The following is a 115,343-nucleotide window of genomic DNA, read 5'->3' as shown; positions in this document are numbered from 1 at the left end:
TCTTCAATCATAAATTTGAAAAACTTTCCGGAAATAAGGCCAAGTATGGACAGGCCATTTTTTCGAAATTCCCCATTGTCAATTCGGGTTCCATTGAATTTCCCAATACAGCAAACAATGCCATTTTTGCCGATGTGGTTAACGGAAAAGATACCATAAGGGTATACAATATCCATTTGGAGTCGTTGCGCATCAATACGAATGCCGAAAGCCTGCAAAAAGAAGATTCCGAACGATTGTTGAACCGCGTGAGTACTTCGTTTAAGATGCAGCAATCTCAAGCCGAATTGTTTTTGAAGCACAAAGCACAGTGCCCCCATAAAATGGTGATTTGTGGCGATTTTAACAACACGGCCTTCTCGTATGTGTATCGACAGATTAAAGGCGATTTAAACGATGCGTTTAAGGAAGCTGGAAATGGTTTCGGACGTACCTACGACTTTAAGTTTTTTCCGGTTCGGATTGATTTTATTTTAACCGATGAAGCTTTCGCCGTAAATGGTTTTAAAACCTACGATCAGCATTTCTCAGATCATTACCCCATTCGAACAACTTTGAGTTTGAAATAAATTAATGTGAATAACCGATAAGAAATTTTCGTCAGTTTGAGTGAATTTCATGATTGAAATGAGTGAAATTTGTATCGAAAACAAGAAAGTTTATAGTGAAAATGCACTTCTCGATAGTTCTGCTGAGATTACGAAGTACAAAATTCTCATAGAATTTTACTCGAAGTAATCCAAACATTCAGTTTGTCCTTCCCTTGAAAGGGAAGGTGTCCTAAAGGACGGAAGGGTTACATAAACGAGCAATCCACAACATCTGCGATTATATGAATAACCAAGCCCAACCCAATGAGCCGTGTTTTCTTCGGAAACAATAAAGCCACATATACAATCATAGCGTAATAGGTGTGAAGCGGATGAAAGTTGATGCTGCATCGATTGGGGTCGAAAATAGGGGTTGCCAAAAGATGGTCTAAATCAATTAGAATTCCCGCAACCATGATTAAAAAAGCTATTTTCCATTGGGGTTTGTACCAAAGGAGAGCTACAGCCAAAGGCAATAAAAAATGACAGCCGTAATGGGCAAGGCTTTGAAGCATTATTTCAGATTTAGATTCTGGGATTCTAAGTAATTCAAAGCATTTGGACCTTCGTTAAATAATAAATCCAAAATACTTAAATTTGGAATAAACCCGTGTTTGTCGCCAAAAACTTGGGTGTAGTGCTCGAAATTTTGGGGTATTTCTTTTTTGGCATTCACCAAATTTCTAGCATCGGTTTTGCCGATAATTTCCTTTTCAAAAGTGTCGGTTTTTTCAATGTCTACATCCAATTGCAAGCAATCGCAAATGGTTTCAAAACATTTTAAGTTGAAGTCTAAAATAAACTCGGCCTTTTCGGTAAACAAAGGTTGAAGTTCGTCTTCGTAAAATTCAAAAAAGGGTGAGGTACGGTAGGCGGAAAGAAGCGATTTCCAATGTTGGCTTTGCCAGTTTTCTTCGTTAAAAATTTTAACGTCTTTGTATTTCTGACGGTTTTTTTGGGAATGCACCACAGGAATATTTAGCGCCAATTTCCCGTTGGCACCGTAAATATAGGCGCGGTTGCGGTAGGTCTGCTTTACGAAATTATCTTCCATTTCAAAAGTCACCTCACGAGCCTTTGCCATAGCGACAAAATGAGCTATGTTTGGGAAATATGTGGGGTGAAGAAGAATATTCATAAATTTATCTATAGCGTTTCAACAATAGAAAACCTTTGCGCCTTAGGCCTTTGCGAGAATATGTCTTAAAGCTCTCGCAGAGGTGCGAAAGACGCAAAGTTTATTTTTTCATATGTACGGAAAGCTGATTAACCATTTCCCTTTTTATGTTTTCTCCACTTGCTAAATCCAATCCATCCCGCTAATAAAATTAAAAACGGAATGAGATAAGAAGTGGCTTTGCCTTCGCCGCTAACGGTAGTAAAGAAACGCTCCCAACGCGGACTAGCACCATCCCAACTCATCCAAATGAATACTGGTTTTCCAACTACGTGGTCGAACGGTACAAAGCCCCAAGCCCTAGCATCGATAGAGTTGTGGCGGTTATCGCCCATCATCCAATAGTAGTTTTGTTTAAAAGTATATTGGTCGGTTATTTCGCCATTTATCAAAATTTGGTTGCCTTTTACTTCTAGCGTGTTGCCTTCGTATTCGGTAATCGCCCGTTTGTAAAGCGGTAAATTGTTGAGGTTGATATTTATGGTTTTACCTTTCTCTGGAATGTACAGTGGGCCAAACTGGTCTACATTCCAATTATAATCGGGGTGATGCGGAAAAATATTTGGGTCGCGAACACCTTTTTCTTTGATGTTGGGTGTGATGCTTACCACATTCGGATGGTTTTTAAATTTCGCTAGAGCTTCATCTGAAATGGCCGAAAAATAGTAAGTGTTTTGGTTATTTATGATGCCGAAACCATCGGTAATATCATAACGCTCCTTTACAAACTTAGGATTGAACTGGTTGGCTTTAGGTTGCACGTAGTAACTAAACTGTAAATGTGCCCGGTCTGGTAATTCATTTTGCTTTCCGTTGATGTAAACATAACCATCGCGGATTTCCAAAGTGTCGCCAGCTACTCCCACACAACGCTTCACCAAATTGGTTTTTTTGTCGATAGGTTTGTAGTAATTACGGTCGGGATGAAAATCGTTCATATCCAACAGCGTATCGGCGGGTTGGTTGAAAACCACAATGTCGTTACGCTCAATATCTTCAAATCCTGGTAGCCTCAAATAGGGCAGTTGTAATTTGTTTTTCCAAGAATTGCTGCCTTTGTGGTCGTCGAATAAATAAGATTTTGTTCCTAATTTCGGAATGGTATCATGTACCATAGGTGCAGCAACGGTGGTCATGGGTACTCGGGCACCGTAATGGAATTTGCTCACAAAAAGGAAATCACCCACCAACAATGATTTTTCCAAAGAAGACGACGGAATGGTAAACGGCTGAATAAAGTACGTATGCACAATCGTGGCGGCCACAATGGCAAAAAGAATGGAACTGGTCCACTCTCCAGAACCCGATTTGGGTTGTAGGCTACGGTCTTTTACGTGGGTAACATCGGCAGCATAATTCAAATAATAATTGTAAAAGCCTAATGTAATAACCGCTAAAAAGGTGTCTAAATAGGTGTTTTTTCCAAAACTTCTGGCAGTCTCCACCCAAATAACCGGAAACATAATCAGGTTAACAATGGGCAAAAACAATAGAAAAATCCACCACCAAGGGCGGTTAATAATCTTCATTAAAACCACCGCATTGTAAACGGGAACAAAAGCTTCCCAGGCTTGTCGGCCGGCTTTAATATATAATTTCCAAGTGCCTAAACCATGAATCACTTGAATGATTAAAATGAAAATAAACCACTGAGACCACGTCATAATTTTATTATTGATAATTGTTCAATGACAATTGATTAATTTTTTGAATTCAAATTTGCAGTTTTTCTGGATGAAATGAAAATTCTTGTTAATTGATTTGCTTCATTTAACAAAGATTTACAGTTTTCTCTTGATATTATTTGTTCATCAACGAGAAACTCAATCCAAAAGTAACTTTCATCTACTTCTTCTATTACAATGCTTATTTTGGAGATAAAGCTTCTTTTTGATTGAGCAAGACAAGTAGCTCTATAGTTTGCCGCAACAGAGGTGCTGCATCTTATCAATTGACCTTTAATATGATTGCCAAGGAAAGTGTTTGGTAGTGATATGGCTAGCTTAACACAATCGTGGGCGAACTTTTTTGTTCTCGATTTTAGGTCATTTGTCATTATTAATTTATCATTAATAATTATAGTCCAAGCACATCGTTCATGGTGAAAACACCCGTTTTGTCGGCCAGCCACTCGGCTGCGATAACCGCGCCTAAGGCAAAACCTTGTCTGGTATGCGCTACATGCTCGATGGTGATGCTATCTACTTCGCTATCGTATTTTACAGTGTGCGTGCCCGGTACTTCGGCTATACGTTTGGCTGTTATGGGGATGATGGCCTCTCCGTTTTCATCGAGTTTCCATTCGTTAAAATTAGCATTGTTTGAAATGATGTCTTCTGCCAAAGAAATAGCCGTTCCGCTAGGAGCATCCAGTTTTTGAGTGTGATGAATTTCCTCCATTGAAACGTTGTACTGTTTCAAAGCGCTCATCATTTTAGCCAACGTTTTGTTCAGCTCAAAAAAGATGTTTACACCCAAACTGTAGTTTGAGGCATAGATAAAAGCACCTTTGTTTTCTTTACAAAGAGCCACGGCATCGTTGTATTTATCCAACCAGCCGGTAGTACCAGAAACCACTGGAACACCGTTGTTCAAGCAGTTTGAAATATTATTGAAAGCCACTGTCGGGATACTAAAATCAATGGCTACATCGGCTTGGGTAATATCGTAATCATGGTCATCTTTATCAACGGTTAAAACCACTTCGTGCCCACGATTAAGGGCAATTTGTTCAATGGTTTTTCCCATTTTTCCGTATCCTAGTAATGCTATTTTCATATTCTATATTCTGTTTTAAACTCCTTTCGAGTTAAAATTTAAAGTTTAAAGTGAGCCCCAAATTACTGGTGGCATCTATTTCGTTAAATCGGTAATGCGGTGCCAAAGATAAGTTTTCATCGACATTATATTGCATTAAATGCGCATCAACATTGGCGTCGATAATGTTTAGAGCATAAAGCCCGAAAGTAACTAGCAAAGAAACTTCCTTGTTTCTTCGGTAAAATTTTTGTGCATCTTCAAGCCTATCGGTGCTGATTCTGGGCGTGGTGAGCTTATTGCCTTGTCCGTCAAAATAAAATTCGTCGGTTTCAAAACCCGCCAATCGGCTTTTGTAGGCATCGCGGTAGCGGTTATATTCTTTGTTGTTGTTAATGTAAAAATACACGCCCGTACCAATGGCGCCGTAAACAATGGGGATTTTCCAGTATTTTTTGTTGTAAGCTTGTCCTAATCCAGGCAAAATGGCCGATAAAAATGCGGCTTTTGCAGGGGCTAGGGGATTGATGACTACGCCTGGTTTCGAAATAGAATCGACAGCAACGAGGGGCTCGGGCAAAGCTTCCTGTTCAGGAGGCGTATCTTGTGCCAGTAGTGAAAGGCTCCATAAAAAAGCAAATGTTCCTGCCCACAGGAATTTATTTGGAATCACCTTGAACGAGTTTTTTTATACGATTAAAATCTTCTTCTGAATGGAACGGAATGGTTATTTTGCCTTTACCGTTCTTAGAGACTTTAACGTCAATTTTGTGCCCGAAGTATTCAGAAAATGCCGCGATACCTTTTTTAACAAATTTTGGCATTTCTTCCTTTTCTGCTTTTTTGGCAGGGATTTCAATTTCTTCTGAATTGTTGTAAGTTCGAATTAAATTTTCGGTTTCGCGCACCGAAAGTTTGTTCGAAAGTATTTTTTCGTAAATATCTAATTGAACACTTTGGTCTTCAACAGCGATTAAGGCGCGGCCGTGACCCATGGAGATAAAACCATCACGCATTCCAGTTTGGATGATGGGGTCCAATTTCAACAAACGCAGATAATTGGTGATGGTAGAGCGTTTTTTGCCCACGCGTTCACTCATTTGCTCTTGCGTTAGGTTGATTTCGTCAATTAATCTTTGATATGACAAGGCGATTTCAATCGGGTCTAAATCTTGGCGTTGGATGTTTTCCACCAAAGCCATTTCCAAAGATTCTTGGTCGTTCGCAATTCTAACATAAGCCGGAATGGTTTCCAGACCCAATAATTTTGAAGCTCTAAATCGACGTTCACCAGAAACCAATTGGTATTTGTTCAGTCCCACTTTTCTAACGGTGATGGGCTGGATAATACCGAGTTCCTTTACCGATGAAGCCAATTCGCGAAGCGATTCCTCGCTAAAATTGGTTCGTGGCTGGAAGGGGTTTACTTCAATAAAATCTAAATCTAGCTCAACTATATTGCCAATAACTTTGTCGGCGTTAGTGTCTTGCGCCGATTGTATTTCGTTATTCGGGTCTTTTAATAGCGCCGACAAACCTCTACCCAAAGCCTGTTTCTTAGTTGCCTTAGCCATAATTTAGGAGTTTTTATTGATGATTTCTTTTGCCAAACTTAAATAATTATCGGCTCCTTTACTGCTTGCGTCGTAATTGATAATACTTTCGCCATAGCTAGGCGCCTCACTTAAGCGTACATTTCGTTGAATGATGGTTTGGAACACCATATCGTTAAAATGTTTCTGAACCTCTTCAACCACTTGGTTAGATAGGCGTAAGCGCGAATCGTACATGGTTAATAGTAAGCCTTCAATATCCAATTCAGAGTTGTGTATTTTTTGAACGCTTTTTATCGTATTTAATAATTTGCCCAAACCTTCCAAAGCAAAATATTCGCATTGAATGGGAATGATGACCGAGTTGGAAGCCGTAAGGGCATTTAGTGTTAACAAGCCCAATGACGGCGCACAATCAATTAAAATGTAATCGTAGTCGTCCTTTATGGGTTGCAGTGCCTTTTTAAGCATGTATTCCCGTTGTTCTTTATCAACGAGTTCAATTTCAATAGCAACCAAATCGATGTGGGCCGGAATAATATCCAAATTGGGCGTTTCCGTTTTGATAATGGCTTCCTTGGCAATGTTGGAATGCTCTAAAAGTTGATAGGTTCCAATTTCAACCGACTCAACATCTATGCCTATGCCTGAGGTTGCATTTGCCTGTGGGTCGGCATCAATAAGTAATACTTTTTTTTCGAGAACACCGAGTGAAGCTGCTAAATTCACCGAAGTAGTAGTTTTGCCTACGCCACCTTTTTGATTAGCAATTGCAATGATTTTACCCATTCATTATTTAGGTTTGATGAAGAGCAAAAATACGATTATTTATTAGGAATAAAAATGGAAAATGTTAATAGAAAGAAGTTTGGTTTTTTATCGAGGTTTTTTGAAAAATACGATGTTTTACGTATTCCTTTGTTTTAGGGTGTAATATAGATTTGCTTTTTATTAATATTTAAAATAAACCGCCATGAAATTGAAAATTACCCTGATTATTCTTGTTTTAGCCATAAATTTAAATGCACAAAAATGGACCTCTACTTTGCCCGATAATCCAGAAGAAATATTTAAAAGTGCTATTGTTTACGGCTATCTAAATGAAACGATTTTTGCATCAGGAAATGATGGCGTACAGTATTATAATAATTTCATATTTTCAACAGATAAAGGTAACACCTGGAGTTCTCCTTCGCCTATTTTCACTAACACATCTAACAAAGAACAAGTCGTTCAGTTTTTGGGAGTAAAAGGCAGAATGTACGCTGCTGTAAATTCAAACTTAGGTTATAAATACTATTATTCAACCGACAACGGTAGTACATGGGTTTTGGATAGCGATGGTTTGCCAGGTAAATATACGGCTTCAACCGATCCGGAGTATAAAGATGCCTTTGTGTTAGCAAAATTGAGTGAAGACTATATTGTAGCGTACAATACGAGCGCTTCTAATTTTGCCTATTATAAAAAAGTTGGTGATGGGGTTTGGAAAACCTTGAAAACTTACCCGAATGACTACTATAATATCCACACCGCTTTTACCTCCATCGGAAATACGTGGTATGCACTAAATCAGGGTTATGTAAGCAACCAAAATGAAAAAATAACGAAGTCAACCGATTTTGGAGAAACGTGGCAACCCATTTCAAAAGCAGGTCTGCCGAATAATTTTGAAGGCGGTTTTTTAGTGTCGAATAATCGAGATAAATTGTTTTATGGCGCGGGGAGCACCGATGCCAATACAACCGATGTTTATGTTTCTGAAGATGAAGGCGCTACTTGGGTGAAAACCAATGCGGGCGAATTGGGAAATGTTGAAGGCGAAACAAATTTAATATCAAATATTTATGCGACAAATAATGATGTTATTGTTACTTATTATTTTCCCGGTTTTGAGGACTCGCCAAGGTATTTGTATTCTAATACAGAGAATGTGCTTTTTAAACATGGTGATGTCTCAGGTATAGTGGGGGGCGGCCCTTTTATGGGAAAAAGCTTTTTTGATATTGGTGGGCAGTTTTACGCTATGTTCAGGTATATTTTGTACACGACAAACACCGGCACGTTAAAGGTAACAAAAAGGGATTTTACGCAACAAATAATGGTACATCCAAACCCAGCAACCGATATCATTAATATAAATTCGGAAGCAATTTCTTTCGATTGGAAACTTTACAACCTTACGGGAGGGGTAGTTTTGTTCGGTAACCATAACAATGGAAGTTTGAATGGTTCCAAGATTAATATCGGAAATATTGGCAAAGGTGTATATCTGTTCGTAACCAGTGAAGGGTATAGTGAAAAAATAGTGGTAAAATAAGGAACGATTCTAATTGAATATTCTTAATCCATTAAAATTTCCAAAACTTGCACGGCGGCATCACTTATTTTTGTGCCTGGACCAAATACAGCAACTACTCCGGCATCAAATAAAAATTGGTAGTCGCGCTTTGGAATCACCCCGCCAACAATAACTAAAATATCCTCTCGGCCGTAAGTTTTTAATTCTTCAATCACCTGCGGAACGAGAGTTTTGTGTCCAGCTGCTTGCGACGAAATCCCCAAAATATGCACATCGTTTTCAACGGCTTGTTTGGCAACTTCCTTTGGGGTTTGAAACAGTGGAGCAATATCAACATCAAAGCCCACATCGGCATACCCAGTGGCGACTACTTTTGCCCCGCGGTCGTGGCCGTCCTGTCCCATTTTGGCAATCATAATTCGGGGGCGCCGGCCTTCTTGTTCGGCAAACGCGTCGGCCATTTGCTGTGCCTTTTTAAAACTGTCGTCGTCTTTTATCTCTTTGCTGTACACGCCTGAAAATGATTTTATTTGAGCTTGGTGCCTACCAAACACGGTTTCCAAAGCCAAACTGATTTCGCCAAGGGTAGCCCGTTCCTTAGCCGCTTCCACTGCTAAAGCTAGTAAATTATTATTCCCTTGCAAAAGGGAATCTTTTGATTTTAGCCAAGCGTCTGCAGCTTCGGTCAATTTCAATAAAGCGTCTTCCGCTTTTTTTGAATTTCGTGAAGATTTAATGTGGTTTAACTGTTCAATTTGTTGGTTTCGTACCGTTTGGTTGTCCACTTCCAAAATAGATATGGGTGCTTCGTGGTCGGGTTCGTATTGGTTCACGCCAACAATAATATCCTTCCCAGAATCGATTCTGGCCTGTTTTCGGGCAGCAGCTTCTTCAATGCGGAGTTTAGGAATTCCGGCTTCAATGGCTTTGGTCATACCGCCTAAATCTTCGACTTCTTCAATGAGTTTCCACGCTTTTTTGGCAATATCGTGTGTTAGTTTTTCAACGTAAAAGCTTCCCGCCCAAGGGTCGGCCGTTTTTGTGATTTGGGTTTCTTTCTGTAAAAATAGCTGTGTGTTTCGCGCAATTCGAGCCGAGAAATCGGTTGGTAGCGCAATGGCTTCATCCAGCGCATTGGTATGCAAACTTTGAGTGCCTCCAAAAACAGCAGCAGCGGCTTCAATGGTAGTTCGTGCCACGTTATTGAACGGGTCTTGTTCGGTTAAGCTCCAGCCCGATGTTTGGCAATGGGTACGTAACGACAGCGATTTTTCGTTTTTAGGATTGAATGGTTTTACCAATTTAGCCCAAAGCATGCGTGCGGCACGCATTTTGGCAATTTCCATAAAATGGTTCATGCCAATGCCCCAAAAGAAGGAGAGGCGCGGCGCAAAATCATCAATGTTTAATCCAGCTTTCAGTCCGGTTTTGATGTATTCCAAACCATCGGCCAAAGTGTATGCCAATTCGATATCGCAGGTGGCACCGGCTTCTTGCATGTGGTAGCCTGAAATACTTATACTGTTGAATTTCGGCATATGTTTGCTGGTGTATTCAAAAATATCTGAAATGATTTTCATGGATGGCGAAGGCGGATAAATGTAAGTGTTCCGCACCATGAATTCCTTTAAAATATCGTTTTGTATGGTGCCGGCCAAATCTTCGGGCTTAACACCTTGTTCTTCAGCAGCGACGATATAAAAAGCCATGATGGGTAAAACGGCACCGTTCATGGTCATGGAAACGCTCATTTTATCCAACGGAATTTGGTCAAAAAGTATTTTCATGTCCTCTACCGTATCGATAGCAACACCAGCTTTTCCTACATCACCTACTACTCGCTCGTGGTCGCTGTCGTATCCGCGGTGGGTGGCAAGGTCGAAGGCTACGGAAAGGCCCTTTTGTCCGCCCTTCAAATTTCGTCGGTAAAAAGCGTTACTTTCTTCAGCCGTTGAAAACCCGGCGTATTGCCTTATCGTCCAAGGTCTGCCCACGTACATGGTGCTGTATGGCCCGCGGAGATTTGGTGTGATGCCTGCAGCAAAGTTTAAATGAGCTAAACCTTCAATATCTTTTTTTGAATACACCGATTTCACCCCGATTCCTTCGGCTGTTTGAAAGGTTGAAGTTTCCGGTTTTTGTTTTCCGGATTCAGATTTTAATTCAATATGTTGAAGGTTCTTTCTCAAATTTTAGTTGTGGTTATGTCCAGTATGTGGATCTACAGGTGTGGGGGTTGGAGTTTTGTTGAAATCGACTTTTTCTTCTGCAGCAGATTGGTTGAAGTTGACGTTTGAAAAATCGAAATCGAACATTTTGGCATAAAATAAATCGAGTGCAATGTAAAGCGCCAAATACTTGTCGTTCATGGCCGAGCTGTACTTTGAAGTGAGTGGTGTGCCAAAGAGTTTTGGAGACATGGTATTGGTAGATAGAAGCGCATTCATCGTGGTTTTTAAGGCTTCATTTTTTATATGGCTAGCAATACAGGCCATGGTTTTTCCATTGTAGTTTAAATGGCTTTTGGTGTTGTTGGCGTCCCAAAGGTCGTTTTCTTTTTTTAAAGCTTGGAATACTTTATAGGTATGCTTTGAAACAATTTTGTCAAACTTTAATTTTGAGTATACAGACGACCTAATGGTTTGTGAATAGGCTTGAACCAACGATGCGTTGGGGTTGCTCTGCTTCTGGTAATTTAAAATATCATTTTCGAAGGCATAAACCGCTTCGTTCAATAATTTGGAATTAACACCCTCGCAGGCGATAAGAGCCGGTTTATCGGCATATTTAAAATCTGTAAAAGCTTGGTCATTTTTACAGCTGCTTAATGTGATGATAGATAAAAGGGTGATTAATGTAATTTTCAAGTTCATTTTCATTGTTCTTTTTTTAATCGATTTTGTTCCACAGGTTCGGCTAAACGTTTTTCTATAATGGGTTCAATTAATGTTTTTCGTGGGTTTGTTTTAAAGAATGGATAAAGTACTAATTCGCTTTTCATCCGGTCATCAGGGTTTTGGTATTGGTTGCTGCCCACTAAAACAGTTTGCTTTGTGCTGAACTGTTCTTGTTCTTTGGAGGCGTTTTCTTTTATTTTCTTTTGAATGATGCCGTTTTTCAATTGTTTTAAAAAACCGCCTTGGCTTTCAATGTCCTTAAAAAGGGTCAGTGCTTTTTCGGCCAATTGGTTGGTGAGGGTTTCAATGTAATAAGCTCCGTCGGCGGGATTATCCACCACATTAAAATAGCTTTCATGTTTTAAAATGAGCAATTGATTTCTGGCAATACGTTCGCCAAAAGCATTGCTTTTTTTGTAGATGGAATTATAAGGCAAATTGCAAATGGTATTGGCACCACCTAAAACGGCACTCATGCATTCTGTGGTGGTGCGCAACATATTGGTGTTGTAATCGTACAGCGTTTTGTTGCGTTTGGTTGGGGTGGCAAAAATGTGGCAATTGGGGTTGACGTTATATTCATCGGCCAGTGTTGCCCAAAGTTTTCGTAGGGCACGGAATTTGGCGATTTCGAAAAAATAATTGGTGCCTATGGAAACATTGAAATTTACTTCAATCTGTTTCCAAAAATCATTTTCAGGAAAATTCTTTTGATGGAGTTGGTTCAAATATTCATTGGCGTGCGCCAAACCGTAGGCCAGCTGCTGCACCATATTGGCTCCGGCATTTTGGTAAAGCGACAAATCTACTGAAAAGGATTTTGTGTTTTTAACAATACTTTCGAATTGCTTAAAATCGTGATTCAATGACTTGTACCAGTTTCCGGTTTTGGCTAAATGCCCAATAACATCGGTTTCAATAACAGTGTTTTTTGAAAACTGTAATGTTTTTTCAACAAATTCTTCTGATAGAAAAAGAGGCTTGAAATGAACGGATACTGCAGTTACATCAATGTTATTTAATAATGCTTCAACTGAAATATCTTCCGAAGGCATAATAAAAAGAATGCTGTCGGCGCCACGATTAATAGCATCAATGGCCGTGGCGTTCGATTTTTCAACTTGCGCCACATAGATGGATTGACAAATCTTCCATTGTGATGCTTTGGTGTTCGATATTTCGGGAAGTGCATCAAAATCATCGGCATGGTAAAATGGCTTAACATCAATACCCTCGTTCGATTTCCAAATGAGCGTATTGTAATCGGCCCCTTGTAAATCGAACTGTATTTTCTGTTTCCATTGTTTGGCAGAAACCTCGTTAAATTCGCTAAATAGCGATTTAGTCATCGTTTTCGGTTTTTAAACTATCTTCGTATTCAATGATATAAATTTCTTCATTCTCACGTTTCATGTAATATTCCTCGCGAGCAAATTTTTCCATGCCTTCTTCAGTGCTCAATTTTTTTAAATCGGCTTTGTCTTTTTCAATTTCCTTTCTGTAGTATTCCTTTTCGTCTTCCAAGTCTTCAATTTCGGTGTTCAGTTCATGGTGAATCAACCAAGAATTGGCATCGAAAAAAAACATCCAAACCACAAATACTACCGAAATAAGCAGGAATATATTTTTAAAAGGTTTTAGGTGTTTGTTATTTTTTAGTTTCATGTTTACAGTTTTTGGGTGATAATGGTTCTCACAATATCAATGGCAACCGTGTTGTATTTGTTGTTGGGGATGATGATGTCTGCAAACTCCTTCATGGGCTCGATAAATTGGTTGTGCATAGGTTTTAGTGTGGTTTGGTAGCGGTTTAAAACTTCTTCTAAATCGCGGCCACGTTCCGAAATATCGCGTTTCAGTCTGCGGATTAATCGTTCATCGGTATCGGCGTGCACAAATACTTTTATGTCGAACATATCCCGTAACTCCGGATTCGAAAGCACCAAAATGCCCTCAACAATCATCACTTTTCGCGGATGCGTTAAAATGGTGTCGCCCGTCCGGTTGTGTTTTACAAAGGAATACACGGGTTGCTGGATGGGTTTTCCGTTTTTCAGTTCCTGTAAATGCGCCGTCAAAAGCTCAAAATCGATAGAACGTGGGTGGTCGAAATTAATTTTAACACGCTCGTCAAAACTTAAATGCGAGGTATCTTTGTAATAGGAATCTTGGGAAAGTATGCCCACTTCGCCTTCCGGCAATTCATTTAATATCTGATTGACTACGGTAGTTTTTCCGCAGCCCGTTCCGCCAGCAATTCCGATTATAAGCATGCTTTTTTACTTTTCACAAAGTTAGTTAAATGAAAAATCTTTGAGGGATGAACCCTTTTATTTTTTCACTTTGGCCACTTCGACTTTGGTAATCATCTTGTCGTTTTTATTGCCCCAACTGTTGGTAATGTAGTTCATCACATCGGCCACCTCGTCATCACTCAATCCCATGGGGGCCATAAACCCGTTGTATTTTTGTCCGTTTACCACAATTTCGCCTTTTTGACCGTATTTGATGCCTTTTATGCTTTCCGTCCTGTTGTTCATCAAGTAATCGGATTTTGCCAGCGGTGGATACGTTTTTCTGATGCCCTCACCGGTTGGTAGGTGGCACGAAACACAAAAGTCTTTATAAATTTCTGCGCCGCGTTCTATGCTTTCCTCTAACGGCGAAGTTTGGGTGTATTGATTTGTGTTGAACGGTAAAAATAGGTTTACGAGGATGATTGATAAGCAAACAATAAAGATTTTCATTGGGTTATGTTTTTTTGAACAATTTTGGGTTAAATGGTGAATTGCCCGTCGTGGGACTTAATTTTTTGGAACGATTTTAAAAATACCTTTGCCTTCAACGGCAATATAAATGAAGCCATCGGGCGCTTGAATAACGTTTCGTAATCGGCCAATGCCTTCAAACAGTTTTTCGCGTTGGGTGACTTTATTGTTTTCAACCACCAAACGTTCCAAATATTCAAACTTTAAGGCGCCCACCAAAACGTTGCCTTTCCAATCGGGGTATTTATCTGAAGAAACGATAGCCATACCGCTCGGTGCGATAGAAGGAACCCAATAAAACAAAGGTTGTTCCATGCCTTCTTTTTCGGTGATTTCGGTAAACTTGGTGCCGCTGTAATTAACGCCATAAGAAATGACCGGCCAACCGTAATTTTTACCCTTTTCAATTATGTTGATTTCGTCACCACCTTTTGGGCCGTGTTCGTTTACCCAAATGTTTCCGGTAAACGGGTTTTTAACCATGCCTTGTGGGTTACGGTGACCATAACTGAAAATGGCTGTTTTGGCTCCAGCTTCATTAACAAATGGATTATCTTCGGGAATGTTGCCATCGTCGTGTAAGCGGTAAATTTTTCCGCCGTCGCGTGTAATGTCTTGTGGGTTTTCATCCCGACTTCCACGATCACCGACTGAAAAATAGAGGTAGCCTTCATCATCAAACTCAATGCGTGAGCCCCAATGTTGTCCTTTTTTGGTGTTCGGTTCGGCTTTATAAAGCAGTTGTTTTTCAATCAATTTATCGTCACTTAATTTGGCTCTTATTAAAGCTGTGTTTCCGCCATCACCTTCACCTTCTTGAGAACTGTAGGTAATGTAAATCCAGCCGTTTTCCTTGTAATTGGGGTGCGCTTTTATGTCGAGCAATCCGCCTTGGCCACGAACGTAAACTTCGGGGGCGTTTTCAATATTGGTTTTAACGCCGTCTTTAAAATGGATGATTTCGCCTGTTTTTTCGGTAATGAGCATACTTCCGTCGGGGAGAAACGTCATGCCCCATGGAATGTATAAATCTGGGACAATCAATTCTGTAGTGTAATTTAAATTTTGGGGCTCCTGTGCTTTTACTTCAGATTCCTGTTGCTGGGCACATGCCGAAAGCGCAATAAATGTAAGTGCTATGAGCGAATGTATGTATTTCATGTTTGCAATTTTTAAATCAATTGACCTTAAAATAAGTAATTTAAATTAATTCCGGTGTAAAAATTAATAGTATTGCCCGGATAATAGTAACGGGGAGCGTTGCCTCCAAAACTCGATGCATTGATTAGAATTTGCGAGGCATAGGCTGTATCAAAGATATTGTTTAGGCCAAAGAACAGGTTTAATTTTAGCTTTTTATTAAGATTTGTTTTAAACCCTGTTTTTAACCGGGAGAGGTTGTAGCTGTCGGAATAGAGACTATTGCTGTCGGTAATGGGAATTTCTCCAACATGCTGAAAATGGATATTGCCGTAAAAACCATTCTTGGAATTCAAGCTTAGCCCCAAATTGAATATGTGCGATGGTACGCCCGTTAAGTCGTTTCCAGAATAATTGTTGTCATTGTCGATGAATTCCTTAAACTTAAATCGATTCCAAGTGAGATTCGAAAAGACTTGCAGTGAACCATTTTCGGTGTGTTTTACAATATAATTGAGGTTGGTTTCTACACCATTATGTCTTGTTTTTCCAGCGTTTATGCCGATGAATTGGTCTTCTGCAGTTCGTCTTGAAACCAATAGGTTTTTAATGTGCATGCTGAATGCCGATACGCTATAGTTGAGTTTTTTGTTTGTAGTAGTGCCTCGGATTCCAATTTCGAAATTCCAACCTGTTTCGGGTTTAATGTTTGGATTGATTTGTCCGTTTGGCAGTAAAGTCTCGTTTAATGTGATTGGCGAAAACCCGTGACTAATATTACCGAACAGATTAATCTTTTTTGAGGTTTGGTAGTTAATTCCGAATTTAGGTGAAAGAATGGTTTTAAATTTGAATGCACCCGATTGGTCGGGATTGTTTTCTGATATTGGGAAATAGTCTGTTAAGTTGTATTCGGTTTGATTAAGGTTTGCTCCGGCTGACAAAGTGGTTTTTTTAGAGACTTCAATTTGTGTTTCAAAAAAGAGATTGTAATAAAGCCTGTTTTCTTCAAAATGCGACAGATTGTTGCCTTCCACGCTACCAGTACCATCTGGAAAATCTCGGTAACGGTTTTCGAAGGTTTTGTAATTATAACGGTCTTTAAACCATTCGCCGCCAATGGTGTATTCAATATGTATATTAAAAATTTTAGTGCGACTTTCCAACCGTGTTCTCAGTCCGTAGGCCAAAGTTTCATCTTTTAAAATGTTAAAAGGTCTTGGTTCGTAAGCATCCCTAAATGAAAGAAATACACTGGATTTTAATTTGCTTTTCTGCTTGAAAAGGTGTTCCCATGACAGGCCAAAAACTCCTCTTTTGGAGTCCTCGTGTCCTTTGGCAGCTCGCCAATTTGGGTCAGCCATTTTTGGGTTGTTCAAAAAGTTGGTTTCGCTAATCGAACTGGGAATAAACGCTTTTAAATCTACATAACTTCCCAGAAAACTCAAGTTGTTATTGGGGTTTATAGCGTGATTGGAATTTATGGTGAACGTTTGCCTGTTGTAATGGTTGTTTTCCCTAAAGCCATCGCTTTCAGTTTGACTGTGTACCAGATTAAAGCTGTTGTTCTTGGGTCTCAAACCAATTTTGTTAGTGTTTTTAAATAGGTTGAATGACCCTACGGTTAATTCGGAGTTAGCTTCTGAGTGGTTTTGTGAAAGTTTTTCGGGATTAATAATGATGGTGCCTCCCAAACCAGCGCCATAAATTGAGGAAGTAGGGCCCTTTACGATTTGCATGTTAGAAATTGAAGCTAGCTCAAAATCCTCAATATTGGTTTCGCCGCTGCCATTGGTAAGAGGGATATCCTTAAAGTAAGCCCTTATTTTTGCAGTTCCGAATAGATTCCTGGAGCCAATGCCGCGGATGGTAATTCTGTTGGTGTTAAGCGCTCCACTTTGCATAAAAACACCAGGAATCAAATTAAAAGCTTGATTGAAATTGACGTTTTGGGTTTGGTCTATGGTTTCTTTTGAAATAATGTTAATGGTATTAGTAGCTTCAGTTTGATTTGTGTTGGCTATGATGGTAACCTCATTAAGTTGAGAGGGGTTAGGGGATAGAAGGATAACGATGTGTTCAACCTCATTTATAGACGCTGTTTTTGTTGAAAACCCTTCTTTCTTAAAAACATAAATTCCTTTTGATTTTATAGGGAAATAACCCTTATTATCCGAAAATAGGGTGTCGGTAGTTGTTGTATTCAGAATAAGAACATCTGGTATTGGGGTTTTGGTTTCGTCATTCTTCATGACGCCTCTGGATTGGGTTTGCCCGAAAGCGACCCAAGAAGTGAAAACAAAAATTAAAAATGTTATATGGTGCTTGATGTTGTGCATATTTTGGTTCTTGCTAAACTAAAATCAGTAATAAATATTTTATTAAAAATGATTTGCAAAATAAATAAAAGCAGTATATTTGCAGCCCGCTACGGAAAAATTATTTGATATGTAGCTTCTCGAATTACTCGAGATAACTACGGAGTTCATTTATTCGGGGTGTAGCGTAGCCCGGTTATCGCGCCGCGTTTGGGACGCGGAGGTCGCAGGTTCGAATCCTGCCACCCCGACAAAAATTAATACCAACAGAAACTAAAACCTTGTAAATCTTATAATTTGCAAGGTTTTATGGTTTTTAGACTATCATAAGAATTGAATTAATATAGTTTTATTCGGTTAACAATTCGGTTAACAGTTTGCAAAGTAAAAAAGTGTTAACCGAATAGATGTTTAAAACACTGTAATTGAAATAGTTGATTTGACTTTCGTCTTGAATAAATGTTTAACAAAAAGACGACAACTATGCAATCACAAACCATCTTTACCCTGTCATTTTGGGTTAATGCTACACGCATAAAAAACAATCAAGTTTCAGTTTTTGCAAGAGTTACTGTAAATGGTAAACGTGCAAATATTAGTCTGCAACGAAAAGTAATACTTTCCGAATGGAATTCTAACAAAGGAAGAGCAAGAGAGAATAAACAAGAATCACTGCTACTCAACAGATATTTAGACCAGGTTAAAAATAGAATCTACAAAGCTCACGATGAACTTGTAAAACTTTATAGATTAATGTAGTGTTAAAACATGAAAAATAATTAAGCGAGCCTTATTAGTAATAGAGAGTGTATTTGAGCTTATTATGATGAATAAACGGTTGTTAAGATAGAAAAATGTAAAATGATATTGTAATTAAAACCAGCAATGATCCATATATCTTGACATTGGCCCACTGTTTTTCATTAGAAGTGGTTTCTTTTGAAGGAAAATGTTGGTGCAAGCCAACTGAATAATGTGAAACTAAAAACATGATAATAAAGTTTAAAACAAATTCAATCCCCCATAAATGGACAAAATGAATATCTATATTTAAAACAAAGGTCGTAAGAATATAGAATATAAAGCCAAAAAACAATCCAGCTTTGGCACCATTGGTGTTTATCTGTTTAAAGAATATGCCCGCAATGATTATAGAAGAAATAGGTATAAAAAATATACCGTTAAGTTGCTGCAATAATTGGTATAGACCATCTGGAGCGTAAGCCACTAAAGGGGCTACAGATATAGCAATAATGGCCAATACCACCGACGATATTTTACCATATTTTACAAGTTTTGAGTCTGAAGCATTTTTATCGATTAATTTTTTGTAAATGTCTAGACAAAATATAGTGCTGGCAGAGTTTAATACGCTGTTAAAAGTGCTTAGAACTGCACCAAGTATTACTGCGGCAAAAAAACCGTATAGGTATGAAGGGAGTACCTTTTTAACAAGCATGGGGTAAATTAAGTCTGGTGTGTTGTAGTAATCGTCTTGAAAGTAATAATAGGCAATTAACCCAGGAAGCACAATTATTGCTGGGATAAAAAGTTTTAAAACACCTGTGTAAATAAGACCTTTTTGAGCTTCAATTAAGTTTTTGGCACCGAAAGCGCGTTGAATAATGGCTTGGTTCATTCCCCAGAAATATAATTGATTAATCATTAAACCAGTAAATAATACTGAAAAAGGAAGTACTGAATCTGGTTTGCCTATAATATCAAACTTATCTGGAGCAAAGTTATAGACAGAGCTCAAACCGTCCAAAATATTTCCCTGACCTATCTGGTACAATGCTATTGCGGGAATCAATAAGCCTCCTAACATAAGCCCAACGCCGTTTAAAGAATCTGAATAAGCCACGGCTTTCAGCCCGCCAAAAATTGCATAGAGAGAGCCAATGATTCCAATTGCCAATACAGTATATATTAAGGATTCGTTTTTTGTAAGGTTGAACATTTTAGAAAAATCAAAAACACTTTCAATGTTTATGGCTCCAGAGTAAAGCACTATGGGTAATAGTGTTATGACGAAGGATGACATTAATAAAAATGCCACAATGGACCTAATCGAACTATCAAATCGTCTTTCTAAAAACTCAGGAATAGTTGTCAATCCCATTTTTATAAACTTAGGGATAAAATATATTGCGGCTATAACTAGGGCTATCGCCGAGGTAACCTCCCAAGCAATGATAATGATGCCATTTTTATATGAGCTTCCGTTCATTCCTATTAAGTGCTCGGTAGAGATATTGGTCAATATCATAGAACCAGCAATGATGGGGGCGGTTAAGCTTTTTCCTGCTAAAAAGTATCCTTGGGAAGTCGTAAATTTGTCTTTTCTTAGTTTGTAGGAGGTATAAAAAATAACAAATAAAGTAAAGCCAAAAAAGCCTAAGTACGTATATAGCATGTTAAAAAAGGTTGTTTAAAGGAGTTGTTCTTAAAACTTTAGCGTCTCTGGTAGGTATTTGTTTACCAAGTCTTCATAATAAGGTTTCAGCGCTTTAACATCTGGTTTAACAGGGGCTTTTGTATACAGATCGTATGGGTTGAATTTTTTTACCCACTTGAACATTTCTATGTCTTTGTCATCCATTAAATGGTTATAAGCTTCTTCACGGTGCTGTGCGTAAAACGAATGGTACCTAATAATGTATAAGGCGGGTTCTGGTAAATGATCTTTCATTATTTGGTAAAGGTACTCGTCGTGTCCCCAGCTCATTTTAACATTGTCTAGCCCACAATTTGGTTTGTAAATGCCGTATTTGGTATTGAATTCAGGGTTGGTACTGTCTGGATTGTGAGTAAAAAACTCAGGATGTACTATTTTATCTGAAAACTTACATCCAACAGGGAACGTGTCTCCAACTACGGCCCATTGTGGTTCGCCAAATAAGCACAGTACTTTACCAACATCATGTAAAAAACCAGTAAGTACAAACCAATCTGGGTGACCATCGGCACGTATTGCTTCAGAGGTTTGTAATAGGTGTTGTAGTTGGTCTAAATCAATGTCTGGGTCGCTATCGTCTACTAGTGTGTTTAAAAAATCTATAGCTTCCCAAAGCGACATCTCCTTTTTGTTAAACTTTAAGAATTCCTTTTCCTTTTTACAAACGAAATCATAGGTTTGGTTGATGTGATTTAATCTGTAAAATTCTCGAACAGTTTCAGCGCGATCGGAGTCAACGTAATTCCTAAACGCTTCTTTTTCTTTTTTAGGAGCGTCAGGGGCGGGGTATCTTTCCTTAAGATTTTCTTCCCAATCATCAATATCTTTTAATGGGTTTTTGTAGTTTTCTTGAATGTCCATTTTTTTTGCTTTAGTGGTAAAGCCAAAGTTAATATGCAAATAGCATTTAAACATGTAAAATCTACTCAATTATCTGTAAAATAGGTGATGTAAAAATGGAATTAAGAAAGTGGGGTTTGAAAAAAACGTAGAAGATAATTGCCTTTGCTTACTGTGTTTAATTTAATTATTACGGAGTGAAAATTACATGAGTTTGAATTGATTTTCTAGGTCGCTAGAATATTAAAAATGTAGTTTTATCAAAATTTTATTAACTAAACTTTCAAAATAATGAAACAAACAAAATTACTATTGTTGATTTTGCTCTTTGGTTTTTCTTTGACCTCATGGGCGCAATCAAATCAAATTTCGGGAGTGGTTCTAGATAACCAAGGTATGCCACTTCCTGGAGCTAATGTGCTTGAAAAAGGCACAAGCAACGGAACAGTAACTGATTTTGATGGTAACTTCACTCTAAAAGTGTCAAATCTTAATGGCGTGATTACCGTATCCTACGTTGGTTTTGCAGCTAAAGAGGTGAATTTAGATGGGGCTAGCACCTATAGTATTACTTTGAGTGAAGATACTGCGCAGTTAGATGAGGTAGTTGTTATTGGTTACGGTTCTGTTAAGAAAAGTGATGCCACTGGAGCTGTAGTTTCTTTGGATTCTGAAGCTATTACCGAAGCTAGAAAAACAGATGTAGCAGAAGCTGTGCAAGGTCAAATGGCGGGTGTGGATGTTAGGCGTGTAAACTCAAAACCAGGGTCGCCACTGTCGATAAAAATTCGTGGAAATACTGTAATAGGGAATCTTAATGTTGGTAATGATGGTGTGAGTGATGATTTGGGCTTAGATTTATCAAGACCATTATATGTGGTTGATGGTATTTTTGTAGGAGACCTAAGTTTTCTCAATCCAGCAGATATCGAAAAAATAGACGTTTTAAAAGATGCTTCGGCAACGGCTATTTATGGTTCGCGGGGTGCCAATGGGGTGGTAATTGTTACTACAAAATCTGGTATTGAAGGTAAAACCCAAGTAACATACGATGCTACTTTTGGTGTAAATAATGTGGTAAACGAGCCAGATATGTTTAATGGCGATGAGTACGTTGCTTTTGTAAGCGATGTTTTAAGAGGAGAGCAATGGGTTGGAGAATGGACCGATGGTACTGCTACGGTTGAAGACTTTAACAATCTAACTATTAATACAGATAACGAATTTATTGGTGATAATGAGCGTGCTAATGTAGCGAACAGAAATTACACCAATTGGAGAAAACTACTTCGTCATGATATGCAATTGCAAACCTCACACACGCTAGGTGTTTCTGGTGGGGCAGATGGATTAGTTTACAATGCTACTTTGGGTTACACTAGTGATAAAGGGATAATGGGAATTGAAGATTTCGAACGTTCCAATGTATCGGTATCTTTAACAAAAAAGTTTAAAAGCAATGTTACTCTTGGAGTAAAAGGATATTTTACAACTACCGATAGAGAAGCGGGTTCTTTAGAATTGTTTAGGAGTTCTATGAGGTTAGCACCAACGGTAGAACCTTATAATGAAGACGGAACTATAAAACTCTTGCCAGATGAACAGGATGTACGTTTTATAAACCCACTTTATGAGGTTAATGGCTCATGGGTTGCTAACCAAAGGAATACCAGTTTTATCGCCAATGCTTTTTTAGAGTATGAGCCCGTAAAATGGTTAAAACTTAAAACCAATTTTGCACCATCTTTTTCCTCAGGTCGTGGTGGTGAGTACAGAGGGTTATTAACTAAAGCAGCTAGAAATGACCAATCCAGAACCCGTGCGGTTTATAATGCGGGTTTCAATAGAAGTTACAACTGGGATAACACTGCCGATTTTAATTTTAATTTTAATGAAAACCATAGTTTAAATGCCACCTTGATAGCTGCCATAAATTATGAAGATTCTGAGGGCTCTGGAATCCAAACCAGAAATTTAAGTTCAGATTTATTTGGTTATTATAATACACAGGCAGGCTCTGATGTAAGAAGTTACGGTACTAATTTTAGAAAAGAAACTGTTTCTTCTTTTGCGGCAAGAGTTAACTATAGTCTGTTCGATAAATATCTGTTAACCTTTACAGGAAGATATGATGGAGCATCCAAATTGGCCGAAGGTCATAAATGGGCATTTTTCCCATCAGCGGCATTAGCATGGAAAGTTTCAGAAGAAAACTTTATGAAAGATATTGACTGGATTTCTAATTTAAAGTTTAGAGTAAGTTATGGTGAGTCTGGTAACTACAACTCTGTTGGGGCATACGCCTCTCAGGCCACGCTTCGCCAATTAGATTATCAATTTGGAGATACCTATGCATTAGGCAATATGATAGGTAACTTAATTAATGATGAGTTGACCTGGGAGCGCTCAAAAGAATTTAACGTAGGTGTTAATGCCGGTTTTTTCAAGGGAAGAGTTAGGGCAGAAGCAGAGTATTATAACAAGGAAACTGTGGATGCTATTTTAGGCAGAAGCCTTATGGGACTTACTTCATTTTCCGCCTCTGTAGGTAATTTCGGATCGGTTAGAAACAGTGGTGTAGAATTATCGTTAACAACAGTGAATATAGATACGGGTGATTTTAAATGGCAAACAAGTTTAAACTATGCTCGTAATGAGAATGAACTCTTAGCGTTGACTGGGGATATTGATAAGCAACCTTATGGGAGACATGGTGTTTTACAAGTAGGACAGCCTTTAGATGCTATGTATTCTTTTGAAAAACTGGGCATTTGGCAAATGGATGAGGCTGCAGAGGCTGCTGTTTATAATGCTGTACCTGGTATGTATAAGTTTAAAGATCAAAACAACGACAACTTAATTAATGAGCAAGATAGAGTTGTAATAGGAAATCATGCCCCAGATTGGATTGGAGGTATGACAAACAACTTTACCTATAAAAACTGGGATTTAAACGTAATGATTTATACAAGACAAGGTGTGTTTGGACATTCTGAGTTTTACCAAAACTTTGCAACGCACAATCCAGACAATGCTAGATTTAACAAGATTGATTTAGATTATTGGACACCAAACAATCAAGGTGCTAAATATCCATTGCCAGGAGCTGCACTTTCTAATGGGCAAGCTAACGAGTGGTTTTTTGAAGATATGTCTTTTGTAAAAGTAGGTAACATCGGTTTAGGATATTCGTTCCCATCTGCATTAGCCAACAAATTACATTTAAGCTCTTTAAAATTATCTTTGAACATAAAGAACCCGTTTATATTTACCGATTACGAAGGGCCGGATCCAGAAACAGGTCTGCAAAATTCCTACGGAATGGCTTACTCTGTTAAAACAGCAATTTTTGGTATAAATGTTAGATTCTAAAAAAAATAAAATGAAAATTCAAAATAAATTAAAATATATAGTTATGGCTATGGGCTTGTCAATAAGTCTAGTAGCGTGCGATAGTTATCTTGAAGAAGAAAATAGATCAGCAGTAACAGCAGAAAATTATTACACTTCAGATAATGCAATAGAATTGGTTAATTCGGTGTATACCGCATTAAGGGAGACCTATAAGTTTTACAGCGAAGCTTTTTTAGGTACAGATTTGTTTACTCAAAATGGTCCGCTTTTTAGCATAAACAATTTAAATGAGTACAGTAACATGGCATCTAGTGATGGTGCAGGTCCATGGTATAGCAACTATTCGGTAATAAGTGCCGCAAATATTGCTATAAACAGATACGAAAATCAAATTTCATGGGAGTCTGCACTAATTGGGCAAAGAGATTTAGGAATAGCGCAAGCCAAAGCACTAAGAGCCTTAGCGTATTTTAATCTGGTACAACAATACGGCGGAGTTGTAGTTTATTTAGATGAGGTTTCAGAAATTAGGTACGATTACGCTCGTTCTTCTGAAGAAGAGACGTTTAATCAAATTATACAAGATTTAGAAGAAGTTATACCGGTGTTAGAAGAATCTCCAGCTCAATTTGGGCGTTTTTCCAAGCGTGCAGCACAACACCTATTGGCTGAGGTATATTTAACAAAAGGGTATAAAGATTTTGGGTCAACCCAAGATTTTGAAACGGCAGCGCAACTTGCAGAAACAGCAATAGGAGGTTATGATATAAGAAGCCAAACCTATGCGCAGGTATTTGATTTTGATAATCAAATTAATCCTGAAATATTGTTTTCAATTCAATATGGAGCTGAAGGAGTAAACAACAGAAGTAATAACAAAAACGGCATTTTCATGAATGTAACGCATAATTATGCAGGAATTTCCCGTACCACAACACCATATGGAGAACCTACATTTGGATCCATGCCAACAGATTTTTTCTATAGTTTGTTTGAAGCTAATGATTCAAGAGATGAAGTGACGTTGCATAGAGTGCTGTACGCAAGTACAAACTCTACTGCTTCTGAAAATGGTGTAGAAAATATTACCGTAGGTGATACGGTTGTATATTATCCAAAAAACACTTTGTCGGAAGCAGAGTTAGAAGATCGCTTAAACCGTTACTGGGTATTCCAACCATCAGATTATGGCTTTGATGCGGCCCAAGATGTCCCTGGGGCGTTATACCAATATTCGAATAACGTAAATACAGTAAACTTTCCAATTTTTGCAAAGTTTGATGAACGTGCTCAAGATGGTAACGGGTACAGAGATGTTTTTGTATTTCGTGTAGCCGAAACTCATTTAATTGCTGCAGAAGCCTATTTAGGGGCGAGTAACGTTACTGCTGCCTTGCCTCACATCAATAGAGTAAGAGAGCGCGCTACAGGAGTTGCTAATTATTACACAAGTTTAACTATTGATGATATTTTAAACGAGCGTGCCTTAGAATTGGCTGGAGAATCAAATAGGTGGAATGTTTTAAAACGTACAGGTAAACTGCAGGAGCGTGTTGCCATGTACAACCCACATTTTATAGATCATGGTTCGTTTGATCCAGAAAAGCACACTGTTAGGCCAATTCCTTCTCAGGAAATAGAACTTTCAGATGGAAGTTTAGAGCAAAACCCTAAGTACTAGTTTAATGTAATTCAAAAGTGTCTTTTTGAGTTAGTTTAGTTGTTTAGTTGAAAGGCAGGTGGTTTAGCCTCCTGCCTTTATTTTTAATTACCTATTTATGAAGAAGATCTTCTATTTTTCTTTTCCTATAATAATGTTATCACTTTTTTGCTGTAATAAGCAACAAAAACAGTCTGATGGATTAGAGGAAGTAGATAATGCCAGTTACATTAATCCTTTTATCAATACGGCAAATGACCACGGACAAACAGATGTTGCTGCTGCGGTACCTTTTGGAATGGTAAAACCAGCTCCAGACACTAATCCCATAGCGCACTCGGGGTATGACTATGCTGCCAATGAAATAATAGGATTTTCAAACACCAGATTTTCGGGAGTGGGCTGTAGAGGCGTAGGCGGAAATTTAAGAGTTTTGCCTTATGTAATTTCGGGTAACGATTCAATTCCAAATTCGGTAACTTTTTCAAAAGAAAATGAAGTAGCTCAAGCAGGATATTACTCAGTTACTCTTCACAATGGCATAAAAACCCAACTTTCAGCAACTAGACAAGTAGCCTTTCATCAATACACATTTCCAAAATCAGAAAAATCTGGTTTTACAATAGATTTAGCAAGTTCTTATGTGGGGCATATATCTGATGAATACAAAATTAATAATGGCATTATTAGCGGTAAAATTACCAGTGTTAATGTTTGCCGAAAAGGTGCTTATACATTTTATTTTGCAATCCATTTTAATCAAGAAACTTCGCAAATAACTAAAAGTGGTTCTAAATTAATTCTTGAATTTTCAACCAAAGAAAAACAAGATATCTTATTGCGCTGCGCCTTATCTGTAGTTGATGAGAACAGCGCCATTAATAATTTGAAAAATACAAACGCTTTACAATTCAATAAAGTGAAAACACAAGCATTTGATGCTTGGAATAGTCTTTTAAATACCGTTAAGGTTGAAACCAAAAATGATTCTTTAAAGCAATTATTTTATACACACTTGTACCATGCCACACAATCACCATTTATAATAAATGATGACAATGGCGGGTATAGAGGCAGTGATGGAGAGCTATATAAATCAAATACACCGTATTATCACGGATGGTCTATCTGGGACACATTTAGAACGAAGTTACCTTTATTTTCGTTGCTGTATCCAGAAAAGTATCAAGACATGTTGTTGTCTTTAAAACACTTGTATAAGCAAGGTAAACCAGATTGGGCAACAGAAAAAGAGCCTTTCCTTACAATAAGAACAGAGCACAGTATGGTCATGTTACTTGATGCTTACAGAAAAGGCATCCTACCGTTTGATTTAAATGAAGTTTATGACGAATTAAAGGAAGAAGCAAAACAGCTGCCTTTTAAATCGCCTGATAATGTTTTAGAGTCTAGCTTCGATTTATGGGCACTTTCACAAATTGCTCACATACTTGAGAAGAACGAAGACGCACAGGAATATAAAAATCAAGCTTTTGAATACAAAACCCTCTGGAAAGATAAATTTTTAGTGATGGATGACAAATCGGATATTATGCACGGCGATGGACTGTACGAAGGTACTCTGTGGCAGTACAGGTGGTTTGTGCCGTTTGATATTCAAGGTATTCAAACCATGATTGGGGGAAAACAAGAATTTGAAAACCAGTTAGATTATTTTTTTGATAACGAGCTGTTTAATATAGGTAATCAACCCGATATTCAAGTGCCATACTTGTATAATTACACAAGCTCACCTTGGAAAACCCAAGCTTTAACCCATAAATTATTAAACGAGAAAACCAATAACTGGTACGGCACCCATGAAAAATTTAAAGCACCAATTGTAAAAAAGATTTTTACAGCAACACCAGATGGTTTTATTAAAGAAATGGATGATGATGCCGGTACTATGTCATCTTGGTTCCTTTGGTCATCAATGGGATTATATCCTGTATTTCCAGGAAGCACAGAGCTGGCGCTAACAACTCCACAGTTTGATAAGGTAACCATAAAAACTAAAGGCCAGCCATTGGAAATCACTACTTCAAAAAACGGAGGGAACAATATATACATTCAAAAATTTACTTGGAACGGCAAAGCGGTTAAATCTAGTATAATAGATTTTAATACCATTTCAAAAGGTGGGGTTTTGCATTTCGAGTTAGGTGATAAGCCCAATAAACAATGGGGAAAACAAAATTAGATTATGAAATATAGATTAAGCTGTCATACTTCGGTTCTTAGCATTTTTGTAATGGTGTTTCTTTTTGGAGCTTGTAAAGATGTTGCCGAAACAAAAACAAAATCAGTAGATACCGAAGTAATAAAAACATACCAAAAGAAAACAAATAATAAGGAGTATTTGGTTACAGATTTCGGTGTTGTTGGAAACAGCTCAACACTAAACACTAAAGCATTACAACAGTTAATAGATAATGTTAATAAGGAAAATGGTGGCACCTTGGTATTTCCCAAAGGGCAATATCTTTCTGGAGGTTTGGTAATGAAGTCTAATGTAAGCCTGTATTTAAAAGAGGGAGCTGTTTTACTGGGGAGTACCAATCCTTACCATTATGAAGATGTCCCAATGCCAGAACGCCCAGAATCACCAAAGCGCGATGATTACTCTAACATGGCTTTTTTGGTGGCTTACAAAGCCAATAATTTTAAAATTTATGGTGAAGGTAAAATTGATGGTCAAGGTAGAAAATTGGCCTTGGCGGTAGATAGTTTGCATCATTCAGGAGAGCGCATAGACCCAAAATATAACTACAGGCGCATGCGCCCCAACGAAACGGCAAGACCTAAATTATTAAGGTTCTCAATGTGTGAAAATGTACAGATTTTAGACCTACATCTTCAAAATGGAGCATGCTGGGGGTTGTCATTCGAGTTGTGTGAAAAGTTAAAACTCGATAATTTAAACATTCTTAACAGAGCTTTTTGGAATAATGATGGTATGGACATTACCGATTGTAAGAATGTCCAAATCACAAATTGTAATGTGAATTCGGCTGATGATGGCATCTGTTTAAAATCGTATTTCCCAGATTTTTATAATGACAGCATTTACATAGCCAATTGTAATATTAAAAGTAGTGCTAGTGCCGTAAAATTTGGTACAGCTTCTTATGGTGGTTTTAAGAATGTAACTATAAAAAACATTGATGTTGTTGATACCTTCCGTTCAGCTATCGCCATAGAAAGTGTTGATGGAGGAGTAATTGAAAATATTAATGTGTCCAACATAACAGCAAAAAACACAGGCAATGCCATTTTTATTCGATTAGGGCATAGAGGAGGAGATGCCCCTGGGGAGGTGAAAAATATTCATATTAAAGATATAGATGTTGAAGTGCCTTTTGGAAGACCCGACATAGATTACGATTTACGAGGCCCAGAAGTAGATTTCTTTCATAACCCATTTCCATCATCAATTGTTGGTATTCCTGAACATAATATTGAAAATGTACTTGTAGAAAACGTGGATATTACCTTTCCCGGTAGGGCAACAAAAGGCATGGCTTATGTTCCTTTAAACAGGTTAGGACAAGTGCCCGAAAAAATAACAGACTATCCAGAATTTTCAATGTTTGGCGAGTTGCCTGCTTGGGCATTTTATGTAAAGCATGCTAACAATATCACTTTTAAAAATGTAAATTTAAAACTAGAAAATCCAGACTTTAGGCCAGCTTTTGTGTTTCATAAAGTAAAAGATGTGTCGCTTAACGCTGTAAAGGTACCAGAAACTAGACACAAACAATTTGTTTTCAAGGAACATAAGAATTTTATTTTAAGTGAAGAAATTAAAGAAAACAGTTTTACAATTAAATAAGCATATGAAAAATTATATAATCGCCATAGTCTCAGTTTTATTGGTTGTTTTTTCTTGTAAAAGTGACAAGAAAGAAATAGCTATTGATAAAAACGAACCAACAGATTATGCTAGTTTGGTATATCCGCAGTTAGATACAGAAAACTCACGTTGGTTTTTCTTTTCATCGGCATGTCGTCCGTTTGGGATGGTAAACCTTAGTCCAGATAATGAAATTGACGGTGCTTGGGGCAGTGGTTACCGTTATAAAACCGATACCATTAAAGGCTTTAGCCATATACATGGTTGGCAAATATCGGGCGTATCAGTGATGCCGGTTACGCTTTCTGCCGAGAATACTAAGACCGTTTTCAAAGATTTTTATTCAAAATTCAGTCATGATGATGAAACAGTAACATCTGGGTATCATAGCTTGTCACTACAACGCTATAATATCAAAACAGAACTTACTAGTACCACTAGAGTTGGTTTTCATAAATATACCTTTCCAGAAAACACCAAAAATGCGGTTCTTTTTAATTTGAATACCATACTTGGGCCATCAGATAATGCCAATGGAGAGCTGCGTCAAATTAATGATAAAGAATTTGCTGGTTCAGTAGTGGCAACACCAACTCACAGACGGCCAAAAGCGCTAAAGGTGTTTTTTAAAATTGAGCTCAATGCTTCTGTGAATAGTTTGCAAAAAGATGAAGAAACAGGGAATTATTTAATGCATTTTAATAATTTAACAGCACCTTTGCTAATGAAAGTAGCCATTTCATATACTTCAGAAGAGAATGCTCAGTTAAATTTAAAAACAGAACTACTTCATTGGGATTTTGAAACCGTTGTTCAAGATTCTAAAGACCATTGGAATTCGTTGTTAAGTAGAATAAAGGTTGAAGGTAATACCGAAAAGCAACAAAGACGTTTTTATACAGATTTATGGCATGCGCTTCAAGGCAGACGCATTATTAATGATGTTAATGGTGCATATCCTGATAATACTGGAGATGAATTTAAAATTGGGCAATTGCCATTGGATGCTTCAGGAAAACCAAAATTTAATCATTACAATTCTGATGCGCTTTGGGGAGCCCAATGGACACTAAATACACTTTGGGGACTAGTTTACCCAGATATTTATGAAGAGTTTGCTATGTCTTTTCTTCAATATTATAAAGATGGAGGTTTAGTTCCCAGAGGGCCATCGGGCGGAAATTACACCTACGTGATGACAGGTGCACCAGCCACACCTTTTTTTGTTAGCGCGATTCAAAAAGGTATTTTGAAAGATGATTTAGAATATATGTATAATGCCCTTAAGAAGAATCATTTAAAAGGAGGCATTATGGAAAAAGCGGGTTATGAGCATAAAACCAATATTGGTGGCGGATTGGATTTCTATATAGAAAAAGGCTTTGTACCACATCCTAATCCTAAAGGAAAGTTTGGTGGGCATCAAGATGGTGCTGGTTTAACTTTAGAATACGCCTATCAAGACTGGACATTAGCTCAATTAGCTTTAAAATTAAATAAGTCTGAAGATTATGACTATTTCATGAAGCGCTCTAAAAATTATGCATCGCTTTTAAATGAAGGAGGATGGATGCAAGCCAAAAATGTGGATGGAAAATGGCAAGCCAATTATAGCCCGTACACTTATGAAGAAGGGTTTATAGAATCCAATGGCGCGCAATCTACTTGGTTTGTACCTCATGATTACGATGGACTTGCTGAACTTATGGGAGGTAAAGACAAAGCTGTTGAAAAATTAAATACACAATTTGAACAAGCTGAACAATTAAACTTTACTTCGGGCACATCGCATGCTTCAGAATTGCACCCAGAGTATCGTAAAATCCCAATAAATTATGGTAACCAACCCTCTATTCAAACCGCCTTTATTTTTAATAAATTGGGACGACCGGATTTAACGCAGTATTGGTCTAGGCAAGTGGCTTCTAAGGTTTTTGGTGGTTTAGCACCATCCACAGGATACAATGGGGATGAAGACCAAGGCCTTATGGGAAGTTTAGCCGTTTTATTGAAGATAGGTCTGTTTCAAGTCAATGGAGGCACCGAGGAAAATCCAGAGTATCAAATAGGAAGTCCTATTTTTGATAAGGTAACCATCCAATTACATCCAGAATATTACTCAGGGAAGACTTTGAAGATTCAATCAACAAACAACAGCGGAACCAATGTTTTCATAAAAGAGGCCTCTTTTAATAACGAGGATTTGCCTAAATTTAATGTGTCTCATAAATCCTTAACCAACGGTGGGGTGCTAAAACTTGACATGGCAGGGACAAAGTAGTCTGTCATGCAGATTAAAAAAGGTTTAAGTAAATATCATTTTTATGACCACACGACGAAAATTTATAAAGCAAACGATTATGGGTTCAACGGGAGTTGCCACCCTAAGTTGTTCGGCATTTACGATGGCTTCAAGTACACCACCCTACACATCTAACAGGCCTCCATTAGCCGATAGAACCTTTATAAGTCAAACCGTAGAAAACACCATTAAAAAGGTAAAAAGGGGTATTAAAAACCCAGAGTTGTCATGGCTTTTTGAAAACTGTTTTCCAAATACCTTAGATACTACAGTAGATTACGAACTTATAAATAATAAGCCGGACACCTTTGTTATTACTGGCGATATTGACGCTATGTGGTTGCGCGATTCTACAGCCCAAGTATGGCCTTATTTGCCTTTGGTAAATCAAGATGAAGCATTAAAAAATCTATTTAAAGGTTTAATAAACAGGCAAACCAAATGCATTTTGTTAGACCCTTATGCCAACGCATTTTATAAAGACCTGACCAGAGAAACCAAATGGAAGGACGACCGTCCAACCCCAATACCGGGAGTGCATGAGCGTAAATGGGAAATAGATTCGTTATGCTATGCCATTCGTTTGGCGTATGGTTATTATAAAGAAACTGGCGACACATTGGTTTTTGATGACGATTGGGATAAAGCCATGCGACTCGCAGTAAAAACCCTTAGAACTGAACAACGTAAAAATGGTGAAACACCCTATTATTTTGAGCGTGTTAGAAGAAATAAAAATGTTACAGCTCCCTTTAGAGGAAAAGGCAGGCCAATAAAACCTGTGGGTCTCATTTGTTCTGCGTTTAGACCTTCAGATGATGGTACCATGTATCCGTTTTTGATTCCATCTAATTTATTTGCGGTGGAGTCTTTATCGCAATTAAGTGAGATTTATAATGGTGTTTTAAGAGATAAGGCGTTTTCAGAAGCTTGCCAATCCTTTTCAGATGAAGTGTTAAGCGCTGTAAACAAATATGCCATTTCCGAACACCTGAATTATGGTAAGGTCTATGCGTATGAGGTAGATGGTTTTGGTAACAAAGCATTTATAGACGACCCAAACATTCCGTCTTTAATCGCCATGAAGTATTTAATGAGCGAACAGTATTACGATGCTGAGGTTTACCAAAATACAAGAGCTTATCTGTTAAGTCACGACAATCCTTATTATTTTAAAGGAAAAGCAGGCGAAGGACAAGGCGGTCCGCATGCAGGTTTAGACACCATTTGGCCTATGGGGATTATTTTACGGGCCATGACCAGCGATAGTGATTCTGAAATTGTGTGGTGTGTAAAACAGTTAATGAATACCCACGATGGTAAAGGGTTTATGCACGAAACCTTCCATAAAGATGATGCATCCAAATTTTCGCGCTCTTGGTTTGCTTGGGCAAACACCCTTTTTGGCGAGTTAATTTTAAAATTATACAACGAAAAGCCAGAACTTCTTAAATCCATTTAAATATGAAGCACCTCGTACTTCTTGCTGTGCTTCTGTGTTTTGGATGTTCAAAAGAGCACCCCATAAAACTTAATGATGTTCAGGTTATAGGGAGCCACAATTCCTATAAAATTGCAATTGAACAACCATTATTAAATTACCTTGCTTTAAAAGATTCCAGTAAAGCGAAGTCATTGGAATACGAGCATATTTCCTTAGAAGCGCAGTTAAATCTTGGCTTACGGAATTTAGAACTCGATGTGTTTTACGACCCCGAAGGCGGTCATTTTTCAAATCCAAAAGGCTTAGACATTGTAAAACAATCGGGAGAAACGCCAATACCTTATGACGAAACAGAACAATTAAAACAGCCAGGGTTTAAACTATTTCATATTCAAGATATCGATTTTCGAAGTCATCATTTGCTGTTCAAAGAGGCGCTAAAAGCGATGAAAAAATGGTCGGATAACAATCCTGAACACCTGCCCATCATAATTTTAATGAATACGAAAGACAAGGTAATACCAGACTTAACCAAACCAATTCCCTTTTCAGCGAAAGCGTATCAAGAATTAGATGCTGAAATATTTTCAGTATTTACAAAAGAGGATTTAATACGACCCGATGATGTAAGAGGAAACCATGGTACTTTAGAAGAAGCCGTTTTAAAACAAGGTTGGCCAAAATTAGAAGAATGCAAAGGGAAATTTCTGTTTGTTTTAGATGAAAAAGCTCATAAAAACAGCCTGTATATGAATGGTGACAATACGCTGAAAAACCGCGTGTTTTTTGTGAATAGTAAAGAAGGAAACCCAGAATCGGCCTTTAGAATAGTGAACAACCCTATTACCGATTTTGAATATATCAAGCAATTGGTAGCACAAGGTTATATGGTACGCACTCGCGCCGATGCTGGAACAAATGAAGCCAGAACGAACGATTATACCAAATTTAAAAAAGCAAAAGCATCGGGAGCTCAAGTTATTTCAACCGATTATTATCAACCTTCAAGGTTATTCAAATCTACATTTGAAGTTAAATTTGAGGACGGTACCTACGAACGGATTAAAAACATCAAAAATGAATAAACGCTTTATAAAATTCATATTCTTAACTATTTGTTTTACAACTTGGGGGCAAAATGGTATTCAATTTCCAATAGTTCAGAATGGAGAAGTAGCTTCTATCATCATTGATAAAAAAGATGCCAAAGTCGTGAGTATTGCTTCAGATATTTTGGCGAGCGATATCCAAAAAGTTTCGGGGAAAACGGCTGTGAAACATCAAAAGCAAGCCCCATGTCAAATTGTAGCAGGAACACTGAGGAACAGTAAAGTTATCAATCAACTCATTAAAAAACACGCTATTGATGTCTCTCAAATTGAAGGAAAATGGGAAGCCTACACGATTCAGGTCATTGAAAATCCTTCAAAAGGCATAAAAAAAGCATTAGTCATTATTGGTTCAGACCGAAGAGGAACGGCCTACGGACTTTTAGAAATTTCCAGAATGATAGGAGTTTCCCCGTGGGAATGGTGGGCAGATGTAACTCCAGAAAAGCAAGAAAGTATTGTGCTTAATATTGAAAACAAAACCTACGGAACGCCATCAGTAAAATACCGAGGTATATTTTTAAATGACGAAGATTGGGGCTTGCAACGGTGGTCGGCACTAAATTACGAGCCAGAAACGGGAGATATAGGCCCAAAAACCTATGCCAAAGTGTTTGAATTATTGTTGCGCCTGCGAGCCAATACCATTTGGCCCGCCATGCACAAATGCACCAAGGCATTTTACCACTATCCACAAAATAAAATAGTAGCCGATAATTATGCTATTGTTATTGGCACATCGCATGCAGAACCGATGTTGTGCAACATTAATGCAGAATGGAATCATGATACTATGGGCGATTATCGATATGATACCAATTCAGAATCAATAAAATCCTTATTTAAAAAACGAGCTAAAGAAACCGCAAATTTTGAGGGGATTTACACGGTTGGTATGCGTGGGGAACATGATTCGCCTATGATTGTTGGGGAAGATGATACCGATTCGCAAGTAAAACTTTTAGAACAGGTTATAACCGACCAACGCGAGATTCTAAAAGCAAATTCTAAAAATGGTGTTACAAAACCACAGGCTTTTGTGCCGTATAAAGAGGTATTACATTATTACCAAAGCGGATTGGATTTACCTGAAGATGTAAGTTTGGTTTGGACCGATGATAACTACGGGTATATTCGGCAATTAAGTAATGCTGAAGAGCAAAAAAGAAGCGGAGGAGCGGGCGTGTATTATCACACCTCTTATTGGGGAAGACCACATGATTATTTATGGTTGAATTCTACAAACCCAGTTTTAATGTGGGAAGAAATGACCAAAGCCTATGAGTTTGGGTCGCAAAATATTTGGATTTTAAATTGTGGCGACATCAAACCCCATGAATATAATATCGAGCTGTTTTTGGATATGGCTTGGGATATAGATAGTTTTAAAAATGATGATGCCGTCAGAGCACATCATATAAATTGGAGTACTAGAGAATTTGGAAAAAGTAATGCAAATGCCATTACAAATTTGATGTATCAATACAATCAATTGGCGTTTCAAAGACGACCAGAATTTATGGCGTGGAGTAGTGTGGAGCCTGTTACCAAATCGGGCAACACCGAGTTGACACAATACCATTATGGCGATGAGGTTAGCAAGCGTATCAAAGCGCATAAAGATTTAATTGCTCGTGTGAAGTCTATTCAAAAAAATATTCCCAGCCATAGGGCAGATGCCTTTTATCAACTCGTTTATTATCCAATTTCGGGCGCTTCAAACCTAAATTTAAAATGGTTGTACAGTTATAAAAATGCCTTTGTAGCATCACAAGGGCGAGAGAGTGCCAAGGATTTTGCAACGAAATCTTTAGAGGCCTACAAAACCATTCAAAAGGAAACCGATTATTTTAATAACACGCTTCAAAATGGAAAATGGAAGCATATCATGAGCATGTCGCCTAGGCATTTGCCCGTGTTTTCAGAACCAACGGCATCCATCCCATTAACCGAAAAATCAAATACCTTAGGAATAGCCATCGAGAGCTATCAAATGGAAGTAAATGATGAGATTATAAATTCTTATGCCGATGTTTTTCCGGTGTTTAACGCTTACACAGAGAATACATATTACATGGATGTGTTCTTAAAAGGACAAGGCGAATTGGAGTGGGAATTACAACCTAAGGCCGATTGGATTATACTTTCTAAAACCTCGGGGAAATTAGATAAAAACCAATTAGAAGAGCGTATTTGGGTTACCATAGACTGGGATAAAGTACCGCAGGGGGAAAATAAAAAGGAAGCGCCGTTAGGACACGATTATCAATTAATACCGCCAAGTTACAAAGTGAATTCAGCTATAAATGTAGTAACCAAAAACAAAACTACAACGCTTGGTGTTTCGGTTTTCAATCCAAAGTTTAAAGATTTAGAAAATTATAAAGGTTTTGTTGAAGACAAAGGTTTTATCTCAATAAACGCTGAAAATTTCACTAGAAAAATAGACGGAAAGGAAGCTAAATGGGCCACCTTTTCTGGACTAGGTTATACAGGAAATGTAAGTGTGGCACTTCCGCGAAGCGCAACTTCTGAAACCACCGTTGAAGCCATAAAACAAAATAGTCCTATTTTAGAATATGATTTTTATACTTTTAATTTTGGAGAGGTAGATGTGTTTTTACAGGCTGTGCCAACCCACGCTTTTAATAATGATACGGGTGTGCGTTGTGCAGTAGCTATAGATGATGCAGAACCTGTAATAGTTGATTTTCAAACCTTTGGACGAAGTGAAACTTGGAAGCAAAATGTGTTAAAAAATGCATCGGTACAATCCGTTAAGCAAATTGTAAACACAGCTGGAAAGCATAAATTAAAGATTTGGATGGTAGACCCCGGAGTAATGTTAGACCAGATTTTGATTGATTTAGGCGGTTGGAAAACATCGTATGCCTTTCCTTCAGAAACCAAAATGAAATAATTAATGTTGCATAAATTCATCCTTTTATTCGTAGTCTTGCTATGTTTTTCTTGTAAAAAAGAAAGGGATGATACAAGCTATAAAGTAGCCTTTATGGCCGATGTGCATTTGCAAGATATCTATGGTAGTTTTTCAGATAGTGATTATAAAGGAGTTTTAAACCCTGAAACTAATACTTTTACACTAGCCAGAACCATGCAGTCTCAGTTACAATCTACGCGGTTGTTCAATGAGAACTACTTTGCCTTTTTGTCGGCTTTAGACGATATAGTATCCAAAAATATTAAATACGTGGTATTGCCCGGAGATTTTAGTGATGATGGGCAAATGCTGAATATTAAGGGCTTAAAACGGATTTTAAAAAAGTATTCGGAAGCACATAGTATCAAGTTCATTTTAACTACGGGAAATCACGACCCAGTGCGCCCATTTTACCAAGAAGCGGGCAAGCATGATTTTATAGGCGAAGGCGGAAAACAGCAACCTATATTTAGTTCCGAAGAGATATACAAAGCAAAAGATTCCAGCGCTTTAGCACCTGTTTTCACAAAAGATATTGCAAAATTAGGCTACGAAGACATTCTAAATGAGTTAAAAGATTTTGGTTTTTATCCAAAACAAAGCGATGTGTACTGGGAAACTCCGTTTACTAATTATAGTTACGAAAATTATCAATTTCGTGATGCTCTAAAACAAGCCGATTTATCAAACAGAAATTATGAGATACCACCTTTTGGAAGCCAAATTCCTGATGTGAGTTATTTGGTAGAACCTGAAGAAGGAATTTGGTTTTTAGCCATTGATGCTAATGTGTATGTGCCCAAAGATACCAATAACTTTAGCAGTGCTAGTATTGGCTATAACAATGTGTTATCACACAAAACCCACCTAATAGCATGGATAAAGACTGTAACTAAACGCGCCGAAATACTGAATAAAAAATTGGTTGTTTTTAGTCATTTTCCAATGGTAGAATTTAATGATGGTGCATCAGAAAATATACGATTATTGCTAGGAGAAGATAAAATGCAACTCCATCGTGTACCAGACGAAGCCGTAGCCAAAGCTTTTATTGAAACAGGGGTAAAAGTACATTTTGGAGGACACATGCATATAAATGATACAGGTATCGCTACTTTCGAATCAGGTAGTTTGGTAAATGTGCAAATACCATCATTGGCGGCCTATATTCCCGCTTATAAAATTGCAACGGTCTCCGCAGATAAGGTTGAGATTGAGACTGTCGTTATAGACAGTGTACCTAGATTTAAGGAACTCTTTCCATTATACAAACAGGAGTATGCCTTTTTGAAAAGTAAAGGGGGAAATGCGTTATGGGATTCAACAATTTTAAATTCTAGAAACTACAAAGATTTTACACAAGGCCATTTAAAGGGGCTTATAAATAGTAGATTTTTGCAAATCGATTGGGACATTCCGTTTACCAAATTTTTGCTGAGTTTAACTAAGAAAAGTGTTGCGGAATTTGTTTCAATTGACGAAAACTCTTTGGAAGGGTTTGAGGACTGGACAGGTTTTGACATGTTATTCGATTTGTATCGCTTGCGTTCTGCAGATGCGTTGGCATTTCAAGATATTGGGGCAAAAAATATTGAAAACTATAAAAGCATCATTGAGGCTTACTTAATTCATTTTAAAGAGATTAGTAAGCCGTCAGAAATAGAAAATGACTTCTTGCAATTTTGTGTGATTTTTAAAAAGTTTTTATATGGAGCACCAAGTACTAATTTTAGTATTAATTTAAGTAATAGTAAAATTGTAATCAAAAAAATAAAATAGCTATTGTTCTGCTAGACAAGCTACAAAAGTCGAGCATATTTTAAGGCTTATGCTACGCTTTTAAATAGATGTAATTCTAGTTCTGTTTTCAAGGTGTTAAAGGAAGTAGCAACAACATAGTTGTCTCTAACAAAGGTTTGCTGATTAGAATTTTTGATGATAAGTAAATTTAATCCTTTTCAATTTATTTGACTTTTAATTCAATAAACTAAATGTTAAAATAAGTTCAATATGAAAAACTCGTTGCTATCATGCTAATTTATCCTTTTTAAAGACATATCACTTAAGTAGACTAGTCTTAATATTATGTGTAGAGCCTTTATGGCAACTCTTTTTAACTAAAGCCTAAAACGTTAAATATTTTATATTGTGTCAATAATAACATAACTATACTTAGTTTTATATATGTTTTAAAAAACGTTAATACTCAAAGAATGAAAGCATCATTTTACAAAATTCTTTTCGATGAGGAAACTCCTTTTAGATGTACATATTTAGATAAGCCTAATTTTGATATGCCGTGGCATTTTCACCCTGAGCTAGAATTAACATTAATATTAGAAAGTGAAGGGGTAAGATATATCGGGGATAATACATCTAGATTTAAAGCTGGCGATTTAGTTTTGGTAGGTTCCAATTTACCACATATGTGGGTAAATAATAGTATAGAGACTGCTGCTAAAAACAAAAATTTAAATAGAAGCATACGCATTACCCTCCAATTTCCTCCAGATATGATAGACAATATGTTTAAAAATGCTCAAGAATTACAACCGTTAATTAAGCTCTTTGCACTAGCACAAAGAGGTATCTCATTTTCCCAAAAAACAAGTGCGGAAATTAAACCTTTGTTTTTGGAAATTAACGACAAAACAGGACTTAGAAGATGGATATCTGTATTTAACTTATTATTTAAATTAACAGAAGCCGAAGGTTATAAGCTATTAGCAAGCCCAGGGTATTTACCACAATTAACAAGAAAAGACCACGGATTGGTAAATAGGGTGTTTAACCACATTGAAACACATTTTAAAGATAAAATCACGCTACAGGAAATGGCAGATTTAGCATGTTTAACCAAACCATCTTTTTGTCGTTTATTTAAACAAAAAACTGGAAAAACATTTTTTGATTTCTTAAATGAATATCGCATTAATTATGCAAAGCGGCTTTTATTAGAGTCTAAAAAAGAATCTATAAACACCATAGCACTACGCTCAGGGTTTCCCACCATTCAACACTTCAACAAAAAGTTTAAAGCTATAAATAATGGGCTCACTCCAAGTCAATTTTTAAAAGTCAATGCTTAGTTAAAATAGAATCCCCAACAACCGACTAAAATCAATGTTAATATTGACTCATTATTAGTGATTTTAATATCATGATTATATTCTTATTGTGCTTAATTTTACAAAGAATAAAATTTATTATTCAGCCAATTAAAAACCACTAAACTATTTGTTCCTTTCATATAATGCTAATGAATTGGCGCTCTAGCTAATTCAAATGTATTGTTAAACTCAGATATTTTTGTTTGGTTTTTAAAACTAATCTTTATAAGTATAAATTTTAAATGAAAATTATGAGAAATCTTTTCATCTTAGTTGTTCTAGTTTTAAGCTTTTCATTAAGTGCTCAAAACTCCAAAATTGAAATAACTGATGTAAAACCAACACCATTCTTTCCTAAAGTAGAAAAAGGAGAAGCTCTTAAACAGTTAGTAAAACTTAGTATTGACAATAAAACAAACAAAACTCCAATAAAACTAAAAATTGAGGTAGAAGGCTTAGAGGCTTATTACCAAGATTTAGGCACTCTGGAAAAAGGCAGTTCGATACATGATATTATGATTGCTGATATAAATAAGGCAACTAAAGTTAACTTAGAACTGTTAAATAGCAGAGGTAAAATCATAGCGCAAAAAACACTTGCTTGGGAGCCACAAAAAAAGTGGAAGGTTTATTATGCTGCTGTTTCACATCATGATTTAGGCTTTATCACCTACTACCAAAACCTAAGAAAAGCGGTTCGGGAAAGCGAAATAGATACAGCCCTTGTTTATTGCCGCAATACTGATGGTTGGGATAAAAACAGCCAATTCCGATGGAATGTAGAAACTAGTGAAGCACTCATTCGCTGGATGGCTAAGCAAACACCAGAAAAGATTAATGAGTTTGAACGCAGAATACAGGAAGGGCGTATTGAGATTATTGCAAACCATAACACCATCTCTACGCAAATGGTGGGGTACGAAATGATGGCACGTAGTTTTTACACTCCTAACCGCTATGTGCAAGATATGCTGGATATTGACCCCGCTAAAGTGGCTTTGATAAATGATGTCACAGGCGTTAGCCGTACATGGCCTTTATATCTTAAAGAAGCGGATATTCCTTATTTTATGCATGGTAGTAACCACCCTAACAACTTGCAGGATATGATGGATCAACCTGTTTTTAGATGGTTGAGTACCGATGGGGATAATGAGAAAGCTCCATTATGTAAAGCCGATTCATACTATTCTCCCAATAAAATTGCCAAATGGGATTTAGATGGTGTTTCGTATTTAATTAACCGCCATGTCGATTTAGACTGGAAGTTCGATTGCATTCTGGCTTACGATAGTCACGACTTTGCCATCCCATCTATGCAGAATGCCAATAACATTAAAGAGTGGAATTCAAAATACGAATATCCTAAATTTAGATGTTCTGTATTAAGCTCCTATTTCGATGATATTGCTCAGCAGTTGAAACCAGGCATGATTCAGGAAACAGCTAAAGATGCACCTGACAGCTGGAACGATCAGGAAATTATTGATGCCAACCTGTTGGCAAGAGCTCGTAAAGCTAGTTCTGAAATTCCTACCACCGAAAAACTGGCCAGTATAGCTATGACATTGGGAGGTGAATATCCTGAAAAGGAATTGTTCCAGGCCTATAACCGCATGATAATGTATCACGAGCATACCAACGGTGCTATTGACGGGGGAAATCATAAATATTACGAAACCGAAAATGTAATGCACGAAAAATTGGTAGACGAGGCCATTGATATAAACAAGCAGGCATTAAGTGTTTCTCTTCAAAAAATTGGTTCGCAAATTCAATCGAAAAAAAGTGCGTTGGTAGTTTACAATCCTCTAAACTGGAAGCGTAATGAGTTGGTGTATTTTAAAGCTAACGAGGTGCCGTTAGAGCAATTTCAGATTATCGATGCTGATACAAAAAAGCCAATACAGGTACAAAAATTGATGGATGGCAGATTTGCTTTTTATGCCGAAAATATTCCTTCGATGGGGTATAAGTCTTACACTATTAAGAAAACTAAAAAAGCGGGGTACAGTAGTTCATCAATTAGTGAGGCAAATTCTATAGAAAATGACTTTTATCAAATTTCGATTGACAGAACAAAAAACATTATTTCTGATGTGGTTGATAAACAGTTAGGTAAAAACATTATCGATAAAAACTCTCCATATGCACTTGGAGAATATATACATTACGACCACTTTAGTGGCGAATGGAAGAATACGAAATTTACCGGCATGAAGTACTTCAAAGGAGACGTATTGGATGAGATTCATATTAGTCAAGATGCTTATTTAACAGGTAAGGTTGAGTTGGTGGTTTACGTTCACCATAAAACAAAGAAAATTGACTTTGCTCTAGAGGTAGATAAATTATCGAATGGAGAAGCGCTTACTGGAGGCTGGAACCGTTATATGAAAGAAGCTGCTTTTTGTGCAGTACCTGTTTCGGTGCCCGACTATCAGCACCATCATGAATTGTCGGGAGCAGTTACTCAGCCCGGTAACAAAGAATTGCAATTTGAAGCTTCAGAGTCTGCATTCTATGCTATTCAACATTTTGCCGACGCTTCTAACGATGACTTTGGTGTAACCCTTTCTACCATTGAAACCAACTGTATCAACTATGGCTATCCTCGTCCAGTATATTGGAACAATGACGGGCGTCGTCCTAAAGAAGAGATTGTTAAACCAAAAAACAGTAACATGTTTTTGTACTTGATGAACAACTTCTTCCAGACCAACGTAAAGGTAGATCAGCCAGGCGTTAAAAATTATACCTTTTCTATTCGTAGTCATTCTGGCGACTGGAAAGGAGGAAAGGCATACCAGTTTGCTTGGGAAACTTCAAACCCAATTATTTCGCAGTACATTGAAAAAAATAAAGAAGGCAAACTTCCGTCTAAACAATCATTCTTATCTACCGATAAAGATAATGTTGTTATCAGTACCCTTAAAAAGGCAGAAGCCAACGGCGATGGTTTGGTTGTTCGTCTTTTTGAACTGGCGGGCAAAGATTCGAAAGTTAAAATGAAACTCAATTTAAATCAAGACATTAGTAAAGCAGTTGTTTTAAATTTGTTGGAAAATGATGAAGAAGAAATAGCAGTTTCTAATAACGAAGTAGAATTTAATATCAACGGGCATGGTATAAAAACCATTCGCTTGTTAAGCGAACCTGCTGAAAAACCTGTTGTTGGTAATGTAACTGCATTGGCTGTTTCAAACGAAGAAGTAAAACTTAGTTGGGAGAGTGATAATTCTGGTTTTTACAATATATATCGTAGCAAAACCCCAGATTTTAAATTGAATGCGCTTAATTATTTAGGGTATTCAGAAAGAACTTCGTATTTGGATAAAACGGTATTGGACTATGCTGGAGGAAGACATAAAAGAGTAGAGCCTAATACTACCTATTACTACAAAGTTGAGCCTGTTGATAAATTTAATAACCGTGGTGTTGCTTCACAGGTAATTAAATGTACTACACTAAAAACAGAGGAGGCCGATGCCAAACCAAATAAAGTACAAGGCGTTTACACCGTACATGTTTCGCCATTAGCTCCCGAAGATTTTATTAACCTTTGGTTTTATTCCAATTTTGAAAAAGACGTAGATAAATATCTTATTCACAGAGGTGAATCTGCCGATTTTGTTCCCAACAAAAGCAATTTGATTAACACTCTTGTTCCTTCAGAAGGCACATTCAGCTTTCATTATACCTACAGTAATTCTGAATTAAACAGACAGATGTTCGAGGATAAAACGGCTAAAGTAAATACAGCCTATTACTACAAAGTGGCTGCAGTTGATAATGGTGGCAATGTAGGAGAGTATTCTGATGCTGCATATGTTTATATGGAAAAAGTACCTGTAGAAATTAAGCATGAATACATTGCAACGAAAGAATTTAAAACTTTCAGGCCAAAAGCTAAAGTGACCATTCAATGCAGTGAACCGGGATACGATATGTATTATTCTACTGAAACCAGAACAAATACAACCAAAGCTAAAAAGTATTCTGCGCCATTCGAAATTACAGAAGCCAGTGTAATTAATGTAGAGGTTTATAAGGCAAACACCAAAGAATTGGCTTATAGATACCGTCGTTTCGTAAACGTTAACCAAAATATTAGTCAGTCCGATTATAATGGTCATTTTAATTCACTAAAAGCAACCGATGGTAGTTATTACAGTGGTTGGGTTTCAAAACAATTTGGTAATACCAAAGAAGAACCAAAAGATGTTTGGTTGGGCGTTAACTTGGGAGAATTAAAAACAGTTAGTGGATTGACTTTTATTTCTGATAATGGCGATATTTTCCCAATTCATGAACAATTCCGTGTATTTGTGCGTAATGGTGAGAATGTAAAAGAGGTGAAATTTACCAATACACCAGACGAGAAAACGCGAAATAAATTTCATGTAACATTTGATGAGCCGTTATTGGCTGATGGTGTGATGCTTTACTTTGATAAAGACAAACTACCGGTTAAAGGAGGAGTAGCAGATCAGGCGGGACTGGTAAGGGTAAATGAATTATTGATATTAGATCAGAAAGGAGAGTCAATTCTTCGATCTGATATATTAGGAATGTAATTTGTAACAAAGAAATAATAATTAATATGAAGCACTTAAAAATTTTAATAGTTGTGTTGCTTAGCGTTTTATACCAGAACGCATGGGCTCAAAAACAATTAACCCCTGCAGACCCTGAATACTATGCTATGGACAGGGAAGATATGACTTTTGACGATGAGCAAGTGCTGCTAGTCAATTACCGTGGTTTTGTATCACCACGACAGTACAGTGTTACTCAGTTTACCAACGTATGGTTTTTGCCAATAGAATCTACCCGCTACAATTTCAATCTGAATTTCTATGACAAAGGCACAGATAGAATAATTAATGATGATGTGCCGATTCAATGGAAATCATGGATTGATGATGGGGCTGCACCTGATCCTCTTGGGTGTAATTTTCGTCCTAATTCGCCATCAATCATGGTAACGCAAGATGAAAAATGGCAACCCAACCAATATGTGCGAACAGGTACTTTTCATAAAGAGTATAACCAAAAATGGGTGAGTTTTTCTGCAAAAAGCTGGACCAGTGTGTCTTTTGAAGACGATGAGGTTTTTATTAAACTTAAATTAACCAATCGTAATTCCAAAGATTTAAACATGACCATCATACCTAATCAGGTAGCAGAACATATGGTATGTCACTTTAAACAGGGGGATACAAAATCAAAGCAAATCGATGCCTATACCATAGGTAGCGATATGGCTCATGCCCGTGTTTCTTCTTCCATAAAGGAAACAAGCGAAAAAGGGTTTGAAATTAGTATTGCTCCTGGGGAAACAGCCACCTATTATTTTGCGGTTAAGTTTTATGAACCACAAAATGGCGCCCCTGAAGTGTTTCAAGCTGACATTAAAGAGCGTATGGAACAAGCAGATAAAAAGACCCGAGATATGTTAGCTTGGGCTTACAAACAAATGCCAGTTTTAACGAGTTCTAACAAACAACTACAAGAGTACTACTATCGTTGTTTGTTATCTGTAATGATGAGTCGTTACGAAAACCCAAATTATATAACCGACGTATTTTGGGCTGTAGGTACTTGGCCATATACCATTAGTTGGGATAATTCGTATGCTTCAGATGTTTTAGCTATGTTGGACCCCGAAAGTTTAAAAGGCGCCATCATCACCGATTTTGAGCAAGTACAACTCAAAAAAACCTATGTAGGTTGGAATGGAGCACATTGGGAAATACTCTACATTCAGGAGCCTTTTGCACTTCAAATTATGATTGAAGCCTATTTAAGGCATACTAATGATTTTACCATTTTTGATCAAAAAGCTGCAGGTAAAACCGTTTGGCAATGGATGCAGGCTTGGGTAGATGAATTACAGACCAACTATACCAATGACTTAGGGTTGATTGATGTTGGTTATAATACCGAAAAAATTATTGAAATCCGTACCGATGGTTATAACCATGCTGTGCCCATTACCAATACCTTAACCATAGACCTACTTTACACTATGGCTGACTGGGCGAAGAAAAGAAATGATAGTAAATTAGAAAAGAGATTCTTTAAAGACGCTGAAAAACTAAAATCTTTAGTTGATGAGTATATGTGGAATGAAGAACTGGGGTGGTTTGATAATTATTATCCAGACGGCACCAAAGGCACCATTTGGACCTACCACCTATTCGATTTATTAGGCACCGATTATTTACCCACCCACCAAGCCTATAAACTAGTAAGCCATCTTCAAGAAGGCGAATTTTTAGGAAAATATGGTGTTTACTCCATTGCCCGTCGCGATAGCGTACATTGGGATTTAATCGACTCCGATTGGGGTGGTGGTGGCCAGTATGCAGGTATGCCGGGGCGTATTTCACGAAATCTATATCAAAAAGGATTTGCAGGTAAAGGTTGGGATGTTTTAAAACGAAATATGCGCTATATAGATCATTTTCCTTACTTACCACAAAACCCACGTATTGATGCTCCTGAGGCAGACCGCTCATCAATGCCATTACAAATTGCTGCCGGAGCTGGAATGGAGGCTATTATTTTTGGGACTTTTGGAGTAAACATTCAGGAAAACAGTTTATCCATAAAACCCTATAACCACGAGGATATTGGTGAAGCTTTACTACAAAACATACACTGGGACAATAACACCTATAGCGTTCAACTAGACAGAAAAACATTTTCTGTTTATAAAAATGGTCAACTGGAAACTACAAAGTTTTATGGCGAAACTTATTCAGGAAAAAAATAACTAATACAAACTTAACAACCCTTATGGAAAGAATATTAAAAACGGGACAATGGAAAGATTTACCTATGCGCCCGGGATTTGGGTCTTTTATGCACCCAACAGAAGACAAACTAATGCTTATAAAACAATTGGGTGTTGATGAGATTATCCTCAATATGTATAGGAACAACCTCATTGATACCAACTTTGATAAATTGCCTCTTCCAGGAGATCACCAATGGGAATATAAAGACCTCTTAATGCTTCGCAAAACCGTTGAAAATGCAGGTATTCGATTTTTGGCTCTGGAAAACATGCCATTTTCCTTCTACGACAAAATAATGATGGGACAACCTGGTAGGGAAGAACAGCTAAAGCATGTACAAGAAACTATAGCAAATATGGGTGCTGCGGGCATTCCCGTTCTAGGTTATGGATGGACCCCAACAGGCGTTTGGCGTTCCTCTACCACCTACCCTATTCGTGGTGGAGCACAATCTATGAGCATAGACCTTGATGATTTTAAAAGGGCGCCACTGTCTCACGGACGCATATTTTCAGAAGAAGAAATGTGGGACTACTACCAGTACTTTCTTGAAGGGGTATTACCTGTGGCCGAAGAAGCAGGTGTAACTCTGGCACTTCATCCTAACGATCCCCCCGTACCAAGTTTGGCAGGCGTACCTCAACTTTTTAGAAGTTTTGAGGCCTATAAAAAAGCCATGTCGATGGTAGAAAGTGAAAATCACGGATTACAATATTGTCTTGGTAATTTTTCTGCCATGGGCGCAAACCTAGACGAGGTTACCGAGTATTTTGCTAAACAGGACAAGCTCATCTATGTGCACTTTCAAACAGTATCTAACTCATTGGTAAATGACACCAAATTAAATGAAGTGTTTGTGGATATGCCTGGATATTATGACCCTGTTAAGATGCTAAAAAAACTTAAAGAAGTTGGTTATAAAGGAATGATTATGCCAGGGCACGTGCCAAAAATTATTGGCGATGTTTCATGGGAAGAACGCGGTAGAGCGTTTACTATTGGTTACATTAAAGGAATCATTGCTAGTTTGAATCAATAGAACCAGTATTTCTTAGTTTATGGAATAAAGAAAGCCATTGGTCACTGCTGTTGGCAAACGCGTAAAGGTTATTCGTCTAAAAAAACATGGGTATTTTAAAAAAAAAGTTGTTCTTGATTAAATAGGTTTAAAATAGAAGTTTTTAAATGAATAAAGTTATTGTTTATAAATTAGCATTTATAGCATCCTTAGGAGGCTTTTTATTTGGTTTTGATACCGCAGTTATTTCTGGTACTATAAGTTTAGTGACCAAGCAGTTTCAATTGGATGCAGTTCTACAAGGGTGGTACGTTAGTAGCGCCCTTGTAGGTACTATTACTGGTACTCTATTAGCAGGCATTTTAAGTGATAAATACGGTAGAAAAGAAATGCTAATAGCATCAGCAATTTTATTTGGTATATCGGCTTTTGGCTGTATGATATCACAAAGTTTTCAAATTCTTATCGCTTACCGATTAGTAGGTGGTATCGGCGTAGGTTTAGCATCCATCCTATCCCCATTATACATTTCAGAGATTGCACCAGCGAAAATCAGGGGAAGTTTGGTTTCCTTATACCAATTCGCCATTACTCTGGGAATTTTGGTAGCCTATTTTACCAATGCATGGTTTTTAGATATCAGTGAATCCAATGGACTTGCAGATGTTTCTGAAGGGGTAAGAAAAGTGTTTGTTTCAGAAGTCTGGCGCATCATGTTAGGTAGCGAAACCATTCCAGCTTTTTTATTTTTAGTGCTTTTGTTTTTTATACCCAAAAGTCCGCGTTGGTTCTTAAGTAAGGGTAAAATAGATAAAGCCGAAAACACGCTAGTTAAAATAGTTGGGCAAAACGAAACAGAAAACGAACTGCAGTTGTTCAACAACACCAATAAAACTAAAGTAAAAATAAGCTCTATATTTAAAGGAGGCTTTAAAACAGCTTTGGTAGTTGGGGTAATTTTAGCGGTATCCACGCAACTCTGCGGTATAAATGCAGTTATCTATTACGGACCTAGACTGTTAGAAGAAGCTGGGTTGCAACTGGGAGATGCTTTGGGTGGTCAAGTAATTATTGGTATAGTAAACGTACTCTTTACACTAATTGCTATATGGAAAATAGACCAGTTTGGCCGTAAAAGACTGTTGCTCTTTGGTATTTCCGGGATTTTAATATCACTTATCGCCATAGGCGTTTTGTTTTATTTAGACGTAAATAGTCCGTACCTACTTATTGGTTTTATACTTGCATTTGTAGCGTGTTTTGCGTTTTCATTCGGCCCAGTGGTTTGGGTATTATTATCGGAGATTTATCCAACCAACATCAGGGGTTTTGCCATGTCTATCGCAACCTTTGCCCTTTGGATTGGCGCAACAGCAATAGGTCAGTTAGTACCGTGGTTGCTTGAAAATTTAAAACCCTATGGTACATTTTGGCTTTTCGCCCTATGTACCATCCCATCGGTGTGGATAGTTACTAAAATTTTACCCGAAACCAAGGGAAAATCCCTAGAAGCAATAGAAGAATTTTGGCTTAATAAAAAATAAAAATGTCCAGATTAAAAGATAAAGTAGCTATTATAACAGGTGCCGCAGATGGTATAGGACTCGCTATAAGTGAGGCTTTCGTTAAAGAAGGTGCCCGTGTTTTAATGGCAGATATAAACGAGGAAAAATGTCAAAAAGAGGCAGAACGGTTAGCTAATGGTAACAACACTGTAATACACATGCATTGCGACATAGGCAACACCAAAGCAGTGGAATCCCTGGCTGAAACCTGTATCAATACCTTTGGGAAAATAGACATATTGGTAAACAATGCGGCGGTAGCAATACCCGGTGAAGTTACTAAAATGACGGATAACGATTGGGACACCCTAATGAACATCAATCTAAAAGGAGCATTTCGAAGTATTCGGGCTTGTTTGCCTCACATGATTTCGGCCAAATGCGGTAGTGTTATTAACATATCATCTACCCAAGCCCATAGAAGTTGGGATAATTGGACGGCTTATGCCGCAGCAAAAGGAGGTTTACTATCTATGACTAACCAATTGGCAGGTCAATTTGGAAACAAAAACATTCGGTTTAACAGCATTTCCCCCGGTACAATTTTAACACCCTTATTGACTAAAAGAGTTGAAACCGAGGGCGAAGAATTTTTAAAAGCCTCTATAAATCAAGCATCTATGCTACGTTGTGGCAAACCCGAAGAGGTAGCAATGACGGCAGTATTCTTAGCTTCTAATGAGGCGGCTTTCATCAATGGAGATGATATTAAAATAGACGGAGGATTATCGACCTTGCCTAGATACTTTGAATAAATAATAACCACCAAACCTTTAAATTATGTGTAGATTTATAATAGCAATTACATTTTTACTTTTTGTTACTTCTTGTACAAAACATAAGAATGAAACTAAAATAGAAAAAGCCCCAAAGCTACAACTGGCTGAAACTATTTTAGCCGACAAACGTTTGGATTCTGTTCTGGCAAAGGCCAAACAAACCTTAAAACCAAAAGACGGGCGATTTCAGGCAGGTAGCAATTATGCTGAAACATGGGTGAGAGATTTTGCCACATTCATTGAAGTTGCCTTAGAAGTCAACCCCCAAGAGGTTATCAAAGAGCGGTTGTTGTTATTTTTTGATTTTCAAGGCGAAGACGGAAATATCATTGATGGCTATACCGAATTAAAAAACGATGGAGGTTATGAGTATAGATACTCTAAGACCGCACCCAATTATAAAGGCCACAAAAATACAGTAGAAACCGACCAAGAAGCGTCGTTAATATTGGCACTAGCAAGATACATAAAAGTCACAGGCGATAAAGATATTCTTAAACTAAACAAAAATGGGAAAACCATTTTAGAGCGTTGTGAAATGGCTCTGAACTTTCTTAAAGAAAATATGTACTCCGAAAAATTTGGACTTATAAAAGGTGCCACTACCATAGATTGGACCGATGTACAACCCGAAACCATTTGGGGTGTTTTTACAACAGAAGATACACATTGGTGTGTTGATGTGTATGATAATGCCATTTATGTACTAGCCATAAACGAATATTTAAAATGGATTAAGGAAGACCAAGAAAAATATAAATTTTGGACAAATGAAAAGGAGTTCATTACAAAAAATGTTAGAAAACACTTGTGGGATGAAAAACGTCAAAAATTCCTTCCTCATAAATACATAGATGACTCACCTTTTTCAGGATTTGATGAAGACGAAATCTATTATTTAGGGGGAACAATTTACGGTATTCAAGCTGGTTTTTTAAACGAGGAAGAAATAGAAACCTGCTACAAAAAAATGTTAGCTATAAAAGATTTGTCTGGCTCTATGACCGTGGCCATAATTAATTACCCACCATACCCTTACAAGAGTTTTGCTAATAAAGACACAAAGCCTTATATATACGTTAACGCTGCAGACTGGACTTGGTGGGGCGGAAGAACGATTGAAGCTATGATTGAGACAGGACATTTAGAGTTGGCCTATCAAGAAATTAGTCCATTTTTAGACCGCGTTATCAAAAACGAAGGTTTCTATGAGTGGTACTCGGTAATAGACCACCAGCCCCATGGCTCCAACACTTTTCTTGGCGCTGCAGGTGCTTTGGGTAAGGCTATTAATTTAATGAAAGCTGAAGCTTCAAAAATTAAAGAGAACAATAAATAGAAGAGTATTTGAAAAGTAAATGGCCCTGGCGTTGTTAAGGCTAGCCCAAGTTAAACAATTAATGTGGAGTAATGTTGAAACAGGGTTTGTCTATGAATTTTACCTCCCTGATAATCCATAGAAATTTATGCGTCATGGGTTCTCTTAGAAGAATACTGTTTTGTAGAAGTTGAATTGTGTTTTTAGGAAACGCATCCCAAACTATTAAGTTAAGAAATATTCAAGATTTTAATGCTGGATTGTCGTGAGAATTAATACCAATTTAAATCTCCCAATTAGAAGCTGTCAATATATTTATCTAGTTTCACTAAACAATTATATAAGTACTGTGCTTGATTATGGAAAACTTTTATATATTTGCTTAACCGGTTAAACTAGTACATTCACTTGAAAAGCATTTCCCTCAAAGATATTGCCGTAGCATTAAATCTGTCTAAGACAACAGTGTCTTATGTCATGAACGACAGAGGCGATGAAAAAAGGGTTAGCAAGGAAACACAAGATAGGATAAAACAGTATGCCGAAGCGCACAGCTACAAACCCAATCAATTAGCCAGAAGCCTAAGTTTAGGGAAAAGTAACATGATTGGCTTAATCGTGCCTAATATCTCAGATAGCTTTTTTGCTCAAATAGCAAGACGCATTGAAAAAAAAGCAGAAAAACTGGGTTATAACGTGGTGTTTAGTAGTACAGGCGAGTCCCCAGAAAGAGAATCAAAAATCATACAGTCTATGTTAGATAGGCAGGTAGATGGTCTTATAATCGTATCGAGTGAAAAAAACCACGACGATATTTTAAAATTAAAAAAAGGGAACTTTCCCTTTGTCATTGTGGGTAGAAAATACACCGATATAGAAACCAATGTTGTAGCCTTAGAAGATAAGGATGGTGTGACTTCAGCCGTAGAACTACTCATACATAACGGTAGAAAACACATAGGTTTTATAACCATTTCCATAGAGTTAGATTCTATAAAAGACCGCTTAAAAGGTTATAAACAAGCACTTAAAAATAAAGACATTACCTATAACACCAATGTTATTAAACACGTAACTTACAATGATGTAGAAGCCAGTCTTAAAGAAGCAATGCACGAATTGGTGCATCAGGAAAAAGTAGATGGAATTGTATTTGCTACACACTATTTAGCTGAAGAAGGGTTGCGCTTATTAAAACATGACAACATAAATGTCCCCGAAGAAGTAGCCATAGTAAGTTTTGGAAAAGATAGAGGTTTCGATTTATTTGACCCTCCCCTAACATCGGTTGATTTCCCCATAATAGAAATGGGAGATACCGCTGTAGACCTATTATTAGATGCTATTGAAAACAAAGTGGTAACAACAAAAAATATAATAATGAAAACCAAACTGGACATAAAGCAATCTTGTGGAAGCATTTAATTTTTATTTCAAAATTGCTTAACCGGTTAATCAACTAATACATCATGAAACTATTAAAATTTTTATGCGTTTTTACATTCTTGGTAAGTACGAGTTTAAATATTTCGGGGCAATCAAAATATTTAAATGGTTATGGCAAAGATATTTCTGGAGTTAATTTTGCATATCCCTCTCCGCATTCGTACAACGACCCGTGTTATTTAACAAGAGCCACCAAAGATGTAGGCCCTATGGAATGGGAAACAGTAGCCATTCCTCAATCATACAAAGGCAAAACAGTGTCCTTTATTTGGGTGTATGGGATGGATATTACACACAACCCTGAGGCATTTGATTTATCAATAAACGATAAAAAAGTTTTAACCTTTAAAAACCCTGTTACCACAGAGGAAAAGTCTAGAACCATTCATGGCGACAATGGTGTATCGCTCAACTTTATTCAATCTATGGTAGATTCTAACAGAGACGAAATGGGCTATGCAGTACTTACAATGCCAACATCAATGGTTACCCTTGGGGCTCCCGTAAAATTAAAAATTGGAAGTGTGCCCAACAATAGCAATGCATGGTATATGACGTTTAAAATATCTCCAAAAAATGACTTTAATGCGCATCAGTTAAAGGTTATTAAAAAGGAAGATGATAAGCTGTTTAATGTCATTCGTTTTAGTTTGGTGCATTTAGGAAAACCTATTAATGCTAAAGTATCGGTTGAAGGCAAAGCGAAAAAAGTAAAACTAAACACAGGACTTAACGAAATAGATGTTTTAGTACCAAAAGTTGAAAGCCCTAAAACTGTAGAGGCGCAAATACAATATGGTAAGTTAACCGAACAAATTTCTGTAGCATTACAACCAATAAAAGAATGGACGGTTTATTTGGTACAACATAGTCATACCGACATTGGTTATACACGACAACAATCTGAAATTTTAGCTGAACATCTAAGATATATTGATGATGCTTTGGACTATTGCGACCAAACTGACCACTATCCTAAGGAGGCTCAATTTCGGTGGACCTGTGAAGTGGCTTGGACGGTACGCGAATACATCAATAGCCGACCAAAAGCACAAGTAGAACGTCTTATACAACGCGTAAAAGAAGGTAGAATTGAGGTTACAGGGATGTTTTTAAACTACTCTGAAACTATTGATGAAACCGCCTTGGCGATTCAACTACAAGCCCTTAAAAAATTTAAAGCTAAAGGTATAGACGTAACAACAGCAATGCAAAACGATGTAAATGGTATTGGCTGGTGTATGCCAGATATGTACGAAGATACAGGAGTAAAATACTTGACCATGGGTGTTCATGCACATCGTGCCAGACTCCCTTTTAGTAAACCTACATCCTTTTGGTGGGAATCGCCTTCTGGTAAAAGACTCTTAGCCTACAGAAGTGAACATTATATGCACGGTAATGCATTAGCTTTGGTATCTGGAGAAATGGATGTATTTGGAAATAACTTATCCAAATACCTTGACGGACTTGAAAATAAAGACTATCCTTTTGACAGAGTAGCATTTCAATTTTCTGGATATACCACAGATAATTCCCCGCCTTCCACAAAAGCCTGTGATATCATTAAACAATGGAACGACACCTACGAGTGGCCAAAACTAAAATCTGCCTTAGCCAGCGAGTTTATGGTACACATCGAAAAAAACCATCCCGATGATATCGAAACAAAAAAAGTATCATGGCCAGATTGGTGGACCGATGGTTTTGGTTCTGCCATGAAAGAGACCAAAGTGCTTCGTAATAGCTACTCGCAAATGTTGGCTACTATGGGACTGTTATCTATGGTACAAACATCGGGAGGAGACATACCAGAACAAATACATGATGAAGTAAGAAACTGCTATGACAACCTTTTGCTTTACAGCGAACACACCTTCGGGGCCGCAGAAAGCATTAGAGACCCATACAATAAAAACACAATGGACCAATGGAGCCAAAAATCCTCTTATGTATGGTCTGCCAACCAACAGGCAAATTTATTAAGAGAAAAAGCCATAGGCTTAATTCAGCCCCATGTAAAAGTCCCTAGAGCACCATCAGTAACAGTTTTCAACACTTTAAATTGGTCTAGAAGCGGTATAGCCGAAGTCTTTATAGATTACGACATCTTACCTCTAGATAAGAAAACGAGCATTGTTGATAGCAACGGAAATGAAATCCCAACACAGATTATCAGACAACGTGCCGAGGGTACCTATTGGGCACTTTGGGTAAAAGATGTACCGCCTTTAGGTTATGCAACCTATACCATAAAGGTTTTAGATGAAAAAGCAACTTCAAAAGATTTAAAATTACCGGTTGCAGCTACCATTGAAAATTCTTTTTATACGATTCAAATTGACGAAGCTAAAAAAGGCATTACTAGTATTTATGATAAAGCCTTAAACAAAGAACTTCTGGATACGGAAAGTCAACACGCTTTAGGCTCTATGGTTTACGAAAGAATTGGCAACAGAAGAGACCTAGAGCGATTAACAGCCACCAGAAGAGACACTGTTTTTAAACCTCTAAATGAAAAACATTACGAGTTTTCGAGCTTCAAAATTGAAAAAATCACAGATGGTAACATCTGGAAATCTATTATTTGTAAAGCGCAACTTCCTGAGTGTGCCGATGAATCCCCGGGCATTACTTTAGAAATCCGACTGTACCATCATAAAAAAGAGATTGAGTTTTTATATAACATGAAAAAAATTGATATCATTGAACCGGAAGGTTTATATGTTGCATTTCCGTTTTCAAATAAAAATGCACAGTTGGTTTTTGAAGCCCAAGGTGGACTAGTTCGCCCGGGCATAGACCAATTAGCAGGTTCTGCTTCAGACTGGAATACCATTCAAAATTATGCCTCTGTAAAATCAGACGACTCACAAATCCTATTTTGTAGTGAAGATACCCCACTAGTGCAGTTTGGTGGTATAAATACAGGACGATATTACTATAAAAATCCCGTAAAAAACAAAGGCCATATTTACTCGTGGGTACTTAATAACTATTGGGTTACTAACTTTAAAGCCAGTCAGTTTGGAGAGCTAAACTGGAAATACCAAATAACCTCATCAGAAAACAAATCAAACACCTTTGCCACCAAATTTGGTTGGGGTAACCGCGTACCATTTGTAAGTAAAGCAAATAGCGGTAAAGAAAAATCGAAGAACAATCAAATATCAGAATCACTGATTGACCTCGGTTTGGTGGACAATTTACTATTAGTACATGCTCGACCAACAGAAACGAACGATGGTATTATTCTACATCTACGTGAAACAGAAGGCAACCATGCTATTTTAGATATTAACAAGTTTCTTGAAAACCCCGGCATCAGCGAGGTATATCTGGTAAACAGTTTAGGCGAAGAAATTGAGAAACTAACTGCTCCCTTCTTGGTAGAGCATTTTGAAACACGATTTATCCTTTTAAAAACAAAATGAAGCTAAAACGTAAAAATTAGAATAACAAATTAAACGCATTCTATAAAATTAAAATGAAAAATATAGCCATTGGAGTAGATGTTGGAGGAAGCCATATAAGTTGTATGGGTTTCGATTTAGAAAGCGAGCAATTACTGCCAGAAAGTTTTTCAGAAAGTCATGTGAATAGTCATGGTTCTCCTGATGAAGTAATAAAAGCATGGGGAAACGTCATAAAAAAAACCATCGATAAAATTGACGTAAATAACCTTGCAGGTATTGGTTTTGCAATGCCAGGACCTTTTAATTATGTAAACGGGGTTTCCTGCTTTAACGGGCAAAACGGCAAATACGAACATACTTACGGTATGAATGTTAGAGAACGGTTATCAGAATTTTTAAATCTATCCCAACCGGTTAAAATTAGGTTTATTAATGATGCCACTGCATTTGCGCTTGGCGAAGCCAAATTTGGAAAGGCCAAAACCAACAAATCCATCCTATCCATAACCTTAGGTACTGGGTTTGGTTCTGCTTTTATAAAAAGCGGAGTGCCTGTTGTAGATGGCAATGAGGTGCCACAAGATGGGTGCTTATGGCACTTACCATTTGAAAATGCTACGGCAGACGATTACTTCTCCACACGCGGATTAATCAACAGGTTTGAACAAAAAACAGGATATAAATGTAAGGGTGTAAAAGACATCGTAGCATTATGTGAAACAAATCCAGATGCCAAACAACTCTTTGCCGATTTTGGCAAAAACATAGGTGTTTTTCTAAACCCTTGGATACAAAAATCTAACATAGATGTAATAGTCCTAGGAGGTAATATTTCTAGAGCTTACCCTTTATTTGGGGAGGCTATGCAGACCTATTTTGATAGTGAAAATGTCTCTGTGGAAATCGTTGTATCCGATTTAAAGGAAAAATCGGCATTCATGGGAAGTGCTGTCTTAATCGATGATAAAACTTATGAAAACATACTACCCGTTTTACAAAAAATGTGATTACTAAATCTTAAACTCAAAGTTTGCACAAATAAACCTAATGATATATGAAATATTTAAATCTAATCGTGTTATGCTTTTTAATAGGCTGTAAACCAAATACAAAAAAAGAAAACCTTGTTTTAAAAAAACAGATTTTATCTAATGAGTACTTCGCTTTTACCAAACAAAAAGCTTTAGAAGTTGTTATGACGGGGTTCAATGCTGGCGATGGCTACGGAGAAGTTTGGATTAGAGATTACAACACCTTTATAGAACTCTCTGCCGAAGTATATCCAAAGGAAACTTTAAAGGAAAACCTTCGCGTGTTTTTTCGATTGCAAGGAAATGATGGAAATATTCTGGATGGTTTTATACCAAAAGAAAAAGCAGTACATACTGAGGATGGTTATACGTATTATGAAACCGATTTAGAGCCGACATATACGGGCCATAAAAATACAGTAGAGACAGACCATGAATCGTCGCTCGTACAGTCAGTTTATAAGTACGTCAAAAAAACAGGCGATACAGCATTTTTAAACGAAACCATTGGAGATAAAACTGTAATACAGCGTATGGAATGGGCTATGGAGTTTTTGTTAAACCATCGCTGGAGCGATAAACACGGACTAATTTGGGGTGCGACCACATCAGATTGGGGCGATGTACAACACTGCCACCCTTGGGGCGTTTACATTACCGAAGACACCAAATATGCTATAGATATTTACGATAATGCCATGATGCTAGTTGCACTAGATAATATGATGGCTATAGCCCCACAGTTAAAACAAAAGTGGCAACCTATAAGACAGGGTATCGCACAAAATACCATGAAACATTTATGGGATGATAAAAACCAAAAGTTTATACCTCATGTATATTTAGATGGTTCGCCTTTTCCAGAGAATTTTAACGAAAATAACATTTACTATCACGGAGGTACAGCCCTAGCCATAGAAGCCGGATTACTTTCAAAAGAGCAAATAAAAGTGTCTTTAGATAAAATGATTGCCAATGTAAACGCATCGGGAGCAGGGTCTATAGGCTTAACTTTATACCCAGCTTATCCTGAGGGCTCTTTCGAAAACAAAGGCATGTTCCCGTATAGTTACCAAAACGGTGGAGACTGGACGTGGTTTGGTGCCCGTATGATTCAGCAACTCATTGAAAATGGGTTTATAGAAGAAGCCTATCAACAATTACAACCCATGGTAAAACGCGTTAAAGATAATGATGGTTTTTACGAATGGTACACTATTGAAAACACTCCTGAAGGGTCTGGGACATTCCGTGGTTCTGCAGGTGTACTTTATAAAGCCATACAGCTATTAGAAAATTATGCAAATAATAAACCCATAGAATAAAAACATTTCCTAGAATTGTTGGGTGCATACGAAGAAACATATACCCCAATTGTAGATTTTGGGTATATGTTTTATAACTATTTAGATTTCGTTAATTCGTCATGTGAAATAAAATGATGATTGTAAGTATTGCCATTTACAAATACTTGATTTCTACCCCCAGATTGTTCTTTTGATAGAATAAGTTTGGAATTCTGATAATACATGTTGTTTAAATGAATGGTAACCTTATCAAATGTTGAAGGGAAAATAACATAGCTTGGTTCACTGGGGGTTACAGGATAAATTCCCATCATAGAAAATACTGCCCATGCGCTCATGGTACCTGTATCATCATTTCCTGGTAATCCATCTGGTGTGTTTTTAAAATAGGTTTTTAAAAGTTCCTGAACTAATGCATCCGTTTTGTACTCTTGCCCTTTAATATATTTGAACAGATATGGATACCCTATATCGGGCTCATTGGCCATATCAAAGTGTTTTTTTGTAAATACATTTTCCAGTTGGGTTGCAAACTTATGTTCGCCTCCCATGAGGTTAATTAAACCCTTTGTGTCATGCGATACCATAAAGGTATATTGCCATGCATTACCTTCTATAAAACCAACGTTTTCAACAAAATTAGCTCCATGTTCTGGATTGTAGGGTGTTAACCAGCTGCCATCTTCATTTTTTGGTCTTAATAATTTAAACTCGTCGCTATATAGCTTTCTGTAAGATAAGGCTCTTTCAGAAAATAACTTGTAATCTTCTTGTTTACCTAGGGCTTTAGATAATTGTGCAATGGCAAAATCTGAAATATTATATTCTTGAGTAGTAGAAACGGAGCCACTATGTGTAGTATTAGTTGTTAAATACCCTTTTTCAATATAATCTTTTAGTCCAGGCCTTAAAGCATTATTTTCAATTTGAGTAGCACTCTTTTTCATAGCTTCGTATGCTTTTTCAATATTAAAATCGGTAATGCCTTTTAGGTACGTATCAGCAATTATAATTCCTGCAGGGTCGCCAACCATGGTGGTGGTTTCGGTAGCATTAAGTTCCCATTTAGGTAACCATCCTGATTCATCGTAAATCTGCAACATGCTTTTTATCATGTTGGATTGCTGTTCGGGATATACCAAACTCATTAACTGGTGTAGATTCCTATAGGTATCCCAAAAAGAAAAGGTAGTATAGCGTGTGCCATCGGTTTTTAAAGTTTCCCGGGTTTTCATTTTGGGGTATTCGCCATTACTGTCATTTAAAGTATTGGGATGAATTAATGTATGATACAAAGCGGTATAAAAAATAGTTTTGTCATTCTCAGTACCGCCTTCAACTTCAATTTTGGATAAATGTTGGTTCCAATCATTTTTGGTGTCAGCTAAAACAGCATCGAACGTTTTATTTGCAGTTTCTTTTTCTAGATTTTCTCTGGCGTTTTCGATACTGACATAAGACACACCAACTTTCATTTCTACCACTGTAGGCGTTTTAAAATTGTAGCGCATATATGCCCCAATACTATCACCAACAACTTCTTTGGTATAATTTTCTTTTAAACGATTTTTTCCGTTATACCCCATCCATTTGCCTTCTACGCCATCATAACTTCTAGGGGTTTTCCATACACCAAAAGTATCTGCTGGTTTTGAAAAACGTGCCACAAAGTAAATGGGATATGCTTCTTCGGGTTTGTAATAACAAAAACTACCCACAGAGCGCATACCCTCAATTTCATAAGGAGAAACTACTTTTACCATGGCACCTTCTTCGTTAGTTAAGCCTAAACCTAAATTTAAAAGGATATTGGCATTTCCTGCGGGAAAGTGATATTTGCTCACACCAACTCGTGTGGTTGCAGTAGTTTCAACCTTAATATTGTATTTGTCTAGTGTATTGGTATAATACCCGACTGAGGCCGATTCTTTTGAATATGTAGATCCATAATTTAAGTGATTGGTTTCTAAATTTCCTATGGTTGGCATTGCTAAAATAACACCCAAATCAGGACACCCCACACCACTGAGATTGACATGGCTAAATCCTGTTAAAAAGGTGTTTTCGTGTACATAGGGTGTGGATAACCAACGGCTATCTTTTTCTAATGGTAAATTTTGCGGGCCAGCTACATTAAATGGAGATACGTTTGCCATTCCACGTACAGCAATAGGACCTGGGTTAGTTGTACCAAAGTTTGAAGTGCCAATAAATGGATTGACGAATTGCGTATAGTCTTTTGATGTGTTTTCAGTCTTTTGTTCTTCATCTTGTTTTGGATTATTTTTGCAGGCAGTTAAAGTTATAAATAGTACTAGTATAAGATTTTTAAGTAATTTAAATCGTAGCATATTCCTTTATTTTTTTAACTCTAAGGTAAAAAGTATTTACCGTCTATTAATTGATTTTTTAGTGATTTGGTTTGTACAGCGTAATTAAAACCGGGTCTTAAACAATACGAGCCATATTCTCCATTTTTATTCAAAGCTATAAACCCTACTTGCAACCATTCTAAATCTGGAGAGTTTTGATAGGTTTTATAGATGCGTTTTACAACTTCTTTACAGGCTTCTTCTGGCGATTTCCCATGTCGCATTAACTCCACTACCATAGCACTTCCCGCAGTTTTCATCATAGCTTCTCCCATGCCTGTAGCAGCGGCAGCGCCAACTTCGTTATCTAAAAATAGACCAGCTCCAATTATTGGAGAATCACCTACGCGTCCGTGCATTTTCCAAGCTGCGCCACTTGTTGTACAGGCTCCAGAAAGGTTGCCGTTTTCATCTAACGCCAACATGCTAATAGTGTCATGATTTTCTATATTAATTGTGGGTTTGTATTGAGAATTTTCTAACCATGCCTCAAAAGCTTTTTTAGATTTTTCTGTTAATAAATTTTCTTTTTTAAATCCTTGTTCTAAAGCAAATTGTAGGGCGCCTTCTCCAACCAACATGACATGGGGTGTTTTTTCCATTACCATTCTGGCCACAGAGATGGGATGTTTTATATGCTGAAGAAATGCTACAGAACCGCAATTATTATTATGATCCATAATACAAGCATCTAGGGTTACTTTTCCTTCTCTGTCAGGAAAACCTCCTAAGCCTACAGTTTGTACATTTGGATTTGCTTCGGCTGTTTTTACACCAACCTCAACAGCGTCTATAGCATTTTTGCCATTTACCAATAGTTTCCATGCAGCTTCGTTTGCTACCAAGCCGTGGTTCCATGTAGAGATAACAACAGGCTTTATTATTTCATGTTTAACCTTTTCCTTAGAACTAGAGTTTTGACACCCTATACAACTGAAAATTGTGCTAAAAATTAGTGTTTTCTTTAAAAAATGCATGTTTAATTTTTGTTTAGTAAAAATACTTATAAAGTGCGTGTCATTACAAGGAGCTATAATGCATTAATATGGAAAATTATCATAAACCTTGGCAGAATTTAGCTTTTCAACTACTTTGCTTAAGTTTGGAGTATTACTCATTTCAAATTTAAGTGTACCGCCTGCCAAAATCTCTTTGTGGGTAATGTAGTTCTTATTAAGGGTTTCTCCATTAAGCCATATCGATTTCACATAAATATTATCTTTTGAATTGTTTTCTGCTACAATCTTGAACTGTTTTTTATCTGGCAATGCAATGGTAGCAGAATCAAAAAGTGGCGACCCCAAGGCATAGGCATTTTGGGCCGGATTAACAGGGTAAAATCCTAATGCGTTGAAGATATACCATGACGACATTTGTCCGCAGTCTTCATTCCCACAATGTCCATTTGGTTCATTTTTGTATTGCGTTTCTAAAATTTGACGTATATATTTTTGCGCTTTGGATGGTTTATTTATGAAATTATACAAATAGGCCACATGATGACTGGGTTCGTTTCCATGTGCATATTGTCCAATCATGCCTGTGCTAAATAATGGTAATTTATCAGTAGGTTCGGGATAGTACGTAAACATGGAGTCTAGTTTTTGTTCAAAACGTTCGGCTCCTCCTGTTTTTTCGATAAGGGTTTCCACATCATGAGGCACAAACCAGTAATAATGCCAAGCATTGCTTTCGCAGAAGTAGGGGCTGTACTCCTTGGGAACAAATGGTGCGATAAAGTTGCCCCTTCCATCTTTAGGTTGCATCCAAGAATTGGTTACGTTATGTAGGTTTTGCCAATTTTTAGAGCGTTCTATAAAATAGTTGTAATCTTCAAGTTTACCTAATGACTGTGCAAACATGGCAATACACCAATCATCATAAGCATATTCCATAGTTTTTGAAACCGACCAATTTTCGTGATGTTCATCAACCGGTATATAGCCTTTCTTCCTGTAAACGTCTATTTGCCTATCGTTTGCCATAGCACTTTCTTTGCAGGCTTGGTATGCGAGTTCTGCATCTAAATCAAAACCTTTAAAATAAGCATCTACTATTACGGGTACGGCGTGGTAACCAATCATCATATTGGTTTCACTACCTTGCATAGACCATACTGGTAATTCTCCTGTTTCTTTATAATGTGCCAATAAAGATTTTATAAAATACGGCACCAATTTTGGTTGTAATATAGTGTGCAATGGATGTGCGCCTCTAAATGTGTCCCACAACGAAAACGTATCGTATCTATTAAACCCTTCTGCTTTGGAAATGGGGTTGATACCCGGTTTTAACTGTCCGTTTTCATCATTAGTGGTTTTGTAAGTTCCACCGTAATCACTAAACAGATTTGGGGTAAGCATATTTTGGTACATCATAGTATAGAATATGCTCTTTTTGTCGTCATCGGGCGTCTCTACAATTATTTTTTTTAGCTGATTTTCCCAAACCAACGTAGTTTTTTCCTGTTGATAGTCAAAATCAAAGCCAACGGTTTCCATTTTTATAGCATGGGCCGCGGCCTCACAACTTGTAGAGGATAGCCCTGTTTTAATGACGATTTGTTCATCGTCAAGGGTCTGATATTTCAATACCATTTTGGTATTACCCTTCATTGGGTAAATTTTTAGTGTATCGTTTTTATAGTAGTGGTGCGTATCAAAAGGTTTTGAAAACTGCATTTGAAAATACACTTTTTGGTTTCTTGCCCAACCTGTAGACATACGATAGCCTTGTATAGTAGTATCATTAACTTTTTCAATATAAGTTTCTGTTGGTTTATCCCAGTTCAAGGCATAGCCTAAATCTATATGTATTTGAGTGTCGCCATCTTTTGGAAAGGTATATCGGTGTATGCCAACCCGCTTTGTAGCTGTTAATTCTGCTGTTATACCATAATCTAACAAATCTACTGAGTAATACCCCGGAAATGCCTTTTCGTTTTTATGACTGAACGTGGAATAGGGTTTGAAATTATTGGCTTCTATACGCTTATTGAATCTACTATTGGTTGGCATGACTAGGATATCGTATAAATCGCCAGCTCCTGTGCCTGATAAATGGGTGTGAGAAAATCCCGTGATTATAGAATCTTGGTAATAGTAGCCCGCAATTCTATCCCAACCTGGAATGCCTATATCTGGACTTAATTGTACCATACCAAAAGGTTCGCTAGCTCCCGGGTATGTATTTCCGGGGCCATCGGTTCCAATAAACGGATTTACATAATCTACCAAAGGTTTGGTGTTTTCTTTTACATCTGTTTTAGGTTTACAAGAAAACGTGATAATCAATAGTAATATGTATACATAACGCTTATTCATGAGTAAGTGTTAATGCGACGCTTTAATAACTTCAAAATGGGATTCTTGAATATCAAAAAAAGCAACTCCAGATGCTCCTGATTGTTTTACTATGGCTATTGCTTTTGCAAATTCATCATCCGTCATTTCAGGTAAATACAAGCCTGTGTGTAATTGGGTTTGTTTGGCTTTTAAATCGGTAAGCCCTTGCTTTGTAGCAAATTCAACCCAATCTAAACCTTCATTGTAAAAATTGTTATAAATCATCGGTAAAACTGCATCAATATTCCATTTGTCCCAACGTTGACGCACCATATGGTCTGCCATTTCGGGATAAGGGAATACGGCGGCTGTTAATTCTTTACCGTGTTTATGAGCAATATCGTAAGCGCCATCTACAACCGCTTTAATTTCGTTAAGCCTGAATTGTTTCCATTCTATGTCTATGGCTGGTACTTCAGCTTTTGTAATGTCTTTTCCAAATAGCTTTTCAAATTTTTTAACCGAGGCTTCTGAATAATCAAAATCAAAATCGGGAAGTTCTTCGTTTTGTACTAAATCGTATTTAGGAAGTAAACCTACAGGTAAATACACATCAGGATATCTTATATAATCTAGGTGTACGCTGGAAATGCCTTCGACTTTTGCTAAACCTTCTACAAGACTCCAAATATGTTTTCGGGCTTCTGGATGACTTGGAGATAACCACTGGTAATACTCTACATAGGGACGGTCGTCAAAACACGATTTTCCACTTCGGCTTACCATATACCAATCGGGATGTTTTAGTGCTGTGGTATCGCCGGGTCTGTTCATGGTGAACATCCACGCGTGTACTTCCAGTCCTTCTTTGATTGCTAATGGGGCTACTTTAGCCAAATAATCGGCATCTGCTCTGGTATCAATAAGCACGGCATCGATACCGGAATTTGCATATTTTTTAAAATAATTAACATGAATACTATCAGATACGCTGGCGTCAGCAGTATACCAAGCCCAATACTTAAATGTTGGTGTGATTTCAGTCTCAGTAATTTTGATGTCCTTTTTTTCTTTTGAACAGGATACTGTTACTATGAAAATAATGATGAGTAATTGATGTATTGATTTCATATAGAACATTATTTTATGATTATTTTACCATGTTGATTAATGATGATTATTGTATCTGAAAAAGGGCTTTCCACCCAAATATTATAGCCTGTTTTGTGATTGTCGTAGTGAGGAGTTATCGTTTTATTCAGAATTTGCTTTGGCCGACTAACTTCTTCAATAGTGATAGTTTTGTGTTTTAAAGCATTATGCAACTCGGATAAATACCACTTGATGTGTTCATCCTTTGGAATGGTAAAACTTTTATTTTCCTTTGAAAAATAGACGTACCCCCAAGTTTCGGGTTGATGCATCGCTATAGCGCCTTGCGGCGACCATACCCAATTATATTCATGTAAAAGTTCTCCTTTTTCATCTGTCTTTCTTTGGTATGTTCCGTTATCTAGTTGAAAATCCCAATGCACTCTTGAAAAATTGACTCTCCAAAAGGTGTCTGATAAATTAAAGGTCTCAAAATAAGAAGTTTTAAAAGCACTGAGTGGTATCGCAATTTCAATATGCCATCCATTGTCTGTATCATTTGGATTATTTAATGTACCATCAATATAAACAGCGGATTTTAAACCCTTGGCATCCCAATCGTTGAGCGTTAATGCACCATCACGGTATGGTTTTGTTAAAAATAAATCCCAAACGGTATTGAGGGCGTTAAATTCAAATTCGTAATAATTATGGGTGTCATTATCAGTGTCAATAAAAATTTCAAAATCGTTATTATGATAAATTATTGTGTCTCTTTTTATTAATGTTCCCCATACATGAGGCTCTTCTAATTGAGCAAAAAAATAAATATGATGATTGTCCCAAAGCATTTTTACTTGTGTTTTGTACTTGGGAGTTTTAACACCTTTTATATCAATAAACATATCGGAATACGGAGCGTTTTTCCACGAAGTTTCGTTTCCCAATCCGTCAATTTTTAGTGGTTCATCAACAAAATTTGCTATGTATATTTTGGGAGTAGTAACTATATTATCTTGCGCACAACTATAAAGTGGTAGCCCAAGAAAAAAAAGACTTATGTTCCATAAGCCTTTTTTTAAAATGGGATGTAATGGTGCTATTAATCTCATTCTTTTTTTATAAGATGCTATTGTTTTGTGTAAATGCTAATATTTCACTTATATAACCAAATGCTATGGCTACAACGGTGTCTGCACCTCCGTAATAGATGGTAACTTTATCGTTCTTTACGTCCTGCAGGGAAGCACAGGGGAAAATTACGTTAGGTACGTCGCCTACTTGCTCATAGGTTTTAGATGGTGTGAGCAAATAGGGTTGGGTTCTGTACTTTACGATATGCGGTTGGTCTGTATCTAAAATTGCAGAGCCCATGGCATACCTAAAGCCGTTGCAGGTATTTATAACGCCATGATAAAACATTAACCAGCCCTCATTGGTTAAAAAAGGGACTGAGCCTGCGCCAATTTTTGTACACTGCCACGCACTATCTTTAAAGGAGGTGGGAGACATCATGTGCCGGTGTTCTCCCCAGTATTTCATGTCGGGGCTGTAACTCATGTAGATATCTCCAAAAGGCGTGTGACCATTATCGCTTGGGCGACTCATCATGGCATATTTACCATTAATTTTTTGAGGTAACAATACCCCATTTCTGTTGAAAGGTAAAAAGGCACTTTCGCACTGAAAGAATTCTTTAAAATCGAAGGTATAACCTATACCAATAGTTGGTCCATTATGGCCTTCGCACCAAGTAATCCAGTAGCGGTCTTCTAAAAATACCACTCTGGGGTCGTATTTGTAATCTCCTAGTACCTGTTCTTTGTCGTGTGCCTTGAATTCAATGGGGTTCTCATTGATATTCCAATTTAAGCCATCGCCGCTAAAGCCAGCAAAAATGTTCATTTGCACAGCTTTATTATCGCATCTAAACACCCCTGCAAAACCATCTTTAAATGGCACTACGGCACTATTAAAAACGCTGTTGGATGTTGGAATGGCATCACGATTAATAATCGGGTTTTGGCTATAACGCCACACTACATCTTTTGACCCTTTAGGTCTTTCTTCCCAAGGAATTAGGTTCATCTTTTTCAATTAATTTTTATACTTCCTTACTTTATCTAACCAAGTAAATTTTAAAATCACAGAAGTTACTGCAAATAGCACCAAAACGCAAAACATATTTGTGTAATCTCTAACCATAAAGTAAATGGGCAATAATATCATACTGGATTGCCATATAATACCAATAATACAGTTAAACATGTCGATTGGAAAATCTTTATTTTTCTTAAAGACTGGATTGGTCTCTTTAATCCTTTTAAAAACTGGGTTCCACCAACCCCACGGCCTTACATTGGTGTAGAAACTTTTTAAGGTTTTCATATCTGTTGCCGGTGTTAAATATGTTCCTAGAAAGGCTCCAAGCAACGATGTTAATAATATAACAGGAAACGCATAAATAACAGGAAGTTTGGCTACTTCATACATAAAAGACCCAATTTCAAAATTGCTTTGGTTTTGTTCTATTATAAAATGAAGTGTTGCGATTATAAGGCCTGCGGTCATACCCCAAAAATAGCCCCATCCGTTAAAGCGCCACCAAATCCACTTTAGCAAGTTGGCCGCAACATAACCTCCATATAGGGCACTTGAAATCCATAATGTTATAGAGTTAATAGAATCTGCAAAAAACCCCATGATGACTCCTAAAATCACGATACCAAAAGAAGCTAAATGGCTTGCTTTCACATAATGTATGGGTGTAGCTTCTGGTTTAAAGTATTTTTTATAAATATCATTTACAATATATGCGGGGCCTGAATTTACAAATGCTGAGAATGTGGACATAAAAGCGGCCAAAAGACCTGCTAAAAGTATCCCTTTTATGCCAACAGGTACGTGGTGATTTATTACTTTAGGTAAGATAATTTCTAAATCGTCTGTAGATAGCGTATTTGATGTGGCCATTTCTGGCGCGATAAATACTAGCCCCAAAATAACAATACCTGCTATGAGTAGATATCTAGGAATAAATAATACTAAATTGGTAAATCCGCTCATGTAAGCGGCCTCTTTAACAGACCGTGTGGAGAGTATACGTTGCATATCATAACTTGGGGTAGGTCCTGCAATACTAGCAAAGAAACCTTTAAATAAAGACATACCAATAAAAGCCCCAAACATTTTGTAGCCCTGGGTATCAATTAAATTATTAAACGCTTGATATTTACCTTCCCAAAAACTATCTAGTTCCCAACCAAAAAATACGGTACTCCATTCTTTTGAAATAACAGTCTCTAATTGTATATCTGATACTGAAATAAAAGTATATGTTGCGATTAAAATACCAGCCAAAACCATGATGCCGTATTGCAATACCTCTGTAGCTACTACAGAAAACATACCGCCTTTTACGGTATAAATTGTGGTTAGAAAAATAATGATTAGTGCGTAGCTTTGGTCTGATGACAACAAAACGGCATCATTAAACATCAAAGTTAGGTCCCATGGTAGTATGATGGTTAAAAACTTGCCAACACCTTCAAAAAAGTAGGCAATGAAACCCACTGAGGCGATAATGGCAAATATGGCAACAATAAGATGGGATGCTCTACCTGCTTTATCGTCTCCAAAACGTGTTAAAATCCATTCCGAACCTGTCATAATATTAGAACGTCTTATCCAGGCGGCCAAAAATACCATTACAAAAATCTGGTTAAAAATGGGCCACATCCACATGAACATAAAACTTTTAACGCCATATAGAAATAGGATACCGACCATCCAAGCGGTACCTGAGACATCAAACATTCCTGAGCCATTACTCAACCCTAGGTAGTACCATTTAATGCTTTTTCCACCTAAAAAGTATGAGTCGAGACCTTTGGATGCCCTTTTAGATATCCATATACCAACCCCTAAGGTTAATAAAATATATACTCCAATAATTGTTACATCAATAGCGTTCATAAATCAATTTTTTACACCCCAGGTTTTATTAGGTTCTGGACCCATTTTAAACGTTAAGGTGCCTCCGTTTAGAATTTGCTTGTGAGAGATGGTTGTGCTATTAAAATCTTTATCATTTAAGGTGGCAGATTGTATATAGATGTTTTTATCTGAAACGTTTTCAGCTTCAATAGTAAATACTTTATCATCTTCTAATTTGATGGTAGTTTTTTCAAAAATCGGACTTCCAATTTCATAAATACCAGATGCTGGATTCATGGGATAGAATCCCATGGCACTAAACACGTACCATGCACTCATTTGTCCGCAGTCTTCATTGCCACTTAAACCATTAGGTGTTGTGTTATATTGTGTATTTAAAATATGGTTTACCCAGTATTGTGTACGCCATGGTTTATTGGCTTTATTAAACATGTAAGCAATATGATGACTAGGCTCATTACCATGTGCATACTGGCCGATAAGCCCTGAAATATCAACAGAAACATTATCTCCTGTAATATCAGAGCTTTCTGTGAATAGCTGTTCTAGTCTAGATGTAAAGGTTTCGTTACCGCCGTGCATAGCAATAAAATCTTCAACGGCATGAGGTACAAACCAACTGTGTTGCCATGCGTTACCTTCTGTATAATCAGTATGTTCCCTGTGGTTAGAATATTTAGGGTCGAAAGGTGTATTCCATGACTTACCATTTTTAGATTTGCCACGCATAAAGCCAGTGTCTTTATCAAATAAATATGTGTATGCTTTTGAACGTTGCATGAAGAAATTATAGTCGTTATCTTTTCCTAATGCTTTAGCCATTTGTGCTACACACCAATCATTATATGCATATTCTAGAGTAATGGTAACCGATTCATCTAACAATTCATAAGGGATATAACCAAAGGTTTTATAATGCTCTAAGCCTCTTTCGTTCTGCATCATAGTTATTTTCATGGCTTCGTAAGCTTTTTCAGCATCAAAACCATGTATACCCTTTAAGTAGGCCTCCACGATAACAGGTATGGAATGATAACCCGTCATGGTGTTAGTTTCGTTGCCGTATAGTGTCCACACGGGTAAAATGTTACGGGTTTCATAATACGCCAGCATAGAATTAATAAAATGGGCCACCTTATCTCTAGCGACTAACGTAAGTAAGGGGTGTTCTGCCCTAAAGGTATCCCAAAGCGATAGGGTTGAATAAGCCGTATAATCATCAGCAACAGCGATACTGTCGTTCTCCTTTCTAAATGCACCATTGGCATCACTAAACGTTACAGGTGCCAGTTGACTGTGGTATAACGCAGTATAGAACATTGTTTCTAGGGAATCCACAGGTGTTTCTACTTTTATGTTTTGTAATGCACTTTCCCAAATATGCTCTGCATTTCGTTTAGTAGCTTCAAAATCAAAATTACCAGAGTCTAAATTATTTTTAGCATTTTCAATACTAACAGATGATAGCGCTACTTTAACATAAAGCTGGTTGGTATTTTGACTATCAAAAATCAATTGGGTGGCCGTTTTTTCGCCTATGGCGGTATTGTTTTCTGTTAAATTACCTTCAATATACAGCTTGGAATTTTTAATAAGTTTTGAAAATTTAGCAACAAAAAACACCTTTTGGTTTTTTGCCCATCCTGTGCTGAATCTGTAACCTGTTACTGTACTATCATTTTCAATATTAATAGCTGTTTCTGTGGGCTTATCCCAATTAATGGAGAACCCTAAATCTAAGACTACAGATTGCATATCGCCCTCTTTAAAGGTGTACTTATGATGGGCGGTTCTTTGAGAAGTTGTTAATTCAACATCAATATCATGGTCTTCTAAATATACTTGATAATATCCTGGAGAAGCGTTCTCGTTTTTATGAGTGTATTTTGATTTATAGTTTAGACTATCTCGTTCTTTAGGTGTGGGAGACAAATCCACCTCTTTGTTTATGGGCATTAGCAATATGTCAGCCAAATCTCCAATACCTGTTCCGCTTAGTGCCAAGTGGCTAAAACCTATGGCTACCGAATCTGTATAATGGTAGCCAGAGCACCAATCCCAAGCTGATATTCCATTTACAGGGCTTACCTGTAACATACCAAACGGTACAGTGGCACCGGGATATGTGTGTCCATGCCCACCTGTTCCAATAAAAGGGTTTACCAGATGGGTTAATTTTGGTTTAGCACTATTTTTTAAAGAATCTTTACTTTTATTTTTGCAAGTAAAAACCAAAACAATCAAAAACAAACACGGCAATATATGCTTCATAAAAAATCAGTTAATGTAAAAATTCATAATTTTATCATTCTCCCAAATAAATTTAGACGGACAACATCTAATCGAAGCTAAACACCCAAAAAAATAATAGTAAGGAAACCATGGTAAAGATTTTAAACTCTAAGGAATATTATAAATTACCCTTTAAATTTCATTTAATATTTTGGTTGATTTATTTTTCTTTCAACACATTTAGATGGGGGAGTTACTTTGGGGATTACATATATTCTTTGAAGACAAACCTCTTGGGGTTCCCAATCCACATGGTGTTATGTTACCTTAATATTTTTGTTTTAATGCCATTTTTAGTCTACAAGAGAAAGTATATATTGTATGTTTTATCTGTACTTACTGCTATTTTTATCATGGTTTTGGTTAAGTTTAATCTTACATATATTTTAATAAGCACGAATGTATGGCCAGAAGGTCCGGAAACGCTTAATTCACTATCCCTTAACTATGTTATTGATATGATGATTGGCGAGCTATATGTTATAACATTTGTAACAGCCATAAAAATAACGTTAGATTATCTACAAGAACATAGGCGAGTGGCTGAACTTGAGAAAGCAAATTTAGAAACCGAACTCATGTTTTTAAAAGCCCAGATATCGCCTCATTTCTTCTTTAATACTTTAAACAATATCCATTCACTTGCATTAGAGAAATCAAAGAAAACCTCCAAAATAATTTTAAAGTTATCAGAACTTATGCGCTATCTTTTGTATGAAACACGACAAAGAAGGCAAACATTGGAAAAGGAAATTTTATGTGTGCAAAACTATCTGGATTTAGAGCGGATAAGACACAGTAAGTCTTTACAAGTAGAAGTATCAATTACCGGAGATATACAAGGCAAAAAAATTGCTCCAATTATTTTGTTGTCTTTGGTTGAGAATGCTTTTAAACATGGGGTAAACAAAAACATTGGTAATATTAAAATTGATATTTCATTCGAAATTAAAGAAGATTTTCTATACTTTAGTGTATCAAACCCTATGCCTTCAATTATGAATCAAAATTTAGAAAAAAACTATTCTGGAGGTATAGGCCTTAAGAACGTTAGAAAAAGACTTTCGCTAGGCTATTCTGAAAATGATTACAACCTAGAATTTGAAGAAATAGATAACATTTTTATAGCTAAACTAAAAATAAGAGTAGCATGAGTACCAAATGTTTAATAATTGACGATGAGCCCTTGGCAATTAATGTTATTAAAAACTATTTACAGCAAATAAATGGATTTGAAGTAATAAATACGTTTAGCAATGCCCTAGAAGCTTTGGAGTTTTTAAAGGAGCATAAAGTGGATGTTATTTTTTTAGATATTAATATGCCTTTATTGGATGGATTGAATTTTATAAAGACTTTAAAAGATCCTCCTTTAGTCATTATTACTACAGCTTACACTGAATTTGCTGTTGAAACGTATGAGCTTAATGTGCTTGATTATTTAGTTAAACCTATAGAGTTTCCTAGATTTATTAAAGCCATTGATAAGGTGGAGCATAAACTCATGAAGACAACCGCAATAAATCAAAATAATAATGCCAGAGAACATCTTTTTGTCAAAATTGACAAAAAAAAGATGAAAAAAATCTACCTAGATGAAATTCTTACTATTGAATCATTAAAAGATTATTTAAAAATAAATACTACCACAGGAAAATATATAATTCATAGCACTTTGTCGGATTTTACATCGTTACTTCCTGGGCATAATTTTATACGTATTCATAGATCTTATACTATAGCTATAGATAAAATTGATGTTGTTGAAGGTAATAGCGTTGAAATAGAGGGGTTAAGGTATGTAATAGGTAGGTCTTACCTTGAGGAGGTTAAAAGTAAAATATTAAACCCTAATAACATAGACTAGAATTAAAAATGGTATCTTTTGAAAGCTTCTATTGCTTCGTAATCAGCCAAGCCTAAATCATTATATTTTTTTGCGGTTAAACGGTTTCTGTCTTCAGCTCTTACCCAGAACTCTCTGGAGTCGTCCCCTTGAAACATAACCCCATCTTTTTGAGATTGATGATAAAAAATAGCACGTCGTTTTTTAAGCACTTGGTCTGGACTTAAAGGAACAGCCATTTCAATTTGGTAAGTATCCCACTCGTGCCATGCACCACGATATAACCATACCCAGCAATCACTCATGTAATCATTTTTCTTTAGTTTTTCTAAAGCATAAAATAATGCATCAAGACAAACCTTATGTGTGCCGTGTGGATCAGCTAAATCGCCAGCCGCATAAATTTGATGTGGTTTTATGTCGTCAATTAGCTTCTCCATTATAGAAATGTCTTCATTAGAAATATTTTTCTTTTTTATAGTCCCGGTTTCATAAAAAGGTAAATCTAAAAAATGAACATTTTCATCATTTAAATTTAAATACCGTGTAGCGGCTAATGACTCATTTCTTCTTATTAACCCTTTAAGTTTTCTTACCGCAACGGTATCAATATTATTCTTGGTTTTTGATGATAAAAAGCTGATGATATTTTGGGTTTCACTACAATCAGGGCATAGAGATTGAGTTATTTCAGCAAACTTTAAAGCATCCTCGTCAGAAACCGCTATATTGCCAGATGTTTGGTAAGCTACATGAACATCATGCCCTTGTTCAATAAGTCTGTCAAAAGTACCTCCCATAGAAATAACATCGTCATCTGGGTGCGGACTAAAAATAATCACACGTTTACGTTCAGGAGTTGAGCGTTCGGGCCTTTTGGAATCGTCTGCATTAGGTTTCCCGGCAGGCCACCCCGTAATGGTATGCTGTAGGGTGTTAAACATTTTAATATTTAAATCATAAGCAGTGCCCTCTTCAGTAAGCAAACCAGACATGCCGTTGTTGTTGTAGTCTGAATCTGTTAGCTTTAAAATGGATTTATTTAAAAGTTCTGACAACCATACTACAGCTTTAAGTTTTAGGGAGTCGTTCCACGTACAAGAAGTTACAAGCCATGGTGTTTTTACACGGGTAAGTTCTTTAGAGGCTTCTTCATCTAAAATAAAAGTGGTATTGCTATGGTTTTGTAAATATGTTGCTGGTACTTCAGGTGTCACATTCCCTTCTATGGTCTTTTGTATTATTTCTGCTTTATTATTTCCCCAAGCCAGTAGTACAATGCGCTTAGCACTCATTACGGTACCAATTCCCATGGTGATCGCTTTTCTTGGCACATTGTCAATCCCCAAAAAAGCAGGAGCGGCATCCACCCGGGTTATATGATCTAAAGTAATGCTTCTAGTGCCAGAATTGTAATGAGAACCAGGTTCGTTAAAACCAACATGACCAGTTCTGCCAATGCCCAAAAGTTGAAAATCTAAACCGCCAAGGGCTTTAATTTTTCTCTCATAATCAATGCAATATTGTTGTAAATCTTCTGCGCTTACCTTTCCATTGGGGATATTAATGTTTTCTGGTAATATATCCACATGATTAAATAAATGTTCATGCATGAAATAAAAGTAGCTTTGTATGTTACCCTTATCCATAGGATAGTATTCATCAAGGTTAAACGTAATGACATTATAAAAACTTAATCCTTCTTCTTTGTGTAATCGAACTAATTCTTCGTAAACTTTTACAGGAGAGGATCCTGTAGCCAAACCTAAAACGCAAAACTCTTTTTTCTGCTGTTTATTTCTAATTAATTGGGATATTTCGAGCGCCACAAGTTTAGATGGTGTTTGAGAGTCTTCAAAAATAATATTGTGTATTTTCTCGAAACGGGTTTCTTCAAACATTCCTGGTCTTGTAAAAGCTAAGGATTCCATATATACAACTTTTATTAAATTAATTTGATTAATCAAAACTAAAGAGTATTGATTCAAAAATGTTTAATATTTCGACGAACAACCTATCATGTTAGCCTAATAATTTATTTAACAAGTTTTCATGAGAAATGCTCAGTGTGAAAAAATACATTTAATTTATCTGATAATATGTAGATTGAAAACAAAAAGGGCATGTTTAAGTAAGATTAACTATTTGTTTAAGACGTGGATAGTGAGTTGTTTAGTGGTAATGTGCCATGAAAATCATTATTTAAGGTTATCCTCTGCCATTTTATAACCTTTAGCTTTTATAGAATGTTGTTGGTCGAAAAACCTTTTGAATTCTTAACTTTTTTGTAACATTTACTTAAACATAAATTTTAAATAATTCTAAACTAATTAAATTAAAACTAGTATGAAGAAAAAATTATTATTCTTTTTAGTTTTTGTGTTTTTGTTGTTTGCAAACATAATGAAAGCGCAAAATGGCATTGTAAATGGGGCAGTGCTGGATTCTAATGGAGTGCCGCTTCCAGGGGTTAATATAATGGTTAAAGGCGCTAGTAAAGGCACTACAACTGATTTTGACGGCAACTATTCTTTAGATGTTAGTCCTAAAGCAACTTTGGTATTTACCTTTGTTGGTTTTGTGGCAAAAGAAGAGGTTGTTAATTCTCGAACAGTAATTAATGTAACATTGCAAGAAAGCCTAGAGGCTTTAGATGAAGTTGTAGTAACAGCTCTTGGTATTAAAAAAGAGAAGAAAGCTCTGGCTTATGCGGTTCAAGAGGTGGATTCTGAAACTATTACAGCTGCTGCAAACCCTAACGCTACATCTGCTTTGCAAGGTAAAGCTGCAGGGGTTAATATTACCAATTCTGGAGGTGTTACAGGTAAGCCAAGAATAGATATCCGCGGAGCAAGTTCCTTAAGTGGAAATGACCAACTACTATGGGTAATAGATGGAGTACCCTTTTCTACACAAGACTTTACATCAGATGCTGAAGATTTATTTGGAGGTAATTCTAACGGTGGAGGATTTTTGGATATTAACCCAGATGACATAGAAACAATTTCGGTTTTAAAAGGAGGTCCCGCAGCTGCATTGTACGGTGCGCGTGGTGGTAATGGAGTTGTGCTGATAACAACCAAAAGCGGTAAACGTTCTCAAGGTTTAGGTATATCATACACAGGCTCTACTACATTTTCTGAAGCTAGCTTTTTTCTGGATACCCAAAGGGAGTATGGCCAAGGTATTGATGGTGTTTATGATCCTAGTTCAAGGGTGTCTTGGGGGCCTCGGTTTGATGGTGTAGAAAGAGAGGCTTGGACGGGTGAGTCATTACCTTATCAATCTGAATCTAACTTATTAGAAGACTTTACAAGAACAGGTGTAAGCACAAGACACGCTATAACTTTTACCAAAGGAAGCGAGGACGGAAACTTTAAGGTTTTGGTAAGTAAAGATGATACAGAAGGTATTTATGAAGGACAAGATCTAGAGCGTTTAAATTTTGACTTTAAAGCGAATTATGATATTAATCCTTGGTTAAATGTTGACGCTAAAGTATCCTACATTAATACGCAAGGATTTCAAAGACCTACCATTGGTAGATATAGTTTTGTGTCATTTTTTAACACAATGCCGGCTAATATAAGAACTCAAGATTTGTCCCCTGGTTATGTTGTTGACGATAACAAGACAAAAGAAATATTATTCGGGCCAAGTACTGTTTTAACAGAAAACGCTAATGCCAATAACAGAAACCCGTACTTTTTACAAAACCAAAATTTTAACAGGGATCAACGTAATAGATCATTTGGTTATTTAGCCACAAATGTTAAATTTTCAGACGCACTTAGATTAAAGGTTAAGTATGGTTTAGATATTTACAGATATGAGCAAGTATTTGGAGCGCGCTTTGAAGATCAAATATTCTTTAATAATACACCATCTATCAATACTTCAGAATCCTTCTTTAAAGAAGAGAATGCTGAGTTTTTATTGAGTTATAATAAAGATTTAAATGAAGACTTTAATTTAGGAATTAGTGCAGGGGGAAATCAAATGCGAAGGGGTATCGAGTCTCTAAATGCATCATCTGGTAAGTTGGATTTTGAAAGTACATTGTTCTTAAATGCAGGTTCCAATATACAAGCTAATGAGCAATTTATTGATGAGGAAATTCATTCCTTATACGGTTTTGCAGATGTATCTTATAAAGATTATTTGTTTTTGAACGCTACGGTAAGGAACGATTGGTCTTCTACTTTACCCATAGCAAACAACTCTTTTTTATATTCATCAGTGGGGTTAAGTGCATTAATTTCAGAAATGGTTGAGATGCCAGACTGGATGAATTATTTAAAAGTAAGAGGTACTTGGGCAGAAGTAGGTAAAGCCTCTGAACCTCAAGCGACAAAACCAACATTTGATGTCTTTAATAGTAATTTCAATATATTACAATCAAACACACCACCTATAGGGGTAGATCCTTTATTGCAACCAGAAATTTCAACCACCACAGAACTTGGTGTAGAGTTTAGGTTGTTCAATAATCGTTTAAATTTTGATATTGCTTTGTATGATGAGCGCACTAGAAATCAAATCGCTTCGATACTTCCAAATTCAACAAGTCTTTATTCAGGTTTACTTACTAATGTAGGTGAGATTTCTAATAAAGGTATTGAGGTATATGCAAATGTAGTACCTATTAAAACTGAAGATTTTAATCTAGGCCTAACTCTTAATTTTGCAACTAATAAAGGTGTAATAGAGGAGTTGCCCGATTTTGGAGCTGATTTTTTCACATACTTTAAAAGTAATACTATCATAGAAGAAGTACGTGGTTATGTTGGTGAGCGTTATGGTGATATTTATGGATTTAAATACCAAAGAGATGCTGACGGAAATCTTATAGTAGGAGCAGATGGTTTACCGGCAAATACTACTGAAAAAGAGAAAATTGGTAATATTCAAGCAGATTTCACAGGTTCTGTAGGGATAAACGCTGCATACAAAAGTTTTTCTTTAAACGCTTTGTTTGTGATGCAACAAGGTGGCGATATATATTCGTTAACTGAGGCTTCAGCAACAGGTTCAGGTAACACTCCAAAAACATTATCATTCGGAAGAGAGCCATTTTTTACGCCAACTGGTGTACAGGCAGATGGTAGTGCTAATACTACAATAGTGGATCCAGAGGCTTATTGGAGAACCGTTTCAGGGATATCAGAGGAATTTGTATATGATGCCTCATTTATGAAATTAGGTGAATTATCTCTTGGGTATTCTTTCCCTAAATCTATAATTGAGTCTTTAGGTAAAGGAGTAATTAATAGTGTTAAACTATCTTTAATAGGAAGGAATCTGTTTTACCTATATAGAAATACACCGGGCACAGTACCTGATGCAAGTTCGTTTAACTCATCAGTTGGAGGTCAAGCTTTTGACTTTTCTCCTGTGCCAGTAGAAAGAACCTATGGCTTTTCTTTGAATGTTAAATTTTAAAAAAAGAATTATGAAAAAAATATTAATGCTATTAACTGGCGTGTTTTTTATAGCAGTCAGTTGTACAGAGAATTTTGAGGAAATTAACACGAATCCCAACGCGGTTACTGCCCCTCAACCAGAACTATTATTTAACAGAATTGTTACTACGCCAGTTTTTGATTATCAACGTAACGTAAATTTATATGCAGATTTTTATGCACAATACTGGGCTAATACGGTATCTGGTTTTGAGTCTGGTAGGTACGAGTATGTAGATGGATGGGCTTTTACGGGATGGAATGCATTTTTTGTAGATGGTTTGGCTAACATCAAATCACTTCAAAGCATATATGGTGATGATCCATTTTATAACAATTTAATGCAAGTTTTAGAAATTTGGGAAGTTTCAGAATGGGCTCGAATGTTGGCCTACTATGGTGATTTACCATACTTCGACATTGGCTTTGGGTCAAAAGTGCCTTACAACACTGAACGTGATATTTATTATGATTTGTTTGACAGACTAAACAAGGCAGTAAGCACTATCGATGCTTCTGATGCTAACCAGTATATTATGCCAAGTGCTAGCGATTTGATTTATGGTTGGGATTTAGATAAGTGGAAACGTTTTGGAAATTCTATGCGCTTACGATTAGCTATGAGAATATCCAACGTAGATCCAGCAAAAGCACAAGCAGAAGCAGTAGCTGCTATTAATGGTGGGGTAATGCAAAGTAATGATGATGTAGCACATATACCAGCTTGGGTAAATGGCTTTTATGATTATTTGCGTAATATGGCTATTTTATGGGATAATATTAGGTGTTCTAAAACATTTACTGATTTGATGTACTCTCAAACATCCATGGAAGATCCTAGGGCAAGAATTTGGTTTGGCTACAAAGAAAGCTCACCAATGTTTGGCAGTGAACGTCTTGAAGGTGTTGAAAATGGATATAATATATTACCTGCAGACGCTAATGATTTTGCAACAATGAATGAGAATACCACATATATTGGTTTTACAGGTAACGATGCTGAAATAGACCATTATCAACCCGTAATGCTTTATACTGAAGTAGTATTTTTAAAAGCTGAAGCCGCATTAAGAGGATGGACAGGAGGAGACCCTACAACCTTAATGCAAGAAGGTGTTAGAGCGTCTATGGAATTTGTTGGTGTAGATCCTGCCGCGGCTACTGCATACATTAATGAAGTACCTGTGTTGTCTGGTTCAAATGAAGAACAATTAAAGCAACTGATAACCCAGAAATACATAGCAAACTTCCCTAATGGACGAGAAGCTTGGGTAGATTTTAGACGTACAGATTACCCAGACCTAACTTTGCCTATTGATGGTGTAAGTAGTGCTGCTTCCGTAGCACAAGGCACTTACGTGAAACGCATTAGATATCCAGATAATGCATTTAACACAGAATCAGAAATGTTGCCAACAGACCAAAATACAATTAATACAAACCGTATGGATAACAAGTTATGGTGGGATGTTGCAGATACAAAAACAAAATCTAATGGTTTGATGAATAGTAATTTTTAACAAAAAATAAGATGAATATATTAAACAGTTTAAAAAAAGTAGCATTTGTGTTACCGTTGCTAGTTCTGTTCTTTGCAGTATCCTGCGCCAATGACGATGATGCAACTGCGCAGAATTTTAATATTGCACAGCTAGAAGGAAGAATAGCTGAGGCTGAAGACTTAATAGCAACAAGTGTTGAAGGTATTAATGCAGGAGATTATCAACCAGGGTCAAAAGATGCGCTTCAAGACGTAGTTAACTGGATTTATAAACGTATTGAAAGTTCTAAATCTCAAGCAGATATTGATGACGCTGTTATTAAACTAAATGCGGCTATTGATAAGTTTAAGGGAAGTACAGTTTCGGTAGCTGTACCATGGATCCAACATGGAAATGGATCTGGAATAAAGCTATCAGACAATCTTAAGCAAGTTTTATTTGGAGCTTCAACGATAGAGCTACAGGTGTATATTGTAGACTTGAATGCTTTTAGTGGAACTGGACTTAATAATTTACTTTCATCAGAAGCACTTCCTAATAATGGAATGACTGCAAGATATTTTGGTGATGGTTCCTTACAATTGGTTGCAGGAACTGCCTCTGGTTGGGTAGTGGCTGGAGCAGATCCAGGAACTCTTAAGTCTGGAGAATGGCTGGATATTGCTTATACCAATTCAGGTTCAGGACAAAAGTTCTATGTTAACGGTACTTTGGTGGCTACTATAGATGGTACACCTGCGGCAACAGATGTACCTTACATAATTGGTAATGGGCCTACTTGGGTTGATCGTTCCAGTAATGTTGTAGTAAAAGAGGTTAAAGTTTGGAATTCAGAATTAGATCAAGGAACAATACTAGCCAATATCGGCGCAAGCGTTGATGGCACAGAGTCTGGTCTAGAGGCTTATTTTCCACTAGGGTCTAATTTAGGGTCATCTTTCTCTGATGTCGTTGGTAACTCAACCGCAACTCTTGAGGGAGCTGTAGAATGGGTCTCAGAGCCACCGGTAATTGTACTTAACTATGATAATATTAATGCTGCTATACAAGAATTAACAGATTTTAGGGCTACGGTTGTTGAGGGTGATATGGATGGTGACTACCCAATTGGTACCTTAGATTATATTGATAGCTTACTCGAAGGTGCTAATGGTGTACTAGAGAGTGAAACGAGACAAACAGCCTTAGATGATGCAGCTGTTAACTTATCTGCGCAGATTGATTTAATAAATGCTAACTTGGTAGGGCCAGCAGAGGGAATATATATTGATAGTGAAGACCCTAATGCGGTAGGATTTAGAATGACACCTAATTACACACCTACGGGAGATTATACCTATGAGTTTGACTTAAAGATTAAAACTTTGGAGTTACCTACATTTGGTTGGGGAGATATTTTTGGTAACAATACTTTAGGTTTAAGGCTTAATGGATACCAAGAGTTGTCTGAAGAAAACCTACTCAATGCTGGAGGAGGTTGGAATTTCACATATATTGAAGCTATAGCAAATTATACCGGTCCTACATATCCTGCTTTAACAATAAAATCTGGTACTTGGCAGCATATAGCCATAGTTCATGACGATACAGCTAGAACCACAGCGATTTATGTTGATGGGGAAATGGTTTCGCTACAGGAAGATATTGGTGTGCCTCTGAATTCTGTTTGGGGAGAAACATGGATAGGTAATGCTTTTGGAGCTAAAATAAATGGCTATGTTAAAGATTTTAGAAGGTGGGATGAAGTGCGTTCTGTTGGTCAACTTGATGCAGATATTGATGGTACAGAACCTAATTTACAAACATATTTCCCATTAGATAGAGTTAAAGGTATCCAGTTTAGTGATGAAACAGGAAACTATAACGGAGAAATGCGCGGTATAGTTTGGAATAATTAAAACATTTTTGGTTTAAATTAGTTTAGTTTTTTTGTGAAAAGAAGAATCTTGTCTAAGGTTCTTCTTTTTCTTTTATATGGAATGTGATAAAGGTTTGATATTCAAACTAAAAAATGAATTTCACACGCTAATGGTAATATAATTTATTATTCGGTTCAAAAAATTAAATATAAATTTACTGTTAGTATTACTTATTCTATTAAGAAACAACTATTTACGTAATATTTAATGAAAAATGATAAAGAAGAATAAAGTCATTAATACAGAATTATTAAAAAGAGCATTAAAAATTTCAGTTTATTTACCGTGTGTTTTAGTATTTAGTTTTTGCTGTAGTGGTAATACTGCGGATGGTACAAATATCCCAGAGAAACCTAAGAATCCTCAACAAGACTTCAAAACCTTAAATTATAAAACATTTAGCAAAACCAGAATAGCATTTGGAATAGGTCTTAGCCAAAGTAAAATAGCAACTTTTACTTTAAATGAAGATAATACTAGTGTTAAGGCTGTGAAAATGTTTATACAATTAGATTGCCCAAATGCAGGGTGCAATATTTGGGATGTTTATGCCAATATTAGTGTCAAGGATAAAAAAACTAAACAGTGGTTTGAGTTGGGGAGATACATTACACCTTATGGAGTAGATACCTCACAATTAACACGCGGTATTGAAATAGATGTTACCGATTTTAAATCTCTTCTAGAAGGTCAGGTAGAACTTCGTGCATTTATTGAGACTTGGGGGGATGACGGCTGGAATTTATCGGTTGATTTTGATTTTGAAGAAGGCATTCCAGATTTTCCCTATTACGCCGTCTCAGAAGTTCTTGCTTATAACAGTTCTTCTTTAGGAGGAGTTCCATACGGTAGTAGTTCCGCAGGCTTTGATTTATCCAAAACAATTACTGTTCCTAGTAATGCATTTAGTACACATTTAAGAACTATAATAAGTGGTTGGGGACATGCAACTCCAGCCGATAGCGATGGTAGAGGTTGTTCTGAGTGGTGTTTTAGAACGCATCAAATTAAAATTGATAATGAAACTAAGTTTACGCACGAGCTTAAACCAATAGGGTGTGGTAGTAACAAAATAAAATCGCAACGTGGTAATTGGGCGCCAGATAGAGCCGGTTGGTGTCCGGGAATGGCAGTGCCAGTTAGGATTGATGAGTTTGATAAATCAAATTCTAATGTAACATTTAATTTTGAATATGATTTTGAAGATTGGGTGTCTGATGGGGGTACGCAATCTGGACAAACAGGGGCTTTCTATGCAATTTCTACTTATGTTGTGGTAAAAGACACTATCCCGAAAAGTGTGTAAGTTATAAATCGAGGGTTTGGCTTAATTAAAGCCGGACCCTTTTTTCAAATATAGTCAAAAACTGGTTTAAAATAATGCCCCAGTTCCTAATGGGCATCGACCATTTCTTGGTAGCCTCTCTAATGGCTAAAAAAGTGGATTTCATAACAGCTTCATCTGTTGGGAATGAGAGTTTGTTTTTAGTGTATTTTCTGATTTTTCCATTAAGGTTTTCAATAAGGTTCGTAGTGTAAATGATTTTTCTGATTTCTAAAGGGAATTCATAGAAAGCTGTAAGTTCTTCCCAGTTGTCCCTCCAGCTTTTAATAGCGTAAGAGTACTTGTGTTCCCATTTCTGGGCAAAGTCCTCCAGAGCGGCTTTTGCTGCGCTTTTGGTAGGTGCATCATAGATGCTTTTCATATCCTTTGTAAACTCCTTCTTGTCCTTCCAAACCACATAGCGACAAGCATTTCTAATTTGATGCACCACACAGATTTGGGTCTTGGATTCAGGAAAAACGTTTTTAATGGTGTCGGTAAAACCGTTAAGATTATCTGTGGCCGTGATAAGCAAATCCTGAACGCCTCTGGCTTTCATATCGGTTAGTACACTCATCCAAAAGGTCGCCGATTCATTCTTACCCAGCCAAAGCCCTAGGACTTCCTTTTTACCGTCTCTACGTAGTCCTACGGCAATGTACATGGTTTTGTTAATGACTTTGGAGTTCTCCCGAACCTTAAATACAATGCCATCCATCCAAGTAATTAAATATACGGGCTCCAATGGCCTGTTCTGCCAGGCAACAATATCATTGGTAACTTTATCCGTGATGCGGGATATGGTGGATGTGGATACATCAAAATCGTAGACTTCACGGATCTGTTCTTCGATATCGGAATTACTCATGCCCTTAGCATAAAGGCTGATAATCACATTTTCTATGCCATCGACCATGTTGGTGCGTTTAGGGACGAGCATGGGGTTAAAAGAGGCTTCTCGGTCTCTGGGAACTTTAATATTGGTCTCGCCCAATGCCGTTTTTATCTTTTTGGAAGCGTAACCGTTACGGGTATTGCTGTTATCGGATTGTTGGTGCCTTTCATAATCCAGATGCGCATCAAGCTCGCCTTCAAGCATCTTTTCAATGCCCCGCTTTTGGATGGATTTTAGAAAGGAGGTTAGTTCGTCTCCTGTTTTGAACTGTTTTAAAAAGTCGTCGTTTAGAAAATCTTCTTTCTTCATAAGTGTATAAAATTTAAAATTAAACAAAAAAATATCGAGAGCTGTTAACCCTCGATATTTAAACTTTACACACTTAGTGAGATACTACCTGGTAAAAAGTAAAACTCCAATTGATGCTCCTGTAATTACCAATTAATTCGTGATAAATGCTGTTAATAATAATAAAGCCGGCTATCTGTAAAGTGATGCCGGCTTTTTCTTAAGAAAATATAACTGCTATTAATCAACTTTTAAACTATAGGTTTCTATCGCATACTTGCCAATTTCTAATTGAGATGCAACTGGAACAGGATTTTCTTCGATAATGTTTGTATGATGATAGGATTTAATATCAAAATACGAAGACACATTTACGGTTTCCGTACTACCTTCCACATTATACATTCTTGCTATTAAATCTTCGGAATCCTCTGCTTTTTTAATGGTAGTAATAATAATATTTTCAGCATCAATAGAAAAGAAACTCAAGTTTTCCGATAAATAAGGTTTTGACGTAGTGATGGGGTTCACAACCACTTGAATTGGCTCATTTTTTTGTTTTGCTATTTTTTGACCTAATACACTACCTGCTTTGGTAGATGTGAGCACATTATGAAAATCGTGATTACCACCCTGAGAATATTCATTCCCTTCCCAGTGACACGAGGTTCTACTGGCTAATAGCAAATGCTGTAAAATATTGTTGTCGGTTTTTCCCGTTGGGTCTATCCAATCTGCGGCGGCCACAGAGGAACTTAATGTTATTGCGACCTCTTCATCTGTTGCTGAAATCCAATCGATAATAGCTCTTGGGTGAACATCTTTACACAATGGGGTGTAGCGCTCCCCAGCGGTTTCAATTTCATCTTTTCCAACTCTTACCGTGCCAAAAGGTACTTCATGAGCTATTTCAGGGTTTTCCATGTTTACTGGAAATGCTGTTCTAAATTCTCTGTAAAGTTCTCCTGACCAATTACGTAAAGTTGTATCAAAATAAATACGTTTTAGGTTATGGTAAAGCGTTACATCTTGTCTTACAATAGCATGCTTAATTGGCTGTTCTAACCTATATTTAGTGTAAACAGGGCCATTTTCAATAATTTCCCATTCAGGGTTATGCGTGCTCACTTGGTCATAGTTTACCATGGTGGGTTGTTGTACATCTCCAAACTCTCCAGCGCCATTACCAACAGACTGCATGGTAAATACATCTCCAGTTTTAAATACGCTATTATCAAACAGTTCTTTATTCAATTCTTTATCAAAAACTGAAGTCATACCGCCTTTTTCAAAGTTGATGCGATAATATGGGTTTTCATAGGATGAAGCGGTAGCACCGTCATTGTTGGTAAAGGTGGTTTTTTTGTTTTGAATATAATACGTGGTATAACCTATTGAAGGCAGGTTTTCTGCAACAAAGGTTACATCGGCGGTTTTTAGGCTTCCATCATCATGATATTTGGCATTGGTAATTTGTGATGGGATTATTTTTTTGTCTTTATTTACTATTGTAATACCATTTTTATAGCCTTTTGGAAATTGAAGAGTAGTAGTTACCGGGTCTGTTCTTTCCCAAGACAAACTGTTAAAAAGGACAATAGGTATTCCTAATTTTTCATTTTTTTTGATTTTGGATGCAATGATATCCAAGCCTTCATTTAAAAGGTTTTGCCCCATGGTTCTGGATTTTACTAGATTTTCTTTAAACAGATTATCAGTAACGTCGCCATCGTGTCCGCCCCAGCCGTGGTCTGGATAAATCTTGGCTTGCCACGCTTCATCAAAAGCCTTAAATGGATAAGGTGCTTTAACAGGGTCGAGTTTATTGGCAATAGATAAAAACTTTTCTGCAGATGGCAATAGTTTAGAGGCTTCCCTGCTAGCAGTTAACGCATCATGATGCCCAGGCCCGTGAATATACACCCATACATTGGGGCGCTCTCCCATAATGGTATCTACTTTGGTGGCATGTTTTTCGGCAAGTGGTAGATACTCATCAACTGTCATGAGTTCCATTTTTGGTAAATTCACTTCAATCTCTTCTCTGTCGCTATCCTTTACTTTTTCAAAAGTGTTCCAAGTATCAATATAATCTGAATAATCAATGGCTGGTAACATGTCTTGGCTCGACAAAAGCGGAGTGTGTATTTTACCATCTTCAAAACTGTTTTCCCACCACAATACTTGCTCCGCACCGTATTTCATTTTACTGTTCATATCTCTTGTGAGATACAATAAATCGTTTCCGTAGTGGCCAGGGGAGTAGGTAAACACAGAACTACCATCAGGGCTCGCCCAATGGAACATGCCTTTGGCATGCCTACTAATTACCATATAATCTACACCTGCCTTTTTAAGTATTTGTGGTAACTGCATGGTTTTACCGGGCACATCCACATTCCAGTATACTTTAGAGTCGTATCCACCAAAGGTCTTTTTTACCCATTTTTTACCTAAATACAATTGCCTTATCTGGTCTTCGGCATCGTACATATCTTCGTAAGGGCAGTTGTAGGTAGCGCCAACGGATACTAATTTTCTATTGAGCAATTCTGTAATTTGTGCCTCAGACCCTGGGTGGCGGTCTATGTATTCGCGTAACATTAAACCATCTTCAATATCAAAACCATAATCGTCGCGTATAAAAGCATCCTTTAAAACGGGTGCTAATAGCAACGTATCTCTTAAAATAATACAAACCGAAGGTCTATCTACCCAAGCAATATCTTGGTGGCTGGAATTCATGATGGATACTAAACCTTTTTCGTATTTTTTATCGAAGAAATTATCGTAGGTATCAAAGAATTCTGGTTTGTAAAGTTTGGCTAAAGAGGCGGTCCAATAGGGATTATAATTGGTCATATGATGGTATAAAAATGAACCAACAATGTCGGTTTTCATACCAGAACCGTCGCCTTTTTCAAAAGTTACTGTTATGGTTTCATTGTTGTAAATAACCTCAAAACTATGTTTAGGAGCATTAATTTGGAAAGACGCTTTTGCTAGTTCGCCTTGGCCTTTAAACGTTTTTAGTTTACTCTTTTTTCCGTCGGAAATTAATTGAATGGATTTGCCAGCAAAATGCGCAGGTGCATCTACATACATTACATTATCTTTCTGTTTGATGCTAAAGGCCATTTCTTCTGTAACTGATTTGTTAATGCGCCCCACCACATCAGTACCTTTAAAAATCATAAACCAGCAGTTGGAATTTTTTTTGCGCCCTATCACTTTAATTTTGGCACTTTCTCCTTTTGTGATTTTGGAAGTAGGCACAGACAATCTAAAAGCCCCGAGACCATCTCCATTGGCATCACGCCTAACTAAAATGTATTCAGCATTACCATTACCTGGATTTTCGGTAACTGAGAGTGAACCATCCTTGTTGGAATTGAAGGTGAGCAGGTGTTGGTCGTTTACAAAAATGTCAAACGATTCTCTTAAATTAAAATCTATGTCGCTTAAGAAAAAGAAGTTGACACTATCTTTTTGATAGTTTTCAGGAACTTCTCCTGTTAAAAACTCAAAGCCCATTTTTCCAGTTGTGGCTCTTGCAATCATAGAAACATTCATGTCTTCCCGAAGCGATGGGTATAGGAAAAATTCCGAACCTGAAAGCATTTCTTTGTAACCTTCAATATCATCTTTACAAATTTGATGCAAACGGTAATTGGTATTTAGCTCTTGAATGTGACTTACACTTGTACCGCCACCGTGATATAGTATGTTGGGTAATGTGTAGGCATAGGATAAGCATGTTGTTAATACAATACTTAATTTTAAAAATAAATGTTGCATTACATTGTGATACGTGGTCTTCATTTTTATTCTTATTTAATTTCTAGACTAAAGGTTTCTATGGCAAATTTGCCTATTTCCAAATTTGATGAAATGGGTTTTGCATCCTCCTCTATGATATTGGTATGTTTATAGCCATCAATATCAAAGTAAGAAGTTATGTTTAGGGTTTCTTTACCATCCTTTAAATTGTACATGCGAGCAATGACATCATCCGTATCTTCAGCATTTTTGATAGTGGTAATAATGATGTTGTCAGAATCTATGGAAAAGAAGCTTAAGTTTTCAGATAAATAAGGTTTTGCTGTTGTAATGGGGTTTACAACCACTTGAATAGGTTCATTTTCCTGTTTGGCCACTTTCTGGCCTTCAACACTACCCTTAATTGTAGAAGTCAATACATTATGATAAAAATGGTCGCCTCCTTGCGAATATTCGTTGCCCTCCCAATGGCAAGACCTTCTACTAGCCAACAATAAATTCTGTAAAATTGTGGTGTCGGTTTGCCCTGTTGGGTCTTTCCAATCGGCTGTCGAGACAGAGGAGCTTAAGGTTACGGTCATATCGTCATCTGTAGCCGAAATCCAGTCTATAATACCTCTTGGGCGAACATTTTTGCATAGGGGTGTATAAAAGTCCCCAGCAGTTTCAATTTCGTCTATTCCAACCCTTACATTGCCAAAAGGTACTTCGTGAGCTACCTCTGGGTTATCCATATTGATGGGGAATGCGGTTCTAAATTCCCGGTACAATTTACCATCCCAATTTCTCAAACTATTATTAAAGTAGATGCGTTTTAAATCGTGGTAAACGGTAACATCTTGCCTTACTATGGCGTGCAAAATGGGCTGTTCTAATCTGTACTTTGTATAAACTAACCCGTTTTCTATAATTTCCCATTTTGGGTTGTGTTTACTCACATGGTCGAAATTTTTCATGGTGGGTTGTTGCACATCCGAAAATTCGCCAGCTCCTGTTCCTACAGATTCCATCGTAAATATTTCGCCTGCCTTAAAAGTGTCATTTTTAAATAAGTTCTTCTTTAAAACTTTATCATAAACCTGTGCAATACCACCGTCTTCAAAATCAACTTTGTAAAAGGGGTTTTCGTATTGGTTTGTATTGCTGGTGATTTTAGTAATGCCTTTTGAATTAGGGTTATTCTGAAGGTAATATGTAGCATAGCCTATCGATGGTACAGTAGCTATAAAAGTGATGTCTGCACTTTTTAGACTGCCATCTGAATAGTATTCAGGGTTACTGATTTGAGAATGAATTTGCTCTTTTTTTGAGGTGACTACGCCAACATTAAAAAAGGAACCTTTCGTAAATTGAACTTTGGTCGTAACGGGGTCAATTCTATCCCATGACAAACTATTGAATAAAACCAAAGGCATGCCTAACTTTTCGTTTTTCTTTATTTTGGTAGCGATGAAATTAATACCTCTATCCAAAAGCTTTTGCCCCATAACTCTAGATTTCACCAAATTAGCCTTAAACAGATTGTCAGTGACGTCTCCATCATGACCACCCCAACCATGGTCTGGATATATTTTGGCTTGCCACGCTTCATCAAATTCTTCAAAAGGATAAGGCATTTTAGCAGGGTCTAATTTATTGGCAATGGCTAGGAATTTTTCTGCGCCTGGCAATAATTTTGAGCCTTCCCTACTAGCGGTTAAGGCTTCATGGTGCCCTGCGCCATGGATATATACCCATACATTGGGGCGTTCTCCAATAAGGGTATCTACTTTGGTGGCGTGTTTCTCTGCAAGTGGCATGTACTCATCAACCGTCATTAATTCCATTGGTGGTAAATGGATGTCTTGAGTTTCGCCATCTTCGGTTTTTATCGATTCAAATGAATTCCAAGCCTCGATATAGTCAGAATAATCAATAGCGGGTAACATATCTTGGCTAGAGAGTAGCGGAGTTTGTACTTTATCAGTATCAAAGTTCTTTTCCCAGAACATAATTTGTTCTGCACCGTATTTTATTTTGTCTTTCATTTCTCCGCGTCTTAGCATGGTTTCATCAACGCCATAATGTCCGGGAGAATAGGCAAAAACAGAACTTCCATCAGGACTTGCCCAATGAAACATACCACGTGCATGACGGCTAATAACCATATAGTCCACACCCGCTTTTTTCAGTATTTGTGGTAATTGCAATGTTTTTCCCGGTACATCAACATTCCAATACACTTTAGAATCGTAACCACCAAATGTCTTTTTTACCCATTTTTTACCCAGATACAGTTGGCGCACTTGGTCTTCGGCATCGTACATATCCTCGTAGGGGCAGTTGTATGAGGCTCCAACCGATATAAGTTGCTTATTTAAAAGCGTTGTTATTTTTTCTTTTGAATCGGGATTACGGTTCAAATATTCCCTTAACATCAGACCATCTTCTATGTCAAAACCATAATCATCCCTAATAAATGCGTCTCTAATAACAGGTTTTAATAGCATGGTGTCTCTGAGAATAATACACACTTCAGGTCTATGAACCCAGGCAATATCTTGGTGGCTAGAGTTCATGATGGATACTTGACCATTTGCATAAGTTTTATCTAAAAAGTCATCATAAGTATCGTAGAATTCAGGCCTGTAAAGTTTTGTTAAGGTAGCACGCCACTCATCTTTATAGTTGCAATTGTGGTGTAATAAATATGACCCTTGGATATCAGTTGTTGTGATGGTGCCATGATTGTTTTTAAAAAGTACGGTCATGGTTTCATTACCATAACTAATGGAAAAACTGGTTTTAGGTGCTGGAATTTTAAATGAAGTTTTTGCTAATTCACCAATAGCTTTAAGCGTTTTGGTTTGGCTTTTAACACCATCACTGGTTATGTACACTTTTTTACCAGCAAAATGTGTTGGGGCGTCTACATACAGTAGCCCGTTTTTTTCTTTAATATCAAAGGATGCACCATTAAGGGCTAACTTCGTAGTGTATTCAACGGCGTCATTTGCCATAAAAATCATTGCCCAAGCATTGTCATTTTTTCTATGACCTTCTATAGTAACTTTTGCTGATTCCCCCTTGTTTAAAAAAGAAGTTGGTACTGTTAATCTCATGGCGCCATAACCGTCGCCATTACCATCACGTTTTACTAATATAAATTCAACACGACTTTTGGAAACAGGGTCTGTTATTTCTAAAACCCCTTCTCTGTTAGGTTTAAACGTGAGTAAAAAATTGCCATTAACATGGATATCAAAATGGTCTCTGTGTTTTAAAGAAAGGTTACTAATCATGAAAAAAGTGGCGGTATCTTCATTGTAGTCCACAGGAACTTTGCTGGTAAGAAATGCAATGGGGTCGTCGTTACTGTTAGAACGTGTAAATAGTGAAGTATACAAGCCTTCTCTAATACAACCATAAGCCCCAAATTCTCTACCGCTTAAAGGTTTGGTATAGCCTTCGAAATCATTTTTGCAAACATTATAGAGCTTATAATTGGTGTTAAGCTCTTGAATATGACTATTACTGTTGCCCTCGTGAAAAAAAAGTACAGAACTCTTGTTGAAGTGATTAGCATTAACGCTTGTTGTAATACATAAAATAATAGCAACGATAAATTTCATAGTGTTTTGTTCATTGTTTTTTGTAAGTTTGACTTTTACTAAATCGGTTTAGTTTTAAATTAATATAAACAACTAAATCGGTTTAGTTTTCAAATATATTGAAAAAAATAACATACATCAACTAAAATATTTGTCAACTTTATGGACAGATAAATCATGATTCCTAAATAGTTGGAGTTTACTTTACGAATAAGGTTGTTAATGTTGTTGTTCGTCGAAATGTTAATTTTACTAAAAAACTGAAAATTATCTTTAATGTAGATATTTCAATTTCTGGTAATTATAGTATCTATATTAAGAACTTATTTGAAAACACATAATAATAGAAAAAATGCAAGAAGCACTTGAAGGTGTAAAAGTTTTAGATTTTTCGCAGTTACTACAAGGACCTTATGCAACCCAAATGATGGGCGATTTAGGAGCCGATATCATAAAAATTGAAAGAAATGGTTCTGGGGATATTTACAGAGCAATGACATTTTTAAACAAATGGATAGCCAAAGATGAGTCGCCTTGTTTTATGGCTTGGAATAGAAATAAGAGGTCATTATCTATAGATATTAAATCTGAAGAAGGAAAAGAAGTTATTTACAAGCTAGCTAAAGAAGCAGATGTGTTAGTTGAAAACTTCAGACCTGGCGTCATGGCAAGATTGGGCTTTGGATATGAAGACATAAAAAAAATAAATCCTAGTATTATTTATTGTTCCGCAAGCGGATGGGGAGCAGATGGTCCTTATTTAGATAGGCCAGGACAAGATTTATTGGTGCAAAGTATTAGTGGCGCAACGATGACCAGTGGCAAAAAGAACGATGGGCCTATCGTTTTAGGTACTGCGCTTTGCGACCAAGTTAATGGTTTAAATTCTGTTTATGCTATTCTTTCTGCCTTGTATTACAGGGAGAAAACAGGCAAGGGGCAAGAAATTAAAACAAATTTATTATCATCAGCCATAGCATTTCAGATGCAGGATTTTTTTGCCCTTCAAAATTTACAAACGTCTTATGTAAGACCAGAATCTAAAATTGGGCATCCCGGTAATGGAGCTCCTTTCGGTACATATAAAACAAGCGATGGCTATTTAGCTATAGCTATGAATCCATGGCCAAAACTTGTTGAAGCACTAGGAGAGGATGCTTTGATGAAATATAATGATAGCCAAATACTGTATGATAAAAGAGATAAAATTCATGCAGAAATAGAGGCTGTTACAGTAACAAAAACTACTGATGAATGGTTGGATATTATGTTAGAATTAGACCTTTGGGTAGCGAAAGTACTCGACCAAACAGAAGTTGAGCATGACCCACAAGTAATTCATAACAATACATTTGTTGAAGTAGAGCACCCCAAAGCAGGAAAAGTAAAGGTTACCAATATACCTTTTACTATGAGTGAAACTCCCGGAAGAATAAAGCGTCCGTCGCCAATGTTGGGAGAACATGGTGAAGAAATTTTAAAAGAAATAGGCCTGAATCAGCTCGAAATTCAAGAATTAATTAATCGCAATATTGTTACCGTAGAAAGGAGATAAACAAATGGCGCTTCGGTTCTTTTTAATGATTGTTAGGCATTTATAAATTAAAACTATGAGAAAAAATAAATACAAATACTTCATTCTAGGCGCTTTAGTTTTATGGTTTTTTAGTTGTCAAACCAAAAATCAACAAGAGAATAATGTTCCTGTTCAGGACTTAATACAAAATATCGACACCAGAATAGGTACAAAACCATGGTCAGGAAAGTCTACGCTTAGCCAAGCGGAGTTGCCCCAGGGTCATGTATATCCGGGCGTTGGTTTACCCTTTGCTATGACCCAAATAAGCCCCCAAACCACAACAAAAGATATTCCGTATTGGTGGGAGAACGAAAAAATTCAAGGATTCCGCAGTACGCATTATCCCAATGGTGCTTCAATGTCCGAGTATGGACCTTTAACCATAATGCCATTAGTTGGCGAGTTAAGGATAACTCCCGAAGACCGAGCATCCAATTTTAGCCATGACTCTGAAATAGCACAACCTCATTATTATTCGGTTACACTCGATGATTATGATATTAAGGCAGAACTTACGGCAGTATCCAAAGCCAAGTTTTTACAATTTACGTTTCCCAAATCTGATGCATCTCATATTGTCATCGATAACCCAATGGCTCATGGCTACTTTCGTATAAATCCAGAGAAAAATGAAATAGAAGGCTATACCGACAACACCGGTAGAGCAGGTAATAAAGGCTATACAGGCAGAGAATTTGCATCTTATTTTGTTGCAAAATTTAGTAAACCTTTTGAAGATTTTGCCCTAGTAGCAAAACCAGATTTGGGTAGAACCATTCAACTATTCCCTGACGGGTTTAGGGCAGAATTCTACAATAATATGGAGCTTTCGGGAAAACCGAATTTGCAACGCATAGATTCCTCCATTGATTTCGAATGGTCGGGAGCTCCCGCGAGTACTATCAATGCAGACCTGTTTTCAGTGAGATATACGGGAGAGCTTATTGCAAAACAATCCGGGCAACATACATTTTATGTGACTTCAGATGATGGCGTTCGTTTATTTGTCAACGATACACTAGTTATAAATTCTTGGGTTAATCGAGGTGCTACCACAGATGATTTTAGTATGAATTTGAAGGCTGGGGAATCTTATAAAATAAAAATTGAATACTATGATTATTATGGTGGAGGCACTTTAAAATTTGGTTGTGCACAACCGGCATCTTTTAATACATCTAAATTAATGCAAATGGCTACAAATGGGGCAGAGGCCTCGGCGGTTCATGTTTCTTTTAAAACAGAAGAAGATGAAAAGGTTCAGGTAAAGATGGGCACCTCTTTTATAAACATAGCACAAGCAAGAAAGAATTTAGAAAATGAAATTAATCATTGGGATTTTGACAAAACGGCACAAGCTACTAAAGAAGCATGGAATAAGGCCATAGAAAAAATACAAATTGAAGCTCAAGAAGACCAAAAGAAAATATTCTATACAGCCTTACAGCGCAGTTTATTGCTGCCAAGAAACATCACAGAAGATGGTTATCACTACAGCGCTTTCAATGGCAAAGTGATGCCCGGGATGATGTACACCGATTTTTCAATTTGGGATACCTTTCGTTCAGAGCACCCTTTACTTATTTTACTCGAACCTGAAAAAGTTTCAGAAATGATTACCGCCCTATTAAATTCTTATGATGAAGGTGGATGGATGCCCAAGTGGCCTAGTCCGGGGTATTCCAATATCATGCATGGTACCCATGCCGATGCGGTTGTTGCCGATGCCTACATAAAGGGCATTCGAGATTATGATACAGAAAAGGCTTTTGAAGCCATGTTAAAAAATGGAACAACAGCAGGTACAGGAAACTACGTGGCTCGGGTAGGTATTATAGATTATCAAAAATTGGGTTATGTACCTACTGATAGACATGGTGAGTCAGCCATTAGAACCTTAGAGTTTGCCTATGATGATTATTGTATTGCACAAATGGCCAAAGCTATGGGTAAAGAAGCAGTATACGAAGAATACATAAAGCGTTCACTTTATTACAAAAACTTTTTAGACCCCGAAACAAAGTTGGTGCGAGGGCGTAATGCCGATGGTAGTTGGCGAAGTGCTACAGACCCTTCTATTAGTGGTTGGGCGTACGGTTCCGATAAGGATAGGGAAAATTATTTTAGAAATATTACACTCTTTGCACCACATGATGTACAAGGGCTTGCCAATTTTATGGGAGGAGATGAGGCTCTTGAGACCTACCTAGACCATTTTTTTGAAAACGATTTTTATTATGTGGGCGATGAATACTCCATGCACTCACCTTATTTGTATAATTACATTGGGGCACCTTGGAAAACCCAAAAACTGATTAGAACCTTACTAAATGAAAACTTTTCATCGGGACCCGGAGGGTTACCGGGTAATGAAGATTGCGGACAAATGTCGTCGTGGTATATTTTTGGGAGTATGGGCTTTTACCCAACGTGCCCCGGTAGCCCAACGTATCAAATTGGAAGCCCCATGTTTGATAAAGTTAGTTTGAAATTATCAAACGGAAAACAATTTACCATCATTGCACATAATAATTCACAAGAAAATGTGTATATCCAATCGGCAACTCTTGATGGGAAATCCTATACAAAATCATGGATTCATCATGATGATATTATGGCCGGTAGCACTTTAGAATTCGAAATGGGGCCCAAACCAAATAAGGAGTGGGGAGCCAAGTTAGAAAACAGGAATGAATCCGTCAGTAAACCAATTTATAACTAAATCATTTTAATGAAAAATATTTTGCAAATTTTAGCAGTATTGAACTTTTTATCTTAGACGGAACAAAAGGAGAATAGAATTAATATTATTTATCTTTTAATTATGTTAAAATGAAAAAGGAATTTTTTTACAAACTTTGAGAAGAAGCTTAGAAATAAATTTTAGTTTATAAAACACCATTAGTTTAAATTTACAGTTGAGAAGATGGGTGGGATTTTTAGGGACAGTAAAAGAGTTTATCATAAATGATTAATTCAGTTGCATTAAAACGATGGTTAGAAAACCATATCATATGTCCATCAATAGAAGTAATTTTAAGTGTAGTTTTGTGAATTACGGGTTAAGGGGATTAAGGTAGAGCTATTAAAACGTGGCTATCATGCTTGTTGGTTTAGAATAACCAAGGTCAAGAGTAAATCTAATTGTTTGTTTTTTACTTTTTTGAAAACCCCAAATCAAGATGATTGGTATAAATTTAGAATGGAATAAAAAAAGTGCGGACTTCGTTTAACTTACAAAAAGTATTTAAAAAGAGTACCAAGCGTTAATTTTATTAATTTAAGCAACAGTAAAGTTAAAATAAATCAATTACAGTAGTTATCATGTTCAAAACTAAATTCTTATACACTATAATTTTATTGTTTTGTTTTAAAGGTATTGGTCAAGAGCTATATTTTGAGCATTATAACGAAACAAAGGGTTTGTCTCATAATTCTGTTAGAAGTATTGTTCAAGACGATAAAGGTTTTTTATGGTTAGGTACATTTGGAGGTGTAAGCCGTTTTGATGGATACGATTTTAAAGTGTTTTCGGCTAAGAATGAAACATCCAATTATCTCAATAGTAATGATATTTTACAAATAATGCCAGATGAAAAATCTAATCTATGGATAGCAACAGATAATGGATTAACAAAATATCACTTGCCTACATCTAGTTTTAAAACCTTTCATTCAAACCATCAGGATAAACATGCTTTAGTTGAAGATAGGTTAAGGTCTATATTTATTGATAAAACCCAAAGGGTTTGGGTGGGAACATTAAACAAAGGCTTGTGCTACCTAGATAATAATACTAATAAATTTTATAAAGTAGATTTAGGAAAACTTGATAATATTAGGGGTATAACACAAACACATGACGGTAGAATATGGGTAACCAGTTTTAATAATGGAGTGTATAGTTTTTTTATAGATGAAACAGGAAAAGTAAGCGATTTACAAAATTATGAACTACACCCGAGTAGAGCTACAAACAAAAACGCTAATGCTTATTTTATTTTTGAAGATAAGGCTTATAATGTATACGTAGGAACGCGTGAGGGTTTGTTTAAACTGGATAAGATTGACAATAACTTTAAAGTTATTGGTACTAACCCGATGAGTAGTTATTTTAGGTGTTATACTAAAGCCCCAGATGGAGGCTATTGGTTTGGTACATCTAACGGAATTATTGAGTGCACCTCAATGGAAGCTTTTGTAAAAGGTGAATATAAACAACACACAACAGATTTAAACAACCCTAATTCCCTTGTAAATAATTACATTATATCCTTGTATTTCGATAATTTGGGTGTGCTTTGGGTTGGTACAGAAAATGGATTGGAAAGTTTAAACCCCTTTGAAAATCAATTTAAATCTTTGGGTTTAAATTTTACGGGAAACAATCAAATACCAGTTATAAGTTCTTTTGCTAAAACGTACGATCATAATTTACTTATAGGAACCCACGCTCAAGGTTTGTTCTTAAAGAAAAATAATACTTTTATTAAAGTTCTTAAAAATTATAATGAGATAGGTAGTATATATACAGATGATAATATAATTTTTTACATCGGGCTATGGGATGGTGGCGTTGTAGAATACAATTATAAAAACAATCAACAAAAAAAACTAAATGTAGGTTTTATTAATTCGCCAGTGTTTGCCTTTTATAAAACATCAAACAATGAACTGTTAGTGGGCTCACAAGGTGAAGGACTTGTAAAGTTTAATTTAAAAACAGAAGAAAAGGTTTTTGTAAAAAAAAATAACCCAAAATTTAAAGACATTAACAAAATAGTATATTCTAAATCTCAAAACTTATTTTGGATAGCTACCGAAGAAGGGGTTTTTAAGTACAATATGCTATCCAATAGTTTAGAGCAATATATAAACCAAAATAACAATGAAGGCTTATCTAACAATAAAGTAAAAGATTTGTTTTTTGATAGGCACGGAAAACTTTGGGCAGGAACAAGAGAAGGTTTAAACTATTACAATTCACAAACCAATAAATTTGTACATCTAGATCAACCCAAAACATTGGCTGATGAATGGGTTACCGATATAACAGAAGATAGTTTAGGTATAATATGGCTAAATTTAAATTACAACAAAATAGGCAAATACAACCCCGAAAATAATGATTATAAAACATTTTACGTTAACAACGGTATGCGTTCAAACTTATGGAATAAACGCGGTTTTTTACATTTTAACAGTGATAAAATTTATGTAGGGGGCAACAAAGAAATAATATTATTTAACCCTTTAGATATAAAAGAAAACAAAAAAGCGCCTATCCCGGTAATATCTGAGTTTAAAGTTAGCAATAATGAAGTTAAACCAGGGGAAAAGCTTGAAAATGTGCTAATTTTAAATGAAGATATTAATTACTCAAAACAAATACAATTAGGGTACGGAACTAGAAATTTTACAGTTAAGTTTTCTTTGCCATCTTATGTCAGTCAAAGGCAAAATACGTTTTATTATAAGCTAGATGGTTTAGATAAAGAATGGAATAAAACAACCAGCGGATCGCGCTCTATACAGTATGCCAATTTACCTTCGGGCGAGTATAGTTTAAAGCTAAAAGCAACCAACAATAATGGTTACGAAAGTGAGATATCGAGTTACGCGATCAAAGTTTTACCTCCTTTTTGGCTTACACCAATCTTTTTTATTATGGTTTTGGGGCTTATTTCAATAGGAGCATATTTTTTACATAACCAATTAAAAAATCGCAGACGCTTAAAACAAGAGTTGCTTCTTGAAAAAGTGAAGCGTGAGCGTGATGAAAAACTAAATAACGAAAAACTTCGCTTTTTCACTAATATATCACATGAGCTTAGAACACCGCTAACACTTATTTTGGGGCCTGCAAAGCAGTTAATTAATAATCAAAATGATGATTATATTCTTAGTAGGGCAAATTTAGTATACCAAAACGCCAATCGTTTGCTGAGGTTGGTTAATCAAATTTTAGATTTTAGAAGAGCAGAAACTGGTGAGTTAAAATTAAAAGTAGCTAAAACAAATATAAGTGAACATGTTAAAAGTGTATTTAATTCTTTTAAAGAATTAGCTCTAGAAAAAAACATCAGTTTAAGTCTAAACATTGAAAGCGAAGGCGCTTTTATATGTTGGATTGATGTTGATAAGTTTAGTAAAATATTATTCAATTTGCTTTCCAATGCTATAAAATTTACTGAAAGAAACGGAAATGTAGATTTGTTTCTTGGCCTAAAGGATAGCGAAGCAAAAAAAATGATTCTTGAAGTAAGTGATAATGGAATTGGAATTCCAGAAGAAAGTCACGAAAAAATATTTAACAGGTTTTACCAAGCTAGAACCACTGTAGAGAATACCGGTACAGGAATAGGTTTGTCTTTAGTAAAAGCACTAGTAGAAATCCATAAAGGAGAAATTAAGGTTAATAGTTCCATTGGTAAGGGTAGTGTGTTTACTGTAGAATTACCTGTAAATAAAAACGCCTACAATAACGATGAGCTCTTTAAGGCTGTCCAAACCAAATCAGTAGATTCTTTACCAAAAGAGAGCCATGTCACTAACCAGCTAGAAATCGTACAATCTAGCGGTAACTCAAATCTGTTACCACAAACCAAAGTAAAACAAAAAATACTTTTAATAGAAGATAATACCGAACTAAGAGATTATGTGGCACAGTACTTATCCAGCTTCTACAAGGTTGTAGAGGCTAAAAATGGACAAGAGGGCCTTGAAATATGCAAGAAAGAAAAGCCTGTTTTATGTGTTGTAGATGTTATGATGCCTATTATGGACGGGTTTGAATTTGTTGAAATACTAAAATCAGATGACGATATCAGCCATATTGGTGTAATACTTTTAACGGCATTAGCAGAAAATGAAAATAGAATAAAAGGATACTCTATAGGTGTAGATGGTTACCTCACAAAACCTTTTGATCCCGCACTGTTAAAAACCCGTATTGATAATATAATAAAATTACATTTTGACTTAAAGCAGCGTTTTTCAGGTGAAGTAGAAGGTGATATATTAACCTTAGCACACTCGCAATTAGACATAGATTTAGTTTCCAAAATAAAGGGAATAATAGAAAACAACATTAGTTCTTCCAAACTATCACCAAATTTTATAGCAGAAGAAGTAGGCATGAGTACTTCAAAACTTTATAGAAAAATTAAGCAACTTACCGATTTAACGCCTTACGAGTTTATTAGAACGATTCAGTTAAAAAAATCTGCACAACTATTAAAAACCAAACGCTACAATGTTTCTGAAGTTTCAGATATGATAGGTTTTAATGATCCATTCTATTTCAGCAAGGTATTTAAAAAACAGTTTGGATATAGTCCAAGCAAACTTTTAAAATAGTTATACAGTATTTGTCGTATGGGGTCAATATTTACATGTTTTTGAATAGATTTTACTGTTAAATCTCATAAAAACATAGGATTTTGCAAACAAAAATTTCTAAACTAAATTAAATATGAAATCAAAAATTCCTGTGGTGCCATCTAAAATGTTGCTGCCGTTTATATTAGTAACTTCGCTTTTTGCCCTTTGGGGCTTTGCTAATGCAGTAACCGATCCTATGGTACAAGCATTTAAAAAAGTTTTAGAGCTTTCAAACTCGCAAGCTGCTTGGGTTCAAATGGCGTTTTACGGCGGTTATTTTTGCATGGCATTGCCAGCATCAATATTTATGCGCAAGTATTCTTATAAAACCGGTATCTTAATTGGTTTGGGACTGTATGCTGTTGGAGCACTTTTGTTTTATCCGGCCGCGACCACCGAGAAGTTTTGGTTTTTCTGTCTTGGTTTGTATATTTTAACGTTTGGATTGGCTTTTTTAGAAACAGCGGCAAATCCGTATGCTTTGGCAATGGGGCCAAAAGAAACAGCCACACAGCGTTTAAATTTGGCTCAAGCATTTAACCCTGTTGGCTTAATTTTGGGCCTGTTTGTAGCACAACAATTTGTGCTGAAAAATTTACAGTCTGATGATATTGAAAACTTCTCATCACTCGATGAGGCTTCGAAACTATTAATTAAAACTTCAGATTTACTGGTGATTAGAAACCCTTACGTTATTTTGGGATTAGTTCTTGTGGGTGTATTCGTGTTGTTTTTGGTTAGCAAAATGCCACAATCTAAAGAAGAAGGACATTTGCCAAGCATAAAGGAAACATTTAAGAATTTAGCTGAAAATAAAAAATACATCCTTGGGGTTTTAGCACAAATTTTATATGTAGGAGCGCAAATTATGTGTTGGACATACATATACCAATATGCCGAAGGTATTGGTGTAGATAGCGTTACAGCTGGCTACTATCAAATGGTAGCGTTCGTATTATTTACCGTAGGTAGAGCGGTAGGCACGTACATGTTAAGATTTATTGGCTCCGGTAAATTATTAATGCTTTTTGCGTTATTAGCCATAGTATTTGTGTCTGGAACCATTGTTTTAAATGGCCTTTTAGGCCTTTATGCACTTGTTGGGGTATCTTTTTGCATGTCTTTAATGTTTCCAACTATATATGGTATAGCTTTAGGAGGTTTAACCGAAGAACAATCTAAGGTTGGATCTGCTGGTTTAGTTATGGCCATTGTGGGAGGTGCCTTAATGCCTAAATTGCAGGGTAGTATTATAGATTTTGGTGGGTCGGGAGTATCCGATATTAAAATTTTAGGAGTATCTGAAATTAATTTTTCTTTCATCCTCCCTATGTTATGCTTTATATACATTATGTGGTACGGCTTTTTAGTTGGCAATCGTGAAAAAACACAAAAGATTCATTCGAGTTAATAGGCCAAACTAACCTATTTTGATACTAATACTAATCAATTAAAAAGTCTGAAAGTGAATTATGAAGAACGGATTGAAAGTTATTAAGGTTTAATCGGGTCAAATAACTAATGATAAATTATAATAGTTTATTAAAAAAAGAACGAATCTGTTAATGAGATATTAAGTGACAAATTAGTTTTGTAAATAAAATATATACCATATATTTGAATGTATAGACATATGGTCATTTAAATTATTTGCCTGATTAAAGGTGTTTTTATTATTTGAAAACAAATAATAATGATTCCATAATATCATTATTTAATAAAAAATATAAAACTAAATTTTACTCAGGCATGAGTACTAATTAATCAAACAACTACTTGCTAAATAAAGACTAAAATAACTTAATTATAAAAATGAAAAGCACAAACACTTCAGTTCAAAAAATAAACAAGCGTTATATATATATAGTAACCATTACAGCTGCTTTAGGCGGTTTATTGTTTGGTTACGATACGGCAGTTATTGCTGGAGCTATTGGTTTTTTGCAGACTAAGTTTCAGTTATCAGCAGCCATGACTGGTTGGGCGGCATCGAGTGCTATTTGGGGCTGTGTTTTTGGAGCAATGGTTGCGGGCTATGTGAGTGATAGATACGGAAGAAAGAAAGTCTTATTAATTACCGCAATACTTTTTTCTATTTCTGCAATAGGCTCTGCAATTCCAAACACGTTAACACAATTTGTAATAGCCAGATTTATAGGTGGTGTTGGTGTTGGGGCAGCATCAATGTTGTCACCTTTATATATTTCAGAAATTGCACCAGCTAAAAAAAGAGGTATGTTGGTAACATTATACCAGCTAGCTATAGTTTTAGGAATTAATGTCGTGTATTTTATAAACTTAAAAATAGCAGGCTCAAGCACTGAGGCTTGGAACGTTGAAATGGGATGGCGTTATATGCTAGGTTCTGAGGTAATACCAGCGGCACTTTTTTTCTTTATGTTGTTGTTTGTGCCAGAAAGCCCAAGGTGGTTAGCTTCAAAGGGAAGAACCAGTGAGGCCGCAAAAGTTTTAAATAAAGTAAACGGACAAATAGAAGGCGAAAAAGTTTTAAATCAAATAAAGGAAACACTGAAATTTGAAAAAGGTACCTTTAAAGAGTTATTGTCCAGTAGTTTGAGACCTGCATTAATTTTAGGATTGGTTTTGGCACTGTTTTCACAGATTACGGGAATTAATGCTATAATTTACTATGCCCCTGAAATTTTTAAAAATATTGGGTTTAATACAGATTCAGCGTTGTTTCAAACTGTAATTATTGGTGCCGTGAATACCTTGTTTACCTTTGTGGCTATACTATTTATAGATAAAATTGGACGAAGAAAATTATTGATTTGGGGGCTAATAGGAATGATAGCATCACTGTTTGGCGTGGGCTGTGTATTCTATTTCAATCAGAGTTCTAGTGTTTTTACCTTAATTTTTATTTTAGGTTTTATAGCGAGTTTCGCTTCTTCCTTGGGGCCTATTCCTTGGGTTATTATATCTGAGATTTTTCCAACTAAAACGCGAGGAATAGCCATGTCTTGTGCTACGCTAATGGTTTGGTTGGGTGTAGTAGGTATCACGCAGTTTACACCAGTTATGCTAGAACATTTAGGAGGTGCATTTACGTTTTGGGTGTTTATGCTAAACGCTATATTCTTATTGGGTTTTATTTATAAAAAACTACCAGAAACGAGCGGAAAAACACTTGAGGATATTGAAGAAAGCTGGAAGAAATAGTAATTAATAGTTTTATTGAAATTTTATACAAAAGCTGTTTTAGGACAATTCAAGGACTTGTCTTAAAATAGTTTTTTTTCTTTTGTTTAGAGCGAATAGATTCACATGTTATAGCCTGCCAATGGTTGCGGACTTCTTTTTTTTAAAGCTTTTATTCTTAGTATTAATCTGTCAAAATTTTTATATATACTTGATATGTTCAGACATTCATACAATATATTAGTTAAGGTTTAGCGCGAACCGTAAATTGATAAAAAGTCCATTTGTCTTCAAAAAAAAGAATTTAACCAAATAACTAATTATTATGAAATGTAAATTTTCACTTTTAGGCAGGAACATTTCAAGCATTTACTATTTGCTGCTATATTTTCGGTCTTTCATTTTTCGTTTTCTTTAGCAAAAACCACTAATGCTTCAATAGGAAAGATGGGCTTGCTCTAAGTCAATTTTTAAAAGTTAATTCTGAAGCAAAAATTTAATCTTATAAAATCAATTGATACTTATTGTTAATATTGACTCATTTTCAGTGACTTTAATATCATAATCGCATTCCTATTGTACTTAGCTTTACAATGAATAAAATTTATTATTCAATTTATCTTAAGTGTTTTTCATAAACCAATCAAACCAATTAAACCAAATAACTAATTATTATGAAATGTAAATTTTTACTTTTTAGGCAGGAACATTTTCAAGCATTTACTATTTGCTGCTATATTTTCGGTCTTTCATTTTTCGTTTTCTCTTGCAAAAACCACTGATGCTTTAATAGGAAAGATGGGCTTGCTCTAAGTCAATTTTTAAAAGTTAATTCTGAAGCAAAAATTTAATCTTAAAAAAAAAATCAATTGATACTTAATGTTGATATTGATTCATTTTTAGCGACTATAATATCATAATCGCATTCCTATTGTATTTAGTTTTACAATGAATAAAATTTATTATTCAATTTATCTTAAGTGTTTTTCATAAACCAATTAAACCAATTAAACCAAATAACTAATTATTATGAAATGTAAATTTTTACTTTTTAGGCAGGAACATTTCAAGCATTTACTATTTGCTGCTATGTTTTCTGTCTTTCATTTTTCGTTTTCTCTTGCAAAAACCACTAATACTTCAATAAGGAAAGATGGACTTGCTCTAAGCAAAGGGTTGGATAAAATTAGCCAAAATTTTATTCAGGAGAGTGTATCTGGAGTTGTAACAGATGAAAAGGGAGTGCCACTGCCCGGAGTTACCGTTATGGAGGCGGGAACTAAAAACGGAACTGTTACCAATTTTGATGGAGAGTACAGTTTAAGTGTAACCAACCAAAACAGTGTGTTAGTATTTTCTTATGTGGGTTATACTACCAAAAAAATAACGGTAGGCGATAAGGAGAAATTGAATGTGCAATTGATGCCAAATCAAGATGAATTAGATGAGGTTACAATTGTAGCTTTTGCCAAACAGAAAAAATCGAGTGTTATTGGTTCTATTTCAACGGTTCAGCCAAGTGAATTAAAAATACCATCAAGTAATTTAACAACAGCGTTGGCAGGAAGAATCCCTGGAGTTATCTCGTACCAAAGAAGCGGGGAACCAGGGCAAGATAACGCGTCCTTTTTTATAAGAGGAGTCACAAGTTTTGGGTATAAGGTAGATCCGTTAATTTTAATTGATGGTGTTGAATCTTCAACAACAGAATTGGCACAGTTGTCGCCCGATGATATTAGTTCATTTTCAATTATGAAAGATGCAACAGCAACATCATTATACGGAGCAAGAGGTGCTAATGGTGTTATATTGATTTCGACTAAAGAAGGAAAAGAAGGTAAGGCAAAAGTATTTGTGCGCTACGAAACCTCGTTTTCAAGCAACACAAAGCAGTTAAAATTGGCCGATCCTATAACATACATGCAGCTAGAAAATGAAGCAGTACTAACACGAAACCCTATTGGGTTTTTACCATACTCGCAAAATAAAATAGACAATACCAAAGCGGGCTTAAACGAATATATATATCCAGCAAATAACTGGATGGATCAACTGTTAAAAGATTTTACCGTAAACAATAGGCTAAATTTAAATGTTAGTGGTGGAGGTAAAGTGGCAAGGTATTATATAGCTGGGGTATTTAATAAAGATAATGGAATTTTAAAGGTTGATGATCGAAATAACTTTAATAGCAATATTAATCTTAAAAATTATCAACTTCGTTCGAATATCAATATAGACCTAACAGAAACCACCGAGGCCGTAGTTAGGCTAGCAGGTTCTTTTGATGATTATACGGGGCCAATTGATGGAGGTGGAAGAATGTTTTCAAAAATTCTTGGTTCTAATCCGGTCATGTTTCCAGCCTATTACCCATCCGAGGCTAAGCCTTATTCTAGGCACATCTTATTTGGTAATAGCAGTAATGCCTCTAGTGGTAACGAACCTAGTTTTATTAACCCTTATGCAGATATGGTTAAAGGGTACAAAGATTACACCAGATCTAATATGTCTGCGCAGTTCGAGTTAAAGCAAGATTTGTCGTTTTTTATCCCAGGTTTGTCAGCAAGAATGCTGTTTAATACAGAACGCTATTCGTTTTTTGATGTTTCTAGATTTTATAACCCGCATTTTTATTCGGCTTTTGGCTATGATAAATCTAATGATTCCTATAAATTGAATTTACTCAATGAGCTATCAGCAACAGATTATTTAAATTATAACGAAGGCCAAAGGCAAATAAATTCAGCGACGTACACAGAAGTCGCAATTAATTATCAAAATACATTTTCTGAAAAACACGAAGTTACTGGTATGCTGGTGGGGACAAGAAGAAACCAATTGTTCGCAAATCAAGGTACTTTACAGAAATCATTACCATATAGAAACCAAGGCATTTCAGGCAGGGTAACTTATGGGTACGACTCTCGGTACATGACAGAATTTAATTTTGGTTACAATGGTTCGGAGCGTTTTCATAAATCACATCGATATGGGTTTTTCCCATCGGCAGGTTTAGGTTGGTTTGTTTCTAACGAGTCATTTTGGGAAGGCATAAAATCTGTGGTGCCGAAATTTAAATTGAGAGCAACTTATGGTTTGGTAGGTAACGATGCCATAGGTAGTGCAGAAGACCGGTTTTTTTATCTTTCAGAGGTTGACTTAAATGCGGGAGGCAGAGCCGCATGGTTTGGAACTAATTTTCAGTACGCTAGACCCGGTGTTAATGTAAACCGTTATTCTAATGAGGACATTAGCTGGGAAACTGCAAAAAAAATGAACCTTGGGTTGGAAGTTAATTTATTTAACAGTTTAGAGATACAAGCAGATTATTTTACCGAAAACAGAAGTAACATATTGATGGATAGGGCCTTTATTCCTGCAACCATGGGGTTGTCTGCACCTATTAGAGCGAATGTAGGTAAGGCAAAGTCAAACGGTTTTGAAATTTCTTTCGACTATAATAAATCGTTCACCAATGGCTTTTGGTTACAAAGTAGAACCAATTTCACCTATGCCCATAGTGAGTTTCTTTTCTTTGAAGAACCCCAATATTCTGAAGAAAACAGTCATTTGTTTCATAAAGGACAGTCATTGTCACAACAATGGGGGCTTGTGGCAGAGCGTTTATTTATAGATGAGTTTGATGTAGATAATTCACCCAAACAAAATTTTGGAGAATATGCTGCTGGAGATATAAAGTATAGAGATGTAAATGGAGATGGAGAGATAACCAATTTGGATAGGGTTCCAATAGGTCACCCTACGGTGCCTGAAATTATATACGGAGGCGGATTATCTCTAGGTTATAAAAATTTCGATTTTTCATTCTTTTTGCAAGGTTCTGCTCGGTCTTCCTTCTGGATAGATCCAGTAAGAACAGCCCCCTTTGTTGCAAATCCCGATTTAGGGGCTGGATCGCAAAATGCGCTTTTACAAGTTTATGCAGATAATCACTGGTCGGAATCAAATAGAGATTCATATGCGCTTTGGCCAAGGCTGAGTAGTACTTTAAATACTAATAACACTCAAAGAAGTACTTGGTTTATGAGAAACGGAGCATTTTTAAGACTTAAGTCCGTAGAGTTAGGTTTCAGTTTGCCCGATGCCGTTATCAAAAATCTACATTTATCGAATGCACGTTTATACTTTAGTGGTATAAACTTATTGAGTATTAGTGGTTTCGATTTATGGGATATAGAGATGGGGGGCAATGGTTTAGGTTATCCTATCCAGCGTGTTATTAATTTTGGAATGACCTTTAATTTTTAAACAAGAAACATGAGAGATATTAAAAAAATAAGAATACTAGTTATTTTAACCTTTTTGGGAATAATTAGTTCATGTAGTGATTATTTGGACGTTGTTCCAGATAATGTTGCTACCATCGATAACGCTTTTGTTGATAAAACTCAAGCAGAAAAGTACCTGTTTACCTGTTATTCTTTTTTACCCCGATTTGATGACCCTGAGGGGAACCCAGAGTTTTACGCAGGAGACGAATATTGGATTTTTTGGCCAATTCCCGATGGCTATGCGACTTCTTTAGACCCTTACCAAATTGCTCGCGGATTACAAAATAGAGTAAGTCCCCTAATGAATTTTTGGGAAGGCGGAGGAAGGGTGCCTCCATTATGGCAAGGGATTAGATCCTGTAACATCTTTTTAGAGAATATTGATAAAGTAACGGATCTAGAACCTTTTCTTAAAAATAGGTGGATTGCTGAAGTTAAATTTCTTAAAGCTTATTACCATTGGTATTTATTGAAAGCCTACGGGCCAATTCCTATTGTAGACGAAAACCTGCCTATATCTGCCAACTCAGATCAGGTCAGAATAGAAAGGCAACCGGTTGATGACGTGGTAGATTATATTGTAGAATTAATAGACTCAGTAACTCAAGAAGAAGTTAATGGAGGTCTGCCCAATAGAATAGATAATAAAACTTCAGAGCTCGGTAGAATTACAAAGCCAATAGCTCTAGCAATAAAGGCACGTGTTTTAGTTACAGCAGCAAGCCCTTTGTTTAACGGCAACACAGATTTCGATAATTTTTTAGGCAATGATGGAACACCTTTGTTCAATACTAACTTTGAAATTGAAAAATGGAACAGGGCTTTAAAGGCTTGTGAAGAAGCAGTTGTAGCCTGCGAAGCAGCAGGAATAAGTTTGTACGAGTTTAATGAAAACGCTCAAGGTGCTACAGATAGGATAAAGACAGAAATGAGCATTAGAAATGCAGTTTGCGAAAGATGGAACTCTGAACTTATTTGGGGTAACGTTGGCTCTGATGTGCCTTCATGGGCAGTCCAGTTAACAGCTAGCCCCAATTTAGATCCTAATATTACAAGTTTAAATTTAAAGGCACATTTTGCGCCTACTTTACGCATTGCAGAAATGTTTTATACTGAAAACGGAGTGCCTATTGACGAAGATAAAACATGGAGCTATCAAGACCGATATAATTTGCGTACCGTTGAAGCAAGCGATGAAGGTATGCAGGAGGGGTACAAAACGGTCGGTTTGCATTTTAACAGAGAACCACGATTTTATGCAAACTTAGGCTTTGATGGTGCTACCTGGTTTATGCGCAATAATACTTGGGATTTAAAGACCAAAATTGGTCAGCATGCAGGAAAAAAACAGAGTGTTTTGTATTCCATAACCGGTTACTATGCTAAAAAACTAGTTAACTGGAACATGGTAATTTCTCAAGGAGGCGGGGTAAGTTTAGAGTTTTACCCTTGGCCCGTAATGCGTTTAGCAGATTTGTATTTATTGTACGCTGAAGCTTTAAATGAAACAGGTAATAATGCTTTGGCTTTAGAATATATTAATAAAGTGCGAGAAAGAGCTGGTTTGGAGACTGTACAAACCTCATGGAGTACTTATTCTAATAATCCCGGAAAATACACTACACAAGATGGGTTAAGAGAAATAATACAGCAAGAACGTTTAATAGAATTAGCGCTTGAGGGCAAACGCTTCTGGGATTTAAAGCGTTGGAAAAAATCTGCTTCTAGATTAAATACCCCAATTTACGGATGGGATATTGGCCAAGAGGAGTATGAAACTTATAACAGAAGAACGTTGCTATTCGATCAAAAATTTAATGCGCCACGAGACTATTTTTGGCCATTATCAGATAATGTGCTCACAATTAACCCTAATTTGGTACAAAACCCAGGGTGGTAAATTATTCTAAAAGATATAAAACTTGATACAATGGAAAAATATAAAATTTATCTAGTACCAATAGCTGCTCTTGCTATGTTTGTACTAGGATGTACAACAGATTTGTTGCAACCAACAGAAAATGATGGCACGCCACCGGGGCCTGTTTCTGAAGTCCAGATTGAAAACTTATCGGGAAGTGTTAAACTAAGTTATACACTTCCAAACGATCCAGATGTGTTTTACGCCAAGGCCGTTTACACAACAGAAAGAAATGTTGTTAGAGAGGTTAAAGCCTCATACTACACAAATGAAATGACATTAACTGGATTCGGAAAAAATAAACCTTATGAGGTGAGTATTTATGCTGTAGATCGGGGTGAAAATGCTTCAAAGCCAATAACCGTAACAGTAAACCCCGAAAAAGCTCCGTACCAAAATGTTGGTGAAAGTTTAAATATTGGACCAGATTTTGGCGGCCTTTTTGTTGATTTTGAAAACCCAACTGAAGATAACCTTGCCATAGTTGTTTTAGCTAATGATTCCTTAGGTAACTTTATACCTTATAATACATACTACACTCAAAAAATTGAAGGTAGATTTTCAACTAGAGGATTCGAATCAGAAGAAGCCGATTTTGGAGTTTATGTACGCGACCGTTGGGGGAATATTTCAGATACCACGATAGTTCGGTTGACTCCATATTTTGAAACGGAAATTGATAAAAGTGAAATTACTGCTTTAACATTGCCTAATGATGCTATTTTGGGTTACGGTGGTAATATACCAGCTCTGTTCAACGATGATATTACAGAAGGAGGCGGATTTTATTCTAGTGGAGACCAAGCAAGGATGCCCCAATGGTTTTCTTTTGATCTAGGAAAAAAAGTGAAATTAAGTAGGTTGGCTTGGTGGATGAGGGCTGATGGTACGCGTTGGCTTTATAGCTTGCATAATCCTAGAAACGTTGAAATTTATGGGTCTAATGATCCTGCTCCTGATGGAAGTTGGGATTCTTGGGATTTATTAATTGAATATGAGCAAATAAAACCATCAGGTTTGCCTAATGGACAATTGTCTAACGATGACCTTGCAGCAGCCCAAGAAGGGGAAACAATTGTGTTTCCTCTAGATACAGAGGGGTATAGGTATATTAGATTTAAAACACTACGTAATTGGTCAAACGGAACGTACGTTAATTTTAATGAGATATCCCTATGGGGACAACCAATAGACTAACTATACGTTCACTATAAATATTAAAAAAATGAAAACTATAAAATATATAAGCATTATATGCTTAATTCTAGGGCTGGTGGTTTTAGCTTCCTGCACGCCCATAGATGAATTTAAGAAGTATAAAGAAGGTGGAGATATAGTATATCCCGCCAAGGTAGACTCTGTAATAGTTTACCCTGGGAAAAATAGAATAGAGCTGGCAATGGTATTAGGTAGCGATCCCACGGTTAATAAGATTAAGGCCTTCTGGAAAAACAGACAAGATTCTACAGAGGTAATGTTTTCTAGAACCAAGGCCAATGATACTATAGATTTATTGATAGAAAATTTGCAAGAAGGCGTATATAACTTTCAGATTTATACATTTGATACATTTGGAAACCAATCTGTAGTTAAGAATGTTTCAGGAACGGTTTTTGGCGATACGTTTCAAAACTCTATTTTTAATAGACAAATTGAGTCTGCCACTTGCGGTATTATAAATTGGTTGCCTCCTGTGTCATCAATGGTTGGGGTAGAAGTCAATTATACAAATGATTTAGATGAAGAACAAACAATTGTGGTTACCAACGAAGACCAATCAACAACTTTGGAAGGGATAAAAGAAGGAACACCATTTAAGTATAGAACTCTTCATGTTCCAGATATTAAATCAATAGATACGTTTAATACCGCATTTAAAACGGAAACCATAAAAACTATTGAATTAAATACAGGTGAGTACGAGGTTATTTCAGAACATAATACGCCCCATGGGTGGATGCCTAATAAAGGTCATAAACGCGAGGTTACTAAATTAAGTGACTATCAATATTCATATATATTATCAACAGATGCAGGAAATGCTGTTCCAATGATTATTAATGTAGATCCCGTAACGCAAAAGACTTCTGTAGATTTACAAGAAATAGGAAATTTTGGAGCACCGTGGTACATGACCGCAGAGAGTATTGAAAGTGACGATAACTTTATTTCTTACTGCGATGGTATTATTAGTGTAAGACTACATATTGATAACCTTGATAGAAGTAATCTTTGGGGAGATTTTACGGTAGCTGTCAAATTACAGAACTAGGTATTCCGTCTCTATAAATAGTTTTTAAGCCTCTTTGTGTTTTGAAAATTAACAACTTGTGTTTTTGTTAAAAAAAAGCATAAAGGAGCTTTTTACATTAAAATGCATAGAAATTCTAGGTCAATAAAGTGAAAATTATGTTGATTTGGCACAACTAAATAACATTATAAAAATAATATTACACATAAAACAATGAAATTATACCCATTAAAGTTCACCCCACTTTATAAATACAGAATATGGGGTGGTGAAAAATTAAAGACAGTTTTACATAAAAACTATTCAGAAGAAAATATAGGTGAATCTTGGGAAATTTCTGGTGTAGAAAACGACGAAACTTTAGTGGCTCAAGGTTCACTAAAAAACAAAACACTAAAAGAATTAATAGCAGATTATAAACAAGATTTAGTAGGGGAAGAAGTGTACAATAAATTTGGAAACACTTTTCCTCTACTAATTAAATTTATTGATGCAAAAACACCATTGTCCATTCAAGTACATCCTAGTAATGAGGTGGCTAAAAAACGCCATAATTCTTTTGGTAAAAACGAAATGTGGTATGTTATGCAAGCCGATGATAATGCAGAGTTAATTGTTGGTTTTGATAAACAAATAACGCAAAGTGAATATAAAACACACCTGGACAATAACACCATTTTGGAGGTTATGCACCATGAAACTGTAAAAGCAGGTGATACGTTTTATATTCCAACAGGGCGTGTGCATGCCATAGGTGCAGGTGTTTTATTGGCTGAAATACAACAAACCTCTGATGTAACTTACAGGATTTACGATTACGATAGAGTTGATGCCAAAACCGGTAGTAAACGCGAACTGCACAATGAGCTGGCTATAGATGTTATAGATTACCAAGTGCATAACAGCTATAAAACAAACTATAGTTTAGAAGAAAACACATCAAACACCTTAGTGCATTCCCCTTACTTTAAAACCAATATTATAAATTTAAATCAAGAGGTAAAAAAAGATTATTCTGCAATAGACTCATTTGTAATTTATATCTGTGTACAGGGCGAGGCTACTGTAACCAATAATGGCGAAAATTATCAGTTAAAACAGGGAGAAACATTATTAATTCCTGCAAGTTTAAATCAACTGCAATTAAAAGCTACAAAAGCTAAACTTTTAGAGGTTTATTATCAATAAAACATTATTTATGAAAAAGTTATTTTATTTAATATTATCATTATTCGTTGTCTCTTGTGTTAACACAGAAGACGGGCATGGAGAAACCAACACAACAATAAAAGAAGAAAATTTAGTAGATTTTGTAAACCCCTTAATGGGAACAGATTCTTCTTTTGAATTATCAAACGGAAACACATATCCTGCCATAGCAACTCCTTGGGGCATGAATTTCTGGACGCCCATGACCTCTAAAATGGGAGATGGATGGACCTATAAGTATGACGACCATAAAATTAGAGGAATAAAACAAACACACCAACCTAGCCCTTGGATAAATGATTATGCAGCATTTTCATTAATGGCAGTAACAGGGGATTTAAAGTTTAAAGAAGACGAGCGCGCATCGTGGTTTTCACATAAAGCCGAAACCGTAAAACCACATTATTACAAGGCGTATTTAGCCGATTACGATGTTACCGCAGAAGTAACACCAACCGAACGTGCTGCACATTTTAAATTCACCTTTCCCGAAAATCAATCCTATATTTTGTTAGATGCTTTTTTTAAAGGTTCTATGGTGAAAATACTACCAAAAGAACGTAAAATAATCGGGTATTGCAGAAACAATACTGGTGGTGTTCCAGATAATTTCCATAACTATTTTGTAGCCGAATTTGATAAAGATTTTGAATTAACCCATACATGGGGCGATAATTG

At 36.5% G+C, this 115,343-nt stretch carries 70 protein-coding genes and 1 tRNA gene (2 of these 71 only partly in view); 41 read left to right on the top strand and 30 right to left on the bottom strand.

Annotation, left to right across the window (positions count from 1 at the left end; all coding sequences use genetic code 11):
- On the top strand, positions 1-569 hold the 3' portion of the coding sequence (locus ABI125_14975) for an endonuclease/exonuclease/phosphatase family protein (protein ID XCF06008.1). 454 nt of this gene lie to the left of the window's left edge; only the last 569 of its 1,023 coding nucleotides appear in the window; the start codon falls outside the window, past its left edge; it ends in the stop codon at positions 567-569.
- Between the two features lie 227 nt (positions 570-796).
- On the opposite strand, the gene ABI125_14970 is transcribed toward ABI125_14975, so the two are convergent.
- The 8 genes from ABI125_14970 to ABI125_14935 all read right to left on the bottom strand — a co-directional run bounded on the left by ABI125_14970 (position 797) and on the right by ABI125_14935 (position 6,866).
- Positions 797-1,105 carry a DUF6122 family protein gene (locus tag ABI125_14970; GenBank protein ID XCF06007.1) on the bottom strand — a complete coding sequence of 103 codons (309 nt, stop codon included), beginning with the start codon at positions 1,103-1,105 and terminating at the stop codon, positions 797-799.
- Complete coding sequence (locus ABI125_14965; protein XCF06006.1) at positions 1,105-1,728, bottom strand: WbqC family protein; 624 nt, start codon at positions 1,726-1,728, stop codon at positions 1,105-1,107. The genes ABI125_14970 and ABI125_14965 overlap by 1 nt, the downstream gene beginning before the upstream one ends.
- A 128-nt stretch (positions 1,729-1,856) precedes the next feature.
- Complete coding sequence (gene lepB / locus ABI125_14960; protein ID XCF06005.1) at positions 1,857-3,431, bottom strand: signal peptidase I; 1,575 nt, start codon at positions 3,429-3,431, stop codon at positions 1,857-1,859.
- Positions 3,432-3,466: 35 nt separating this feature from the next.
- Positions 3,467-3,823 carry a four helix bundle protein gene (locus tag ABI125_14955; GenBank protein ID XCF06004.1) on the bottom strand — a complete coding sequence of 119 codons (357 nt, stop codon included), beginning with the start codon at positions 3,821-3,823 and terminating at the stop codon, positions 3,467-3,469.
- Positions 3,824-3,843: 20 nt separating this feature from the next.
- Positions 3,844-4,545 carry a 4-hydroxy-tetrahydrodipicolinate reductase gene (dapB, locus tag ABI125_14950; protein XCF06003.1) on the bottom strand — a complete coding sequence of 234 codons (702 nt, stop codon included), beginning with the start codon at positions 4,543-4,545 and terminating at the stop codon, positions 3,844-3,846.
- Between the two features lie 31 nt (positions 4,546-4,576).
- Positions 4,577-5,197 (bottom strand): DUF5683 domain-containing protein, encoded by a 621-nt coding sequence (locus tag ABI125_14945; protein ID XCF06002.1) that lies wholly within the window; start codon positions 5,195-5,197, stop codon positions 4,577-4,579.
- Positions 5,184-6,098, bottom strand: coding sequence for a ParB/RepB/Spo0J family partition protein (locus ABI125_14940; protein ID XCF06001.1), 915 nt, complete (start codon positions 6,096-6,098; stop codon positions 5,184-5,186). The genes ABI125_14945 and ABI125_14940 overlap by 14 nt, the downstream gene beginning before the upstream one ends.
- 3 nt (positions 6,099-6,101) lie before the next feature.
- A complete protein-coding gene (locus ABI125_14935; GenBank protein ID XCF06000.1) occupies positions 6,102-6,866 on the bottom strand; it encodes an AAA family ATPase in 765 nt (254 codons plus the stop codon).
- A gap of 184 nt (positions 6,867-7,050) precedes the next feature.
- On the opposite strand from ABI125_14935, the gene ABI125_14930 reads away from it, so the two are divergent.
- Positions 7,051-8,397 carry a T9SS type A sorting domain-containing protein gene (locus ABI125_14930; protein XCF05999.1) on the top strand — a complete coding sequence of 449 codons (1,347 nt, stop codon included), beginning with the start codon at positions 7,051-7,053 and terminating at the stop codon, positions 8,395-8,397.
- A 23-nt stretch (positions 8,398-8,420) separates the two neighbouring features.
- Here ABI125_14930 and scpA read toward each other — a convergent pair whose 3' ends face one another.
- The 8 genes from scpA to ABI125_14890 are packed head-to-tail and all read right to left on the bottom strand — an operon-like array spanning position 8,421 to position 17,523.
- A complete protein-coding gene (gene scpA / locus ABI125_14925; GenBank protein ID XCF05998.1) occupies positions 8,421-10,568 on the bottom strand; it encodes a methylmalonyl-CoA mutase in 2,148 nt (715 codons plus the stop codon).
- 3 nt (positions 10,569-10,571) lie between these two features.
- Entirely contained in the window at positions 10,572-11,252 is a 681-nt protein-coding gene (locus tag ABI125_14920; GenBank protein XCF05997.1) for a hypothetical protein, read from the bottom strand.
- Between the two features lie 2 nt (positions 11,253-11,254).
- Positions 11,255-12,625 (bottom strand): methylmalonyl-CoA mutase subunit beta, encoded by a 1,371-nt coding sequence (locus ABI125_14915; GenBank protein ID XCF05996.1) that lies wholly within the window; start codon positions 12,623-12,625, stop codon positions 11,255-11,257.
- The gene (locus tag ABI125_14910) at positions 12,618-12,941 is read right to left on the bottom strand and encodes a septum formation initiator family protein (GenBank protein XCF05995.1); all 324 of its coding nucleotides are present in this window, start codon (positions 12,939-12,941) and stop codon (positions 12,618-12,620) included. The genes ABI125_14915 and ABI125_14910 overlap by 8 nt, the downstream gene beginning before the upstream one ends.
- Positions 12,942-12,943: 2 nt before the next feature.
- The gene (udk, locus tag ABI125_14905) at positions 12,944-13,549 is read right to left on the bottom strand and encodes a uridine kinase (protein ID XCF05994.1); all 606 of its coding nucleotides are present in this window, start codon (positions 13,547-13,549) and stop codon (positions 12,944-12,946) included.
- A gap of 57 nt (positions 13,550-13,606) precedes the next feature.
- Positions 13,607-14,023 carry a cytochrome c gene (locus ABI125_14900; GenBank protein XCF05993.1) on the bottom strand — a complete coding sequence of 139 codons (417 nt, stop codon included), beginning with the start codon at positions 14,021-14,023 and terminating at the stop codon, positions 13,607-13,609.
- 57 nt (positions 14,024-14,080) lie between these two features.
- Entirely contained in the window at positions 14,081-15,205 is a 1,125-nt protein-coding gene (locus tag ABI125_14895; GenBank protein ID XCF05992.1) for a PQQ-dependent sugar dehydrogenase, read from the bottom strand.
- A gap of 26 nt (positions 15,206-15,231) precedes the next feature.
- Positions 15,232-17,523, bottom strand: a complete 2,292-nt coding sequence (locus ABI125_14890) for a TonB-dependent receptor (protein ID XCF05991.1) — start codon at positions 17,521-17,523, stop codon at positions 15,232-15,234.
- 155 nt (positions 17,524-17,678) lie between these two features.
- Between ABI125_14890 and ABI125_14885 the strand changes: the two genes are divergently transcribed.
- A tRNA-Pro gene (locus ABI125_14885) sits at positions 17,679-17,753 on the top strand.
- 232 nt (positions 17,754-17,985) lie between these two features.
- The gene (locus tag ABI125_14880; protein XCF05990.1) at positions 17,986-18,261 is read left to right on the top strand and encodes an Arm DNA-binding domain-containing protein; all 276 of its coding nucleotides are present in this window, start codon (positions 17,986-17,988) and stop codon (positions 18,259-18,261) included.
- A gap of 82 nt (positions 18,262-18,343) precedes the next feature.
- Here the strand turns inward: ABI125_14880 and ABI125_14875 are convergent, their stop codons facing one another.
- Both ABI125_14875 and ABI125_14870 read right to left on the bottom strand, forming a co-directional pair.
- Positions 18,344-19,918 (bottom strand): solute:sodium symporter family transporter, encoded by a 1,575-nt coding sequence (locus ABI125_14875; protein ID XCF05989.1) that lies wholly within the window; start codon positions 19,916-19,918, stop codon positions 18,344-18,346.
- Positions 19,919-19,948: 30 nt separating this feature from the next.
- Positions 19,949-20,821 carry an inositol oxygenase family protein gene (locus tag ABI125_14870; GenBank protein ID XCF05988.1) on the bottom strand — a complete coding sequence of 291 codons (873 nt, stop codon included), beginning with the start codon at positions 20,819-20,821 and terminating at the stop codon, positions 19,949-19,951.
- Positions 20,822-21,091: 270 nt separating this feature from the next.
- Between ABI125_14870 and ABI125_14865 the strand changes: the two genes are divergently transcribed.
- From ABI125_14865 to ABI125_14770, 20 genes are all read left to right on the top strand, one after another.
- Positions 21,092-24,172, top strand: coding sequence for a TonB-dependent receptor (locus tag ABI125_14865; protein XCF05987.1), 3,081 nt, complete (start codon positions 21,092-21,094; stop codon positions 24,170-24,172).
- A 10-nt stretch (positions 24,173-24,182) separates the two neighbouring features.
- Positions 24,183-25,835, top strand: a complete 1,653-nt coding sequence (locus tag ABI125_14860; protein XCF05986.1) for a RagB/SusD family nutrient uptake outer membrane protein — start codon at positions 24,183-24,185, stop codon at positions 25,833-25,835.
- A gap of 133 nt (positions 25,836-25,968) precedes the next feature.
- A complete protein-coding gene (locus tag ABI125_14855) occupies positions 25,969-28,017 on the top strand; it encodes a GH92 family glycosyl hydrolase (protein XCF05985.1) in 2,049 nt (682 codons plus the stop codon).
- 3 nt (positions 28,018-28,020) lie between these two features.
- The gene (locus tag ABI125_14850; protein ID XCF05984.1) at positions 28,021-29,649 is read left to right on the top strand and encodes a glycosyl hydrolase family 28 protein; all 1,629 of its coding nucleotides are present in this window, start codon (positions 28,021-28,023) and stop codon (positions 29,647-29,649) included.
- A gap of 4 nt (positions 29,650-29,653) precedes the next feature.
- Complete coding sequence (locus ABI125_14845) at positions 29,654-31,951, top strand: GH92 family glycosyl hydrolase (GenBank protein ID XCF05983.1); 2,298 nt, start codon at positions 29,654-29,656, stop codon at positions 31,949-31,951.
- Between the two features lie 43 nt (positions 31,952-31,994).
- Complete coding sequence (locus ABI125_14840; GenBank protein XCF05982.1) at positions 31,995-33,434, top strand: glycoside hydrolase family 125 protein; 1,440 nt, start codon at positions 31,995-31,997, stop codon at positions 33,432-33,434.
- A gap of 2 nt (positions 33,435-33,436) precedes the next feature.
- A complete protein-coding gene (locus ABI125_14835; GenBank protein ID XCF05981.1) occupies positions 33,437-34,501 on the top strand; it encodes a phosphatidylinositol-specific phospholipase C1-like protein in 1,065 nt (354 codons plus the stop codon).
- On the top strand, positions 34,494-37,445 hold the full coding sequence (locus tag ABI125_14830; protein XCF05980.1) for a glycosyl hydrolase 115 family protein: 2,952 nt from the start codon (positions 34,494-34,496) through the stop codon (positions 37,443-37,445). The genes ABI125_14835 and ABI125_14830 overlap by 8 nt, the downstream gene beginning before the upstream one ends.
- A gap of 3 nt (positions 37,446-37,448) precedes the next feature.
- Positions 37,449-39,245, top strand: coding sequence for a metallophosphoesterase (locus ABI125_14825; GenBank protein ID XCF05979.1), 1,797 nt, complete (start codon positions 37,449-37,451; stop codon positions 39,243-39,245).
- A 434-nt stretch (positions 39,246-39,679) separates the two neighbouring features.
- Positions 39,680-40,555 carry an AraC family transcriptional regulator gene (locus ABI125_14820; GenBank protein XCF05978.1) on the top strand — a complete coding sequence of 292 codons (876 nt, stop codon included), beginning with the start codon at positions 39,680-39,682 and terminating at the stop codon, positions 40,553-40,555.
- A 272-nt stretch (positions 40,556-40,827) separates the two neighbouring features.
- Positions 40,828-45,153: a glycosyl hydrolase-related protein gene (locus tag ABI125_14815; GenBank protein XCF05977.1), complete on the top strand. Its 4,326-nt coding sequence runs from the start codon at positions 40,828-40,830 to the stop codon at positions 45,151-45,153.
- 26 nt (positions 45,154-45,179) lie between these two features.
- Positions 45,180-47,357 (top strand): hypothetical protein, encoded by a 2,178-nt coding sequence (locus ABI125_14810; protein XCF05976.1) that lies wholly within the window; start codon positions 45,180-45,182, stop codon positions 47,355-47,357.
- A gap of 23 nt (positions 47,358-47,380) precedes the next feature.
- Complete coding sequence (locus tag ABI125_14805; GenBank protein XCF05975.1) at positions 47,381-48,421, top strand: mannonate dehydratase; 1,041 nt, start codon at positions 47,381-47,383, stop codon at positions 48,419-48,421.
- Positions 48,422-48,567: 146 nt separating this feature from the next.
- Positions 48,568-49,944 carry a sugar porter family MFS transporter gene (locus ABI125_14800; GenBank protein ID XCF05974.1) on the top strand — a complete coding sequence of 459 codons (1,377 nt, stop codon included), beginning with the start codon at positions 48,568-48,570 and terminating at the stop codon, positions 49,942-49,944.
- A 2-nt stretch (positions 49,945-49,946) separates the two neighbouring features.
- Positions 49,947-50,720: an SDR family oxidoreductase gene (locus ABI125_14795; protein ID XCF05973.1), complete on the top strand. Its 774-nt coding sequence runs from the start codon at positions 49,947-49,949 to the stop codon at positions 50,718-50,720.
- Positions 50,721-50,745: 25 nt separating this feature from the next.
- The gene (locus tag ABI125_14790; protein XCF05972.1) at positions 50,746-52,083 is read left to right on the top strand and encodes a hypothetical protein; all 1,338 of its coding nucleotides are present in this window, start codon (positions 50,746-50,748) and stop codon (positions 52,081-52,083) included.
- A 387-nt stretch (positions 52,084-52,470) separates the two neighbouring features.
- Entirely contained in the window at positions 52,471-53,487 is a 1,017-nt protein-coding gene (locus ABI125_14785; protein XCF05971.1) for a LacI family DNA-binding transcriptional regulator, read from the top strand.
- A gap of 44 nt (positions 53,488-53,531) precedes the next feature.
- Positions 53,532-56,942, top strand: coding sequence for a glycoside hydrolase family 38 C-terminal domain-containing protein (locus ABI125_14780; GenBank protein ID XCF05970.1), 3,411 nt, complete (start codon positions 53,532-53,534; stop codon positions 56,940-56,942).
- Positions 56,943-56,995: 53 nt separating this feature from the next.
- Entirely contained in the window at positions 56,996-57,931 is a 936-nt protein-coding gene (locus ABI125_14775; GenBank protein ID XCF05969.1) for an ROK family protein, read from the top strand.
- Between the two features lie 47 nt (positions 57,932-57,978).
- Complete coding sequence (locus ABI125_14770) at positions 57,979-59,280, top strand: hypothetical protein (protein XCF05968.1); 1,302 nt, start codon at positions 57,979-57,981, stop codon at positions 59,278-59,280.
- A 77-nt stretch (positions 59,281-59,357) separates the two neighbouring features.
- On the opposite strand, the gene ABI125_14765 is transcribed toward ABI125_14770, so the two are convergent.
- From ABI125_14765 to ABI125_14730, 8 genes are all read right to left on the bottom strand, one after another.
- Positions 59,358-61,613, bottom strand: a complete 2,256-nt coding sequence (locus tag ABI125_14765; GenBank protein XCF05967.1) for a GH92 family glycosyl hydrolase — start codon at positions 61,611-61,613, stop codon at positions 59,358-59,360.
- A gap of 20 nt (positions 61,614-61,633) precedes the next feature.
- On the bottom strand, positions 61,634-62,611 hold the full coding sequence (locus ABI125_14760) for a N(4)-(beta-N-acetylglucosaminyl)-L-asparaginase (protein XCF05966.1): 978 nt from the start codon (positions 62,609-62,611) through the stop codon (positions 61,634-61,636).
- 63 nt (positions 62,612-62,674) lie between these two features.
- Positions 62,675-64,957 carry a GH92 family glycosyl hydrolase gene (locus tag ABI125_14755; GenBank protein ID XCF05965.1) on the bottom strand — a complete coding sequence of 761 codons (2,283 nt, stop codon included), beginning with the start codon at positions 64,955-64,957 and terminating at the stop codon, positions 62,675-62,677.
- A gap of 9 nt (positions 64,958-64,966) precedes the next feature.
- Entirely contained in the window at positions 64,967-66,049 is a 1,083-nt protein-coding gene (locus ABI125_14750; protein XCF05964.1) for a family 10 glycosylhydrolase, read from the bottom strand.
- A gap of 8 nt (positions 66,050-66,057) precedes the next feature.
- Positions 66,058-67,122 carry a carbohydrate-binding family 9-like protein gene (locus tag ABI125_14745; protein ID XCF05963.1) on the bottom strand — a complete coding sequence of 355 codons (1,065 nt, stop codon included), beginning with the start codon at positions 67,120-67,122 and terminating at the stop codon, positions 66,058-66,060.
- A 7-nt stretch (positions 67,123-67,129) separates the two neighbouring features.
- Positions 67,130-68,098, bottom strand: coding sequence for a glycoside hydrolase family 130 protein (locus ABI125_14740; GenBank protein XCF05962.1), 969 nt, complete (start codon positions 68,096-68,098; stop codon positions 67,130-67,132).
- A 9-nt stretch (positions 68,099-68,107) separates the two neighbouring features.
- Positions 68,108-69,985 carry a sodium:solute symporter family protein gene (locus ABI125_14735; protein XCF05961.1) on the bottom strand — a complete coding sequence of 626 codons (1,878 nt, stop codon included), beginning with the start codon at positions 69,983-69,985 and terminating at the stop codon, positions 68,108-68,110.
- 3 nt (positions 69,986-69,988) lie between these two features.
- Positions 69,989-72,238, bottom strand: a complete 2,250-nt coding sequence (locus ABI125_14730; GenBank protein XCF05960.1) for a GH92 family glycosyl hydrolase — start codon at positions 72,236-72,238, stop codon at positions 69,989-69,991.
- Positions 72,239-72,543: 305 nt separating this feature from the next.
- Between ABI125_14730 and ABI125_14725 the strand changes: the two genes are divergently transcribed.
- Positions 72,544-73,413, top strand: coding sequence for a histidine kinase (locus ABI125_14725; protein XCF05959.1), 870 nt, complete (start codon positions 72,544-72,546; stop codon positions 73,411-73,413).
- Positions 73,410-74,126: a response regulator transcription factor gene (locus ABI125_14720; GenBank protein XCF05958.1), complete on the top strand. Its 717-nt coding sequence runs from the start codon at positions 73,410-73,412 to the stop codon at positions 74,124-74,126. Before ABI125_14725 ends, ABI125_14720 begins: the two co-directional genes overlap by 4 nt.
- 2 nt (positions 74,127-74,128) lie before the next feature.
- Here the strand turns inward: ABI125_14720 and nagB are convergent, their stop codons facing one another.
- Complete coding sequence (gene nagB, locus ABI125_14715) at positions 74,129-76,036, bottom strand: glucosamine-6-phosphate deaminase (protein ID XCF05957.1); 1,908 nt, start codon at positions 76,034-76,036, stop codon at positions 74,129-74,131.
- A 415-nt stretch (positions 76,037-76,451) separates the two neighbouring features.
- Between nagB and ABI125_14710 the strand changes: the two genes are divergently transcribed.
- From ABI125_14710 to ABI125_14695, 4 genes are all read left to right on the top strand, one after another.
- Positions 76,452-79,547, top strand: a complete 3,096-nt coding sequence (locus tag ABI125_14710) for a SusC/RagA family TonB-linked outer membrane protein (protein ID XCF05956.1) — start codon at positions 76,452-76,454, stop codon at positions 79,545-79,547.
- A 25-nt stretch (positions 79,548-79,572) separates the two neighbouring features.
- Entirely contained in the window at positions 79,573-81,087 is a 1,515-nt protein-coding gene (locus ABI125_14705; GenBank protein ID XCF05955.1) for a SusD/RagB family nutrient-binding outer membrane lipoprotein, read from the top strand.
- Between the two features lie 11 nt (positions 81,088-81,098).
- Positions 81,099-82,967 (top strand): LamG domain-containing protein, encoded by a 1,869-nt coding sequence (locus ABI125_14700; protein XCF05954.1) that lies wholly within the window; start codon positions 81,099-81,101, stop codon positions 82,965-82,967.
- Positions 82,968-83,202: 235 nt separating this feature from the next.
- Positions 83,203-84,294 carry a peptide-N-glycosidase F-related protein gene (locus ABI125_14695; protein ID XCF05953.1) on the top strand — a complete coding sequence of 364 codons (1,092 nt, stop codon included), beginning with the start codon at positions 83,203-83,205 and terminating at the stop codon, positions 84,292-84,294.
- A 25-nt stretch (positions 84,295-84,319) separates the two neighbouring features.
- Here the strand turns inward: ABI125_14695 and ABI125_14690 are convergent, their stop codons facing one another.
- The 3 genes from ABI125_14690 to ABI125_14680 form a co-directional block, all read right to left on the bottom strand.
- On the bottom strand, positions 84,320-85,516 hold the full coding sequence (locus ABI125_14690; protein XCF05952.1) for an IS256 family transposase: 1,197 nt from the start codon (positions 85,514-85,516) through the stop codon (positions 84,320-84,322).
- Positions 85,517-85,735: 219 nt separating this feature from the next.
- The gene (locus tag ABI125_14685; protein ID XCF05951.1) at positions 85,736-89,317 is read right to left on the bottom strand and encodes a glycosyl hydrolase-related protein; all 3,582 of its coding nucleotides are present in this window, start codon (positions 89,315-89,317) and stop codon (positions 85,736-85,738) included.
- Positions 89,318-89,325: 8 nt separating this feature from the next.
- On the bottom strand, positions 89,326-92,886 hold the full coding sequence (locus ABI125_14680) for a glycosyl hydrolase-related protein (GenBank protein XCF05950.1): 3,561 nt from the start codon (positions 92,884-92,886) through the stop codon (positions 89,326-89,328).
- Positions 92,887-93,217: 331 nt separating this feature from the next.
- Here ABI125_14680 and ABI125_14675 point away from each other — a divergent pair, with 331 nt between their 5' ends.
- The 11 genes from ABI125_14675 to ABI125_14625 all read left to right on the top strand — a co-directional run.
- Positions 93,218-94,420: a CoA transferase gene (locus ABI125_14675; GenBank protein ID XCF05949.1), complete on the top strand. Its 1,203-nt coding sequence runs from the start codon at positions 93,218-93,220 to the stop codon at positions 94,418-94,420.
- A 55-nt stretch (positions 94,421-94,475) separates the two neighbouring features.
- Positions 94,476-97,166: a GH92 family glycosyl hydrolase gene (locus ABI125_14670; GenBank protein ID XCF05948.1), complete on the top strand. Its 2,691-nt coding sequence runs from the start codon at positions 94,476-94,478 to the stop codon at positions 97,164-97,166.
- Positions 97,167-97,768: 602 nt separating this feature from the next.
- Complete coding sequence (locus ABI125_14665; GenBank protein XCF05947.1) at positions 97,769-101,803, top strand: two-component regulator propeller domain-containing protein; 4,035 nt, start codon at positions 97,769-97,771, stop codon at positions 101,801-101,803.
- A 115-nt stretch (positions 101,804-101,918) separates the two neighbouring features.
- The gene (gene fucP / locus ABI125_14660) at positions 101,919-103,238 is read left to right on the top strand and encodes an L-fucose:H+ symporter permease (GenBank protein XCF05946.1); all 1,320 of its coding nucleotides are present in this window, start codon (positions 101,919-101,921) and stop codon (positions 103,236-103,238) included.
- 401 nt (positions 103,239-103,639) lie between these two features.
- Entirely contained in the window at positions 103,640-105,010 is a 1,371-nt protein-coding gene (locus tag ABI125_14655) for a sugar porter family MFS transporter (GenBank protein XCF05945.1), read from the top strand.
- 1,008 nt (positions 105,011-106,018) lie between these two features.
- Positions 106,019-109,261: a TonB-dependent receptor gene (locus ABI125_14650; protein ID XCF05944.1), complete on the top strand. Its 3,243-nt coding sequence runs from the start codon at positions 106,019-106,021 to the stop codon at positions 109,259-109,261.
- Between the two features lie 9 nt (positions 109,262-109,270).
- Complete coding sequence (locus ABI125_14645) at positions 109,271-111,184, top strand: RagB/SusD family nutrient uptake outer membrane protein (protein ID XCF05943.1); 1,914 nt, start codon at positions 109,271-109,273, stop codon at positions 111,182-111,184.
- 30 nt (positions 111,185-111,214) lie between these two features.
- Positions 111,215-112,402, top strand: coding sequence for a DUF5000 domain-containing lipoprotein (locus tag ABI125_14640; protein XCF05942.1), 1,188 nt, complete (start codon positions 111,215-111,217; stop codon positions 112,400-112,402).
- A gap of 28 nt (positions 112,403-112,430) precedes the next feature.
- Complete coding sequence (locus ABI125_14635) at positions 112,431-113,477, top strand: DUF4998 domain-containing protein (GenBank protein ID XCF05941.1); 1,047 nt, start codon at positions 112,431-112,433, stop codon at positions 113,475-113,477.
- Between the two features lie 192 nt (positions 113,478-113,669).
- Positions 113,670-114,644 carry a type I phosphomannose isomerase catalytic subunit gene (locus ABI125_14630; GenBank protein XCF05940.1) on the top strand — a complete coding sequence of 325 codons (975 nt, stop codon included), beginning with the start codon at positions 113,670-113,672 and terminating at the stop codon, positions 114,642-114,644.
- A 10-nt stretch (positions 114,645-114,654) separates the two neighbouring features.
- Positions 114,655-115,343: the 5' end (the start) of a GH92 family glycosyl hydrolase gene (locus tag ABI125_14625; GenBank protein XCF05939.1), read on the top strand. Its footprint extends 1,645 nt past the window's final position; 689 of the gene's 2,334 nt are visible here — the first part of the coding sequence; it begins with the start codon at positions 114,655-114,657; the stop codon falls past the right edge of the window.

The sequence above is a fragment of the Tamlana crocina genome, from assembly GCA_040429635.1.
Taxonomy (GTDB): domain Bacteria; phylum Bacteroidota; class Bacteroidia; order Flavobacteriales; family Flavobacteriaceae; genus Flavisericum; species Flavisericum crocinum.
Note: the sequence above shows the minus strand (reverse complement) of the source record. Positions and strands in the feature narration are given on the sequence as shown.

Coding starts and splice junctions, on each gene's coding strand:
- ABI125_14710 (XCF05956.1), top strand. CDS start 76,452: ATGAAGAAAAAATTATTATTCTTTTTAGTTTTTGTGTTTTTGTTGTTT.
- ABI125_14895 (XCF05992.1), bottom strand. CDS start 15,205: ATGAAATACATACATTCGCTCATAGCACTTACATTTATTGCGCTTTCG.
- ABI125_14790 (XCF05972.1), top strand. CDS start 50,746: ATGTGTAGATTTATAATAGCAATTACATTTTTACTTTTTGTTACTTCT.
- ABI125_14720 (XCF05958.1), top strand. CDS start 73,410: ATGAGTACCAAATGTTTAATAATTGACGATGAGCCCTTGGCAATTAAT.
- ABI125_14695 (XCF05953.1), top strand. CDS start 83,203: ATGATAAAGAAGAATAAAGTCATTAATACAGAATTATTAAAAAGAGCA.
- ABI125_14765 (XCF05967.1), bottom strand. CDS start 61,613: ATGCTACGATTTAAATTACTTAAAAATCTTATACTAGTACTATTTATA.
- ABI125_14760 (XCF05966.1), bottom strand. CDS start 62,611: ATGCATTTTTTAAAGAAAACACTAATTTTTAGCACAATTTTCAGTTGT.
- ABI125_14920 (XCF05997.1), bottom strand. CDS start 11,252: ATGAACTTGAAAATTACATTAATCACCCTTTTATCTATCATCACATTA.
- ABI125_14705 (XCF05955.1), top strand. CDS start 79,573: ATGCTATTAACTGGCGTGTTTTTTATAGCAGTCAGTTGTACAGAGAAT.
- ABI125_14635 (XCF05941.1), top strand. CDS start 112,431: ATGAAAACTATAAAATATATAAGCATTATATGCTTAATTCTAGGGCTG.
- udk (XCF05994.1), bottom strand. CDS start 13,549: ATGCTTATAATCGGAATTGCTGGCGGAACGGGCTGCGGAAAAACTACC.
- ABI125_14810 (XCF05976.1), top strand. CDS start 45,180: ATGAAGCACTTAAAAATTTTAATAGTTGTGTTGCTTAGCGTTTTATAC.
- ABI125_14750 (XCF05964.1), bottom strand. CDS start 66,049: ATGAAATCAATACATCAATTACTCATCATTATTTTCATAGTAACAGTA.
- ABI125_14835 (XCF05981.1), top strand. CDS start 33,437: ATGAAGCACCTCGTACTTCTTGCTGTGCTTCTGTGTTTTGGATGTTCA.
- ABI125_14875 (XCF05989.1), bottom strand. CDS start 19,918: ATGCTATATACGTACTTAGGCTTTTTTGGCTTTACTTTATTTGTTATT.
- ABI125_14780 (XCF05970.1), top strand. CDS start 53,532: ATGAAACTATTAAAATTTTTATGCGTTTTTACATTCTTGGTAAGTACG.
- ABI125_14770 (XCF05968.1), top strand. CDS start 57,979: ATGAAATATTTAAATCTAATCGTGTTATGCTTTTTAATAGGCTGTAAA.
- ABI125_14670 (XCF05948.1), top strand. CDS start 94,476: ATGAGAAAAAATAAATACAAATACTTCATTCTAGGCGCTTTAGTTTTA.
- ABI125_14825 (XCF05979.1), top strand. CDS start 37,449: ATGTTGCATAAATTCATCCTTTTATTCGTAGTCTTGCTATGTTTTTCT.
- ABI125_14650 (XCF05944.1), top strand. CDS start 106,019: ATGAAATGTAAATTTTTACTTTTTAGGCAGGAACATTTCAAGCATTTA.
- ABI125_14965 (XCF06006.1), bottom strand. CDS start 1,728: ATGAATATTCTTCTTCACCCCACATATTTCCCAAACATAGCTCATTTT.
- ABI125_14880 (XCF05990.1), top strand. CDS start 17,986: ATGCAATCACAAACCATCTTTACCCTGTCATTTTGGGTTAATGCTACA.
- nagB (XCF05957.1), bottom strand. CDS start 76,036: ATGGAATCCTTAGCTTTTACAAGACCAGGAATGTTTGAAGAAACCCGT.
- ABI125_14820 (XCF05978.1), top strand. CDS start 39,680: ATGAAAGCATCATTTTACAAAATTCTTTTCGATGAGGAAACTCCTTTT.
- ABI125_14870 (XCF05988.1), bottom strand. CDS start 20,821: ATGGACATTCAAGAAAACTACAAAAACCCATTAAAAGATATTGATGAT.
- ABI125_14890 (XCF05991.1), bottom strand. CDS start 17,523: ATGCACAACATCAAGCACCATATAACATTTTTAATTTTTGTTTTCACT.
- ABI125_14915 (XCF05996.1), bottom strand. CDS start 12,625: ATGACTAAATCGCTATTTAGCGAATTTAACGAGGTTTCTGCCAAACAA.
- ABI125_14935 (XCF06000.1), bottom strand. CDS start 6,866: ATGGGTAAAATCATTGCAATTGCTAATCAAAAAGGTGGCGTAGGCAAA.
- ABI125_14940 (XCF06001.1), bottom strand. CDS start 6,098: ATGGCTAAGGCAACTAAGAAACAGGCTTTGGGTAGAGGTTTGTCGGCG.
- ABI125_14685 (XCF05951.1), bottom strand. CDS start 89,317: ATGAAGACCACGTATCACAATGTAATGCAACATTTATTTTTAAAATTA.
- ABI125_14930 (XCF05999.1), top strand. CDS start 7,051: ATGAAATTGAAAATTACCCTGATTATTCTTGTTTTAGCCATAAATTTA.
- ABI125_14665 (XCF05947.1), top strand. CDS start 97,769: ATGTTCAAAACTAAATTCTTATACACTATAATTTTATTGTTTTGTTTT.
- ABI125_14645 (XCF05943.1), top strand. CDS start 109,271: ATGAGAGATATTAAAAAAATAAGAATACTAGTTATTTTAACCTTTTTG.
- ABI125_14805 (XCF05975.1), top strand. CDS start 47,381: ATGGAAAGAATATTAAAAACGGGACAATGGAAAGATTTACCTATGCGC.
- ABI125_14640 (XCF05942.1), top strand. CDS start 111,215: ATGGAAAAATATAAAATTTATCTAGTACCAATAGCTGCTCTTGCTATG.
- ABI125_14865 (XCF05987.1), top strand. CDS start 21,092: ATGAAACAAACAAAATTACTATTGTTGATTTTGCTCTTTGGTTTTTCT.
- ABI125_14855 (XCF05985.1), top strand. CDS start 25,969: ATGTTATCACTTTTTTGCTGTAATAAGCAACAAAAACAGTCTGATGGA.
- fucP (XCF05946.1), top strand. CDS start 101,919: ATGAAATCAAAAATTCCTGTGGTGCCATCTAAAATGTTGCTGCCGTTT.
- ABI125_14955 (XCF06004.1), bottom strand. CDS start 3,823: ATGACAAATGACCTAAAATCGAGAACAAAAAAGTTCGCCCACGATTGT.
- ABI125_14725 (XCF05959.1), top strand. CDS start 72,544: ATGCCATTTTTAGTCTACAAGAGAAAGTATATATTGTATGTTTTATCT.
- ABI125_14800 (XCF05974.1), top strand. CDS start 48,568: ATGAATAAAGTTATTGTTTATAAATTAGCATTTATAGCATCCTTAGGA.
- ABI125_14795 (XCF05973.1), top strand. CDS start 49,947: ATGTCCAGATTAAAAGATAAAGTAGCTATTATAACAGGTGCCGCAGAT.
- ABI125_14845 (XCF05983.1), top strand. CDS start 29,654: ATGAAAAATTATATAATCGCCATAGTCTCAGTTTTATTGGTTGTTTTT.
- ABI125_14850 (XCF05984.1), top strand. CDS start 28,021: ATGAAATATAGATTAAGCTGTCATACTTCGGTTCTTAGCATTTTTGTA.
- ABI125_14970 (XCF06007.1), bottom strand. CDS start 1,105: ATGCTTCAAAGCCTTGCCCATTACGGCTGTCATTTTTTATTGCCTTTG.
- ABI125_14655 (XCF05945.1), top strand. CDS start 103,640: ATGAAAAGCACAAACACTTCAGTTCAAAAAATAAACAAGCGTTATATA.
- ABI125_14900 (XCF05993.1), bottom strand. CDS start 14,023: ATGAAAATCTTTATTGTTTGCTTATCAATCATCCTCGTAAACCTATTT.
- ABI125_14815 (XCF05977.1), top strand. CDS start 40,828: ATGAGAAATCTTTTCATCTTAGTTGTTCTAGTTTTAAGCTTTTCATTA.
- ABI125_14840 (XCF05982.1), top strand. CDS start 31,995: ATGACCACACGACGAAAATTTATAAAGCAAACGATTATGGGTTCAACG.
- ABI125_14730 (XCF05960.1), bottom strand. CDS start 72,238: ATGAAGCATATATTGCCGTGTTTGTTTTTGATTGTTTTGGTTTTTACT.
- ABI125_14680 (XCF05950.1), bottom strand. CDS start 92,886: ATGAAATTTATCGTTGCTATTATTTTATGTATTACAACAAGCGTTAAT.
- ABI125_14910 (XCF05995.1), bottom strand. CDS start 12,941: ATGAAACTAAAAAATAACAAACACCTAAAACCTTTTAAAAATATATTC.
- dapB (XCF06003.1), bottom strand. CDS start 4,545: ATGAAAATAGCATTACTAGGATACGGAAAAATGGGAAAAACCATTGAA.
- ABI125_14860 (XCF05986.1), top strand. CDS start 24,183: ATGAAAATTCAAAATAAATTAAAATATATAGTTATGGCTATGGGCTTG.
- ABI125_14630 (XCF05940.1), top strand. CDS start 113,670: ATGAAATTATACCCATTAAAGTTCACCCCACTTTATAAATACAGAATA.
- ABI125_14690 (XCF05952.1), bottom strand. CDS start 85,516: ATGAAGAAAGAAGATTTTCTAAACGACGACTTTTTAAAACAGTTCAAA.
- ABI125_14755 (XCF05965.1), bottom strand. CDS start 64,957: ATGAATAAGCGTTATGTATACATATTACTATTGATTATCACGTTTTCT.
- ABI125_14775 (XCF05969.1), top strand. CDS start 56,996: ATGAAAAATATAGCCATTGGAGTAGATGTTGGAGGAAGCCATATAAGT.
- lepB (XCF06005.1), bottom strand. CDS start 3,431: ATGACGTGGTCTCAGTGGTTTATTTTCATTTTAATCATTCAAGTGATT.
- ABI125_14740 (XCF05962.1), bottom strand. CDS start 68,098: ATGAACCTAATTCCTTGGGAAGAAAGACCTAAAGGGTCAAAAGATGTA.
- ABI125_14675 (XCF05949.1), top strand. CDS start 93,218: ATGCAAGAAGCACTTGAAGGTGTAAAAGTTTTAGATTTTTCGCAGTTA.
- ABI125_14700 (XCF05954.1), top strand. CDS start 81,099: ATGAATATATTAAACAGTTTAAAAAAAGTAGCATTTGTGTTACCGTTG.
- ABI125_14735 (XCF05961.1), bottom strand. CDS start 69,985: ATGAACGCTATTGATGTAACAATTATTGGAGTATATATTTTATTAACC.
- ABI125_14745 (XCF05963.1), bottom strand. CDS start 67,122: ATGAGATTAATAGCACCATTACATCCCATTTTAAAAAAAGGCTTATGG.
- ABI125_14830 (XCF05980.1), top strand. CDS start 34,494: ATGAATAAACGCTTTATAAAATTCATATTCTTAACTATTTGTTTTACA.